Origin of the sequence: Exiguobacterium sp. AB2 (genome assembly GCF_000696055.1) — a bacterium.
GTDB classification, from domain to species: Bacteria; Bacillota; Bacilli; order Exiguobacteriales; family Exiguobacteriaceae; genus Exiguobacterium; species Exiguobacterium alkaliphilum.
Map to the genome: position 1 here is coordinate 1 of NZ_JNAA01000108.1, position 115,343 is coordinate 115,343.

Annotated in this window: 108 protein-coding genes, 1 pseudogene, 1 riboswitch and 2 other annotated features (1 of these 112 running past the window's edge); of the genes and pseudogenes, 80 read left to right on the top strand and 29 right to left on the bottom strand. The window is 53.0% G+C overall.

Annotated features, from left to right (window positions below):
- Positions 1-68 precede the first annotated feature (68 nt).
- A complete protein-coding gene (gene ptsG, locus DI14_RS12715; RefSeq protein WP_034809145.1) occupies positions 69-2,096 on the top strand; it encodes a glucose-specific PTS transporter subunit IIBC in 2,028 nt (675 codons plus the stop codon).
- Positions 2,097-2,179: 83 nt separating this feature from the next.
- On the opposite strand, the gene ptsP is transcribed toward ptsG, so the two are convergent.
- Positions 2,180-3,898 carry a phosphoenolpyruvate--protein phosphotransferase gene (gene ptsP, locus DI14_RS12720; protein WP_034809146.1) on the bottom strand — a complete coding sequence of 573 codons (1,719 nt, stop codon included), beginning with the start codon at positions 3,896-3,898 and terminating at the stop codon, positions 2,180-2,182.
- Between the two features lie 330 nt (positions 3,899-4,228).
- Here ptsP and DI14_RS12725 point away from each other — a divergent pair, with 330 nt between their 5' ends.
- The gene (locus DI14_RS12725; protein ID WP_034809147.1) at positions 4,229-5,668 is read left to right on the top strand and encodes a leucyl aminopeptidase; all 1,440 of its coding nucleotides are present in this window, start codon (positions 4,229-4,231) and stop codon (positions 5,666-5,668) included.
- A 141-nt stretch (positions 5,669-5,809) separates the two neighbouring features.
- Entirely contained in the window at positions 5,810-6,469 is a 660-nt protein-coding gene (locus DI14_RS12730) for a DUF429 domain-containing protein (RefSeq protein WP_034809149.1), read from the top strand.
- Between the two features lie 4 nt (positions 6,470-6,473).
- Here DI14_RS12730 and ytvI read toward each other — a convergent pair whose 3' ends face one another.
- The gene (gene ytvI, locus DI14_RS12735; RefSeq protein ID WP_034809151.1) at positions 6,474-7,604 is read right to left on the bottom strand and encodes a sporulation integral membrane protein YtvI; all 1,131 of its coding nucleotides are present in this window, start codon (positions 7,602-7,604) and stop codon (positions 6,474-6,476) included.
- 84 nt (positions 7,605-7,688) lie between these two features.
- On the opposite strand from ytvI, the gene DI14_RS12740 reads away from it, so the two are divergent.
- The gene (locus DI14_RS12740; RefSeq protein WP_034809153.1) at positions 7,689-8,465 is read left to right on the top strand and encodes a MazG nucleotide pyrophosphohydrolase domain-containing protein; all 777 of its coding nucleotides are present in this window, start codon (positions 7,689-7,691) and stop codon (positions 8,463-8,465) included.
- Between the two features lie 127 nt (positions 8,466-8,592).
- The gene (locus DI14_RS12745) at positions 8,593-10,506 is read left to right on the top strand and encodes an N-acetylmuramoyl-L-alanine amidase (RefSeq protein ID WP_034809155.1); all 1,914 of its coding nucleotides are present in this window, start codon (positions 8,593-8,595) and stop codon (positions 10,504-10,506) included.
- A 103-nt stretch (positions 10,507-10,609) separates the two neighbouring features.
- On the opposite strand, the gene DI14_RS12750 is transcribed toward DI14_RS12745, so the two are convergent.
- Genes DI14_RS12750 through DI14_RS12760 form a run of 3 tightly spaced genes read right to left on the bottom strand, consistent with a single transcriptional unit; the run spans position 10,610 to position 14,404 of the window.
- On the bottom strand, positions 10,610-11,650 hold the full coding sequence (locus tag DI14_RS12750; protein WP_034809157.1) for a ribonucleotide-diphosphate reductase subunit beta: 1,041 nt from the start codon (positions 11,648-11,650) through the stop codon (positions 10,610-10,612).
- On the bottom strand, positions 11,607-12,113 hold the full coding sequence (locus DI14_RS12755) for a flavodoxin domain-containing protein (RefSeq protein ID WP_034809159.1): 507 nt from the start codon (positions 12,111-12,113) through the stop codon (positions 11,607-11,609). Before DI14_RS12755 ends, DI14_RS12750 begins: the two co-directional genes overlap by 44 nt.
- Positions 12,114-12,136: 23 nt before the next feature.
- Positions 12,137-14,404: a ribonucleoside-diphosphate reductase subunit alpha gene (locus tag DI14_RS12760; protein ID WP_255344272.1), complete on the bottom strand. Its 2,268-nt coding sequence runs from the start codon at positions 14,402-14,404 to the stop codon at positions 12,137-12,139.
- Between the two features lie 507 nt (positions 14,405-14,911).
- Between DI14_RS12760 and DI14_RS12765 the strand changes: the two genes are divergently transcribed.
- The 12 genes and pseudogenes from DI14_RS12765 (at position 14,912) to DI14_RS12820 (ending at position 24,871) form a co-directional block, all read left to right on the top strand.
- Positions 14,912-15,145: a DUF1871 family protein gene (locus DI14_RS12765; protein ID WP_034809161.1), complete on the top strand. Its 234-nt coding sequence runs from the start codon at positions 14,912-14,914 to the stop codon at positions 15,143-15,145.
- 12 nt (positions 15,146-15,157) lie between these two features.
- Complete coding sequence (locus tag DI14_RS12770) at positions 15,158-15,406, top strand: NifU N-terminal domain-containing protein (RefSeq protein ID WP_034809163.1); 249 nt, start codon at positions 15,158-15,160, stop codon at positions 15,404-15,406.
- Positions 15,403-16,203, top strand: coding sequence for a glycosyltransferase family 2 protein (locus tag DI14_RS12775; protein WP_034809165.1), 801 nt, complete (start codon positions 15,403-15,405; stop codon positions 16,201-16,203). The genes DI14_RS12770 and DI14_RS12775 overlap by 4 nt, the downstream gene beginning before the upstream one ends.
- A gap of 4 nt (positions 16,204-16,207) precedes the next feature.
- Positions 16,208-16,702: an Lrp/AsnC family transcriptional regulator gene (locus DI14_RS12780; protein ID WP_034809167.1), complete on the top strand. Its 495-nt coding sequence runs from the start codon at positions 16,208-16,210 to the stop codon at positions 16,700-16,702.
- Positions 16,699-17,883 (top strand): aminotransferase, encoded by a 1,185-nt coding sequence (locus tag DI14_RS12785; protein ID WP_034809169.1) that lies wholly within the window; start codon positions 16,699-16,701, stop codon positions 17,881-17,883. The genes DI14_RS12780 and DI14_RS12785 overlap by 4 nt, the downstream gene beginning before the upstream one ends.
- A 58-nt stretch (positions 17,884-17,941) precedes the next feature.
- Entirely contained in the window at positions 17,942-19,192 is a 1,251-nt protein-coding gene (locus DI14_RS12790; protein WP_034809171.1) for a lysine N(6)-hydroxylase/L-ornithine N(5)-oxygenase family protein, read from the top strand.
- Between the two features lie 194 nt (positions 19,193-19,386).
- Positions 19,387-19,779: a S1 domain-containing post-transcriptional regulator GSP13 gene (gene yugI, locus DI14_RS12795; RefSeq protein ID WP_024371302.1), complete on the top strand. Its 393-nt coding sequence runs from the start codon at positions 19,387-19,389 to the stop codon at positions 19,777-19,779.
- A 90-nt stretch (positions 19,780-19,869) separates the two neighbouring features.
- The gene (locus DI14_RS12800) at positions 19,870-20,868 is read left to right on the top strand and encodes a Gfo/Idh/MocA family protein (protein WP_034809173.1); all 999 of its coding nucleotides are present in this window, start codon (positions 19,870-19,872) and stop codon (positions 20,866-20,868) included.
- Between the two features lie 68 nt (positions 20,869-20,936).
- Positions 20,937-22,100, top strand: a complete 1,164-nt coding sequence (locus DI14_RS12805) for an iron-containing alcohol dehydrogenase (RefSeq protein WP_034809175.1) — start codon at positions 20,937-20,939, stop codon at positions 22,098-22,100.
- Between the two features lie 106 nt (positions 22,101-22,206).
- Complete coding sequence (locus DI14_RS12810) at positions 22,207-23,559, top strand: glucose-6-phosphate isomerase (RefSeq protein WP_034809177.1); 1,353 nt, start codon at positions 22,207-22,209, stop codon at positions 23,557-23,559.
- 98 nt (positions 23,560-23,657) lie between these two features.
- Positions 23,658-24,104: pseudogene (gene ytkD, locus DI14_RS12815) on the top strand (RNA deprotection pyrophosphohydrolase); the annotation flags it as partial.
- Between the two features lie 158 nt (positions 24,105-24,262).
- A complete protein-coding gene (locus DI14_RS12820; protein ID WP_235193470.1) occupies positions 24,263-24,871 on the top strand; it encodes a S9 family peptidase in 609 nt (202 codons plus the stop codon).
- A 30-nt stretch (positions 24,872-24,901) separates the two neighbouring features.
- Here the strand turns inward: DI14_RS12820 and pckA are convergent, their stop codons facing one another.
- Entirely contained in the window at positions 24,902-26,473 is a 1,572-nt protein-coding gene (gene pckA, locus DI14_RS12825) for a phosphoenolpyruvate carboxykinase (ATP) (protein ID WP_034809179.1), read from the bottom strand.
- A 317-nt stretch (positions 26,474-26,790) separates the two neighbouring features.
- Positions 26,791-26,907: riboswitch (SAM riboswitch) on the top strand.
- 131 nt (positions 26,908-27,038) lie between these two features.
- On the opposite strand from pckA, the gene metK reads away from it, so the two are divergent.
- Entirely contained in the window at positions 27,039-28,247 is a 1,209-nt protein-coding gene (metK, locus tag DI14_RS12830) for a methionine adenosyltransferase (protein ID WP_034809180.1), read from the top strand.
- Positions 28,248-28,286: 39 nt separating this feature from the next.
- Here the strand turns inward: metK and DI14_RS12835 are convergent, their stop codons facing one another.
- Positions 28,287-28,784: a hypothetical protein gene (locus DI14_RS12835; RefSeq protein ID WP_034809182.1), complete on the bottom strand. Its 498-nt coding sequence runs from the start codon at positions 28,782-28,784 to the stop codon at positions 28,287-28,289.
- 164 nt (positions 28,785-28,948) lie between these two features.
- Between DI14_RS12835 and DI14_RS12840 the strand changes: the two genes are divergently transcribed.
- Positions 28,949-29,416 carry a GNAT family N-acetyltransferase gene (locus DI14_RS12840; protein WP_034809183.1) on the top strand — a complete coding sequence of 156 codons (468 nt, stop codon included), beginning with the start codon at positions 28,949-28,951 and terminating at the stop codon, positions 29,414-29,416.
- Between the two features lie 87 nt (positions 29,417-29,503).
- Entirely contained in the window at positions 29,504-30,220 is a 717-nt protein-coding gene (locus DI14_RS12845; protein WP_034809184.1) for an alpha/beta hydrolase, read from the top strand.
- A gap of 25 nt (positions 30,221-30,245) precedes the next feature.
- Here the strand turns inward: DI14_RS12845 and DI14_RS12850 are convergent, their stop codons facing one another.
- Together DI14_RS12850 and DI14_RS12855 are read right to left on the bottom strand one after the other, a co-directional pair.
- On the bottom strand, positions 30,246-30,815 hold the full coding sequence (locus DI14_RS12850; RefSeq protein WP_034809186.1) for a class I SAM-dependent methyltransferase: 570 nt from the start codon (positions 30,813-30,815) through the stop codon (positions 30,246-30,248).
- Entirely contained in the window at positions 30,769-31,752 is a 984-nt protein-coding gene (locus DI14_RS12855; protein WP_051622726.1) for a TIGR01212 family radical SAM protein, read from the bottom strand. The genes DI14_RS12850 and DI14_RS12855 overlap by 47 nt, the downstream gene beginning before the upstream one ends.
- A 170-nt stretch (positions 31,753-31,922) precedes the next feature.
- Here DI14_RS12855 and DI14_RS12860 point away from each other — a divergent pair, with 170 nt between their 5' ends.
- From DI14_RS12860 to DI14_RS12880, 5 genes are all read left to right on the top strand, one after another.
- The gene (locus DI14_RS12860) at positions 31,923-33,113 is read left to right on the top strand and encodes an MFS transporter (RefSeq protein WP_235193472.1); all 1,191 of its coding nucleotides are present in this window, start codon (positions 31,923-31,925) and stop codon (positions 33,111-33,113) included.
- A 117-nt stretch (positions 33,114-33,230) separates the two neighbouring features.
- Complete coding sequence (locus DI14_RS12865; RefSeq protein ID WP_034809188.1) at positions 33,231-33,986, top strand: bacteriorhodopsin-like; 756 nt, start codon at positions 33,231-33,233, stop codon at positions 33,984-33,986.
- Between the two features lie 57 nt (positions 33,987-34,043).
- Positions 34,044-34,260, top strand: a binding site (T-box leader).
- 41 nt (positions 34,261-34,301) lie between these two features.
- Entirely contained in the window at positions 34,302-36,704 is a 2,403-nt protein-coding gene (gene leuS, locus DI14_RS12870) for a leucine--tRNA ligase (protein WP_034809191.1), read from the top strand.
- A 118-nt stretch (positions 36,705-36,822) separates the two neighbouring features.
- Positions 36,823-37,908 carry a hypothetical protein gene (locus DI14_RS12875; protein WP_034809194.1) on the top strand — a complete coding sequence of 362 codons (1,086 nt, stop codon included), beginning with the start codon at positions 36,823-36,825 and terminating at the stop codon, positions 37,906-37,908.
- Entirely contained in the window at positions 37,905-38,432 is a 528-nt protein-coding gene (locus DI14_RS12880) for a hypothetical protein (RefSeq protein ID WP_369792722.1), read from the top strand. Before DI14_RS12875 ends, DI14_RS12880 begins: the two co-directional genes overlap by 4 nt.
- A gap of 26 nt (positions 38,433-38,458) precedes the next feature.
- Here DI14_RS12880 and DI14_RS12885 read toward each other — a convergent pair whose 3' ends face one another.
- Positions 38,459-39,730 carry an NAD(P)/FAD-dependent oxidoreductase gene (locus DI14_RS12885; protein WP_200871122.1) on the bottom strand — a complete coding sequence of 424 codons (1,272 nt, stop codon included), beginning with the start codon at positions 39,728-39,730 and terminating at the stop codon, positions 38,459-38,461.
- 140 nt (positions 39,731-39,870) lie between these two features.
- Here DI14_RS12885 and DI14_RS12890 point away from each other — a divergent pair, with 140 nt between their 5' ends.
- A complete protein-coding gene (locus DI14_RS12890) occupies positions 39,871-41,568 on the top strand; it encodes a polysaccharide biosynthesis protein (RefSeq protein ID WP_034809199.1) in 1,698 nt (565 codons plus the stop codon).
- Positions 41,568-42,278 (top strand): pseudouridine synthase, encoded by a 711-nt coding sequence (locus tag DI14_RS12895; RefSeq protein ID WP_034809201.1) that lies wholly within the window; start codon positions 41,568-41,570, stop codon positions 42,276-42,278. Before DI14_RS12890 ends, DI14_RS12895 begins: the two co-directional genes overlap by 1 nt.
- Positions 42,279-42,362: 84 nt before the next feature.
- On the opposite strand, the gene DI14_RS12900 is transcribed toward DI14_RS12895, so the two are convergent.
- The gene (locus DI14_RS12900; protein WP_034809203.1) at positions 42,363-42,584 is read right to left on the bottom strand and encodes a DeoR family transcriptional regulator; all 222 of its coding nucleotides are present in this window, start codon (positions 42,582-42,584) and stop codon (positions 42,363-42,365) included.
- Positions 42,585-42,890: 306 nt separating this feature from the next.
- Between DI14_RS12900 and pepV the strand changes: the two genes are divergently transcribed.
- The 8 genes from pepV (at position 42,891) to DI14_RS12940 (ending at position 51,460) form a co-directional block, all read left to right on the top strand.
- Positions 42,891-44,276 (top strand): dipeptidase PepV, encoded by a 1,386-nt coding sequence (gene pepV / locus DI14_RS12905; RefSeq protein ID WP_034809206.1) that lies wholly within the window; start codon positions 42,891-42,893, stop codon positions 44,274-44,276.
- A 61-nt stretch (positions 44,277-44,337) separates the two neighbouring features.
- The gene (locus DI14_RS12910) at positions 44,338-45,489 is read left to right on the top strand and encodes an MFS transporter (RefSeq protein ID WP_200871123.1); all 1,152 of its coding nucleotides are present in this window, start codon (positions 44,338-44,340) and stop codon (positions 45,487-45,489) included.
- 5 nt (positions 45,490-45,494) lie between these two features.
- Positions 45,495-46,070 carry an RNA 2',3'-cyclic phosphodiesterase gene (gene thpR / locus DI14_RS12915; protein WP_034809497.1) on the top strand — a complete coding sequence of 192 codons (576 nt, stop codon included), beginning with the start codon at positions 45,495-45,497 and terminating at the stop codon, positions 46,068-46,070.
- The gene (locus DI14_RS12920) at positions 46,040-46,879 is read left to right on the top strand and encodes an NERD domain-containing protein (protein ID WP_034809211.1); all 840 of its coding nucleotides are present in this window, start codon (positions 46,040-46,042) and stop codon (positions 46,877-46,879) included. Before thpR ends, DI14_RS12920 begins: the two co-directional genes overlap by 31 nt.
- Before the next feature lie 21 nt (positions 46,880-46,900).
- Positions 46,901-49,066: a type I pullulanase gene (gene pulA, locus DI14_RS12925; RefSeq protein ID WP_034809212.1), complete on the top strand. Its 2,166-nt coding sequence runs from the start codon at positions 46,901-46,903 to the stop codon at positions 49,064-49,066.
- A 50-nt stretch (positions 49,067-49,116) separates the two neighbouring features.
- Positions 49,117-49,902 (top strand): phosphotransferase family protein, encoded by a 786-nt coding sequence (locus DI14_RS12930; RefSeq protein WP_034809213.1) that lies wholly within the window; start codon positions 49,117-49,119, stop codon positions 49,900-49,902.
- 295 nt (positions 49,903-50,197) lie between these two features.
- Positions 50,198-50,845 (top strand): tRNA (guanosine(46)-N7)-methyltransferase TrmB, encoded by a 648-nt coding sequence (gene trmB, locus DI14_RS12935; protein ID WP_034809214.1) that lies wholly within the window; start codon positions 50,198-50,200, stop codon positions 50,843-50,845.
- 105 nt (positions 50,846-50,950) lie between these two features.
- Positions 50,951-51,460, top strand: coding sequence for a hypothetical protein (locus tag DI14_RS12940; protein ID WP_235193473.1), 510 nt, complete (start codon positions 50,951-50,953; stop codon positions 51,458-51,460).
- A 303-nt stretch (positions 51,461-51,763) separates the two neighbouring features.
- Here the strand turns inward: DI14_RS12940 and dhaM are convergent, their stop codons facing one another.
- From dhaM to DI14_RS12960, 4 genes are all read right to left on the bottom strand, one after another.
- Positions 51,764-52,126: a dihydroxyacetone kinase phosphoryl donor subunit DhaM gene (dhaM, locus tag DI14_RS12945; RefSeq protein ID WP_034809216.1), complete on the bottom strand. Its 363-nt coding sequence runs from the start codon at positions 52,124-52,126 to the stop codon at positions 51,764-51,766.
- A gap of 1 nt (position 52,127) precedes the next feature.
- Complete coding sequence (gene dhaL, locus DI14_RS12950) at positions 52,128-52,718, bottom strand: dihydroxyacetone kinase subunit DhaL (protein ID WP_034809218.1); 591 nt, start codon at positions 52,716-52,718, stop codon at positions 52,128-52,130.
- Positions 52,719-52,737: 19 nt separating this feature from the next.
- On the bottom strand, positions 52,738-53,715 hold the full coding sequence (gene dhaK / locus DI14_RS12955) for a dihydroxyacetone kinase subunit DhaK (RefSeq protein WP_034809220.1): 978 nt from the start codon (positions 53,713-53,715) through the stop codon (positions 52,738-52,740).
- Between the two features lie 100 nt (positions 53,716-53,815).
- Complete coding sequence (locus DI14_RS12960) at positions 53,816-54,118, bottom strand: PepSY domain-containing protein (protein ID WP_024371334.1); 303 nt, start codon at positions 54,116-54,118, stop codon at positions 53,816-53,818.
- Positions 54,119-54,253: 135 nt separating this feature from the next.
- On the opposite strand from DI14_RS12960, the gene DI14_RS12965 reads away from it, so the two are divergent.
- Both DI14_RS12965 and DI14_RS12970 read left to right on the top strand, forming a co-directional pair.
- Positions 54,254-55,327, top strand: coding sequence for a M42 family metallopeptidase (locus DI14_RS12965; protein WP_034809222.1), 1,074 nt, complete (start codon positions 54,254-54,256; stop codon positions 55,325-55,327).
- A 122-nt stretch (positions 55,328-55,449) separates the two neighbouring features.
- A complete protein-coding gene (locus DI14_RS12970; RefSeq protein WP_034809224.1) occupies positions 55,450-56,466 on the top strand; it encodes a PTS transporter subunit IIC in 1,017 nt (338 codons plus the stop codon).
- A 35-nt stretch (positions 56,467-56,501) separates the two neighbouring features.
- On the opposite strand, the gene DI14_RS12975 is transcribed toward DI14_RS12970, so the two are convergent.
- On the bottom strand, positions 56,502-56,834 hold the full coding sequence (locus DI14_RS12975) for a hypothetical protein (protein WP_081825909.1): 333 nt from the start codon (positions 56,832-56,834) through the stop codon (positions 56,502-56,504).
- 115 nt (positions 56,835-56,949) lie between these two features.
- Here DI14_RS12975 and DI14_RS12980 point away from each other — a divergent pair, with 115 nt between their 5' ends.
- The 6 genes from DI14_RS12980 (at position 56,950) to DI14_RS13005 (ending at position 61,813) form a co-directional block, all read left to right on the top strand.
- Positions 56,950-57,261 carry a thioredoxin family protein gene (locus tag DI14_RS12980; RefSeq protein WP_034809227.1) on the top strand — a complete coding sequence of 104 codons (312 nt, stop codon included), beginning with the start codon at positions 56,950-56,952 and terminating at the stop codon, positions 57,259-57,261.
- A 4-nt stretch (positions 57,262-57,265) separates the two neighbouring features.
- On the top strand, positions 57,266-58,060 hold the full coding sequence (locus DI14_RS12985) for a DUF1444 family protein (protein WP_034809230.1): 795 nt from the start codon (positions 57,266-57,268) through the stop codon (positions 58,058-58,060).
- Between the two features lie 48 nt (positions 58,061-58,108).
- Positions 58,109-58,729, top strand: coding sequence for a YtpR family tRNA-binding protein (gene ytpR, locus DI14_RS12990; protein WP_034809232.1), 621 nt, complete (start codon positions 58,109-58,111; stop codon positions 58,727-58,729).
- 53 nt (positions 58,730-58,782) lie between these two features.
- Positions 58,783-59,868 (top strand): hypothetical protein, encoded by a 1,086-nt coding sequence (locus DI14_RS12995; protein ID WP_034809235.1) that lies wholly within the window; start codon positions 58,783-58,785, stop codon positions 59,866-59,868.
- 87 nt (positions 59,869-59,955) lie between these two features.
- Positions 59,956-61,263 carry a UDP-N-acetylmuramate--L-alanine ligase gene (gene murC, locus DI14_RS13000; protein ID WP_034809245.1) on the top strand — a complete coding sequence of 436 codons (1,308 nt, stop codon included), beginning with the start codon at positions 59,956-59,958 and terminating at the stop codon, positions 61,261-61,263.
- A gap of 97 nt (positions 61,264-61,360) precedes the next feature.
- Positions 61,361-61,813, top strand: a complete 453-nt coding sequence (locus DI14_RS13005) for a DNA starvation/stationary phase protection protein (protein ID WP_034809247.1) — start codon at positions 61,361-61,363, stop codon at positions 61,811-61,813.
- A 33-nt stretch (positions 61,814-61,846) separates the two neighbouring features.
- Here DI14_RS13005 and DI14_RS13010 read toward each other — a convergent pair whose 3' ends face one another.
- Positions 61,847-62,959 (bottom strand): aminopeptidase, encoded by a 1,113-nt coding sequence (locus DI14_RS13010; RefSeq protein ID WP_034809249.1) that lies wholly within the window; start codon positions 62,957-62,959, stop codon positions 61,847-61,849.
- Between the two features lie 169 nt (positions 62,960-63,128).
- Between DI14_RS13010 and DI14_RS13015 the strand changes: the two genes are divergently transcribed.
- The 4 genes from DI14_RS13015 (at position 63,129) to ccpA (ending at position 66,691) form a co-directional block, all read left to right on the top strand.
- A complete protein-coding gene (locus DI14_RS13015) occupies positions 63,129-63,644 on the top strand; it encodes a DUF948 domain-containing protein (protein WP_034809250.1) in 516 nt (171 codons plus the stop codon).
- A 23-nt stretch (positions 63,645-63,667) separates the two neighbouring features.
- Positions 63,668-64,327, top strand: coding sequence for a YtxH domain-containing protein (locus DI14_RS13020; protein ID WP_034809251.1), 660 nt, complete (start codon positions 63,668-63,670; stop codon positions 64,325-64,327).
- Between the two features lie 132 nt (positions 64,328-64,459).
- A complete protein-coding gene (locus DI14_RS13025; protein WP_034809253.1) occupies positions 64,460-65,551 on the top strand; it encodes a bifunctional 3-deoxy-7-phosphoheptulonate synthase/chorismate mutase in 1,092 nt (363 codons plus the stop codon).
- A 126-nt stretch (positions 65,552-65,677) separates the two neighbouring features.
- Positions 65,678-66,691 carry a catabolite control protein A gene (ccpA, locus tag DI14_RS13030; RefSeq protein WP_034809255.1) on the top strand — a complete coding sequence of 338 codons (1,014 nt, stop codon included), beginning with the start codon at positions 65,678-65,680 and terminating at the stop codon, positions 66,689-66,691.
- A gap of 42 nt (positions 66,692-66,733) precedes the next feature.
- Here the strand turns inward: ccpA and DI14_RS13035 are convergent, their stop codons facing one another.
- Genes DI14_RS13035 through DI14_RS13045 form a run of 3 tightly spaced genes read right to left on the bottom strand, consistent with a single transcriptional unit; the run spans position 66,734 to position 69,173 of the window.
- On the bottom strand, positions 66,734-67,903 hold the full coding sequence (locus tag DI14_RS13035) for an acetoin utilization protein AcuC (protein ID WP_034809256.1): 1,170 nt from the start codon (positions 67,901-67,903) through the stop codon (positions 66,734-66,736).
- Complete coding sequence (locus DI14_RS13040) at positions 67,900-68,532, bottom strand: acetoin utilization AcuB family protein (RefSeq protein WP_034809258.1); 633 nt, start codon at positions 68,530-68,532, stop codon at positions 67,900-67,902. The genes DI14_RS13035 and DI14_RS13040 overlap by 4 nt, the downstream gene beginning before the upstream one ends.
- A gap of 11 nt (positions 68,533-68,543) precedes the next feature.
- Complete coding sequence (locus DI14_RS13045) at positions 68,544-69,173, bottom strand: GNAT family N-acetyltransferase (RefSeq protein ID WP_034809260.1); 630 nt, start codon at positions 69,171-69,173, stop codon at positions 68,544-68,546.
- 155 nt (positions 69,174-69,328) lie between these two features.
- On the opposite strand from DI14_RS13045, the gene acsA reads away from it, so the two are divergent.
- A complete protein-coding gene (gene acsA / locus DI14_RS13050; RefSeq protein WP_034809261.1) occupies positions 69,329-71,035 on the top strand; it encodes an acetate--CoA ligase in 1,707 nt (568 codons plus the stop codon).
- Positions 71,036-71,079: 44 nt separating this feature from the next.
- On the opposite strand, the gene DI14_RS13060 is transcribed toward acsA, so the two are convergent.
- Positions 71,080-73,515, bottom strand: coding sequence for a transglycosylase domain-containing protein (locus DI14_RS13060; protein WP_051622727.1), 2,436 nt, complete (start codon positions 73,513-73,515; stop codon positions 71,080-71,082).
- A gap of 165 nt (positions 73,516-73,680) precedes the next feature.
- Positions 73,681-73,878 (top strand) — a binding site (T-box leader).
- Positions 73,879-73,926: 48 nt separating this feature from the next.
- On the opposite strand from DI14_RS13060, the gene tyrS reads away from it, so the two are divergent.
- Together tyrS and DI14_RS13070 are read left to right on the top strand one after the other, a co-directional pair.
- Positions 73,927-75,174: a tyrosine--tRNA ligase gene (gene tyrS / locus DI14_RS13065; RefSeq protein ID WP_034809263.1), complete on the top strand. Its 1,248-nt coding sequence runs from the start codon at positions 73,927-73,929 to the stop codon at positions 75,172-75,174.
- A 102-nt stretch (positions 75,175-75,276) separates the two neighbouring features.
- Complete coding sequence (locus DI14_RS13070; protein ID WP_034809265.1) at positions 75,277-75,903, top strand: GTP pyrophosphokinase family protein; 627 nt, start codon at positions 75,277-75,279, stop codon at positions 75,901-75,903.
- 42 nt (positions 75,904-75,945) lie between these two features.
- Here DI14_RS13070 and rpsD read toward each other — a convergent pair whose 3' ends face one another.
- A complete protein-coding gene (rpsD, locus tag DI14_RS13075) occupies positions 75,946-76,545 on the bottom strand; it encodes a 30S ribosomal protein S4 (RefSeq protein ID WP_034809266.1) in 600 nt (199 codons plus the stop codon).
- A 222-nt stretch (positions 76,546-76,767) separates the two neighbouring features.
- Positions 76,768-77,250: a GAF domain-containing protein gene (locus DI14_RS13080; RefSeq protein ID WP_034809267.1), complete on the bottom strand. Its 483-nt coding sequence runs from the start codon at positions 77,248-77,250 to the stop codon at positions 76,768-76,770.
- A gap of 236 nt (positions 77,251-77,486) precedes the next feature.
- Between DI14_RS13080 and ezrA the strand changes: the two genes are divergently transcribed.
- Together ezrA and DI14_RS13090 are read left to right on the top strand one after the other, a co-directional pair.
- Positions 77,487-79,217 carry a septation ring formation regulator EzrA gene (gene ezrA / locus DI14_RS13085; RefSeq protein WP_034809268.1) on the top strand — a complete coding sequence of 577 codons (1,731 nt, stop codon included), beginning with the start codon at positions 77,487-77,489 and terminating at the stop codon, positions 79,215-79,217.
- Positions 79,218-79,292: 75 nt separating this feature from the next.
- On the top strand, positions 79,293-80,864 hold the full coding sequence (locus DI14_RS13090; RefSeq protein ID WP_034809270.1) for an amidohydrolase: 1,572 nt from the start codon (positions 79,293-79,295) through the stop codon (positions 80,862-80,864).
- 40 nt (positions 80,865-80,904) lie between these two features.
- Here DI14_RS13090 and DI14_RS13095 read toward each other — a convergent pair whose 3' ends face one another.
- A complete protein-coding gene (locus DI14_RS13095; RefSeq protein ID WP_034809272.1) occupies positions 80,905-81,723 on the bottom strand; it encodes an NAD kinase in 819 nt (272 codons plus the stop codon).
- Between the two features lie 152 nt (positions 81,724-81,875).
- On the opposite strand from DI14_RS13095, the gene tpx reads away from it, so the two are divergent.
- The 4 genes from tpx to DI14_RS13115 all read left to right on the top strand — a co-directional run bounded on the left by tpx (position 81,876) and on the right by DI14_RS13115 (position 85,721).
- Positions 81,876-82,364: a thiol peroxidase gene (gene tpx, locus DI14_RS13100; RefSeq protein WP_034809274.1), complete on the top strand. Its 489-nt coding sequence runs from the start codon at positions 81,876-81,878 to the stop codon at positions 82,362-82,364.
- Between the two features lie 98 nt (positions 82,365-82,462).
- Positions 82,463-83,350, top strand: a complete 888-nt coding sequence (locus tag DI14_RS13105; RefSeq protein ID WP_034809276.1) for a class I SAM-dependent methyltransferase — start codon at positions 82,463-82,465, stop codon at positions 83,348-83,350.
- Positions 83,351-83,475: 125 nt separating this feature from the next.
- Positions 83,476-84,687: an acetate kinase gene (locus DI14_RS13110; protein WP_034809278.1), complete on the top strand. Its 1,212-nt coding sequence runs from the start codon at positions 83,476-83,478 to the stop codon at positions 84,685-84,687.
- Positions 84,688-85,130: 443 nt separating this feature from the next.
- A complete protein-coding gene (locus tag DI14_RS13115; protein WP_034809280.1) occupies positions 85,131-85,721 on the top strand; it encodes a 3D domain-containing protein in 591 nt (196 codons plus the stop codon).
- 39 nt (positions 85,722-85,760) lie between these two features.
- Here the strand turns inward: DI14_RS13115 and DI14_RS13120 are convergent, their stop codons facing one another.
- Positions 85,761-86,198, bottom strand: coding sequence for a universal stress protein (locus DI14_RS13120; RefSeq protein ID WP_034809282.1), 438 nt, complete (start codon positions 86,196-86,198; stop codon positions 85,761-85,763).
- A gap of 183 nt (positions 86,199-86,381) precedes the next feature.
- On the opposite strand from DI14_RS13120, the gene DI14_RS13125 reads away from it, so the two are divergent.
- Together DI14_RS13125 and DI14_RS13130 are read left to right on the top strand one after the other, a co-directional pair.
- Positions 86,382-87,107, top strand: coding sequence for an SDR family oxidoreductase (locus DI14_RS13125; protein WP_034809285.1), 726 nt, complete (start codon positions 86,382-86,384; stop codon positions 87,105-87,107).
- 10 nt (positions 87,108-87,117) lie between these two features.
- Positions 87,118-87,840, top strand: coding sequence for a metallophosphoesterase (locus tag DI14_RS13130; RefSeq protein WP_034809288.1), 723 nt, complete (start codon positions 87,118-87,120; stop codon positions 87,838-87,840).
- A 35-nt stretch (positions 87,841-87,875) separates the two neighbouring features.
- On the opposite strand, the gene DI14_RS13135 is transcribed toward DI14_RS13130, so the two are convergent.
- On the bottom strand, positions 87,876-88,973 hold the full coding sequence (locus DI14_RS13135; RefSeq protein WP_034809503.1) for a Xaa-Pro peptidase family protein: 1,098 nt from the start codon (positions 88,971-88,973) through the stop codon (positions 87,876-87,878).
- Positions 88,974-89,133: 160 nt separating this feature from the next.
- Between DI14_RS13135 and DI14_RS13140 the strand changes: the two genes are divergently transcribed.
- The gene (locus tag DI14_RS13140; protein ID WP_034809290.1) at positions 89,134-90,444 is read left to right on the top strand and encodes a DRTGG domain-containing protein; all 1,311 of its coding nucleotides are present in this window, start codon (positions 89,134-89,136) and stop codon (positions 90,442-90,444) included.
- A 41-nt stretch (positions 90,445-90,485) separates the two neighbouring features.
- Here the strand turns inward: DI14_RS13140 and DI14_RS13145 are convergent, their stop codons facing one another.
- Complete coding sequence (locus DI14_RS13145; protein ID WP_034809293.1) at positions 90,486-90,800, bottom strand: YtpI family protein; 315 nt, start codon at positions 90,798-90,800, stop codon at positions 90,486-90,488.
- A gap of 77 nt (positions 90,801-90,877) precedes the next feature.
- Here DI14_RS13145 and DI14_RS13150 point away from each other — a divergent pair, with 77 nt between their 5' ends.
- Complete coding sequence (locus DI14_RS13150) at positions 90,878-91,843, top strand: bifunctional oligoribonuclease/PAP phosphatase NrnA (RefSeq protein WP_051622728.1); 966 nt, start codon at positions 90,878-90,880, stop codon at positions 91,841-91,843.
- A gap of 16 nt (positions 91,844-91,859) precedes the next feature.
- Here the strand turns inward: DI14_RS13150 and DI14_RS13155 are convergent, their stop codons facing one another.
- A complete protein-coding gene (locus tag DI14_RS13155) occupies positions 91,860-92,051 on the bottom strand; it encodes a hypothetical protein (protein ID WP_034809296.1) in 192 nt (63 codons plus the stop codon).
- Between the two features lie 101 nt (positions 92,052-92,152).
- Here DI14_RS13155 and dnaE point away from each other — a divergent pair, with 101 nt between their 5' ends.
- The 15 genes from dnaE to coaE all read left to right on the top strand — a co-directional run bounded on the left by dnaE (position 92,153) and on the right by coaE (position 111,775).
- Positions 92,153-95,323 (top strand): DNA polymerase III subunit alpha, encoded by a 3,171-nt coding sequence (gene dnaE / locus DI14_RS13160; protein WP_034809297.1) that lies wholly within the window; start codon positions 92,153-92,155, stop codon positions 95,321-95,323.
- 77 nt (positions 95,324-95,400) lie between these two features.
- On the top strand, positions 95,401-95,955 hold the full coding sequence (locus tag DI14_RS13165) for a FadR/GntR family transcriptional regulator (protein ID WP_034809300.1): 555 nt from the start codon (positions 95,401-95,403) through the stop codon (positions 95,953-95,955).
- A gap of 14 nt (positions 95,956-95,969) precedes the next feature.
- Entirely contained in the window at positions 95,970-96,824 is an 855-nt protein-coding gene (gene accD / locus DI14_RS13170; RefSeq protein WP_034809507.1) for an acetyl-CoA carboxylase, carboxyltransferase subunit beta, read from the top strand.
- Positions 96,817-97,752, top strand: a complete 936-nt coding sequence (locus DI14_RS13175) for an acetyl-CoA carboxylase carboxyl transferase subunit alpha (RefSeq protein ID WP_034809302.1) — start codon at positions 96,817-96,819, stop codon at positions 97,750-97,752. Before accD ends, DI14_RS13175 begins: the two co-directional genes overlap by 8 nt.
- 159 nt (positions 97,753-97,911) lie before the next feature.
- On the top strand, positions 97,912-98,880 hold the full coding sequence (gene pfkA, locus DI14_RS13180; RefSeq protein ID WP_034809304.1) for a 6-phosphofructokinase: 969 nt from the start codon (positions 97,912-97,914) through the stop codon (positions 98,878-98,880).
- 89 nt (positions 98,881-98,969) lie between these two features.
- Positions 98,970-100,712, top strand: coding sequence for a pyruvate kinase (gene pyk / locus DI14_RS13185; RefSeq protein WP_034809306.1), 1,743 nt, complete (start codon positions 98,970-98,972; stop codon positions 100,710-100,712).
- A 68-nt stretch (positions 100,713-100,780) separates the two neighbouring features.
- Positions 100,781-101,245, top strand: a complete 465-nt coding sequence (locus DI14_RS13190) for a DUF441 domain-containing protein (protein ID WP_034809308.1) — start codon at positions 100,781-100,783, stop codon at positions 101,243-101,245.
- Between the two features lie 187 nt (positions 101,246-101,432).
- Entirely contained in the window at positions 101,433-102,545 is a 1,113-nt protein-coding gene (gene citZ, locus DI14_RS13195) for a citrate synthase (protein WP_034809309.1), read from the top strand.
- Between the two features lie 113 nt (positions 102,546-102,658).
- The gene (gene icd / locus DI14_RS13200; protein WP_152545913.1) at positions 102,659-103,927 is read left to right on the top strand and encodes an NADP-dependent isocitrate dehydrogenase; all 1,269 of its coding nucleotides are present in this window, start codon (positions 102,659-102,661) and stop codon (positions 103,925-103,927) included.
- A 30-nt stretch (positions 103,928-103,957) separates the two neighbouring features.
- Positions 103,958-104,893 (top strand): malate dehydrogenase, encoded by a 936-nt coding sequence (gene mdh / locus DI14_RS13205; RefSeq protein WP_034809315.1) that lies wholly within the window; start codon positions 103,958-103,960, stop codon positions 104,891-104,893.
- A gap of 184 nt (positions 104,894-105,077) precedes the next feature.
- Positions 105,078-105,782, top strand: coding sequence for a response regulator transcription factor (locus tag DI14_RS13210; RefSeq protein WP_034809317.1), 705 nt, complete (start codon positions 105,078-105,080; stop codon positions 105,780-105,782).
- On the top strand, positions 105,779-107,506 hold the full coding sequence (pnpS, locus tag DI14_RS13215) for a two-component system histidine kinase PnpS (protein ID WP_034809326.1): 1,728 nt from the start codon (positions 105,779-105,781) through the stop codon (positions 107,504-107,506). Before DI14_RS13210 ends, pnpS begins: the two co-directional genes overlap by 4 nt.
- Positions 107,507-107,714: 208 nt before the next feature.
- Positions 107,715-110,312, top strand: a complete 2,598-nt coding sequence (gene polA, locus DI14_RS13220) for a DNA polymerase I (protein ID WP_034809328.1) — start codon at positions 107,715-107,717, stop codon at positions 110,310-110,312.
- A gap of 20 nt (positions 110,313-110,332) precedes the next feature.
- Positions 110,333-111,157: a DNA-formamidopyrimidine glycosylase gene (gene mutM / locus DI14_RS13225; protein WP_034809330.1), complete on the top strand. Its 825-nt coding sequence runs from the start codon at positions 110,333-110,335 to the stop codon at positions 111,155-111,157.
- 12 nt (positions 111,158-111,169) lie between these two features.
- Entirely contained in the window at positions 111,170-111,775 is a 606-nt protein-coding gene (gene coaE, locus DI14_RS13230; protein ID WP_034809332.1) for a dephospho-CoA kinase, read from the top strand.
- Between the two features lie 45 nt (positions 111,776-111,820).
- Here coaE and DI14_RS13235 read toward each other — a convergent pair whose 3' ends face one another.
- Positions 111,821-112,303 carry a membrane protein gene (locus DI14_RS13235; RefSeq protein WP_034809335.1) on the bottom strand — a complete coding sequence of 161 codons (483 nt, stop codon included), beginning with the start codon at positions 112,301-112,303 and terminating at the stop codon, positions 111,821-111,823.
- 154 nt (positions 112,304-112,457) lie between these two features.
- Between DI14_RS13235 and DI14_RS13240 the strand changes: the two genes are divergently transcribed.
- From DI14_RS13240 to DI14_RS13260, 5 genes are all read left to right on the top strand, one after another.
- Entirely contained in the window at positions 112,458-113,489 is a 1,032-nt protein-coding gene (locus DI14_RS13240) for a glyceraldehyde-3-phosphate dehydrogenase (RefSeq protein ID WP_034809337.1), read from the top strand.
- A 230-nt stretch (positions 113,490-113,719) separates the two neighbouring features.
- The gene (speD, locus tag DI14_RS13245) at positions 113,720-114,106 is read left to right on the top strand and encodes an adenosylmethionine decarboxylase (RefSeq protein ID WP_024371390.1); all 387 of its coding nucleotides are present in this window, start codon (positions 113,720-113,722) and stop codon (positions 114,104-114,106) included.
- 111 nt (positions 114,107-114,217) lie between these two features.
- The gene (locus DI14_RS13250; protein ID WP_034809339.1) at positions 114,218-114,586 is read left to right on the top strand and encodes a hypothetical protein; all 369 of its coding nucleotides are present in this window, start codon (positions 114,218-114,220) and stop codon (positions 114,584-114,586) included.
- A 15-nt stretch (positions 114,587-114,601) separates the two neighbouring features.
- Positions 114,602-115,069 carry a transcriptional regulator NrdR gene (nrdR, locus tag DI14_RS13255; RefSeq protein ID WP_024371392.1) on the top strand — a complete coding sequence of 156 codons (468 nt, stop codon included), beginning with the start codon at positions 114,602-114,604 and terminating at the stop codon, positions 115,067-115,069.
- Between the two features lie 40 nt (positions 115,070-115,109).
- Positions 115,110-115,343: the start of a DnaD domain protein gene (locus DI14_RS13260; RefSeq protein WP_034809340.1), read on the top strand. 1,119 nt of this gene lie beyond the right edge of the window; the window shows 234 of its 1,353 coding nt (coding positions 1-234); the start codon lies at positions 115,110-115,112; the stop codon falls past the right edge of the window.

Consider the following 115,343-nt stretch of genomic DNA (forward strand, 5'->3'; position numbering starts at 1 on the left):
CCGGAAACGGTTTCAGGCATATGTCAGATGGGGAAAAGTAAGTATTCTGACAAAAGGAGGGAACCAAGATGTGGAAGAAAGTGTTTGGTGTCTTGCAACGGATCGGGAAGGCACTCATGCTTCCGGTTGCGATCTTACCAGCAGCCGGTCTTTTACTCGCGTTCGGTACCGCATTCCAAAACCCTGATCTTGTCGCGCTCTTACCTTTCTTGGCAAACGATTCACTCGTCCTCGTCTGGCAGGTCATGACCGATGCCGGGGATATCGTGTTTGCCAATCTCGGCTTGCTATTCGCCGTCGGTGTCGCCATCGGGCTAGCCAACGGGGACGGGGTTGCCGGGTTAGCAGCTATCGTCGGGTATTTGATTATGAACAAAGTTATTAGCACGTGGAACGGGATCACTGCAGAAATCGTCCAAGGGGACCCACAGTATGCGACCGTGCTCGGGATTCCGACGCTCCAGATGGGGGTGTTCGGGGGGATTATCGCCGGTCTCGTCGCCGCATTTGCCTACAACAAATACTTTAACATCAAGTTGCCAGAGTTTTTAGGGTTCTTTGCCGGCAAACGGTTCGTCCCGATTGCGACAGCCGCATTCAGTTTGATTATCGGGATCGCACTCGCCTATGTCTGGCCGCCAATCGGGGTCGCGATTAACACGTTCTCGCGTACGATCATCGAAGCGAACGTGGCCGTCTCGGCTTTCGTTTTCGGTCTGGTCGAGCGTTCGTTGATTCCGTTCGGGCTTCACCACATCTGGTACTCTCCGTTTTGGTTCCAGTTCGGTGAATATACGAACCAAGCTGGTGACCTCGTCCAAGGGGACCAGCGCATCTTCTTCGCGCAGCTTCGTGACGGGGTCGAGTTCACAGCCGGGACGTATATGACCGGGAAATTCCCGTTCATGATGTTCGGGTTGCCAGCTGCCTGTCTCGCGATGTATCATACCGTACCGAAAGAACGTCGGAAAAACGTCGAAGGGCTCTACTTCTCGGCGGCGCTCACGTCGTTCCTTACAGGGATCACTGAGCCGGTCGAGTTCTCGTTCGTCTTCGTCGCACCGCTCTTGTTTGCGATTCACGCCGTCTTCGCCGGTCTATCCTTCATGACGATGCACTTACTAAACGTCAAAATCGGGATGACCTTCTCGGGCGGATTGATTGACTATCTATTGTTCGGGGTGTTGCCGAACCGGACCGCATGGTGGCTCGTCATCCCGGTCGGTCTCGTATTCGCCGTCATTTATTACTTCGGATTCCGTTTCGCGATTCAAAAATTCGACTTGAAGATTCCGGGTCGTGAAGCCGCGGTCGAAGGGAAAGAAGGGCGTACTTCCGTCGGAGACGATTTACCGCATGAAGTACTTGTCGGTCTCGGCGGTCCAGAAAACATTAAACACCTTGACGCTTGTATCACACGTCTCCGTGTCACCGTCAATGACGTCAAACAAGTCGATAAAGGGTTGTTGAAAGACCTTGGGGCGGCGGGTGTTCTCGAAGTCGGAGATAACATTCAAGCCATCTTCGGACCGAAGTCCGATACGCTCAAGTCTCAAATCGCTTCCATCATTGAAGGTGGGGAATATCGCGGGAAAGAAAAACCGGTCGTCACGTCAGGCACATCGAACCCAAAAGAAGAAGGATTCTTAGCGCCGATGTCGGGAACGATTTTGTCGCTTGATGATGTCCCGGATCAAGTCTTCTCTGGGCGGATGATGGGCGATGGATTTGCGATTGAACCGAGTGATGGAAAAGTCGTTGCACCATTCACCGGCACCATCACTACCTTCTTCCCGACGAAACATGCCATCGGACTACTTTCAGACGATGGACGCGAGATTTTGATTCACGTCGGTCTAGATACCGTCAACCTGAAGGGTGAGGGCTTCGACGCCAAAGTGAAAGAAGGCGATCGCGTCAAAGCAGGCGACGTCTTATTAGAAGTCAATCTTGATTTGATTCGAGACAAAGTCCCATCCCTCATCACACCGATCATTCTGACGAACGGTGACGGGAAACAGGTCATCGTCTCGTACGGTGAGTCGATTGTCGCTGGAGAAGAACTAGATTTCCAAATCGTGGATCGCATCGAGTAACGTGTCTCGCTTTCTTTTGTACGCAGGCAAAACAAAAATCAGCTTCGTCTCGATGGGAGACGAAGCTGATTTTTTATAGTCGATTACTTTTTAATGTCAAACCTTTGACTGAGGAAGTCCACGACTTCTTCTGCCGTGTCCATGTTGAGCACTTCGTTGACGATTGCTTCTGTTTCTGACTTCGTCAAACGTTTCACGAGGCTACGTGCGCGAAGGACGCTTGAAGCCGACATCGAGAATTCGTCAAGACCAAGTCCGAGAAGGATCGGAATCGCGAGTTCTTCTCCAGCCATCTCGCCACACATGCCGACCCATTTTCCAGCTTTATGCGCTTCTGTGATGACGTTGTGGAGAAGGTTCAAGATGGCCGGGTTGAACGGTTGGTACAAGTACGAAACTTTCTCGTTCATGCGGTCCGCTGCCATCGTGTATTGAATCAAGTCGTTCGTGCCGACTGAGAAGAAGTCGACTTCTTTCGCAAACTGCTTCGCCATGACGGCAGTTGATGGAATCTCAACCATCATTCCTGTCTCGTAGTTGCCGACAGCGATGCCTTCCTCTTTCAACTTCGCTTCCTCTTCGAGAAGGAGTGCTTTCGCGGCACGGAACTCTTCGAGTGTCGCGATCATCGGGAACATGATGGCGAGGTCGCCGTGAGCCGACGCCCGGAGAAGGGCGCGGAGCTGAGTGCGGAACAAGTCCGTCTCTTCGAGGCAAAGGCGAATCGCGCGATAGCCGAGGAACGGGTTCATTTCTTTCGGCAAGTCGAGGTAAGACAATTCTTTGTCGCCGCCGATATCGAGTGTACGGATGACAACTTGTTTGCCTTCCATACCTTCGAGCACTGATTTGTAGGCGTTGTACTGTTCTTCTTCTGTCGGGAACGTCTCAGAGTCCATATAAAGGAACTCGGTACGGTAGAGGCCGATCGCGTCTGCTCCGTTTTTGAGTACGCCTTCAAGGTCGTTCGGTGTCCCAATGTTGGCCGCAAGTTTCACTTTATGGCCGTCCGCCGTGACCGACTCTTCGTTGACGAGTTGCTTCAATTCTTCTTTGTATGCTTCGAACGACTCACGTTTTGCAACGTATTCGTTGAGGAGCTCTTTTGAAGGATTGACGAACACGTCGCCTTCTGTTCCATCGATGACGACGACATCGCCATTTTTGATTTCTTCAAGTGCCACTTTCGTTCCGACGACAGCCGGGATTTCGAGTGAGCGTGACATGATTGCCGAGTGAGATGTACGTCCGCCAATGTTCGTTGCGAACCCTTTGACGTACTTACGGTTAAGTTGTGCTGTGTCAGATGGCGTCAAGTCTTCTGCGATGATGATGACTTCTTCAGAGATTGAAGCCGGTGTCATGAATGTCACGCCGAGGATGTGGGCCATGACGCGTTTTGTGACGTCACGTACGTCTGCTGCCCGCTCACGCATGTACTCGTTGTCCATTGATTCAAAGATCATGATCATCGTCTGCGCGACTTCGTCGAGTGCTTTCGCAGCGTTCATGTGTTCGCTTTCAATTTTCTCGTTCACTTGAGAAACAATCTCTGGATCTTCAACGATGAGCAAGTGTGCCGAGAAGATCTCAGCCTTGTCTTCGCCGAGCTCACGGAGTGTGATTTCGCGAATTTCTTCAAGTTCGACTTTCGATTGCGCGATTGCCGCATCGAAGCGAGCCTTTTCAGCTGCTACATCCTCGATTTTGTTCGTTGGGATGTCGAATGAAGGTGTTTCCATGACGAATGCTTTTGCAACTGCGATTCCTGCAGATGCGCCAATACCTTTAATGTGTGACATAAGCGTAGTCCCTCTCTTCAAAGAAATAGTGTGTTTCCGACGTTACCTCGTTAGTTCTTACCCGAAATGAAAAAGGAATTAACGAAAACGTGGAAGATTAGAGTAGCAACGGTCTGCGACTAGGGGAAGCCTCGACCGAACAAAATGGCCTCACCTCAACTGTGAGGGATGCCGGATTGCGTACTTACCTATCCTATCATAAAATAAATCGTCGTCACAACGAGGAGATAGCGCTTGAATTCGAAGATTTCTTGACTCTTGCGCATACCGTTTCATTATTTCAGAGAAGTTCGTTATGCTAACTATATATAAAGAAGGGAAGTGGCACATATGTATCAAGTGAAAGAGCTAGATTGGAACGGGTCGTACGAGACAATCGTGGTCGGAATCGGGGCGGCCGATACGATTGAGGAAGGACTCGACACACTTTATAACGGGCGCGTCAAGTCGCTCATCCAAACCGCTGACATCTCGACGAAGACAGGGGAAGTCTCAATCGTCCCGACGTTCGTAGGTTCAGTGAAGCGCGTCGTCTTCGTCGGCCTCGGACAACGAAACGACATCACGACGGAACAGATGCGCAAATGGTTCGGCAAAGTCGCCAAAGAAGTGAAGACACGAGGATTCGCGGACGTCGCCATCGCCCTCGAGATGTTCGGTGCTTCCGGTGAGCTTTTCGCTGAGGCGTATGAGTTGGCCACGTATGAGCATCCTACATACAAATCGAACCCGAAATCGGCCGTGGCTGACGTGACGATCACCCTTTGTGGTGACGTCGACGAGGCCGCGGTCCAAAGAGGCGCGGCAAGAGGCCGTGGTGTGAACATCGCCCGTTCGTTGACGATGATGCCGGCGAACATTTTGACGGCCGAAGCACTCGCTGACTATGCGGTCGAATTGGCGGAGCGGAACGGATTCAAGCATCGTATCCTCGACAAGGAAGAGATGGAGGGGCTCGGGATGGGGGCGCTCCTCGCCGTCAACCAAGGGTCGACGTTGCCGCCGAAGCTGATCGTTCTCGAATATAACGGCGCAGGGGAAGACGCGCCGATTGCGATCGTCGGGAAAGGCGTCACGTTTGATACGGGCGGTTACTCGATTAAACCAAAAGACGGAATCGTCGGCATGAAAGGCGACATGGGCGGTGCGGCGACGGTGCTCGGCTTGTTCGAGACGCTTGCGACGACGAAACCTGCCGTCAACGTGCTCGGTGTCATCCCGGCGACAGACAACATGATTTCAGGTGATGCGTTCAAGCCGGATGATGTCATCACGGCGATGAACGGGAAGACGATTGAAGTGTTGAACACGGACGCGGAAGGACGCCTCGTCCTCGCGGATGCGGTGACGTTCGCGAAGACGTATGAGCCACAAGCAATCATTGACGTGGCGACGCTCACGGGCGGTGTCCTCGTCGCACTTGGTACGGAAGTGACGGGCTGTTTGACGAATGATGATTCGCTCTATGGTGCGCTCGAGACGGCGAGCCGGGAAACGAACGAGCTCGTCTGGCAGATGCCGTACTTTGACGTGTTCATCAACCAAGTGCGGAAGTCGGAAGTGGCCGACTTGAACAACTCGCCAGGCCGTTACGGGCATATGATTTTCGGTGGCGCGTTCGTTGGTGAGTTCGTCGGCGACACGCCGTGGCTTCACCTCGATATCGCCGGCACGAGCGATCGTGCTACGGCGAACGAACTCGGTCCAAAAGGACCGACGGGCGTCATGGTCCGCACACTTTCTACTTTACTCGACGGGTGGAATCGGTGAAACTAGGATTGGGATTGGGATTGGTTGGCCTTGCCGCTCTGACCGGATTCGGTTACACGGCTTGGCCATCCCAATGGTTGTTAGGGATCACCGTGTTTTGTGCGGTGTTCGGGATATTGGTTTTCATGCAGGAGGTACGCCGTGGTAGGAGTAGGAATTGATGGGGCACGCGGGAGCTGGGTACGCATCACGTACGATAGCATCTCGCTTTGTCTGACCATCTCAGAGCAGTTAGAAGATTTGTTAATCGATGGGGCCGTCCATTTCGTCGACATGCCGAAAACGTTAGGTACGGTCGCACAACCGGATCGAGCGTGCGATGCGTATATGCGATCAGAGTTGACGAAGCGGAAGTCGTCCATCTTCACCCCGCCGATTCAAGAGGTGTTAGGAGAAGCGACGTACGACGCGGCGAACACGATGAGCCGCGAGCTCGTCGGAAAAGGAATCAGCAAGCAGGCGTGGAACCTCACGCCGCGCATCCGTGAGTTCCAAAAGCTCGACCGTGACGACGTGTACGAGTCGCATCCGGAAGTATGCTTTGCCGTGATGACCGGGCAAGAGGCGCAGTTTAGTAAGAAGACGGCGGAAGGCGAAGCGGAGCGGATTGAAATGCTTCGCCGTTACTCGAACAGTTCCCCGTGGAAGTGGAAGATGTCGAACGTGCAGGTCGACGACATTATCGACGCCTGTATCCTCGCCGTCGCTGCTTACGAGGCCGGTACGACAGGTATTACGACGGTGCCAGACCAAACTGAAGGCGCGCCTTACGTGGCGGTCCCGACAAAGAAAGAGCGATGATGCGTCATCGCTCTTTTGGTATGGGCGCGGGGCCGATGATGAAGCGCCAAATGTAGTGAAACACTTGGGCGTTGTATAACGCCTTGAGCAAGACGGCGAACACGGGTCCCAAGATGAAGCCGAGGACGCCGAACAGTTTCAACCCGATGAAAATCGAGACGAGCGCCGCGAGCGGATTCAATCCGATATGCGAACCGACGATTTTCGGTTCGGCCAAGTTGCGCTGCACGATGACGATCAAATAGAGAACGAGCACGCCGATGGCGACGAACCAGTCACCCGTGATGGCGGCATAGGCCGCCCACGGAATCAAGAGCGTGCCGACCCCGAGATACGGCAACAGGTCGAAGAAGGCGGCGAGGAGCGCGAACGAGAGTGGGTTGTCGACACGAAGGATGAACATGCCGACGAGGACGATGACGAACGTGATGGAAATGAGCGTCACTTGGGCCCGGGCGTAGCCGAACAAGGCGGAGCGCAAGTTGAACATGACGGCCTCGAACTCTTTGAACCCTTTGCGTTCATTCAACCGTTCGATTTGGCGCATGTAAGACGGCCAATCTTTCGTGATGAAAAACCAGGCGAGCACGATGACGATGAAAAGCAACAAGACGAGCGGTAAAGCGCTCAGTAATCCTTGAAGCGTGCCGGCGATGCCGCGAGACAAGACCCCGATTGCCGCGCCGAGCTGGACGCCGAGTTCCGTGATTCCACCTTCGATTGAAGTCGTCTGGCTCGGGTTGAGCTGTTCGAGGCTGTCGTATGCGTCATTGACGAGCGGGGCGATGCGTTCGTTGAACACACGCTGAGCAAAGGTCGTGAACGTCTCGATTTGACCAGGAAGTTTTTCCGCAGCGATCGTGGCGTAGCGAATCAATTGCGAAATGACGATCATGATCATCCCGGTCACAATTCCGATGACGATGAATAGCGAAGCGAGTGTCCCGAGGGCGCGCGGTAGATTCACCTTTCGTTCGAACCAATTGACGAGCGGCACGGTCAACAAGGACAACAAGAAGGCAAGAACGAAAGGATAGGTGTACTGAAATAGGATGCCGAGTACCCAAATGACGGCGAAGGTACCAAGTATGACGAGAATAAGCCGAACAAGTTGCCAAAGTTTTGCGGATGACATGAGGCGTTACCCCTTTCCGTACAATTCGATTGAGCATAGTATACCATGGGGCCGGTTAATAGAGCAGAAGGATAGGTGAAGGAAATGAGAGAAATTCAACAACAAGTCGATCAGATGATCATTCATTTAGGTGGCTATTGGCGACCGCTGTCGGGCCTGGCTCGATTATTAGAAGAGGTGGGGGAAGTCGGTGCGGCTCTTTATGAAGACGATCGTACGGCGCTCGTCGAAGAGCTTTTAGACGTATTCGTCATCTCGACGTGTTTGGCCAACCAGTATGCGATCGCACTCGAGGCGCCAACGAGTCACGATTGTGACGTTCCGGTCCATGTGACGTATTACGCACTCGTTCGCGAATCTGGGGAAGTCGCCCGCATCTTAAACGCCTACGAGGGCGACAAGAAGTTGAAAGCGACGGCGACACCGGGGGCGCTCCAAATGCATCTTCAAGGCGTACAACAGGCGGTCTTCTCGATTGCGGGAACAATCGGACTCGACGTAAATGCTTCCATCGGGGCGCTCGTCGAAGCAAAATCGTCCCGGGACTTTGGTCGATTCGATCACACCCCGGATCCGATTACGGAAAATTCTGTCCGTACGTACCCGCGACGAGTCGAAGGGCGATATTGGGGTGGAATTGAGGCTAAAGAAAACGAAACGTTCGACCGATATATTGAACGAGAATATAATTTACGTCGCTTTTTAAAGATTGCTTCTGTCGAGGGACTCGACGGGTTCGTCCTTTGTCCGCCAATATCAGGGTGGAACTTGTCGACGATTAAACAGGAGCTTTCGAATGTAAAGGTGACGGAAGAAAAATATGGAAATGGGAATTACATCATCATTCGACAAAGTAACTAAAAACTATTCCCCTTTTTATCAAAAATATTCATCTTTTTTTCAAATACTTACTTTTTTTTAAAAAGCATTATGCTAATATGAAGTTGTTGTTAGTAGTAAGTAGCGCGAGAGGAAAGGAATATTTTGAATGAAAATGAAGCTATTAAAGGTTGCCCTCATTCTTTCGCTTCTCTTGTTCGGCGCCCAACAGCCAACGGTTGAGGCCTCGACTTTAGATGGCGAGACGACTGTCAACTTGAACGTCCGCTCGACAGCGAGCACAACGGGAACGCTCATTACGACGTTGCCGAAAGGTACGAAAGTGAAATATGGTACTCATAACCAATCATGGCATAAAGTGTATCTAAACAATCGTACATACTATGCCTCGGCGCAGTACATCAAACCGTTAGCGCCGGCTCCAATCACGACACAAGCGGCATCATCGACAGGTGTGACGACGGAGAACTTGAACATCCGTGTCACGTCCCACCGCGATGCGCAAATCGTGACGACGCTCAGAAAAGGGACGGAAGTCCAGTATGCCGCCCATAACACGTCTTGGGTGAAGGTCTTCTTAAATGGCAAGACGTATTACGCGGCGAAAGCGTATATCGCCCCGAAAGTCGTCACCGCGACGCCACAAAAACAGACGGGCTACACGAACCGGACGATCGAGTTGTTCAACCGAACGTTGCAGACGTCTCCGGTCGTCAAAACGATTCCGGCTAACCGTACCGTCACGTTCAGCATCCACAACTCGAGCTGGTCGGTCATCTACGAAGGGACGAGCACGTTCTATACACCGACCCGCGGCATCACGGCCGGAACACTTCAACCTTCGGTGACGAAAGAGAACGGGTATGCGAACCGTGAGATGAAGTTGTTCGAGACGCGCAATCAAGCTTCAAAAGTCATGAAGGTGCTTCCAATCAACTCACCGGTCGTATCGAGTAAATACAACTCGAGCTGGTCGGTCGTCTATGACGGGAACGCCACGTACTACACACCGACGGCATGGATCACACCTGGTCCGGCACCGGTTCAACCACCGACGACGACGACGCCTGAACCGGCAAAAGTGCAAGGTTATGCAAACCGCAATGCCAACTTGTTCGGTCAGACGCATCAGAGCTCACCGGTACAACTCGTCTTGCCGCAATATACGGCTGTGACGTATAGTGCCCACAACTCGAGCTGGTCGGTCGTCTATATCGGGACGAAGACATACTTCACGCCGACGTCTTGGTTGACTGCCGGTAAAGCCCCGGCCGCACCAGCTCCGGCACCGCAAGGAAAAGTGTATACGAACACGCCAGGTGACGCGTTGAACGTACGTTCAGCTGCCACAGTAAACTCGACGGTTCTCGGGAAGTTAGCACATGGAACAGAAGTTGAACATTACGGTTTGACGAGCGGATTCTATAAGATTAAATACAACGGCCGTGACGGGTTCATCTCGGCAGGATTCACGATGGCGACGAAGCCATCTGTCTCAAAAGGACCAGTTATCGTGATTGATCCGGGGCACGGTGGGAAAGACCCAGGTGCGTTGAACGGATCGCTTTACGAAAAGACAGTCGTTCTCGATGTGTCAAAACGTATCGAATCGTACCTCAGTTCAAAATATAACTACCAAGTACGTTTAACCCGTTCGACTGATATTTATTACACGCCACAACAACGTCCGACAATCGCACGAGATCTTCGCGGTGAATTATTCGTTAGCATTCATGCGAATGCATCAACAGATAAGACAGCGAATGGAATTGAAACGTTTTACTCAGGTTCGACATCTCAAAGTGCTCGTAGCCGTGTATTGGCAACGAACATTCAAAACAATCTTGTTTCGAGTATGTCAGGAACCGGCATGCGGAACCGTGGTGTGAAGACGGCTAACTTTGCTGTTATTAACCATAGCTTGATGCCATCAGCACTCGTTGAGCTCGGATTCATCACGTCACCGACGGATGTCGTCCACCTTCGCAGTGAAGCGTCACGCCAACGGATGGCGCAAGGGATTGCGGAAGGCATTGCCCAATACGTAAGAACTTATTATTGATCCGTTTCTGCTCGCGCAGGACAGCGAACCCTCGACGAAAATCGTCGAGGGTTTTTCTGTATACGAAAACAGGAGCTCCTTCTCACGAAGGAGCTCCTGTTTGTTAGAGGTCGTCGAAGCCGTTGGCGTCGGTGACTTTCGCGTAAGAGCGTGATTTTTGTTCGAAGAAATCAGATTTCGTCGCATTGAGCGAGTCGTCTGAATAGGCGCGAATCCAAGGCATGACGTCTTCGTTGAACCCCTCATACAAGTCGTTCAATCCGATTACCCGGAGCCGTTTGTTGGCGAGGTACTTCACGTAGTCGCGCATCTCGCTCACGTCAAGTCCATCGAGGTCGCGGAGCACGTACTCACACCACTCAATCTCTAAGTCGACCGCTTCTTTCATCGTGTCGTAGACGAATTCGCTGAAGCTGCCGTCTGCGTCAATTTGTGGGTTTTCCGTCAAGACGGCGCGGAGCAACTGGCTGACGAAGTAAGAATGTTGCATCTCGTCACGCTGGATGTAACTGATCATCGTCGACGTGCCGACCATCTTCTGGTGGCGGGCCAAGTTGTAGAAGTAGGCGAAGCCTGAGTAGAAGTTGATTCCTTCAAGGATAATCGAGGCGACGAGCGATTTCGCGAACGTTTCGGCCGTCTGTTCTTCGCGGAACTCTTCGTACAAGTCCAAGATGAATTGATTGCGTTTCATGACCATCTCGTCGTCTTTGGCGATATCGAAGATTCGATTTTGTTCGCTGAGCGGAACGAGGCTCGAGAGGACGTAGCTGTACGATTGGTTGTGGACGACTTCTTGTTGCGCGATGACGGCGAGCACGGCGTGCACCGACGAGTCTGACGAGAACATCGAAGACTCAAGGATGTAGCGCGTCTGCACCGAATCGAGAATCGACAATAAGCCGATGATGCGTTTGAACGCATCCTGCTCGCGTTCGCTCAACTGCGGCCATTGTTGCATGTCTTTTGACATCGAAATTTCATCTGGAATCCAGAAGTTTGAGAGCAGTTGCTTATAAATCGTATAAAATTGCGGATAGGCGATGTCATTCCAGTTGACGATAGAACTTGTCTCGCCCCCGATAATCGCTGTCGCCCGGTTAGGATGTTTGGGCGACAGTAGTTTGATCTTTTGAATGGTCATTGGCGTATACTCCTTCTTCGGCGTTTCGTGCCAACCGTTCGGCCCAGTGTCGGACGTTGTATGGTTGGTTGCGCGGCGACTGTTCAATTTTAAGCAGTTCACCGGCGAGGGGAATCCCGTATTTAGACAGGTGGTACGCCATCTCGTCGACGGCCCGGCAGAAGTGGACGAACATTTTGTCCCCGGTACCGAAGACGGCCGCTTGGCGAATCGGCACGTTAAGTTCTTTTAAGACGAGACGGAACGTGTCTTTCATCTCATCTGGCAACACGCCGTCGGCCCACGTGTACGAACCGAAATAGACGAGGTCGTACGATGCGAGGGCAGCCGCCTCGCGATGCCCGATTCGGTCCGACTCGAACAGGGCGACATGGTCGCCTCGTTCGATATGGGCCGTCTCAACGAGTGACGCGACTTCTTCCGTATTTCCGCTCATTGAACTGTAGACGATTGCGACGTTCATGGTCGGTCCCACCTTTCTTTATATTACGAAGCGCATGATTCGCACTCATCGACTTCGACGGTCGTTGAGCGCGTATAGTAAATCGATTTCATACCGAGCGACCACGCCTCAAGGTGCATCGTGAGGAGCTCTGTCGCTTTGACATCGTTTTTGACGTATAAGTTGAAGCTGATCGCTTGGTCGATATGACGCTGACGCGCCGCGTTTTGGCGGATGCTCCACAACTGGTCGACTTCGAACGCTGATTTATAGAACCAGTTCGTCTCCGGGTTGAGATCGGGTACTGTGACCGGAATCTTGTAGTTTTTCTTCTCTTCTGAATACACTTTTTTATAGACCGGATCGATCGATGCCGTGCTGCCTGCGATGATGGCAGTCGACGAGTTCGGCGCGACGGCCATCATGTAGGCGTTCCGGACGCCATTTTGATGGACTTTTGCGGCGAGTCCGTCCCAGTCAAGGTCGTCGTGCGAACGATAGTTACGACGTTTGAAGTACTCACCGGTATGCCATTCCGAACCTTCAAACACACCGAACGCACCTTTCTCTTTCGCAAGTTCCATCGAAGCTTGAATCGTGAGGTAAGCGATTTTCTCATACAGTTTTTCTGCGTATTGCACTGCATCGACCGATTCCCACCGAATTCCTTCAAGGGCGAGCAAGTGGTGCCAGCCGAACGTTCCGAGACCGACGGCACGATATTTTTGGTTCGTGATCATCGCTTGCGGCACTTCGATCGTGTTCAAGTCGATGACGTTGTCGAGCATACGCATTTGAATCGGGATGAGTCGCTCGAGCACGTCTGACTTGACGGCACGGGCGAGCGCGATCGAGCTCAAGTTACAGACGACAAAATCACCTGGCGTCTTCGTGATGACGATTTTCCCGTCTTCCGTATACTCTTCGTCGATGACGGTCGGTGACATGTTTTGCGCGATTTCTGAACAGAGGTTCGAACTGTAAATCATGCCGGCATGTTTGTTCGGGTTGGCGCGGTTCACCGCGTCCCGGAAGAACATGTACGGCGTTCCTGTTTCGAGTTGCGAGCGCATGTAACGCTTGACGAGGTCGATCGCCGGTACGGTCACGCGGGTGAGTTCTGGCGTGTTCACACATGCCATATATTTTTCCGTGAACGAACCACCGTTCTCTGTCTCGTCATAGAAATCTTCGAGGCTGAAGCCCATGACCGTACGAATCTCGTGCGGGTCGAACAAGTGCCAGTCACCTCGGGCTTCGACCGTACGCATGAACAAGTCTGGCAGACAGACGCCCGTGAACAAGTCGTGCGTCCGGAGACGCTCATCGCCGTTATTCAATTTCGCATCGAGGAACTCGAAGATATCTTTGTGCCAAATGTCTAAATAGACCGCAATCGAACCTTGGCGCATGCCGAGTTGGTCGACCGAGACGGCCGTGTTGTTCAATTGTTTCATCCAAGGGAGTGCCCCGCTCGAGACGCCTTTGAACCCTTTAATGTCGCTGCCGCGTGAGCGAATCTTGCCGAGATAGACACCGATTCCACCGCCGCCTTTCGAAAGGGTGGCCACGTCTGTGTTCGAGTCATAAATGCCACGAAGTGAGTCGTCGACCGTGTCGATGAAGCATGAGCTGAGCTGACCATATGATTTCCCGGCATTCGAGAGCGTCGGTGTGGCCACGGTCATATACAAGTTCGAAAGGGCCCAATATGCCTCTTCGACAAGTTTCACGCGCTGTGCCGGCGCTTCTTTTTGCATGAGCGTCATCGCGATGACCATGAACCGTTCTTGTGGAAGCTCGAACAAGTTTTTGACGTGATCGCGTCCGAGGTAACGGTCAGACAATGTGCGTAAGCCGATATACGTGAACAGGCGGTCGCGCGACGGGTCGATTAACGTCTCTAAGTAATCGATGTCTTCTTTTGAGTACGTGTCGATGAGGGCGGATGTGAAGATGCCCTTGTTCGTCAGCGTCTCAATCATCGGATAGAGCGCACCGTAACGCGTCGAGGCATCGTAGCCACGATTCCGTGCAGCTTCTAAGTAGAGGCGGTTCAAGTACATCTCTGTCGCGACGAACGTCCAATCCGGTTCTTCGGCCTGCAACATATCAAGGGCGTGCATCGTCAAGAGTTCATATACTATATCTTGTGTCAGCGTTTTAGACTCGAGCGCCCGAATCGCTCGTTCTTCATATCGTTCCACACTCAGTTGTGGGTAGCGTTGTTTGATGGATTGAATCAATGTGGAGACGTCTGTAAGTGTTGGCGATTGGGCCAACATCGTCTCGTGTTGGATAGGGGATGTCAAAACGATCACTCCTTCTTCAGATGTAGATATTATAAAGGTATAGCTCAAAATACCCTGTATTGCGTCAATATATAGTTAAAAGCCTTTTTAGCTTTTAACTATATATTGACGTTTTTTTATCTTTTTAATCATAAATCACCCATATTTAGTTTTCAAATCTTGACATTCAACAAACTGTATTCGCTTTGATTACTTTTACTCAAAAATGGCGCTGTCATCCGATTTGAGATGAGATTTGAGATAGAAAAAAGTTTAGAGAAGAAGCGGCGTCACGAAATTCATCTTTTATGTAAGCGGTCAATTTTAAAAAACGTAGGAATTAAATCGATTGAATGGATCATTTTCACACGATATGTAGAAGAATAAGGATCGGCGCTCAACACTATATATGGTAATGTCTATTTTTGAAAAGTAGGGCAATTTCGGGATGAGGTAGCGTCGAGCGCGAAAGTGCGGTAGATTGAGGAAGTAAGGTTTGAAAAACGGAATAAAAGAAGGGTTTAACAAATGAGAGCAGAAGACTTATTATTAGCATGGGACCCGCTCGGTTACGGGATCGGGTCGTATGGGCCAGAGTTCGATGATATCGCCGTGGCATTGACTGAAATCGAGACGGAAGAAGACTTGTCCGAACGAATTCGGCACATCTTAATGGAGGCGTTCGATGACTGTCCGTCCGACTCTGATTTGCGGGACATGGCGAGACGACTACTCGCGTCTTCACAATCTTGTCAACTATAAGGGGGAACTTACATGTTACGAATCGATCCAACACCAAATCCAAACGCAATGAAAATCACACTTCCGGAAAACGTCTTCGGGGCGAAAAGCCAGAGCGTGAAAGCTGGAGAAGCGACGGACCAGCCGCTCCTCGCGAAACTCGTTCAAATCGAAGGTGTCGAGAGCGTCTTCGCTTACGGCGACTTCGTCACCGTGTCAAAAGAGAACGGCGTCAGCTGGGAAACGATTTTGCCGCACGTCGAGACAGCTTACCGCGGATGAGTCCGCTCGTCACGATCGTCATTCCGGTCCATTCGCGTGAAGCGGAATTGACGGAACTGTTAGACAGCCTCGTTGTCCAGACGTATCAGCAGTTTGAAGTCGTTGTGATCAATAATGACGGGCCGCCAAAACAACATCTTTTGGCGCCTTTTTTGAATCGATTGACGATTCGCTACATCGAGCTCGGTGAGAACCATCACGTCAAGGCACGCAATCGCGGCGTACGTGAGGCGGCCGGGGAGTATATCTTGCTGCTCGACGATGATGATTTGCTGATGCCGACCCATATCGAGCTAGCGCTCGAGGACATTCGTTCGGCCGACCTCGTCTTCACGGACGCCGAACTGTTTCGCTTCGAGTGGCAAGACGGTCATCGTGTCGTCACGGACTGGGAAGCGTTCGCTTACGACCTCGACTTGGTCCGGTTGCGGCAAGATTCGACGTACATTCCGTCGGGCACGCTCTACCGGAAAAGGCTGCACGATGCGATTGGACCGTTTGACGAGGATGTCTATAATTATTGGGACTGGGATTTCATATTACGCGTCAGTGAACAGGGGACGATCGCGCATCCGGCACGGGCGACCGTGCTCTATGCCTTCAACGGTACCGACAACTTATCGGCGAAACAAGACGAGACGCGGCGGCGGTATTTTGACGATTTTTGCGAGAAGCACGGTCTCGTCAACATGGAGATGAAAAACTTTCATATCGTCCAAGCCGAACGGCGTGATTATGTGAGACAGACAGAGAGAACGTTCACGGGAGCGTTCCCCGGTAGAACGGAAGGAGAATGACAGAATGTATACAACAAAAGAATTAGAACTGCTCGAGCTACTCGAGGAAAAAGGATACATGGAAACGAAAGTCCTCGCGGATATGCTTTCGACCGACGAAGCGACTGTCGACGCGATGCTTGAGAAGTTCAAGCAAGACGGGATTTTGCTCGGCTTTCGCGCGATGGTCAACTGGCAAAAAATCAATCGGCATGACGTGACGGCGTTCATCGACGTCAAAGTGACGCCGAAACGAGGACGTGGGTTCGATGAAGTCGCCGAACGGATTTACCGCTTCCCTGAAGTGACGGCGCTCTACTTGATGTCAGGGGCGTACGACCTTCAAGTCGTCATCCGGGCCAATTCGCTCCAAGACGTGGCGTCGTTCGTATCGGATAAACTGTCGCCGCTCGATTCGGTCGTTTCGACGACGACCCACTTCAAACTGAAGACGTATAAGCACGACGGCATCTTGTTCACCCCACAAGTCGAAGACAAGCGGTTGAACATCACGCCATGAAGTCACTCTCGAATCAAGTCGTCTCGATGAAGCCGTCGGGCATCCGCCGTTTCTTTGACTTGGCACAGACGATGGAGAACGTCGTCTCTCTCGGGGTGGGAGAGCCGGACTTCATCACGCCGTGGAACGTGCGCGAAGCGAGCTATGCGGCGCTTGAACAAGGTTATACAGCGTATAGTGCCAATGCCGGACTTCTCGAGTTGCGGCAAGAGATCTCGCATTATATGAAGCAACGGTTCGACGTCGCGTACGACCCGGCGACCGAGCTCATCGTCACGACAGGCGCCTCACAAGCGCTCGATATCGCATTTCGGGCCCTCTTAAACCCGGGCGACGAAGTCATCGTTGTCGAGCCGGCGTTCGTCTCCTACGGCCCGCTCATCGAGATGTCGGGAGGGACGGTCGTGCCGGTGGCGTGTCGTCCTGAATCCGGGTTCCGCTTGATCCGGGAAGACGTCGAGGCCGCCATCACCGAGCGGACGAAAGCGATGCTCCTCTGTTTCCCATCGAATCCGACAGGGGCGACGATGACAGGGGAAGAGCTCGCGGACATCGCCGAACTCGCGACGAAGCACGACCTCTGGGTCGTCAGTGACGAGATTTATGCCGAGCTGTCGTATGATGAACCGTTCACGAGCTTCGCGACGTTACATGATATGCGTGAGCGCACGATCGTCGTCAACGGGTTCTCGAAAGCGTTCGCGATGACCGGTTGGCGCCTCGGTTTCACGTGTGCCCCGGAGGTCGTGACGCGCGAGATGCTCAAAGTCCATCAGTACGGCATGATGTGTGCACCGACGCTCGTTCAGTTCGGCGGTCTTGAAGCGCTCCGGAGCCGAGAACAACACGTGCCGAAGATGGTGAAGAGCTATCGCCAACGCCGCAACTATTTCATCCAAGCGCTGAACGACGCCGGCCTGCCGACACATGTGCCGGGAGGCGCGTTCTATGCGTTCCCGTCGATTCGCCATACCGGTCTATCGAGCGAGGAGTTCGCCGAGCGGCTCTTGCTCGAAGAGCGTGTTGCGGTCGTCCCAGGCAACGCCTTCGGTGCGAGCGGAGAAGGGTTCGTCCGCGCGAGTTACGCGACATCGATTGAACAACTGCAAGAAGCGATTCGTCGCATCGATCGGTTCATGAGCCAGTTCGAAGTGACGGTGACGACAGACTCTCGGCAATGAGGGTCTGTTGACGTTTTAGCGGTATAGTGAGCGGGAAAGAATAGGCGAGGTGAAACATATGGAACAAGTAGATTTTGTCGCCATCGGTTGTGGACCGTACAATTTAGGGTTGATGGCGTTAGCGGAGAAGACGACGTTACGAGGCGTTTGCTATGAACAACGACCTGAGATGATGTGGCATGAAGGGATGCTCATCGACGGAATGACGATGCAAACGCATTATTTGCAAGACCTCGTCACGGTCGCCGACCCGACGAACGAGGCAAGTTTTTTAAATTATTTGAGTGAGACAGGGCGACTGCAAACGTTCATCACGCAAGAACGGAACACGATTCCCCGGACGGAATATAATCGTTACCTCAGGTGGGTGGCCGAAAGCTTGCCGACCGTCAAGTTCGGGCACCGGGTGTCGGATGTGACGGCCGACGGGGAAGGGTATGTCGTGACCGTGGAGTCAGCCGGAGAGACGATCCAGCTTCGCGCTACACACGTCGTGCTCGGTACGGGCACGACGCCGCTCGTTCCAGACGGATTCGAACAAGTCATCCATACGAGCGAATATATGACATATCGAGATGTGTTAAAGGACAAGTATCGTGTCGCCGTCGTCGGTAGCGGACAAAGTGCGGCGGAAGTGTTCCTCGACTTGCTCGGCGACGCGACAAATGAGCAACGGGTCGACTGGATTACACGGTCGGACCATTTCGAGTCGCTCGAGGCGGGGAAGTTAGGTGATGAGATTTTTAGTGTGGACTACGTTCGGTACTTCCACGCTCTATCGTACACGTCACGTCAAGCGTTGCTCAAGTCGTTCGAACGGTTCCGTCACGGGGTGAACCCAGAGACGATGACAGCAATTTATGAGACGTTGTATCATCGGACGGCAGAAGGAGAGTCGACCGAGCAACAGGCGGCGTTACTCACGCAAGTTGAAGTCGAAACGATCACGTACGACTGGCTGACGCATCGGTTGACGGGTAAACACGTGTATACTGGGGAAGCGATTGAACGGACGTACGACCTCGTCGTCGTCGCGACAGGATACCGACCGTTGCTTCCGTCTTGGATTGACCGATTGCCGATCGTCTGGGAAGCCGAGAAGGAATGGCGAGTCAATGAGACGTATGAGATTCAGATGGAAGGTCGATTCGGTGGGAAGTTGTTCACGCACACGAACATCGAACACTCACACGGTCCTGCGGCGACCAACCTCGGCATGGCCGTGTATCGAAACGCGATCATCTTGAATGAGATGGCGGGAGAAACGCTGTATGAAGTGAGTGTCCAGAAGCCGTTTACAACGTTTTGAACAAAAAAAGGGCTAGGCCAAAGCCTAGCGGAATCAGGGGGGAATACTTGAAGTCTTGCTTGATTTGTATTTACCCCGCCTTTAGACTTTGAAACGTCGAAATCTTTCCGAATAATCTTTTTTACTAATTTCTACACTTTATCGAAAAAAGTATGTTATAGTAAGTTGATGAATTTAGCATAGGAGTGTTTGTAATGGCAAAATACGAAAAAGATCAAGTTTTAAAAGGTAAAGTAACAGGAATCCAACCTTTCGGTGCGTTCGTCGCACTCGACGACGAGACACAAGGTCTTGTCCACATCTCTGAAATCTCACACGACTACGTGAAAGACGTGAACGAGTACGTTCAAGTCGGTCAAGAGGTTGAAGTGAAAATTCTTGAAGTTGATGAAGCTTCTAAGAAAATCAAGCTTTCGATGAAAGCGACTCAAGAAGCTCCAAAACGCGAAAAGTCGGCTAAACCGGCTCGTCGTGGTGGCCAACGCCGCAACGAAGCTTCTAACTTCAAGCAAGAAGAAGCACCAGGCTTCACAGTTCTCAAGGACAAGCTCGAAGACTGGATCAAAAACACGAACTTCAAGAAGTAAGTGATCGAGGCGACCTAGCGATAGGTCGTCTTTTTTTGTACAGGAAAACATGTCGCTTGTCCCGAACAGTACAAAAAAGGAGTGAACGCGATGAACATTGGAATAATCGGAACAGGTGGGATTGCCACGACGGCACACATCCCGCAATACATCGCCGCCGGCGCAAACGTCGTCGCCGTCATGAACCGCACCCGCGCGCGAGGAGAGGCGGCGGCACGACAATTCGGAATCGAGCGTGTCTATGAGACGGTCGAAGAGATGCTTCAAAATGAATCGCTCGATGCGGTCAGCGTCTGCACGCCGAACGCGCTCCATAAAGACCAAGTCCTCGCGGCGCTCGCAGCGGGATGCCACGTACTTTGTGAAAAGCCGCCGGGCATTTCGGCACGTGAAGCGAGCGAGATGCGGGAGGCTGCCGAACGTGCGAAGCGGACGCTACATTATGGCTTCCATTATCGACATCGAGCGGATACGGTACTGTTGAAGCGAATGATTGAAGCCGGTGAACTCGGTCAGATTTATGCGGCGACCGCCGTCGCCCTTCGGCGTCGCGGCATCCCGGGATGGGGTGTGTTCACGGATAAAGAGCTTCAAGGCGGTGGGGCGCTCCTCGACCATGGCGTCCACATGCTTGATTTGGCGCTTTATTTGATGGGGTACCCGAAGCCAATCGACGTGATGGGCCACATCGGGCAATATCTTGGCACGCGCCCGGGCGTCGGATTGATGGGAACGTGGGACGCCGAAACATTTTCTGTCGAAGACACGGCGCGGGCGATGGTGAAATTCGAAAACGGAGCTTCCCTCATGTTCGACGGCAGCTTCATGGCGAACGTCGGACCGCGTGACACGATGCGTGTCGAATTGCGCGGGACGGAAGGAGGTGCGACACTGTTTCCGCTCCATCTCCATACGGAGGCGCACGGTGCGTTGTTCGACCAAACCCCGGCGCATTTGGAGCATGTCGACCCGTATGCGGTGCAAATCCAAGCGTTCCTCGAGGCGTGCCGACACGAGCCGACCTACGAACAGGCCGATCAAGCGGTCATCTTACATTCCATTATCGATCGTATCTACGAACAGGCATGATGCTTTTCATTCAGGAAAAACAGGGTATATAGTGTAGGTGTTACATATTTTCTTGAGGAGGCTGACTTATGCACAACTTTGAATACAAAAACCCGACGAAACTTATCTTCGGGACGCATCAGATTGAAAAACTTGCTGACGAGCTTCGATTGCTCGACGCGAAGAAAGTGATGCTCGTCTATGGAGGCGGGAGCATCAAGAAGAACGGGACGTACGAGGAAGTCGTCGCGGAATTGAACAATGCGTCGATCGACTTCGTCGATTTCGCTGGTGTCGAGCCGAACCCGCGCATCGAGACGGTACGCCGTGCCGTCAAACAGGCGCGTGAAGAAAACATCGACGCGTTGCTCGCCGTCGGTGGCGGGTCGGTCATCGACTGTACGAAACTCATCTCGGCGGCCATCCCGTACGAAGGCGATGCGTGGGATATCGTCCTTCGCGACCACATCCCGACCGAGGCGGTCCCGTTCGGTACAGTGCTCACGCTCGCTGCGACAGGTTCAGAGATGAACTCAGGCTCGGTCATCACGAACTGGGAGACGCAAGAGAAATATGGCTGGGGCCACCCGCTCGTCTATCCGACGTTCTCGATCCTCGACCCGCGCTATACGGTGTCGGTCCCGAAAGACCAGACGATTTACGGGATTGTTGACATGATGAGCCACTGCTTCGAGCAATATTTCCACCCGAATCACGCCCCGGTCCAAGAGCGCATGACGGAAGGCGTGTTGAAGGCGGTCGTCGAGTCGGCACCAAAGCTTGTCGACGACTTAGAAAATGTCGAATTACGGGCCATCATCTTGTTCGCAGGGACAATCGCCTTGAACGGCGTCTTGCAGATGGGCGCATCAGGGGACTGGGCATCACACAATATCGAACACGCGGTGTCGGCCGTCCATGACATCCCGCACGCAGGCGGACTCGCCATCTTGTTCCCACGTTGGATGGAGCACGTCCTTGACGCGGACAATGCAGCGCGCTTCGCACGACTCGGCACGGAAGTGTTCGACGTCGAACCGGCAGGAGACGACCTCGAGACGGCGAAACAGACGATTGAGGCGATCCGGGCGTTCTTTGACAAGCTCGGTGCTCCGAGCTCGCTTCGCGATTATGACATCGATGCGTCGTCGTTCGACGCAATCCTTGATTCTGCGATGAAACGTGGGGCGTTCGGTAATTTCCGTACACTAGAACGGGAAGATGTGGCACACATTCTTGAGTTGAGCAAATAAGGCGATTTGATGCCTATTTCGCAATAATGATTGAACGAATCCAACGTTTCCGTTTATGATGGGTCATGTATGGCTCTTAAATGAGCGATTTAAAGGAGGAAATGACATGTCAACTGTACGTTTCGATTATTCAAACGCCCTCTCTTTCGTCGGGGAACACGAAATCGATCAAATGCAAGAAACGGTGAAAGCACTCCATTCGGTCATCCACGACCGGAGCGGAGCAGGCAGTGATTTTCTAGGATGGGTCGAGCTTCCAACGAACTTCGACACAGATGAGTTCGCCCGCATCAAAGCGGCAGCGGAGCGTATCCGTGACAACTCGGACGTCCTCGTCGTCGTCGGGATCGGCGGCTCGTATCTCGGTGCACGTGCGGCCATCGAGATGCTCCAGCACTCATTCTTCAACGTCTTGTCGAAGGAAGAGCGTCAAGCGCCACAAGTGTTCTTCGCCGGACATAACATCTCGTCAACTTACATGACAGAATTGCTTCACGTCTTAAAAGACAAAGAAGTGTCGGTCAACGTCATCTCGAAATCGGGGACGACGACAGAACCGGCCATCGCGTTCCGTGTCCTTAAACAGTTCATGGAAGACAAGTATGGACAAGACGGTGCCCGTGAGCGCATCTACGCGACGACGGACCGTGCCCGCGGTGCCTTGAAGACGCTCGCGGATGCGGAAGGGTATGAGACGTTCGTCATCCCGGATGACGTCGGCGGACGTTTCTCGGTCCTCACACCGGTCGGCCTCTTGCCGATTGCTGCGGCCGGCATCGACATCGACGCGTTGATGGAAGGTGCACGTGACGCGCAAGAAGCGTATAGCTCACCTGAACTTTCAGAGAACGAGGCGTATCAATACGCGGTCGTCCGTAACGCGATGTACGCGAAAGGGAAATCGATTGAGCTTCTCGTCAACTACGAGCCGGCACTCCATTACGTCTCGGAATGGTGGAAGCAGCTTTACGGCGAGTCGGAAGGAAAAGACAACAAAGGGATTTTCCCGGCGGCGGTCGACTTCTCGACAGACCTTCACTCGATGGGACAATACATCCAAGAAGGACGTCGCGATTTGTTCGAGACGGTCATCCGTGTCACGAACGTGCGCCACGCGATGAACGTGCCAGAGGATGCACAAGACCTTGACGGCTTGAACTTCCTCGCCGGTGAGACGATTCAATTCGTCAACGACAAAGCGGCAGAAGGAACGCTTCTCGCCCACACGGACGGCAACGTGCCGAACCTCGTCGTCGAATTGCCGGAGATGACGCCTTACCACCTCGGCTTCTTGTTCTACTTCTTCGAGAAGGCGTGCGCGATGAGCGGCTACATCCTCGGGGTGAACCCGTTCAACCAGCCGGGCGTCGAAGCATACAAAGCGAACATGTTCGCGCTTCTCGGAAAACCTGGCTACGAGGAACAAAAGGCAGAGCTCGAAAAGCGTTTGAACCAATGATTTTACGTCGGTCCACTTCGGTGGGCCGATTTTTTTGTTTGAAACTAGGGTGAGACAAGGTAAAGTGAGAGTAGACACGGGAAAGAAAGGGATGGACTATGTTGACATTCACGGACTACTATCATAATCAAGTCGAGTTGAGCTTCACCCATTATCCGTTCTCAGATACACCGCTCCACGTCTGGGTCGTCGCCCGTTACGGGGACAAATGGGTGTTGACGAAACATAAGCAGCGCGGTCTCGAGTTCCCCGGGGGCAAAGTCGAACCGGGCGAACACGAGGATGATGCGGCGATACGCGAAGTATTCGAAGAGACGGGGGGCATCGTCAAATCGCTCCATTACCTCGGCCAATATAGGGTGCTCGGGCGAGGTGACACGGTCATAAAGAACATATACTTTGCCGTCATCGACCGTTTCGAGGACCATCCGGCCGTGGAGGAGACAGACGGTGCCGTACTCCTTGACGAACTGCCGAAAAACCTGCTCCGCAACAATCAATACAGTTTCATGATGAAAGATCGCGTCTTGCCTGAGACGATGAAGGTGCTGCATGCAAAAAAACATGGTTTGACCGGATTGAGCCCCTCGCTCCCTACGCGGGCTATCGCATTCATCGCGGGTGGTACGAGACGCGTGACGGGGAAGACGTCGTCGCGTATACGATTACGCCGAAACGCCCGAACGGCCATGTTCTGTTTTACTTGAGAGGCGGGACGGGCCGCATCGGGGACGTCCGCTTGCCACGCTTGATGCAATTCGCGGCGCGTGGCTTTCACGTCGTCGCCCCGGTGTATCGGGGCAATCACGGCGGGACCGGCAAAGAAGATTTCGGGGGCGACGATTTAGAGGACGTCTTGTCGCTCTATGACCGGGTGCGGCAGACGAATCCACGGATTCATGCACTCGGCTTCTCACGGGGCGGGATGATGGCGCTATCGCTCGCTTCCGTCCGTCCGCTCGTCTCCGTCACATCATGGGCCGGTGTGACGAATTTGAAATGGACGTATGAGGAGCAACAGACGATGCGCAAAATGCTTCGACGGATGACGGGCGGGGACCCGGAGACGGCGAGTGCGGCGTATATTGAGCGGTCGCCGCTCTATAAAGACTGGGACGCGCCGACGCTGTTGATTCATGGGACGGACGATGAGCAAGTCCGGCTCCGCCATGCGACGGCTGTCGCCGAAAAGCTCGGCGCACAGGCCGAGCTTTGGGTCGTCCCGTTCGCGCACCAATTGCCGTTTTGGGACAAGTGGGAGACGACGGAGCGGGCGATGGATTGGATGCTGAAGCAAACGAAACAGGGCTAGTGCCACATGTGCACTTGCCCTTTCTTTAATTTAGAAGACGATTGGTCCGGCCGCGATGACCGACTCGTTCGCTTTCGTAAACCGTTTGAAGTTATCTTGGAACTTGATCGCGAGCGCGCGCGCCTCGGCGTCGTACTTCGCTGAATCTTTCCATGTGTCACGCGGGTTGAGGACGTCGCGTGGCACACCTTTGATGTCGACTGGGATGTCGACATTGAAGATGTCGTGGCGGATCGTCTCGACGTCACGGAGTTCTCCGTTGACGGCCGCGTTCACCATCGCGCGCGTATAAGCGAGCTTCATCCGCGACCCTTCGCCGTACACGCCGCCCGTCCAGCCTGTGTTGACGAGATAGACGTCGACGTCGTGCTTCTCGATCAACGTGCCGAGCATATCAGCGTAGCGTTCTGGTGCGAGTGGCAAGAACGGAGACCCGAAGCAAGTCGAGAACGTCGCTTGCGGCTCGGTCACACCGCGCTCCGTACCAGCCAGTTTCGACGTGTAACCAGACAAGAAGTGATACATCGCCTGCTCTTTCGTCAATTTGCTGATTGGCGGCAATACACCGTACGCGTCAGCCGTCAAGAACACGATCGTGTTCGGATGTCCGGCGCGTGATGGGAGCATGGCGTTATCAATGAAATCGATCGGATAGGCGGCTCGCGTGTTTTCCGTCAAGGAAATGTTTTTGTAATCGGGTGAACGGTCATCATTCAAGACGACGTTCTCGATTAAAGATCCGAAACGGATCGCGTCATAGATTTGCGGCTCGTTCTCACGCGACAAGTTGATCGTCTTCGCATAGCAGCCACCTTCAATGTTAAACACGCCGTCTGGAGACCAGCCGTGCTCATCATCACCAATCAAGTGACGTTCTGGGTCGGCCGATAACGTCGTCTTCCCGGTTCCCGATAGCCCGAAGAAGAGTGCGGTCTCGTTGGCGTCGTTGACGTTTGCCGAACAGTGCATCGAGAGGACGTGTTGCTCCGGGAGCAGGAAGTTCATGACAGAGAAGATTGATTTCTTGATTTCACCACCGTACTCTGTTCCCCCGATCAGAATCGTACGTTTGGCGAATGAGACGAGAATGAACGTCTCGGAGTGCGTGCCGTCGACAGCCGGATCTGCCTTATAGCTCGGTGCATAGATGACCGTGAACGGGTCGAACGCACCTTTTGTCGGCCATTCACGAAGGAACAGTTGCTTCGCGAACAAGCTGTGCCATGCATATTCTGTGATGGCGCGAACCGGAAGCGTGTAATGCTCATCCGCACCTGCTGACGCTTCAAGATAGTAGAGCTTTTGTTTTTGCTCAAGATGGGTGAGCACCTTATCGAGCAACGCTGTGAACTTCTCTTCGGCGATCGGTTGGTTGACCGGTCCCCAGTCGACTAAGTGATTGCTGACTTCATCTTGCACGACGAATTTGTCTTTTGGTGACCGGCCTGTGAATTTGCCTGTACTGACCGATAAAGCCCCGTCTTTCGTCAGTACACCTTCCCCGTTTTGAATGGCTTCTTCCACCAGTTCTGGAACCGTCAAGTTCCGTTTTACCTCGGCACCATTAATTAATTCTTCGATTTTCAGGAGCGTTGTCGCCATCCCGAATCCCACCTTTCCCCTAAATAGATGTGGATGAAATCCGCATACTTCCGCAGTTAATTAGTATGACTTTTTTTATTATATGTGACACACTAATTAAAAACAAGCGTTTCTTCACTTTAATAAGTAAGCGCTTTCTTACATTGTCATTCTAACATATTCTGTACCAGGTCATAGAACAAAATCGGAAACCGTCATAAAAATGTTTGTTATTTCACAAACATAACTATTTGCCCGTTCGTGAAAAGTTTTACGAATTCGGTCGATACGCTTGACAGAACGGGACGTCATTTATATGATGGTGTTCGTAACGGATACTCTTATTCTGAGCGGTGGAGGGAACAAGGCCCTACGAAGCCCAGCAACCGTCCGAATGTAATGTTGTCGGAAAAGGTGCTATCCTGAAGCGAAGCGTAAGCTTCGAACGATAAGAGGGTAAGGAAGAACGATTCAACCTTTCCCATTTGAACGTGGCGAAAGGTTTTTTTCATTACCGTCCCAAAGCAACGCGTAAGGGGAACGAGTACCGTCCACACATCACCCTTATTATAGGAGGTTTTTTGAAATGTCAAACTTGAACCGTCGACTTTTCACTTCGGAGTCCGTCACTGAAGGACATCCGGATAAAATTTGTGACCAAATCTCAGACTCGATTTTGGACGCAATTTTAGCAGAAGATCCAAACGCCCGCGTTGCGGCTGAGACGTCTGTCACGACAGGTCTCGTGCTCGTAGCTGGTGAAATCACGACATCGACGTACGTCGATATCCCGAAAGTCGTCCGTGAAACGGTCCGTGAGATCGGTTATACACGCGCGAAATACGGATTTGACGCTGAGACGTGTGCTGTCTTGACTTCAATCGACGAGCAGTCTGTCGATATCGCGCAAGGTGTCGACCAAGCGCTCGAGGCACGTGAAGGTCAAATGACTGAAGAAGAACTCGATGCGATTGGCGCAGGGGACCAAGGTCTCATGTTCGGTTATGCGACGAAGGAAACGCCTGAACTCATGCCGCTCCCAATCTCGCTCGCACACAAATTGTCACGTCGTTTGGCGGAAGTCCGCAAAAACGGCACGCTTGCTTACCTCCGTCCGGACGGGAAGACGCAAGTGACGGTCGAGTACGACGAAGCGAACAACCCGGTTCGTATCGACACAATCGTTATCTCGACACAACACGCTGAAGACATCACGCTCGAGCAAATTCAAGCAGATCTTAAAGCACATGTCATCGACGCGGTCATCCCGACTGAACTTATCGATGCAGAGACAAAATACTTCATCAACCCAACTGGTCGTTTCGTCATCGGCGGACCACAAGGGGACGCAGGTCTCACAGGACGTAAGATTATCGTCGACACGTACGGTGGATACGCACGTCACGGTGGCGGCGCGTTTTCTGGTAAAGATCCTACGAAAGTTGACCGCTCTGCAGCATACGCGGCTCGTTACGTGGCGAAGAACATCGTCGCAGCTGGCCTCGCGGACAAAGCAGAAGTTCAACTTGCATACGCAATCGGTGTCGCACACCCGGTATCGATCGCGGTCGATACGTTCGGCACTGGTAAATTGAGCGAGACCGAGCTCGTAGAACTCATCCGTGAGAACTTCGACCTCCGCCCGGCCGGCATCATCAAGATGCTCGACCTTCGCCGCCCGATTTACAAGCAGACAGCAGCATACGGCCACTTCGGTCGCACGGACGTGGAACTCCCATGGGAGCAAACGGACAAAGCAGCAGTACTTGAAGAAGGCGCGAAACGCTTCGCGTAATCAAAGAAAAACGACCTTTCACGCGAAAGGTCGTTTTTGTTATGCCTGTGGCTTATGGTCAGTCGACTCGTGTCCTTGTCCTAACGCGGTATCTTTCGCCTCGACGACCTTCTCGCCGATCGATTGTAAATCCGATTTCGCCTCTTGGGCCGTCTCGACGACTTTATTGACGTCTTGTTTGACCGTGTCGGCTTCGCCAGCCACTTTTTCGTAGACGTTTTGGACGTCTGTCGCGACTTCTTGGATGATGCCTGAGGCCGCCTTCACTTGATCGATGACTTGTGAGGCCTTACCGGCCGGATCTTCTTTCACCGTCTCGACGAATCCGCCGACAGAAGCTTTCGCACTCGAGAATGACTGTTTCGTGTTCTCTCGGTTTGATGAGCTGAGGAGGGCGAGGAGCCCGCCGACGAGGGCGCCGAGCAACATGCCGGTGACGACGTTGATTTTTGGACCGTTCGACGACTCATGGTCGAATTGACGGTTCGGGTTGTTCGCTTGTGTAGCATGCGGGTCGTGTTGTAATGGTGGTTGCATAAAAACACTCCTTTTCTGTAAGTTGGCATTGGTACCTTTATACCCGTGTCAAATTGGAACATAACCCGTTCGCTCATTTCGTCATGAAAAAGTAATGAAGGGGCAGGATATTTTTGGCGGGATGGGGAATGATAGTACTAGATTGGCCAAAAGGGGGAGCTGTCATGAAGATGAGGGAAGCCGTGCCGGAAGATGCCGCTCTAATTCGAGAAATCGCGCTCGCGACGACCGACGCGGACAACGCGCGTGCGCGCGTGATGGAACGGGCGTATCAGCTCGAGGAAATCGTGCGCGCCATCAGTTCGAGTGAAGAAGCGAAAGAACAGTTGTTCATCGTCGGTGAGACGGACGGCGACGTCATCGGGTTTTATCATGCGATTGACCGGGGCGATACGTGGGAAGTGCTTCGTCTTTACCTCCATCCGGCTCATCACCGTCAAGGGTTAGGGGCAGAGCTGTTGACACACCTTGCAGGACGAAAACGCCAACCGGTCGAACTGTACGTTGAGAGTTCGAACGAGCAGGCGCTCGCTTTCTTGAACCATCAATCGTTCGTCGAATTGAACCGGATTCAAGAAGAAGTGTACGATGAGCCGATGGAGCTCGTTCACTTGCGATACGACCCACGCTAAGACTCCAGACGGATTTTGATTGAAACATCAGTCTCGGCTGATGTTTTTGTTAGAATAAAACAGACATACTAATAATGAGGTGACAGCATGACATACGAAGAACCATCACGAAAAGGGGTCATCGTGATTGTATACCCGCTCCAGTTCACGTCTCGTGTCAGCGAGGCGTTCCTCGATCGGTTGCGGACGGACTACGAAGTGCTCGTCGTTGCCGGGCCGACGCTCGGCTTGACGGCTGAAGACCATAAACTGCTTATTAAGAACACGCTCCGTGAAGCCGGACAGTACAAATTGCCGATTCACGTCGTCGCCTTCAGCCTTGGTGCGCTGTTGACGAACCGACTGTTACAGGAGTATGATGTCCCGCTCGGCAGTTTGACGTACATCTCCCCGCTCTTTGACTGGCATTCGTCCCGTCAAATCGGCGGATTGAAACAAGTCGTCGCTTCCGCCGTCGATCGCTTCCGCCCCGACTTGCCGCTCGGCATGATGACGTTCACCGGGGGCGGCGAAGAGTCATCCCGGTTCGGCGAGATCACGTACGCCCAGTACCGGGAGATTGAAGAAGAGATCGTCGAGCATCAAGAAGAGAAAAAACATTTGCCGCGTTTACCGCTCGCCTGTTTTTACGCGCCGGACGACCGTTTCGCCGATGTGAAGCTGACGCTGAACGTCTGCCGAAAAATCGGAGGCGACCAAGTTTACATCCGTCGTCTCGAAGGTTTCCCACACTTCGGCTATGAACGACTGAACACGAAGTTCGCCGAGACGCTGTTGACGTTTTACGAATTGATTCAAGAATAAAGGCGACTCGTCCGAGTCGCCTTTATCATGCCCGTTTTTCGATTGCGATGATGAACGGGGGATGATTCACTTGATTGATGAAGCCGTATCGCAGGACACCGGCTTGTTTTTGGTCGAGCGACTCGACGTAAGCGAGCACCTCGTCCCGTTCGATTTTACCGCTGTCGTGCCCATGGTAGATGACGACGACGATGACACCGCCGATCGCCATGACGTCCTGTAACTGGCGCAGCGCGTCAATCGTCGTCTCGCCTGTCGTCGTGACCGTCTTGTCGCTACCCGGTAAGTATCCGAGGTTGAACACGGCCGCGGTGATCGGACGGGTCTCGTCAGCGACGATGGTTTGGACGGTGTGGTGGCTGTCGTGGATGACGCTGACCCGTTCGGCCATGCCGGCTTCCTCGAGTCGCTGTCGTGTCGCCACGACCGCTTCTTCTTGGACGTCGAACGCATAGACGTGCCCGTCACCGACGAGCTCGGCTAAAAATAATGTATCGTGCCCGTTACCGGCCGTCATATCGATGGCGACCGTGCCGGGGACCACATGTTCACGTAACAGATGTTTCGCGAACGGCAACACTCTCATTAATCCCATATCTCTCATCCTTCTTTTTTCCTTGGAAGGAATCACGGCGTTCCAATTCGGCATGAATGGCGTTCAAGACGGCCATCTTCTGCCGGCTCCACATCGGCCCAATCAATAAGTCGGGCGGACCGTCACCCGTCAACCGGTGGACGATCACGTCTTCCGGTAACAGTTCGAGCTGGTCGCAGACGAGCGAGACGTACGTCGTCTCATCCATCAAATCGAGGAGCCCTAATTCATATTGCCTTGCGAGCGGCGTCCGTTTCAAGACGTGGAGCAAATGGATCTTGATTCCTTGTATGTCCATTTTAGCAACTTCTCGCGCCGTGTCGAGCATCATCTGTGGCGTCTCGCCCGGTAGTCCGTTGATGATATGGACGCACACCCGGATATTGTGGCGGCGAAGTTTCGCCAGTCCGTCACAGAACGTCGCATAATCGTGGCCGCGGTTGATCTTTTTGCCGGTCTTGTCGTGGATTGTCTGCAGACCGAGTTCGACCCAAAGCGACGTCCGCTCGTTCAGTTCGGCGAGGTAGGCGACGACTTCGTCCGGGAGGCAGTCGGGCCGTGTCGCAATCGATAGTCCGACGACACCTTCTTCTTCGAGCGCTGACTCGAACAGTTCACGTAGACGTGTGACCGGGGCGTACGTATTACTGAACGCTTGGAAATAGGCGATATACCGTGCTTCTTTCCATTTACGGTGCAACCGGGCCTTCCCTTCAGCGAACTGGACCGAAATTGGGTCACACGCATTCCCGGCAAAGTCGCCGCTCCCATCATCGGAACAGAACGTACATCCTCCTTTTGAGACGAGGCCGTCCCGGTTCGGACAAGTGAACCCACCGTCGAGCGGGACTTTGAACACCTTTCCGCCATACTCCCGGCGATACGCTTCGTTCAACCTATTGTATCTGGCTTCACCAAATGGGTTAATCATCTTCATCCTCTCCTTCTTTGCTCATGTTATCACATACTGTTTGATGCAAAACTTCAGAATGAGTACTTTTTCTTGACAGTTATGGAGCGTTCCGTTAGCTTGGAGAAGGACTAATTTTGGATTCGGCCGTCGTGCCGAATTTTTATCGTTTAGGCGATGGGAAAGGAGGAGTTGGCGTGAACAAGAAAATGCCGATCTCAATATGGATTTTGGTCATCGCGATGGCGCTCAATACGACGGCGGCGTCTTTTTTATGGCCGTTCAACACGTTATATATTAATGGATATTTAGGAGAATCGATGACGCTCGCCGGTATCGCCCTCCTCGTCAACTCCGCCCTCGCCATCGTCGGGAACTATATCGGCGGGACGTTGTTCGACCGACTCGGTGGCAAGACGACGCTCGTGATCGCGGTATCACTGCTCCTTGCCAGTTCGCTCGGATTTCTGTTGTTCCATGCGACGTTCTTCGGATACTTGGTCTGGCTCGGGCTCATCGGCTTCTCGGGCGGTCTCGTCTTCCCGACGGTATATGCTTTCGCCGGCTTGATTTGGCCGGAAGGGGGGCGCCGTTCGTTCAATGCGATATATGTCGCCCAAAACGTCGGTGTCGCGCTCGGTACGGCGATGAGCGGACAAGTGGCGCGCATCAACATCGAATGGATCTTTTATGCGAACTTCTTTTTGTCGGTCTTGTTCGTCGTCGTGCTTTTGTTCGGCTTCCGTTACTTGAAAGAAACGACCCGTCCGGTCATTCAGTCTCAGCTTGAGGCGGCCGCGACGACGTTGTCTGGTGCGACGATGAAGTCGATGTGGTACGTCGCCATCGGTTACGCCGCCCTCTGGTTCGTCTACGTCCAGTGGCAAGGGACGATCGCCGTCCACTCGCAAGGGCTCGGCGTGACGATTAGCGAATACTCGCTACTCTGGACGGTGAACGGGGCGATGATCGTGTTCGCCCAACCGCTCCTTAACCGGATGCTTCGTCAATTTGAAGATGATTTGAAGCGACAACTGATCATCGGCGGGGTCATCTTCCTGGCGGCCTTCCTCGTTGTGCCGTTCGCCGGCGGTTTCGCGATGTTCATGGTCGCGATGATTGTCATGACGATTGGCGAGATGTTCATCTGGCCGGCGGTCCCGACGATTGCCGCCAAACTCGCACCGGCAGGGAAAGCCGGTCAATATCAAGGACTTGTCAATATCGCGGCGTCGGTCGGGCGCATGATTGGCCCGACGATGTCCGGGCTATTATATGACGTGTTCGGTATCAATGCGGTCTTCGGACTCATGATTCTTCTCAGTGCAATCGGTCTCTTCTTCTTCGTTAAAACGGGTTCACTGAATCGACAAACATCGGAAGAATGAGCATATTCGCTGCATCTTCATATACGTTGCACCATTGAGTTCTGCATTAAAATGAAGTAAAGGATCCTTTCACATCGTAACGCCGGGTCGTCTTTCGTCTTGTCTCATGTGAAGGAGATGGACAATGTGAGTGAAGAAGTGAACTTACTTGTATTGGCGACACAGTATATGTTTTGGGTCGGCTTTGTCGGCATGGCTGCGGCAACGCTGTACTTTTTGGTGGAACGAAACAGCTTAGACCCTGAATATCGTTCCGTCGCGACGGTTGCAGCGCTCGTCACGTTCGTCGCAGCGATTCATTATTACTTTATGAAAGATGCGGTCGGCGATTCGGGTCTGCTATCGGAAATCACAGGATTCCCGACGGAGATTCGCTATATCGACTGGCTCGTCACGACGCCGCTCTTGCTTGTGAAGTTCCCCTTGCTGTTGAGTTTGAAAGGGAAGATGAAGACGGGGTTACTGACGAAACTGATCGTGGCCGACGTCATCATGATCGTGGCCGGTTATCTCGGGGAATCGTCAATCAACTTGAACGGTGGCTTCACGCAGCTTGGGCTATGGGGTTATTTAGTCGGTTGTTTCGCTTGGCTCTATATCATCTATTTGTTATTCACGAACGTCACGAAAGCGGCGGAGTCGTCTCCGGCACCGATTCGGAAAGCGCTCCTCAACATGCGTCTCTTCATTTTAGTCGGGTGGGCGATATATCCGATCGGCTATGCGGTGACGCTGTTTGCGAGCGGCGTTGAGGTCCAGCTCGTACGGGAGCTGATTTACAACGTGGCGGATTTAGTGAACAAAGTCGGGTTTGGGCTCATCGCGTTCTTTGCGGTCAAAACCATCTCGACGATGAAACAAATTAAGACGTAACGAAAAGTTCACATTGACGCGGTTTTTTATCTTGGGATAGAATGAAAGGGTAGATAAACTATCGCGATGAAAAGGAATAGTATCGTCTTGTCTGTATCGTAGAGAGCCGGTGGTTGGTGCGAACCGGTATATGGACGTCGAGAACTCGCCTTGGAGCAGTTTGCCTGAACGAGAGTAGGGTGAACCGGAGTTACGCCACGTTATCGGCGTCTCAAGTGGCAGAAATGCAACATGGGTGGTACCGCGGAGAGCTTTTAAGCCTTTCGTCCCATTACCGGGGCGGAAGGCTTTTTATTATGCAGAGGAGGATGAATTTTGGACTATTTTAAACATCAAGACATCGAGCCGAAATGGCAAAAGCGTTGGGAAGAGAAGGATGCGTTCCGGACGACAGAAGATCCGGACAAGGAGTGTTTCTACGTCCTTGACATGTTCCCATATCCGTCAGGAGCCGGACTTCACGTCGGTCACCCGGAAGGTTACACGGCGACGGACATCATCGCCCGCATGAAACGGATGCAAGGCTTCAACGTGCTCCATCCGATGGGATGGGACGCGTTCGGTCTTCCGGCCGAGCAGTATGCGTTAGACACAGGGAACGACCCGCGCGAGTTCACAGAGCGCAACATCGGCACGTTCCGACGCCAGTTAAAAGAACTCGGTTTCTCATACGATTGGGACCGTGAAATCAGCACGACGGACCCGAAATACTATAAATGGACGCAATGGATCTTCACACAGCTCCACGACCGCGGACTCGCCTACGTCGACGAAGTCGCCGTCAACTGGTGCCCGGCCCTCGGGACTGTGCTTGCCAACGAAGAAGTCATCGACGGGTTATCGGAGCGCGGAAACCATCCGGTCTATCGTGTGCCGATGAAACAGTGGGTGCTTCGCATCACGGAATACGCCGAGCGCTTGCTCGACGATTTAGAGGGGCTTGACTGGCCAGACAGCGTCAAAGAGATGCAACGCAACTGGATTGGCAAGTCGGTCGGGGCCGAAGTCGATTTCAAAGTCGACGGTCACGATAAAGTCGTGACGGTGTTCACGACACGTCCGGACACACTTTACGGCGCGACATACGTCACGCTCGCACCGGAACACCCATTCGTGAAAGCGATCGCGACATCTGAACAAGTCGTCGCCATCGAAGCGTACGTCGAAGAAGTCTCGAAAAAGACAGACCTCGAGCGGACCGACCTCGCCAAAGAGAAGACGGGTGTATTCACCGGCGCTTACGCGATTAACCCGGTCAATGGCGAGAAACTTCCGATTTGGATTGCCGACTATGTGTTGTCGACATACGGCACGGGCGCGGTCATGGCCGTACCTGGACATGATGACCGCGACTATGAGTTCGCGAAGACGTTCGACCTCCCAATCCGCGAAGTCGTCACAGGCGGCAACTTGGAGGAGGCGGCTTACGTCGAAGACGGCGTTCACGTCAACTCAGGCTCGCTTGACGGGCTCAACAAAGCCGATGCGATTGCCAAAATCATCGAAGAACTCGAATTCGCCGGCACTGGCCGCGCCAAGACGACGTATCGTCTCCGAGATTGGTTGTTCAGTCGCCAACGCTATTGGGGCGAGCCGATTCCAATCATTCATATGGAAGATGGCACACTCAAGACGGTAGCGGTCGAAGAGCTTCCGCTCGAACTCCCAATCATCGATGAAATCAAACCGTCGGGTACGGGCGAATCACCGCTTGCGAACGCGGACGAGTGGTTGACATACACGGACCCGGTGACAGGAGAGAAGGGGCGTCGCGAGACGAACACGATGCCACAGTGGGCCGGCAGCTGCTGGTACTACATTCGCTTCATCGATCCGCATAACGAGGACATGATCGCCGACCCAGAGAAGTTGAAGCGCTGGCTCCCGGTCGACTTGTATATCGGTGGTACGGAGCATGCGGTCCTTCACTTGCTCTATGCACGTTTCTGGCATAAAGTGCTCTACGACATCGGCATCGTTCCGACGAACGAGCCGTTCCAAAAGCTCTATAACCAAGGGATGATCCTCGGTGAGAACAACGAGAAGATGTCGAAGTCAAAAGGCAACGTCGTCAACCCGGACGACATCATCAAATCGCACGGTGCCGACACGCTCCGTCTTTATGAGATGTTCATGGGACCGCTCGACGCGGCCATCGCCTGGTCGACGAATGGACTTGACGGCGCTCGTCGCTTCCTCGACCGCGTCTGGCGCTTGTTCGACCAAACGGAGCTCACAGACGGCGCGCCGACGGCCGACTTCGAGCGGACGTATCATCAGACGGTGAAAAAAGTGACCGAAGACTATGAGGCGCTCCGTTTCAACACGGCCATCTCGCAACTCATGGTGTTCATCAACGAGGCGTACAAACAAGACACGCTTCCAAAACAAGAGATGGTCAACTTCATCAAGATGCTCGCTCCGGTCGCGCCACACTTGGCCGAAGAGTTGTGGGAGCGTCTCGGCATGACGGAAGACTTGACGTACGCGGCCTGGCCGACGTTCGATGAGTCAAAACTCGTCAGCGACACGATTGAAGTCGTCATCCAAGTGAACGGGAAGCTTCGTGCGAAGATGCACGTGGCCCGTGACGCTTCGAAAGAAGTACTCGAGGCTGATGCGCTCGCGAACGAACGCGTTCAAGAGTTCACGGATGGAAAGACGGTCCGCAAAGTGATTGTCGTACCTGGTAAACTCGTCAATATCGTCGTAGGATGACCGAAGAGAACGTGTGACATTGTCACATGTTCTTTTCTTTTTCCTGACGCCGTTTTCTTTTTCGAGAGGGTTTGTTACACTAAAGGGCGATACTGCAAAAAAAGGGGACAAACCGTCCATGAAACGTTCTTACGTACTATATACGACCTCGTTCGCCGTGTTGGTCGGGATGATTCTCTGTTACGTGCTCGTCTTTTCCGACGAGGAGATTCAACGACAAATCGGCGCGACGTTTGATAAAATCGAGATTCAGACGAGCCATCAAGCGACACCGCTCCCGCCGGTCGAGGCCTCGCCCGACGATGAGGACATCGATACGACCGATGCGCTCGAACAGATTCAAAAGATTGACGAAGTGTACTATAGCGACACGATTGGTGCTTACCTCGTCTTGACGGACAATCGTGAGTTCTTCGAAGTGAGCGGGAACGCCAACCGTGTCATCGCTTCGCTCCAACTTGAAAACGAAGGACAAACGTTGAAGCTGAGCGAGTTCATCGGCATGCGGATGATTACCGAGACGAAAATCTTTGCGGTCACGGACAAGGGCGTCCTCGTGACGATTGAACGGGAAGGCGGCCGCTGGGTCGAGCAAGAACGAAAAGCGATTGCCGGCATCCGACCGAACGACCGCTTGTTCGGTCTCGGCTTTGACCAGACGACCGAACGCTTAATCATCATGAACCGAGAATCCGGAACGACCGACGTCGAGCTCCTCTACATCGAAGAGCGCATCACGGAAGTCGAGACGGAGGAACGGGACGAGGTGGGGCAACAGAACGAGCCAGAGGGCGAGTCAAGCACTGACGACGAAGCAACGGGAGAAGAGACGATTGATGTCGATGCGGTCGCCCCTGAAGATGAAGCGCTGCAGACAGAGGCCGAACCTGATCCGGAACCGCTCAGCGAGTGGGCGATTGAATCGCGCAAAGCGCTCACGACGACCGACATGAGCGCCTCGATTCAACAAAAATTCGAGAAGTTCCGCGGCGTCGGGCTCGTCGAACGACAAGGCCGGATTTACGTCCTTGACTCCGAAGAGCTCGTCTTATACACCATCAACCCGAATGAAGGAACGATGAACGGCCAGATGGTGACGCCACGGGTATACGGATCGACCGGGATGTTCCTGCAAGACAATGAGATTTTTGCAATCGTACGACCAGACGTGTTCGACCTTGACGCTTTCGTCTCGGTCGACTGATAGGAGAGGGTACTATGAGTAAACGCTATTTTTTTGAAGAGGTCCGCCAGTTCCATGAGACGTTCGGACACCCGGAAGCGAAGACACCGGAACCGCTCGTCCTTGACCGTGCCGTCAAACGCTCGGTCTGGACGGCCGAAGAAGCGGTCGTCGAGTTTTTACATCAATCGTCTCGTAATGAAGCGGAATTTTTAGAGGCCGTCGCAACCTTCAAACAAGGGCTTGACCAAGCGGTAGAGAAGTCGTTATCGATGCCGTTGCCCGAATCGGATGTCGAACGTCTCGTCGGACAAGGCGACGCGCTCACGGACGCGCTTTATTTCGTCATGGGCAGCTTCGTCGAGCTCGGGCTTGATCCGGTGCCGTTGTTTGAAATCGTACAACGGGCGAATATGGCGAAACTCGGACCGGACGGCAAACCGATTTTGCGCGAATCGGACAATAAAATCATGAAGCCAGAAGGGTGGATGCCGCCTGAGCCAGAGCTCGAGGCTGAAGTGCTCCGACAGATGGCAAAAAAATAAGAGTAGGTGGTCGCGACCACCTACTCTTATTTTGCTTCAACAGAAGCGAACTCGGCTGCATGCGAACCGGCGCAATGCCCGGTCGTGAATGCCGCCGTGATGTTATAGCCGCCCGTATAACCATGGATATCGAGCACTTCGCCGGCGAAGAATAGGCCAGGTGCCTTTTTCGACATCATCGTCTGCGGGGCGATCTCCTTGACGGAGACACCGCCGCCGGTGACGAACGCCTTGTCGAAGTCGAGCGTGCCGATGGCGTGAAGCTCGAACGCCTTCAGCTGAGTCGCGAAATCGAGGACCGATTGCTTCTTCAACTGGCTCGCGTCTTCTTCGCCGAACGCGAGTGCCGCGAGCAACAAGTCGAGCATCCGTTCCGGGATGAAACCTTTCCAGACGTTTTTGACGGCTCGTTTCGGTTGCGACTGAACTTGTTTGAGTAGTTCTTGATACAGTTCGTCGCGCGCCATGTCCGGGAACAAGTCGAGCGACAACGTCACGACACGTTCTTTACTACGCTTACGCTCTTTAATCGTATACTGGCTGCAACGAAGGGCAATCGGTCCGGAGATACCGAAGTGCGTGAAAATCATGTCCCCGCGATGCGTCTTGATCGGCTTCCCTTTTTTACCGTGGACGGTGAGGGCGACGTCTCGTAGCGAGAGGCCTTGCAGTTCCTTCGTCCCGATGAAGGCGTCGTTCAATTTGATGGGCACCTCGGTCGGGAACAGTTCGGTGATCGTGTGACCGGCCTTCTCGGCCCAAGGGTAGCCGTCGCCAGTCGATCCGGTATGCGGGACCGACTGTCCGCCGACGGCAATCACGCATGCGTTCGCCTCGATACGTTCCCCGTCTTCGAGTTCGACGGCTGTGAACTCGTTTTCTTCATTAAAATGGAGCGTCTTTACTTTGGCGTTCTTTCGAATCTCGACGCCGAGGTCGTCGATGGCACGGAGCAACGTATTGACGACGTCTTGTGCCTTGTCGGTCACCGGGAACATCCGACCGTTGTCTTCTTCTTTCAACGGGATGCCGAATCCGGTGAACAAATCAATGATGGATTGATTGTCGAACTGGGCGAGGGCGCTGTAAAGGAAACGACCGTTCCCGGGGATAAACTGGACAAGTTCGTCGACCGGTTTCCGATTCGTCACGTTACAACGGCCGCCGCCAGAGATCGCGAGCTTGCGCCCGAGTTTTGAGCCTTTGTCGATGAGGAGCGTGCGCGCGCCGGCTTTCGCCGCGGCATAAGTGGCCATGAGACCGCTCGGCCCGCCTCCGATGATGATGACGTCTTTCATGATGGTATACCTCGTTTCTATCAAATCGATCGGTAAAATTATCGTAACTTTATTATCCGCAACAGTAAGAGTATAATGAGAAACAGTTGTTTTGTAAAACGAAGTCATTTCATGATGAACCGAATAGATGGAGGTAACGCATGTCATCAAGCGTCAAACAAGATTCAGGAAGAGAGTCGTTCGTCAGAGGGACGCTCCTTCTATCCGCCGGGAACTTGATTTCTCGGATGCTCGGGTTGTTATATACGTTCCCGTTCCAAGCGATGGTCGGGATTGCCGGTGTCACGCTCTATCAGGCGGCGTATACGTATTACGCACTCATGATCGCCATCTCAACGGCGGGCATTCCGGTCGCCGTCTCGAAGTTCATCGCCAAGTATAACGCGCTTGGCGAATACGGGACGAGTCAACGCTTGTTCCGACAAGGGATGAAACTTATGCTCGCTACCGGCGTCGTCGCATTTCTCATCTTATTTTTTGCGGCACCTTGGCTCTCGGAGCTGATGGTCCGTAACTCCGACAACAATCAGCAATATGTCGACTCGCTCACGCTCGTCACGCGCAGCGTCAGCTTCGCACTCCTCCTCATCCCGGCGATGAGCATGGTCCGCGGTTATTTCCAAGGTCATCAAGACATGGCACCGACGGCGATCTCACAAGTCATCGAACAGATCGTCCGCATCTTGTTCCTGCTCAGCGGGACGATGCTCGTCTTGTTCGTCTTAGCGGATTCGGAATTGATTCGACCGCTCGCCGATACGCTCGGCGGAACCGGTGCGGTCGAGACGACAGAGTTGAACGGATTAAAAGTGCTCGCCGTCACGATCGCGACGTTCAGCGCGTTCATCGGAGCGATCGGTAGTATCGTCGTGTTGGCCATTTACTGGCGGAAACGAAAGCTGATCCACACGAATACGGAAAATCCGGAAGGAACGCCGGTCCGGTCGATGAAGTCGCTCTTGCTCGAGCTGCTCAGCTATTCGATTCCAATCGTCATGGTCGGATTGTCGACACCGCTCTATCAGTTCGTCGACCAGTTGACGATGGTGAACACGCTCCTCAATTCAGGGAAGACGGTGTCCGAGGCGACTTCGGCGTTCGGATTCTTGACTGGGAACGCCCATAAAATCGTCTTGATTCCCGTGTCGATTGCGGCGAGTGTGTCGATGGCGACCATCCCGCTCGTCACGCGTTCGTTCACGCACGGAGACATGACGAAAGTGCGCAACCAAGTGAATCACATCTTCCAAGTGTCGTTCTTCGTGACGATTCCAGCCGTCATCGGTCTCGTCGCATTGGCTGAACCGTTGTTCGGGACGTTGTTCCCGCGTGACCGGGAAGGGTGGATGTACTTACTTCACTACGCGCCGAGTGCGTTCTTCTTGGCGTACTATTCGGTAGCGGCCGCGATTCTACAAGGGATCAATCGGCAATATTTCACCATCTTTGCCACGGCGATGGGACTCCTCGCTAAAGTCGTCTTGAACGTCCCGTTCGTCTATTTGCTCGGCGGCATCGGGGCCGGTTATGCGACGATTGCCGGCTATATCGTCGCCATCGTCCTCATGGTTTGGAAGATTCAACGGGCGCTCCAGTTCCCGTATAAACAGTTGCTCCGCCGAACGATGCTCATGTTCGCGATGGGGGCTGTCATGTTTATCGTCGTCTATGGGTCGTTGTTCGTTACGTTGAATCAAGAACCGAGCTGGGGGAATGACATTCTCGCGACGTTCGTCGGCTTCGGTCTCGGCCTCATCGTCTACGGCTATCTCGGTTGGAGAAGTCATTTGGCCGGTAAGTTGTTAGGGAAACGATTCGAGTATCGGAGGAAAGCATAATGCGGATTGATAAATTATTGGCCAATATGGGGTATGGATCCCGAAAAGACGTCAAGCTGTTATTGAAACAAGGCGCCGTTCAAGTGGATGGTCAACCGGTGAAAGATGCGAAGCGGCATGTGAAACCAGAGACAGAGGTTGTGACCGTGTTCGGTGAAGCGGTCGACTATAAACCGTTCGTCTACCTGATGATGAACAAACCGGAGGGCGTCGTCAGCGCGACCGAGGATCAAGTCGAGACGACGGTTCTCGAATTGATTGATCCGTCCTACGCACATTACGAACTGTTTCCGGTCGGACGGCTCGACAAGGACACGACCGGGCTACTGTTGTTGACGAATGACGGGGCGTTCAATCATGCGCTCATGTCCCCGCGAAAGCACGTCGATAAAGTGTATGTCGCTGAAATCGATGGCGAGATGACCGTCGACGATGTGCGCCGGTTCGCCGAAGGCGTCGAGCTCGAGGACGGATACACGACGAAACCGGCCCGTCTTGAAGTGATTAGCCGGAACGGTCGTCGCTCGATGATTCGCCTGACGTTGTCTGAAGGCAAGTATCATCAGGTCAAACGGATGGTCGCGGCCGTCGGGAAACACGTCGAACGGCTCGAACGGATTCAAATCGGGACGCTCGAACTAGACCCGACGCTCGAGCGGGGTGCTTACCGGGAGTTGACGCAAGAAGAATATGACGCCTTGTTGGCGTGATGAAGCGACCGATGGACGAGTTGTCCATCGGTTTTCTTGCGCAAAAAAAGAAGCCTCAACTTGAGACTTCCACGTAATTTTTATTCAGTTTGCCGTCTTCAGCGACCGTTTCGATGCGGTCCACGTTCCGCGGCTCGGACTCTCAACAAGATTATTGTACTCAAGCACGTTCAAATCACGCTGGACAGTGCGCGATGTGATTCCGAACTCTTCTACTAGTTCTGAAGTGGTGACGCATTCCCTTTCGTTTATGAACAAATAAATGGACTTGATGCGGGTTAGCATACGATCTGTTGAACCTTTCATTGGATGACCTCCCAATGCGTAGAATGGTAAAGACATAACCGACGAACGACAAAATGAAATATGAAATTGTTATTTTCTAAAATTACACCTTTAGTATACCGCTCTCGGATAGAATTGCAAGTGAAAAGCACGAACGTTTCAAATGTAAAGTTGATGTTACGAACGTAAAAATCGAATGAATAATTTGTAAAACAGGTAAAATCAAGCTAAAAGACGAACGAAAAAAACTTTTCGAAATGAATGTTCGTCTTTCTAACATTTGGATATACTAATAGAGGAGACAACATTCGCAAAGGGGAGATTGACATGAACTGGAGACAAGAAGTCGATACACGAAAAGAGGCATTTCTAGACGACTTACACGGATTGCTTCGCATCCCGAGCGTGCTCGACGAATCAAAAGCAGGACCGAATGAGCCGTTCGGACCGGACGTGCGCCAGGCCCTCGACTACATGCTCGAGCTCGGTCAGCGGGACGGGTTCACGACGAAAGACGTCGGCGGATACGCCGGACACCTCGAATACGGGGAAGGGGACGAACTCGTCGGCATTCTTTGCCACTTGGACGTTGTGCCGGCCGGGGAAGGTTGGACGTATGGGGCGTTCAACCCGACGGTCGCGGACGGGAAAATTTTCGCGCGCGGGAGCAACGACGATAAAGGGCCGACACTTGCCGCCTATTACGGGTTAAAGATTGTGAAAGAGCTCGGCTTGCCGCTTTCGAAACGGGTTCGGCTCATCGCCGGGTGTGACGAAGAGAGTGAATGGCGCTGCGTGCGCGAGTATTTCAAGCATGAAGAGATGCCGACGTACGGATTCGCACCGGATGCCGATTTCCCGATCATTAACGCTGAAAAAGGGTTGTACGACGGGATTTTGAAACAAGTTCCGATTCAACGAGTACCGGGAGCAAAACATCAATTGATTTCGTTCGTGAGCGGAGAACGTCCGAACATGGTCCCGGATTACGCGACGGCCGTCTTGAAGACGGACGAGGTGCTCGAAGAGAAGTTCGAAGCCTACCTCGAGAAATACGAGGCGGACGGGACTTGCGTCTATGACAAAGGAGAATATACGTTCACGATGCGAGGTGTTGCGGCCCATGCGATGGAGCCGGATAACGGCGTGAACGCGGCCTACGTCCTCGCTGGATTCTTGTTGCCACTTCCGCTTGATATTCAAGGAGAGCGTTACATCGAATTCATCCGCCACGTCTTCGCCGATTCGCGGGGCATCTCCCTCGGAATCGAAGCGAGTGACGAGACGGGCGACTTGACCGTCAACGGCGGCGTGTTCCGTTATAACGAGGATGAGCGCACAGCGACGCTCAACATCCGTTATCCGTACACGGCGAAATTCACGGAACGGTTGCAAAACTTGAAAGAAATCGCCTTGTCGTTCGGCTTCGAACTGTCAACACGTCACCATATGCCACCGCATCACGTCGCGGAGGATCATCCACTCGTCAAGACGCTTCAAGCTGTATATGAACGGCAAACGGGCGAGTCGGCCAACTTGATGGCGATTGGCGGGGGGACTTACGCCCGTTCGCTCGAGGCCGGTGTCGCGTTCGGCGCGCTGTTCCCTGGTGCAAAAGATGTGGCCCATCAAGTCGATGAATACATGGAAATTGAAGATTTGTTACGGGCGGCTGCGATTTATGCGGAAGCCATCTATGAGCTCGCTAAATGAAAAACACTCGGAGAGCTGACTGAATCGGTCAGCTCTCTGCCTATTCGAAAGGAAGTTTATTGTGAATCAGCAAAAACGGTTATACCAATCGATTTATGTCGCCATCTTTTTCGCCCAAGGTGCGTTAATTCCATACATGACGTTATTTTTCTCTCAATCCAGATTTGATTTGTCTCCGAGTGAGGTCGGGACGATCGTCGCGATTCTGCCGATTCTCTCCATCGGGGTGCAGCCGCTATGGGGAATGCTCGCCGATCGGACCGGTCGCGTCCGAGCTTGGCTCGTCCTCGCGATGATTGGCGCTGCCGCCATCTCGATCACGTTTTTGTTCGCGACAGCTTACTTGTGGATCGTTCTGTTGATGGTCGCCTGGTCGATTTTCCAATGTGCCCACATCCCACTCGTTGACATGATGACGCTCGACTATACGGCCCGCGCTAAAATCGATTACGGTGCGATTCGACTCTATGGCTCCGCCGGGTTCGCCATCGCTGTGTTCATGATGGGCCGAATCGCCGACACACCATGGGGGCTTTCGAGCACGTTCCTCCTCAGTGCGATCGTCCTCGTCCTTGGGAGTATCATCTTGCGGCGAATCGACGAACCGGGGTTGGCCCGGACGACGACCGTCGCGCCATTCGCCTGGTCGGCCGTGTGGAACGTCCCGTTCGTCGCTTTTTTAATCGGAGGGATGCTCGTCTTCGGTCCGATTTATGCGAACAACTATTACTTCGGCATTTACGTGACGAGTATCGGTGGGTCGACGACGCTCGTCGGGACATTATTTTTAGTCGCCGTGCTCTGTGAGATCCCATTCATGAAAGTCGCGTATCAAATCGTCGCAAAACTCGGCACGGTGAACGTGCTCGCGGGCGCCGCCTTCATCTCGGCCATCCGAAACGGCTGGCTCGCCCTCGAGCCGCCACTTCTCGTCGTCTGGATCTTGGCAATCGTCCAAGGGCTCGTCGTCGGCTTGCTCATCCCGGTAGCGCTTCAGTTCGTAAGGAGCCTCGTCAGTCTGAACGTGACCTCGACGGCGATTGGCGTCTATATGGCACTCACGTCAGGTTTGGCGACGGCTGCCTTCAACCAATTGAGCGGAATCATCATTGAAGTCGACAGCATCATTGGTGTATTTTGGATGTACACCGCAGTCAGTCTTCTTGGAGCGGCTTTGTTTTTAGGCATGAGACGGTTCCGTGAGAAAGGATGATTCCGATGACGACACATTATTTTATCGCCTTGCCGATAGAAGCAGACGAGTTCGCACGCATTCAACGGGAAGTACTCCCTTATTATTCCTACCGCCGTGTCTATCGACCGGACGAGTTCCATTTGACGCTTCAGTTTCTTGGGGCGCTCGATGACGATCAAGTCGAGGCCGTGAGAGAAATCACGAAACAAGTGGCGAATGAGACGAGACCGTTCACGTTGACGTTCGAACAGATTGATTTCTTCGGTCGACCGGATCGTCCGCGCGTCTTGACGATCATTCCAGAAGCGTCGCCTGCACTCACCGCGTTCGTGAGCACGTTGCGGGGACGATTGCACGATGAAGTACCGGGGCTCGACCGAAAAACGTTCGTCCCGCACGTCACACTCGCAAAAAAATGGGACAGTGGCCATGTCGTGCCGCACATGGCACCGACGTTCCATGTTACCGAAACGATTGACGCGGCCGTCTTGTATCGAATCAACCCGAGTCACACCCCTGCTTATGAAGCGGTGGACGTATTCCCGTTAACACGCTCAGAGGAGGACACATGGCGATCCCGATTAAAATTTTTGACGTGACGTCGAAGTATGAACGAAACGTCTTGGACCAATATAACCGTTACCAAGAATATGTGGAGTCCGATACGGCCCGCATGCGACGCTTGCACGAGCTCAATCGTTTGAATCCGCCCGAAGTCGTCGAGTTCGACAACCCGTGGTGGAAATTTTGGCGCAGAACCGAACGCATCGAACTCGAGCCGACCCCGTTGACCGATTCACAGTTTCAGGCGCTGTTGGCGTCGCGAAAGAAGATGCAAAAGTTGCAGTTCGCGTGCGAGGGTGCGACCGAGGCGGACGCCCCGTTGCTCGCATTTTTACGTGACTTCGGCTACCGGAACATGTTGACGGAATGGAATGAACACCATTTCTTCATGTTCCGTCCGGTCGTCCGTTGGAACGGGGCGACGGTGGAGTTGAGTCATCTCATCATCGGTCCGTCCCATCTCTATATCGTCGAATGGCTCGAAGGGGACCGGAGCATCTATCACATATCAAAAGAGAAGACATGGATTCATCAGCCGCTCAAAGGGGAAAATACCCGTGTAGTCAATCCGCTCATCGCTTTGACGCGAACTGAGGAGATTGTCCGTCTGTTTCTTCCGTCCTATGACGGGGTCTTACAGAAAGTGACGGTGGCCCCGAACGGCTATTTCGATCATGTACCTACATCAAGCACGACCCAGTTCATCTCACGGTCGGACTATGACCAGTGGCTCAAACAAGTGAACGGGCGTGCCCCGATCGTGAAAGCCCAACAAATTCGAGATGTGGCGACACTTCTAGACCAGACAGCTCAGATGCCGTTTCGACAATTTATGGATCAGTAGGTAGGAGAGGATGGAACGCGTATGCATCACACACCTGACCAACAGACGACGACACATGCGACAATCGAGCGAGCGTCTTTATTATCGTTCGAATTGATTCGGCTCGAGGTCGTCCCAGAATATGAAGCCATTCCAGTGCAGATCGAACAAAATGGGCGCCCTGTCGACTATACGATTGTCGACGAACGTTGGACCGAGACGGGGACGATGGAACGGGACGTGAGATTGAGCGGGCCCGTCTCGCTCGAGACCGTCTATACCGTCTTCCACCCGGGCCATAAAACGATCGTCGCAGTCCCAAGAGAGATCGTCCAGACCAAAGAGTTCGAGCGGCGTTATGCGTATGACGGCCCCCTCGGTCTCGTCTTCGGTGCCACCACGATTGAAGCGTTCATTTGGTCACCGGTCGCCTTCTCGATATGGGTGACGGTGCACGATGAGACGACCTCCCGTGAAATCGAACGGTTTCGGATGACGCGACAAAGTCGCGGCGTCTGGCATGCCGACATTCCGCGATTATATGAAGGGCTCCTCTATCGGCTGCACGTGAAGACGCCGGTCGAGACGAACGATGTCGTCGACCCTTACGCGAAAGCCGTCAGTCTCAACGGCGAGTTTGGCGTACTGGTCGATGTCGAGTCCCATCTCGCCTCAAGCGTCGAACGAGTGGAGCGGCCGCCGCTTCGAAAAGCGACAGATGCCGTCATTTACGAGTTACACATCCGTGATTTCACGAGCCATCCGTCATCGACGAGCCGCATGAAAGGGTTGTACGGAAGCGTGGCAGAGACGGGACTCACGACACAAGCCGGACATAGTGCCGGGCTCGACTATATCAAACAGCTCGGCGTGACCCACGTCCAACTGCTTCCGGTCCATGATTTTGGAAGTGTCGATGAGGCGACCCGCATGCCGTACAATTGGGGATATGACCCGATTCATTGGTTCGCGATTGAAGGCAGTTACGCGAGCGAACCGAGGGCGCCGTTGTCCCGCGTGACCGAGTACGCCGAGCTCGTCACCGACTTGCACCGCGCCGGCCTCCGGGTCGTTGTCGACGTCGTCATGAATCACGTTTACGTTCGGGAGCAATCCGCCCTCGAGGCGCTCGTCCCGTATTATTTCTTCCGCTACGAACATGACGGGACTGTGGCGAACGGCACCGGGGTCGGGAACGATACCGCGTCCGAGCGCTACATGATGCGGCGCATGATCGTCGACTGTGTGACCTATTTCGCGTCGGCATATCACGTGGATGGATTCCGGTTCGACTTGATGGGGATCCATGACGTAGAGACGATGAATCAAGTGCGCATCGCGCTCGACAAAATCGATCGCTCCATCCTGATTTATGGGGAAGGGTGGGACTTGGCGACACCGCTCAGTCCGTCGATGAAAGCGACGTCGCATAACGCGGCCCATATGCCGCGCATCGGTCACTTCAACGACATGATGCGGGATGCGCTCAAAGGCTCGACGTTCAACGACCGCGAGCGTGGGTTCGTCTCCGGTAATGAGTGGCGAGAGTGGGAACTGAGAGAATGTTTGACCGGTGCCGTTCAAATTCCGAACGTGACGGTCGGCCGCTTCCCGAGCCCGCAATATACGATCAATTATGTCGAGGCGCACGACAACCACACGACGTATGACAAGTTGAAGCTCGCATGCGAGGACATCGACGAGGCGACACGGCTACGGATGCAACGATTTGCCACGGCCATCGTCCTCACCTCCCAAGGCGTGCCCTTCTTGCACGCCGGACAGGAGTTCGGCCGGACGAAGCATGGGGTCGAGAATAGTTATAACGCACCAGACCGAATCAACCACCTCGACTGGGACCTCCGCGACGAGCGTGCTTGCGAAGTCGAATATGTGAAAACGTTGCTCAAGCTGCGGCGTCGCCATACGTGCTTCCGGTATGACACACGACAAAAAGTCATCGAGCAGTTCAAGTTTTTACCGTCTCCCCCTGGCGTCATCGCCTATGAGGTGACGGCGAGCCATTCGTATGATGCGTGGCAACGTGTCCGCGTTTATTTGAACGGGACGTTTGAAGACGTGACGTTCCATGCGGAAGGGGATTGGAACGTGTTCGTCCAGGGCGAGACGGCGAGCTTTACGCCGATTGACCGGAATCCAGCCGAGATTCGAGTCGAGTCGTTGTCAATGACGATTATCGCGTGTTAATATGGTGATTGTATCTTTTTAACTTCTTATGAGATTTGAGCGTGATGACTATGTATTCAGATATAATCGGTGCGCTCGGCGAGGAATGGACGGTCGCCTCCGCAGGCGGCATCACTGGCGAGGCATACGTGGCGACGACGCGCCAACAAAAAATCTTCGTCAAGCGAAATTCGTCTCCATTCTTGGCGATTTTATCTGCCGAAGGCATCGTTCCAAAATTGTTATGGACAAAACGGATGTACAACGGTGACGTCCTCAGTGCCCAACAGTTTATCGAAGGTCGTGAACTGTCGCCAGCCGATATGCAACGTTCGGACGTGGCGGCACAACTTGGAAAAATCCATCATTCGAAAGAGCTATTATTCATGTTACAGCAATTAAATCATACACCCGTCACGTCGTCGCTTTTGCTCCGGCAATGTGTCGCCTACGGCCAAGATGAGTCGAACCGAATAATCGACGAGGCCATACAGTGGCTCACCCGCCATCAGCCGGCCGATGACGACCGAGAGCTCGTCGTCTGTCATTCGGACTTGAATCATAACAACTGGCTAGAAGATGAATCCGGCCAACTGTACTTGACCGACTGGGACGATGCGATTATCGCTGATCGCGCCTTCGACTTGGCGATGGTGCTCTACAGTTACGTCGATGAGGCGGGCTGGGAGGATTGGTTCCGTCAATACGGCGTCGACTTGACGCAGTCGTTGCATGAACGCATGCATTGGTACGCCGTCGCGCAAACCGTGCTTACGATTTATGGGGAACAAAGTGAACTCGAGCGGCTTGAAGGTCTCGCGGTGTTGAAAGAACTTCTCGAGGAAGCCGATGAATGAACGAAAAAAGGGATGGCCCGGTAATCGGGTCATCCCTTTCCATATGCATCACACATCATCTGGTTTCATAAAGAACGCCCATACGAACGTCGCGATGACGGCGCCGAAAAATGTTAACGGGGCCGCATAAAAAATCAAAAATTGGTCCAACGTGCTCATCAATCTAACCTCCCTATGAAGGATGATATACGTTCATTAAACAATGTTTTCGTGTATAATCGCAAGGGGACTGCTTGCTCGATGGGCCACAGTCGGAATAAACTTGAACATTTCATGAACGAAAGGTAGGATTTTCATGCGATTACGCCATAAGCCTTGGGCGAAAGATTATATGCAAGCTCAAGAACACGTTTTTATCTCCGAACCAGAGACGCTGAAAGGGAAGTGGAACGAGGAGTTCGGTAACGAAAACTCGCTCTATATCGAGGTCGGGTCCGGGAAAGGTCAATTTATTTTTGGGATGGCCACACAATTCCCAGACGTCAACTTCATTGCCATCGAGTTGTTCGAGAGCGTAGCTGTGTCAATCGTTCAAAAGTTGGTCGAGACGCCGATGCCGAACGTGCGCGTCTTGACGGTCGATGCGAAACAGCTCGTTGACTATTTTGATGCCGGTGAAGTCGATCGCATCTACTTGAACTTCTCGGACCCATGGCCGAAAACACGTCACGCAAAACGTCGTCTGACGTACAAGACGTTTCTCGCCACGTACGAGGCCGTATTGCCGAGTGGGGGCGAGATTCACTTCAAGACGGATAACCGCGGTCTATTCGAATACTCACTCGAAAGCATGAGCCAGTACGGCATGTACTTCACCGATATTTCACTTGATCTTCACGTAAATGAACCGGCCGATAACGTTAGAACCGAGTATGAAGAGCGGTTTAGCGCCATGGGGCAACCGATCTATCGTATGGAAGCCGCGTTCCGATCGAAAATTTGACACGCTTTTTTCTTATTTTAATAGCATTTTCTTCACACTTTTTTCTTTCTTCTTGGTACAATAGGAATGACGCTAAATTGGAATTAAAGAAGGGGGAACATGGGGATGTTGAAAAAAGCATGGGCAAGCCTGCTTGCAGTAATCTTCATTCTGACAATCGCACCACTGAATCCGTCGGCGAACGAGGCGTTCTTGGACGCCCTCGAAGAGGATTTAAAAGCCACGCACTATGATTACAAAGAAGGAACGGCTGAAATTATCAAGCAAGAGACGCTTACGTCTTCGAACGGTAATGAAATCATTGCGGCGGTCGTCGAACTCGATACGATTCGTGACGGGATCTTCATCACACGCAAGACCGAGTTCCATTATTTCGATGCGACAGAAAACAAGATTTTAGAAACGGCGGACCTTGCTGAAGTCGAGGGTGCGACAGAGTTTTCAGATGCGAACATCGATTTGCTCGGACAAAAAGTCGTTTACTGGTTACCAGTTTTAATCATGTTATTGTTGATTGCGATTCCAGCACTCATCTTGTTCTTCGTCGTGCCACGTTTCTACTCGACGACTGAATACATGAACCCGATTTACGAGAAAAACGATAATCCACGCTAAAAAAGAGCCAAAAGGCTCAGCTTGTTGACTTACATCAATTGAATTGCTCGTCCTTCCGGCGCTTACGTTTTCCACAGGCAATCCCGGAGCCGCATCGCGACTCGCGTCGCTGCCGGGTCTCCGTCGGATTGCTTTTCCTGCCGGAGTCGGGGCGCCGTCGGACGAGCAACACAAACGGTCGCCGTCGGGTGGCCGTTTGTGTTTTTCTAGGGGGGCTCGATCTCTTAGAACACAAAAAAGACGAACCGATCCGCTTTTTGCGAAGGGGTTCGTCAACAGCTTGAGAGCCGAAAGGCTTTTTTTTCATGCTTCTTGTTTCAGTTGATCCATGATTTGCTCGAGCTCCATTCCGTTGCCGGATGATACGGCCGCGACGAACGCACTCTCGACAATCGGACCGTCATAGAACTGGACGGCTTTATCGCCTTCATACATATCGATTGCCAATTCGGCGTTCATCGTCGCCGAACCGATATCGGATAAGAGGAGCGCCTCTTTGTCGACGGCTTCAATCGCCTCGAGGATTCGGGTCACATCGGTCCCGATGCTCCCATCTTCGAGTCCGCCGGCGAGATGGATTGGGACCGCCGGCGCCATTTCTTTCAACAAGTCTTGAATCCCTTCAGCAATCTTTTTACTGTGGGAGACGATGATGAGTTCGACGATGTTAACCGACCTCCTTCATGATGGCTTTCAAGATGATGGCGCTCGACATCGCACCGGGGTCGACCGTGCCCCGTGAGTTCTCTCCAAAGTATGAAGCGCGGCCTTTCGTCGCTTTCATATCTTCCGTGTCATGGACGAGACGGTCGAGCTTTTCTGCGTAATCGTCCGAATCGGACAACCCCTTCAAAAACGGTTCCCATACATCGACCATCGTCTTTTGACCGACCTCGGATTTTCCGCGTGCCTTGATGGAGGCGGCGCCTTCTTCTAACGCTTGCTTGACGAGCGGGAAGTCGGCCTCGGTCGCATCGCCGAACGCTGTCGCGGCTTTGACGAAAGCGAACCCGTAAAGCGGACCGGCTGCTCCGCCAACTTTTGCCATGAGCGTCATGCCGACTTTTTTACTCAACGCGCCTAACGATTCATAGTCGTCATCAAGAATGGCGGAGACGGCGTCGAACCCACGGGACATGTTGATCCCGTGGTCCCCATCGCCGATGGCGCGATCTAGGTCGGTCAATGTGTCTTTATGTGCCTCGATCTCTGATTGGGCGTTTCTTAGCGCTTCTTTCAATCCATCAATCGTTAACATGCGATCAACACCTCGTTTGTTAAATTTTAAATCCGTGTGCGGCCGAAGGCGCGTCTAAATACGTTGTGATTTCATCGTCGAGCGGCAAGAGCGTGATGGAGAAACCATGCATCTCGAGCGATGTCATATAGTTGCCGACGTATTTCCGTTTGAGCGTATAGCCGGCGGATTCTAATTTTTTGGCGACGAAATGATACGTCACGTATAGTTCGGACAACGGTGTGCCGCCCATTCCGTTGACCATGACGGCCACTTCGCCGGGTTCGACTTCTTGTTTCAAATGATCGAGTAAGTCGTCAACGATTGAATCAACGCTCGTCGTCGGTTTGCGCTCGACGCCGCGCTCCCCGTGAATCCCGATGCCAATCTCCATCTCTTCTTCGTTCAAATCGAAGCCTGGTTTACCGCTCACCGGCATATAACAAGGCTCGACGGCCATCCCCATTGAGCGGACGTGGCTCGCGACTTTCTCAGCGACGGCTTTCACTTCTTCGAGCGACTTGCCGCTCGCTGCTGCCGCACCGGCGACTTTATGGACGAATACAGTCCCGGCAACACCACGGCGGTCGTCTTTGTTTGAGATGGCGACATCGTCGGCGACGACGACGTGGTCGACTTTGATCCCTTCGGCGTCAGCGAGTTCGGCCGCGAGTTCGAAGTTCATGACGTCACCGGCATAGTTTTTCACGACGAGGAGGACACCGTTTCCGCCGTCCGCTGCCTTGATGCCCTCGAGCACCATATCCGGTGTCGGTGAAGTGAACACTTCTCCACACACCGCCGCATCGAGCATCCCATCGCCAACATAACCAGCGTGCGCAGGCTCGTGACCGCTCCCGCCGCCTGAGACGAGACCGACTTTTCCAGACTTCGCACCATCGGCCCGACAGATGACGTTTACCCCTTCGACACGACCGTACACGTCAGGATGGGCATGGACCATCCCTTCCACCATTTGCGATACGAGCTCATTTGCTTCACCGATCAGTTTTTTCACGTGGGATCACTCCTTTTCGATTTTAAAACGTACCAATTACATTTTTCCACTCTTTATAGACGTTTAAACAAAAAAAGCCGGCGAGTGTTCGCCGACTTGATTACGCATATTCAAGTAGTGCACCAGTCTCTGAATCGACTGTGAACTGGTACGTTTTTTCTTCGTCATTCTCGAGAACCGAGATGCCGCCTTTGAAGACGTCATACTCGCGCCCGTCATACGTGTACACTTCTGGTGATGCCGAGATCCATGCCCCTTGGACATGACCTTTGGCAGAAAATGCGCGTTTCGTGTATTCGAGTGCGTCCTCGGCCGATAAGCTTCGTTCATCCAAAACTTTCTTCGTCATAAGTGCGGCAACGACAGCGACCCCGATTCCAACTAACCAATACCTTTTCTTCATATGACTACCTCCCCTTGAACTATGGCTATCATGTATATCGTACCAAAACCTGTACCCCATTGGAATGAAAAGCATTCGCATCTCATGAAAACTTCTGTATATAATGGTGGCACAACGGTTGAAGGGATGAGACAGATGGAACAAAAAACGAGAGACTTATTCAAGACGCTGACCGAGCTGCCGGGGGCACCGGGGTTTGAGTCTGACGTCCGTCAGTTTGTGCGCGACCGCATCACACCGCATGCGGATGAAATCATGACGGACGGCATCGGCTCGATTTTCGGAAAACGGACCGGGGACGAGGCGGGACCACGCATCATGGTCGCAGGCCATATGGATGAGGTCGCGTTCATGGTGACGCGCATTACGGACAACGGCATGCTATACATACAACCACTCGGCGGCTGGTGGAGCCAAGTGCTCATGGCGCAACGATTCGACATCGTGACAAACGATGGCAAAATCCCTGGCGTCGTCGCTTCGACACCGCCGCACTTGCTCGGACCGGATGCGATGAATAAACCGATGGACATGAAACAAATGTTCATCGATATCGGTGCCGACTCGAAAGAGGAAGCGGAATCGTGGGGCGTCCGACCAGGTCTTCCGGCCGTGCCTACGAGCGACTTCACGCCGCTCAAACATCCGAAAAAAATCATGGCGAAAGCGTGGGATAACCGATACGGTGTCGGGCTCGCCATCGAGTTGCTCGAGGAGACGACGAAAGCCGACCACCCGAACATCCTCTTCTCAGGAGCGACCGTTCAAGAAGAAGTCGGCCTTCGCGGTGCGCAGACGGCTGCCGAAATGATTCAACCGGACGTCGCGCTCGTACTCGATGCGTCACCCGCCAATGACGCGTCAGGCAACAAGACGGAGTTCGGCCAACTCGGGGAAGGGGCGCTTATCCGAATCCTTGACCGCGTCATGGTCATGTCACCGGAAATGCGCGATTTCTTGCTCGATACGGCGTCGGACGAGAACATCAAAACGCAATATTTCGTCTCACCAGGCGGGACGGATGCCGGACGGATTCATTTGAGCGGACAAGGGGTGCCGACGGCGGTCATCGGTGTCGCGGCGCGATACATCCATACGCATGCCTCGATTTTGCATACGGATGATTACGACGCAGCGAAGGCGCTTCTCAAGGCGCTCGTCAAGCGACTCGATCGTTCGACGATGGAGACGCTGCGCGGCTCACGTTAAAAGGGGAACGTCACTTCTAAAGTGGCGTTTTTTTATTGCTATTTGCCTAGAAACGCTTATACTAAAAAACGTGTGAAGACATAAACTTTACGACTGACAAGACAATGAAAAGAGGAAGGTCCATGTTAAAGAAGAAAGGCATTACGTTAAGCCCGTCGCTGTATTTCGTGACGGCGCTCAGTTATATGGCGCTCGGTCTATTCAGCACGCTCATTATCGGGCTGATCATAAAGACGATTGGGGGACAACTGAGTGAGGCGGGAATCGGTCCGTTCGGTACGACGCTCATCGCCATCGGAGACGTTGCGATCAGCTTGACCGGGCCGGCCATCGGAATCGCCATCGCCTATGCCTTGCAGGCACCGCCGCTCATCTTGTTCGCCGCGCTCGTCGTCGGGACGTTCGGCTATGAGTTCGGACCGGCCGGAAGCTATGTGGCGACGCTTCTCGCCGTCGAAGTCGCAAAACTCGTCTCGAAATCGACGAAACTCGATATTCTCGTGACCCCGTTCACGACGATCGCTGTCGGCTATATGAGCGCGACGTATATCGGAAAGTATGTCGGTCTATTCATGACGCAGCTCGGGACGTGGATTGAATGGGGGACGGAACAACAGCCGCTGTTCATGGGGGTCGTCGTTGCCACACTCATGGGACTCGCATTGACGGCGCCGATTTCGAGTGCGGCCATCGCCCTCATGCTCGGTTTGAGTGGAATCGCCGCTGGGGCCGCCACCGTCGGATGTGCCGCTCAAATGGTCGGCTTTGCCGTCACTAGTTATCGGGATAACGGTATCGGCGGGGCCGTTGCCCAAGGGATTGGCACGTCGATGCTCCAAGTCGGAAACATTGTCAAAAATCCATGGATTCTTTTGCCACCGACGCTCGCTGGAGCCGTGCTCGCACCAATCGCCATCTTATTGTTCGAACTTGAAAGCGTCGCGGCGGGCGCAGGGATGGGGACGAGTGGCCTTGTCGGACCAATCGTGATGCTCGAGACGATGGGATTCAGTTGGCATACGGTCATCGTCGTCGCAGGCTTCCTGTTCGTCGGACCGGCGCTTCTCAGCTTTGCGGTTTATCAAGTGCTCACTCGTATGAACCGAATCCGGCCGAACGATATGAAAATCGAATATTGAGCACAAAAAAAGCGTTTCTTGAGCAGAAACGCTTTTTAGATTCCAAAAAATTGCCGAACCGCCTCGACCGTCTCGCGGGGCACACGAAAGCTCGCTAAGAAGAGGGCGAGGAGCAAAACGTAGACGGGGATGAGGAACCGTTTCCGAACGATTGGTAAATAACGGGCCGCCTTTTTGAACGCCTTCTCGACAACGTAAATGACCGCGAAGCCGACGACGAGCCATATTAAAATCTCGGTCCGACTCTTGTCCGTATCGATGAACAAATAGCCGTAACGGAGTATGGCGAGCATACCGACGACGCCGACGAGTTGCTCGAGCGGATGTTTCATTTCCGGGTTCAATTGTTCCCGCGTCCATTTAGTCATATCGTCACCTTTTTCTAATAGTCTTCGCCCTCGATTATAGCAAAACGTGAGAGCGGAATGTAAGAACGGACATATGCTATCATGAATGAGGAAAAAAGAACAGGAGTGGTGAAAAATGAATCAATTGACATCTTTAGAACAGTATACGAATGCGAAACAAGAAAAGAGCGTCTTCATGTTCTCGGCGACATGGTGTGGCGATTGTCGTTTCCTCGACCCGTTCATGCCGGAGATTGAAGCAAAATTCTCCGATTGGACGTTCTATTACGTCGACCGCGACGAATGGATGGAACTCGCACAAGAGCATGACATCTTCGGGATTCCAAGTTTTGTCGCTTTCAACAACGGGCAAGAGGTCGATCGTTACGTCGGCCGTGAACGGAAGACACCGGAACAGGTCGAAGCGTTCTTGAACGGATTAGGGTGATCCCATGGAACGGAATGAACTGAGACGACACATCGAACGTCATTTCGCGGAAGGGTACCGGACGTCTTATGATCGCGAGAACGAAGTGCTCCGCATTGAACGGACGAGCGATCGCGTCGGCGTCAACATCCGACTTGCCCCACTCGTCGCGAAAGCAAAAGTGCGTGGCGTCGTCGCCATCGAGGAAGTCGTCGAATACATTCAAACGGCCCTCGCGGCAGATGAGTCGGTCACGCTGATTGGTAATGAGAAAAACATCTATCCGGTCATCCGGGCCGCCTCGTTCGCGAAAGAGACGAAACAAGGCGAGGCGCTCGTCACAACACCGCATACGGCCGAAACGGCAATCTTTTATGCCCTCGATTTCGGGAACGGATATCGTTTGATTGAAGAGCGCCATTTGACTGAATCGATGACGCGCAAGCGTCTTGAGGACATCGCGCGTGACAACGTCATGACGTTGCCGACCGAGTTGAAACGAGACGAGGTTGCCGGGAATACGTTTTATTTCTTGGCAGCCCGTGACGGGTACGAGGCGTCTCGAATCTTGAACGATGATTTTTTACGGGTCATGGAGCGACGGATAGAGGGGGACATGCTCGTCGGTGTCCCGCACCAAGACGTGTTGATCATCGCTGACATTCAAAATGATGCCGGCTACGATGCGATGCAACAGCTCATGTTCGACTTTTTCACGAACGGACGCATCCCCGTCACGGCGCTCGCGTTCCATTATGAGGCCGGGACACTCGAACCAATTTTCATTGTTGGAAAAAAGAACCCACCAACCGACGCATAATCTGCTAAACTATGTGTGTCTAGTTTGAAAGAAGGAGCGTATTTACGTATGCAAATCAATGCTTTTTATAACCGTCAAGGAATCGGCGATGTGCTCATGGTGTTATTGAGAGAAGGCGATCGTCATCACCAAATCGTCGAACGGAAAGACGATGTCGCCATCGTCAAGTCGACAAATGGAAAAGTGAACGGATACAACATTTTTAATGCGAGCAATTACTTTAACGTGGCCGACTGGCACGGGCCGGTCGAATTGACGGCAGAACTGATTGAAACGCTCGGTGTCATCTTGCGCAAGCAAAACATCGAGGCCGATCTTTCTGGCGTCGATTTCACGCCGAAGTTTGTCGTCGGGTACGTCGAATCGGCAGAGAAACACCCGGATGCGGATAAATTGTCGATATGCCAAGTCGAGACCGACCAAGGGACCGTCCAAATCGTCTGTGGCGCCCCAAACGTCGCGACCGGACAAAAAGTCGTCGTCGCCAAGCCGGGAGCGGTCATGCCGTCAGGGTTGATCATTCGTCCGTCTAAACTTCGTGGTGAGTCGTCACAGGGAATGATTTGTTCGGCCCGCGAACTCAATTTGCCTGACGCACCGCAAGAAAAAGGGATTTTAGTATTAGATGACGAATATGAAGTAGGGAAAGCATTTGAAATCGGTCGCTAAACTCGACCGATTTTTTGCTAAATAGGATTGAGTGAAAAAGCGAGGAATCGAGTATGGATGCATATGAACGTTCATTAAAACAACAGGCCGAGCGTATTCGCCGGGAATTGTCCCAAGAAGGAAAAAAGGCGGTGCCGGTCCCGAAAGTCGAGACACCAGAAGAGTTCATCCCGTCGGACGTCCCGTCACCGATTTACGGCTACGCGCGTCCGAAACCGAAAATCAATTTGCCATCTGAACATTCGCCGGAGACACGCTCCGATTTGAACGCTGATTCAAAATATGTGGAAGAGGCATCGACAGCAGAACCGTTCGTACCAGAGGCGACCGAGGAAACGGTAAATCGGGCCGAGCTGTTCCACGGGGCGCAATCGCCCCCAGTCGTCCCGGAGACGGTCGAAGAGGAGACAGAGACAGAAGAGTCGGTCGATGAAACGGTAGACGTCGAACGTGACTTGGCAATCGAGTCAGAAGCTGCGCCGGAGGCCGTCGTTGACGAACCGACAGAGATGGAAGAGCCGGTCGTTGAAACGGTAGACGTCGAACGTGACTTGGAAGTCGAGCCAGAAGCTGCACCGGAGGCCGTCGTTGACGAGCCGACGGTAATGGAAGAGCCGGTCGATGAAAAGGTAGACGTTGAACGTGACTTGGAAGCAGAGCCAGAAGCTGCGCCGGAGACATTGGTTGAAGTGCCGGCGAACGAGGTCACGATTTCCCCGGAAATTGAAGAACCGACCTTCGATGCTACGCAAGGAGAGCCAGTTGACGAGATTGAGGAGAAGACGGGTCTTGGCGACGTATCCATCCTTGAAGGCGGATTTGCTTCGGTATTTATGGGGTCGACTGAGTTATCACCTTCAAAAGTCGTCATCCGTGACGAGAAAGAGGCCGCGTCATCCGAACCGATCAACGTCGAGGAAACTTCTGTTGAACAAGTCGCACCGATTGTCGAGGATGTTGCAAAGACATTACAGACCGACACCGAGCAGACTGTAGTAGAAGATGAAGCGGAACTGACGCCTGCTGTTAGCGTATCCTACAAAGCAGAAGGCCCGCCGCTAAACGTCATGATGACACCGCAAGACCGAATGGCGATGTATCGCAAGCGGCGTCTCGATCAAAAAAACAATAATCTGTAATAGCATGACACCTAGAGTTTTGCTATAATGACAAAGGTTTGTCGCATTTTTTCGCAAACCGCAATGAATTAGGGGGGCTATTTACAGATGAACCGTTATCACTTCGTCGGAATTAAAGGAACGGGCATGAGTCCTTTAGCGCAAATTTTAAATGATATGAATAATGAAGTCCGAGGCTCGGACGTTGAAAAAGCATTTTTTACTGAAGAAGCATTGAATCGCAAAGGAATCGAGATCCTGCCGTTTGATCCTGAAAATATTACAGAAGGTCAAATCGTCGTGCAAGGGAACGCGTTCACTGACGACCATCCTGAAGTCGTCCGGGCGCGCGAGCTCGGATTGACGATCTATAAATATTACGAGTTCCTCGGTGAACTCGCGGATCATTACACGAGCGTGGCCATTACCGGCTCACACGGGAAGACATCGACGACAGGTCTGTTGGCCCACGTCATGCGCGGCATCGAACCGACGTCGTTCTTGATTGGCGACGGGACGGGCGAAGGGGTCGAAGACTCTAAAAACTTCGTTTTCGAAGCGTGCGAATACAAGCGCCACTTCCTATATTATCGTCCTGACTATGCCATCATGACGAATATCGACTTTGACCATTCGGACTATTTCTCTGGACTCGATGATGTCATTGACGCGTTCCAAGAGATGGCGAAACAAGTCAAAAAAGGAATCATCGCATGTGGAGATGATGAGAATCTCCAACACATTCAAGCAAACGTACCAATTGTGTATTACGGATTCGGTGCGCACAACGATTTCCGGGCTGAAAACGTTGAATCGACCGATCGCGGCACGACGTTTGACGTGTTCCTACGGGACGACTTCTACGGTACGTTCCGCATCCCGGGTTACGGTAACCATAGCGTCTTGAACGCGCTCGCTGTCATCGCGACGTGCGACTACGAGAACTTGCCAAAAGAGCTCGTCAAAGATCGCCTCGAGACGTTCAATGGCGTAAAACGTCGCTTTAGCGAATCGACGCTCGGGAATCAAGTGCTTGTCGATGACTACGCGCATCACCCGCGGGAGATTAGTGCGACTGTCGAAGCAGCTCGCAAGAAGTACGCGGGACGTGAAGTCGTGGCTGTATTCCAACCGCACACGTACACTCGTCTCAAATCGTTCATGGACGATTTTGCGGCGTCGCTCGCTGAAGCGGACGCGATCTACTTGTGTGACATCTTCGGTTCGGCTCGCGAGCAAGAAGGGACGGTCACAATCGAAGACCTCCAATCACGGATCGAAGGGGCGAACGTGTTGAAACGTGGCGGCACACAGGTGCTTCGCGCACACGACAACGCCGTGCTCTTGTTCATGGGCGCTGGGGATATCCAGACGTATCAACGAGAGTATGAAGAGATTGTTCGTCAAGAAGCATAAGTTGCGAGCGGCTGCGGCCGCTCGTTTTTTCGTGTTTAATTTTCTTATAAGACGGAAATAATACTATCGACTGATTACGGAAAAGGAGATGTTATGAATGGCAAGCCAAGGCGCATTGAACACGTTAAACAAAGAAGTGGCCAACTATGGCCTCTTGTTCGTGAAACTCCACAACTATCATTGGTATATTAGCGGGCCACACTTCTTCACGTACCACGAGAAGTTAGAGGAACTGTATAACCTCGTCGCGGAACTTTACGACGACGTGGCGGAGCGACTGCTCATGAATGACGGCGAACCGTATGCGACGATGAAAGAGTATTTAGAGCATTCGACGCTTAAAGAAGGAGATCGTCACGCCGAGACGGATCAGATGATCAAAGACATCATCGGCGACTTCAAACAGATTCGCCAAGAGATGCAAGATGCGATGGAGAACTTCGAGGACGGGGACGAAGCGATTGAGGACACGTTCGTCTCTCACATCGAGCGTCTCGAGAAAGAGATTTGGATGATGTCAGCAGCGCTCGGCAAGAAGACGAAGCTGTAAGCAAAAAAGCGTGCCCCGGCGGCACGCTTTTTGTTATTTCAAATTTTCTGGATTGAGTGGCAAGAGCGAGTCGACGACGAAGCGACCGTCTTTCCGAATCAACACGTCATCGAACCAAATCTCGCCGCCGCCGTAGTCCGGGCGTTGGATGTTGACGAGGTCCCAGTGGATGGACGAGTCGTTGCCGTTATAAGCGTCGTCATACGCCTGACCCGGTGTGAAGTGGAAACTACCATCAATCTTCTCATCAAACAAGATGTCTTTCATCGGGTGTTGGATGTATGGGTTGACGCCGATGGCGAACTCGCCGACGTAACGGGCGCCTTCGTCCGTATTGAACACGTCGTTGATGCGGTCCGTATCGTTTGCCGTCGCCTCGACGATCTTTCCGTCTTGGAACGTCAATTTCACGTTCTCGTACGTGAACCCGTGATACGGTGATGGCGTGTTGTACGTGATGACGCCGTTGATTGAGTCTTTCACGGGCGCTGTGAACACTTCACCGTCCGGGATGTTCATTTGGCCCGAGCATTTGATGGCCGGGATGTCTTTGATGGAGAACGTGAGGTCCGTTCCCGGTCCTGTAATCGTCACGCGGTCGGTCTCGTTCATGAGGCTGACGAGGGCGTCCATCGCCCGGTCCATCTTGCCGTAGTCGAGCGTACAGACGTTGAAGTAAAAGTCTTCGAACGCCTCGGTCGATTTCCCGGCGAGCTGGGCCATCGACGGCGACGGATAGCGGAGCACGACCCAGCGCGTCCCTTTGACGCGGTCTTCTGTGTGCATTTTCCCGATCGTCGCGCCGACAAGTTTTTGCTGTTCGGCCGGCACATCGGATAATTCATTGATGTTGTCCCCGGCACGAAGACCGATATAGGCGTCCATTGCTTGCATCTGTTTCCGTTCGATGTCTGCCATCAGCTCGAGCTGTTCTCGGCTCGCTCCCATGTAGAGCTTGCGTAGGATTCGACTCTCTTTCAACAAGACGAATGGATGACCACCTGCTTCGTACGTCTTCTCGACGAGTGCCTCGACGAGCGATTCTTCGACTCCAAAATTCTCGATTAGCACGCGTTCCCCCGGCTTCAATTCAACCGAATAGTTGATTAACCCATCCGCGAGTTGCGTGATTCTTGGATCTCTCATACGTCCACCCCTTAACTTTTTAAATTTTTTCTATTTTAGTGTAATCGAAAACATAAAAACGGGTAAAGGAATAATCAGACCGGATGGCGAAAACGGTTGAGACAAATCTTTTCAGTCATAATGGTGCTATAATGAAACCACCATATTATTGAACAGGAGGAATGATTGGATGGAAATTACATTGGGAGGCATCGCGGGACTGATTGCCGCACTCGCGTTTGTCGTACTCGTCTTTTTCTTGGCGCGTGTCTTATCGAACGTGAACCGGACACTCGGTAGCGTCGCGAACACGACCGAGAATTTAGAACGACAGTTGGATGGGATTACGATGGAAGTGACGGCGCTCTTACATAAGACGAACCGTCTCGTGGATAACGTAGAAGAGAAAACAGAATTGCTCGCACCTGTGGCTCACGCCCTTGACGAGCTCGGCACGTCACTCAATGAAGTGACCGAGTCGGTCCGGACAGTGTCTTCGTCTGTACACGTGGCAGCCGATGAGAACAAAGAACAAATTGCGCAAGCGGTCCGATGGGGATCGGTCGCCGTGGAATTATTCAAGAAAAACAAAACTGAGACTGGCAACGAACGCCCATCGCGTCGTCGTGGACGACGTGAACGGAAGGAAGAAACACCGTCTGTCTCACCGGGTGTCGTCGCAACGGATGACACATTAAAATCTTAATCATCTCTAGGAGGAACGCACACATGACATACGATAAAAACAATTCACAACACACACAACAGTCATCAGGCGGAGGCTTTTTAGCCGGAGTCGTACTTGGAGGAGTCATCGGGGCGGCGGTCGCGCTTCTCACGTCGCCGAAGAGTGGACGTGAAGTACGGACGTACCTTGATGAGAAGACGGCCACATCACGTGAGCGTTTGACGGTCAAATCGAAAGAAGTCCGTAAGAAGGCCGAACCGGTCGTAGGAGAATGGATTAAAGTCGCGAGCGACAAGTCGGCTCCACTTCTTGAGAAAGCGGCACCGGTCCTTAACCTCGTGAAGGACAAAGCCCGTGAAGCGGCCGAGCTCAAACAGCAGGTCGACGAAGATGAACTGTCGATTGAAGAGGCGATGGAGAAGGCCGACCAACTCGTCGCTGAAGCAGAGGCGGAAGTGAAAGAGCAACTCGATCGGGCGGCAGACGAGACATCGAACGAAGCAACGAAAGATGATTCGAAGCAAACTGACTCATCTTCTGGTCAAGCTAAGAAACAAGAACAGGCCAAACCGGAAAGTAGTCGTGACGAGTCAACGAACCATGAATCGGAGTTTGAAGCACCGGTTAAAGATTTGCTCGATGACGAGTCGAAACAAGAACTCAAAGAGTTGAAACAAGATTTGAAGAATGGCAAGAAATAAACGGTGATACCCAGGTCTCCTGGGTATTTTTTTGTGGAATCTGTGTCGGCGACCATTTGTCTATGACAAAGCGGGAGAAATTCGATATAATTAGGTTTCTGGAAAGAACGGCTTAGAAATGAGAGGGTAATTATGAGTCCACAAGATCAATTGAACCGATTACGTCGTGAAATGGATGAATTGAACCGAGAAATGCTTGATTTGCTCAGTCGCCGAGGAGAACTCGCGGTCGAGATTGGTAAAGTGAAACGCCTTCAAGGCGTCGAACGATACGATCCCGTACGCGAACGCGAGATGCTCGATTTTATTGCGGCCGAGAATCGAGGTCCTTTTGAGACGCCACGTCTTCAACATCTATTTAAAGAGATGTTCAAAGCGTCTGCCGAGTTGCAAGGGGAGGACCGCGATAAGACGCTCCTCGTCTCACGGAAACGTCAAGCCGAGGATACGGTCGTCACGCTTGGCGGGGCGACGATTGGCAACGGACGCCCTCAATTGATTGCGGGGCCATGTGCCGTCGAATCATTCGAACAAGTGAACGCCGTCGCTGAGAAACTCGCCTTATCCGGTGTGAAGATTATGCGCGGTGGCGCGTATAAGCCACGGACGTCGCCATATGATTTCCAAGGGCTCGGCTTTGACGGGCTCAAGCTGTTGAAACAAGCGGCCGACCGTCACGATTTACGAGTCATCTCTGAAATCATGACGCCGGGTGCGGTCGAATCGGCGCTTCCATACGTGGACATCATCCAAGTCGGGGCCCGCAACATGCAGAACTTCGATTTACTAAAAGAAGTCGGGAAGACGGATAAACCCGTGCTCTTGAAACGCGGGCTGTCGGCTACAATCGAAGAATTCATCTATGCAGCGGAGTACATCATGGCGAGCGGGAACCATCAAATCATCCTTTGTGAGCGCGGCATCCGGACGTATGAACGGGCGACGCGCAACACACTCGATATCACGGCCGTGCCGATTTTGAAGCAAGAGACACATTTGCCGGTTATGGTCGATGTCACCCATTCGACCGGGCGCCGCGATTTGTTGCTTCCGGCTGCGAAGGCGGCACTTGCTGTCGGGGCCGACGGTGTCATGGTCGAGGTGCACCCGAATCCGGCCATCGCCTTGTCCGATGCCCAGCAACAGCTCGATTTCGACCAGTTTGATGAATTTGTGAACGGATTGACGACACAATTCCCTCAACTTGATTTGGTAAAAAAGTAAGCTTTCCAATTGGAAACGTTTTATATGGCGTGAAGACAGGGTAAAATGATGACAGATACCTGTCTTCCTTTTTTGACACGTTTTTTGAAAATCGTTTGAAAATCATTGCTTGTAGGAGGAGTTTTAATGAATAGTAACAATGTAACGATCTATGATGTCGCACGAGAGGCCGGGGTATCGATGGCGACCGTCTCTCGTGTCGTCAACGGAAACCCGAACGTCAAACCGACGACCCGTAAGAAAGTCCAGGACGCGATTGACCGTCTCGGTTATCGTCCGAACGCTGTCGCACGTGGTCTTGCGAGCAAGAAGACGACGACGGTCGGCGTCATCGTACCGGATATCTCGAACATTTTCTTTGCCGACCTTGCGCGCGGTATCGAAGACGTCGCGACGATGTACAAGTACAACATCATCCTCGGGAACTCGGATGCGAACCGGGATAAAGAGATTCACTTGTTGAACACGCTTCTCGGGAAACAAGTCGACGGCATCATCTTCATGGGCGGCCGTCTTCACGAAGATCTCGTCGAAGAGTTCAAGAAATCACCGGTTCCAATCGTCTTGGCCGCGACGTTGAACCAAGGCTATGACCTGCCGGCGGTCAATATCGACTATGAGCAGGCGGCATATGACGCGACCGAGATGTTGATTGGCCACGGCCACAAACAAGTCGGTTTCATCACTGGCCCGCTCGAGCAACAAATCAACGGCGAGAAGAAGTTCGCCGGTTATCGCCGGGCACTTGAAGATGCCGGTCTTCCGTTCCAGGAGAACGACGTCATCCTCGGTAACTACACGTACGCCTCGGGCCTCGAAGCGATGCAGAAGATGCTTGAGCGTGACGATTGCCCGAAAGCCATCTTCGCTGGAACGGATGAGATGGCGCTCGGCGTCATCCATGCAATTCAAGACGCGGGCTTCTCGGTCCCAAACGACTTTGAAGTCGTCGGCCACGATAACACGCGTCTTGCGACGATGATTCGTCCGAAATTGACGACGGTCGTCCAACCGATGTATGACATCGGTGCCGTCGCCATGCGTCTCTTGACGAAGATTTTGAACGCGGAAGAGATTGAAGAGAAGAACGTCGTCTTGCCACACCGCATCGAACGTCGCGACTCGTTACGAAACGACTGAACGAAAAAACACTGAAGCCCGGTCGACGGGATTCAGTGTTTTTTATAAGTAGAGTGATTTACGGTCGTTGGAGATGAACGGCCAGAACGCCCGTTTCGTCACTTCCCAGTTCTTTTCCTCGATTTGCTGGCGCCGTGGGATGTGGTCGAACGAATAGGTCGTATCGTCCCATCGCGTCGGTAACGGTTGATCGGCCCGATGCTGCCATTGCGCAATCCAATCGGCCGGAATGTCACCATGATAGGGTGCCTCGCGTGTCAGACCGGCCCACACTTGCGCCCAAGCGCGTGGCACGGTTCTGAACCAGTCATAACCACCACCGCCGAGGGCGACGAGCCGTCCCTCTGTATATTCATCGGCGAGCCGGGATGTAATTTGCGGGATTTGCTCGAACGTCCGAATCGTCGAGGCGAGGTGGGTGAGCGGGTCGAACGCATGTGCGTCGGCCCCGTTTTGCGTCAAAATGATGTCCGGCTTGAACCAAGCGCACGCCTCGCGTAACACCGTCTCATAACAATGAAGGAACGAGTCGTCCTGCGTGAAGGCGTCGACCGGGACATTCCAACTGTAGCCGTATCCGCTCCCGTTCCCACGCTCGGTGACGGCACCTGTGCCAGGGAACAAGTAGCGTCCGGTCTCATGAATCGAGAGCGTCATGACGTCCGGGTCGTCATAAAACAGCCACTGTACGCCGTCCCCGTGATGGGCGTCAGTATCGACATAAAGCACCCGCATACCATACTGCTTACGGACGTGGGCGATGGCGACGGCCGCATCGTTATAGACGCAAAAACCGGACGCCTTCCGCTGCATGCCGTGATGTAGTCCGCCTCCGACGTGAAAGGCGCGTTCGACTTTCCCGCTCGCGACGAGGTCGAGCGCAAGCATCGTCCCACCGACGAGGCGGGCCGCCCCTTCGTGAATCGTCGGGAAAATGGGGGTATCTTCCGTACCGAGCCCGAACTTGTTCGCTTTTAGCCCGGTGAGCGTGCCGGCTGCCGCCGCTTGGACCGCCTCGATATAATCGCGGTCGTGGACGAGCGCCAAGTCTTCAATCGAAGCGAGTGGCGGGGCGATGCATTCATCACGTGACAGTTTTCCCGCTGTCGTCAAGAGCGAAGTCGTCAGCTCTAAACGAATCGGGTTGAACGGGTGGTCCGCATGGAAACGGTACGACGTCTCGTTTTCCCCGAATATGTAAGCCGGTCTCATTGCGACATCTCCGGCCCGAGCACGTCATAGCCTTCTCGTTTCAACCGTTCGATGATGCGGAGCGGGTTCATCGTCTGGACCCGGAACGAGATGATCCGTTTATACGGGTCTTCCGTCGGGTGGACGAAGACGTTGATGATGTTGACGTTCGTCTTGGCGAGAAGGCGCGTCACTTTCTCAAGCGTGCCGGTCGTGTTCTCGACAAGAATCTCGATTTGCGAACTCGGCTCAATGGCACCGGTCAGCTGAACGAAATAACGAAGTAAATCGGTCTCGGTCAACACACCGACGAGTTTGCCTCGTTCGACGATCGGAAGGCACGTCAACCGGTGTTCATAGAACAGCGCGGCCGCATCTTCGAAAAAGTCGGCCGGGTGTGCCGTCACAAGATCGGTCCGCATGATGCTCGACACCGGGTTTTGAAAGTCGGCGCTCTCACTCTCCGGATGGAACACGCTCGTCGCTCCGCTCATCTCGAACTGTCCAATGATTCCGATGACTTGCCGGGCCGGATTCGTGACGATGAGGTGACGCACTTTATGGTCACGCATGAGCTTTGCCGCGTGGGCGATCGTATTCGTCGGTTGAATCGTCACGACGTGGCGATTCATCATTTGTTCAATCAGCATCGTAGCCCTCCTCAGTCATACATGAACCGGCGGCGGAGCCGGAGCGAGTCGAAATGGTCAATCGATTCTTGGCGGACGTTCTTGCCGATTCGTGCCATGAGACAGTTGGCCGGATGCGAGGCGATCTCTGGGTCGTCGGTCGGGAAGAAGACGAGCCCGCCGTGATTCATCATCTTCTCCATCACGTTCCGGTAGTCCCAAATCGATAGCCCGCTTCCTTTCAAATCCCAGTGCCAATAATATTCTGTCGTCAAAATCAAAAAGTCATCCATATGCGGGTCCATCATCGACACTTCGAGCAACTGTTTGCCAATGCGTTGGCCGCGATAGCGCGGGCTGACCTCAATCGCTCCGAGCTCGAGGATGTATGGGTCGTTCCCTTCGCTCCAGCGCTCATACGGGTCTGGATATAAGTACGTCACATAGCCGATAATCAACTCATCGACCCGGGCGACGATGATCCGGCCTTCTTTCAAGGCAGCGATTTCGACGAGCGCCTTATGTTGGTCTTCCGGCTCCCGGAACGCCGTCAATCCTTCGTCGAGGCGATACGTCGCAAGAACGTCACTCTCAATCGGTCCATCGATGATTACGGCTCCGAGTGAGGTTTCCCACACTTTTGAATGATACTGTTTTTCCATGGAGTCACCACCTTTTCCACTTCTTATTATAGCGCTTTCATCGGACGAGTTTCACTCCGTTTTGGAGTTTTTGGAAATTCATTGATTTGTCATAATATTAACACTATACTGAAAGTGGTTATACCATTCATTACAGGGGAGGCGAATCTTTAACGATGGAAAAATTGAAAGCGTTATCAGGGGAACATCAATTGGCGTCGTATGAAGATGTTTGTCAGTCGTTCGAGTGGACGCAAGCAGAAGCGTTATTGTCTTGGAATTTGACCGGAAATGTCAACATGGCGTATGAGGCGATCGATCGTCACGCAGAAGGGGAACTCGCGACGAAACTAGCCTTGCTCTACTTCGATGGGGATCGAGAAGAGCGCTATACGTACGCTGACATGAAACAAGAAAGCAATCGGGCCGGAAACGTTCTGAAATCGGTTGGGGTGGAGAAAGGCGATCGAGTCTTTATCTTCATGCCGCGGAGTCCAGAACTTTATTTTATTTTACTCGGTACACTTAAACTTGGTGCCATCGTCGGCCCGTTGTTTGAGGCGTTCATGGAACAGGCGGTACACGACCGCCTGCTTGACGCTGAAGCCAAAGTCATCGTGACGACCGAGGCGTTGTTACCGCGTGTTCCGGTCGACCAGTTGCCGCACCTCGAGACGATTCTCATCGTCGGAGATGACGTGAACGAGTCAGGGAAAGTGATTGATTACCGTAAGCTGGCGCAAAACGCCACGACGGAGCTCGACATCACGTGGGTCGACCGTGAAGACGGGATGATTCTTCATTATACGTCTGGCTCGACAGGGAAACCAAAAGGCGTGTTGCACGTCCATAACGCGATGATTCAACAATTGATGACAGGGAAATGGGTGCTCGACTTGCAACCGGAAGATGTGTATTGGTGCACGGCCGACCCAGGCTGGGTAACGGGCACAAGTTACGGCATCTTCGCCCCGTTTTTAAACGGTGCGACGAACGTAATCGTTGGCGGGCGATTCAATCCGGAGTTTTGGTACTCGGTAATCGAACGTTTCGGCGTGACGGTCTGGTATAGCGCTCCGACGGCGTTTCGGATGCTCATGGGAGCCGGGGATGAGGCGTTCGCGAAGTACGACTTGTCGTCACTCCGTCATATCCTCTCGGTCGGTGAGCCGCTCAACCCGGAAGTCATCCGCTGGGGCAACGAGTCGTTCGGGTTACGTATTCATGATACGTGGTGGATGACCGAGACCGGGGCGATGATGATTTGCAACTATCCGACGATGGACATCAAACCGGGTTCGATGGGGAAAGCCATCCCTGGCTGTGAGGCGGCCATCTTAGATGACCGTGGACAACCGCTCCCGCCGCATCGGATGGGCAATTTGGCACTCAAGACGCCATGGCCGTCGATGATGCGCAAGATTTGGAAGAACGATGCAAAGTATGAGAGCTACTTCTGGGGCGACTGGTACGTCTCGGGTGACTCGGCTTATATGGACGAGGACGGGTATTTCTGGTTCCAAGGCCGTGTCGACGACGTCATTATGACGGCAGGCGAGCGTGTCGGACCGTTCGAGGTCGAGAGTCGTCTCGTCGAGCATCCGGCTGTCGCCGAAGCAGGCGTGATCGGGAAACCAGACCCGGTCCGCGGTGAAATCATCAAGGCGTTCATCGCGCTCCGGAAAGGCTATGAGCCGTCGGATGAGTTGAAGGCAGAGATTCAAAAGTTCGTCAAAGAGGGGCTCGCGGCGCATGCGGCACCTCGGGAAATCGAGTTCAAAGACAAGTTGCCGAAGACGCGCAGCGGTAAGATTATGCGTCGTGTCTTGAAGTCATGGGAATTGAACCTTGAGACAGGTGATTTATCGACAATGGAAGATTGATTGAAAAAAAGGTCGACACCGCGGTGTCGACCTTTTCGTCTTGCTTATTCGTCCGCGTCTGCCTCGGCATCCGCTTCTTCTTGCGCTTTCTTTTCAGCCTCGGCTTTCTTCTTGGCTTCTTCTTCCGCCTTTTTCGCGTCTTCTGCCTTCTTCTTCGCCTCAGCTTCTGCTTTTTTCTTTGCTTCTTCGTCTTGCTTTTCAGCAGCTTCGCGTTTCGCGTCTTCCGCCTCTTGCTTGGCCTCTTCCGCTTTTTCTTTCGCTTCTTCTGCTTTCTTCTTCGCTTCCTCTTCCTTCTTCTTCTCTTCGACTTTCTTCTTCTCTGAGAACGTTCCAGAGTCTTGGAAGTCTTTTGACGTCACGCTAGATGGTTGCGTGAAGCGTGCGTTCGTGAACGTCTCCGGCTTATCCGCATACACGCGGTTCACGATTTGTGACCAAATCCGTTGCGTCCGCTGGTAGTATGGGCCGTATGGGTAAGCATCGGTCATCCCGAGTTTTTGGTTATCGTAACCAGACCAGACTGCGAGTGTGACGTCTGGCGTCGAGCCAACGAGATACGAATCTCGTTTCAATTGTGTCGTACCGGTTTTACCCATCCAGTCGCCCGGGGCGTTCAAAAGTGACTTGGCGTACGTCGCCGTACCTGACGTGTACACGTCACGCAACATGTCGACGACGAGGTAGGCCGTGCGATCGGAGTAAATCCGTTTCTTCTCAGGCTGGGCCTCAAAGATGATCTCGCCTTGGAACTCGACTTTATCGACGAAGTACGGGTTTACGTGTTCGCCGTAGTTGGCGAGCATCGCATACGTCGACGCGAGGTTGACCGGGCTGACTTCACCGACACCGAGTGCCATCGAGGAGGCTTTTCGGTTCGTATCCGATACGCCGATGCCCATATCGATGAGTTTCTGTGTGTCAGCCTCCATTTGGTTCCGTTCTTCATAAATTTTGACGGCAGGAACGTTCAATGATAGTTTGAGCGCGTCGCGGACAGTGACTGGGCCGCGGTACGTTTTCCCTTCGTTGTTGACCGGGTCTTTCCGTTCGCTGTAATCATATTGATAGAAGTATTCTTCGTCGATAATCGTCGTCGCAGGTGTGATCATGCCTGCCTCGATCGCATTCGCGTAAACGAGAATCGGTTTTGCGGTCGATCCGATTTGACGAGTCATCTGCGTGGCGTGGTTATATTCTTCAGTCTTTCCGTTAATATAGCGTCCACCGACGAAGCCGAGCACACGGCCCGTCTTGTTCTCGAGCATGACCGCAGCGGTCTGTTCCGGATAGCTCGTCCCGTCCGCATTTTGGTTCGGTCCGAAGTTATTCGCGTTTTTAGCCGGCTGCTGCATCGATTCGTGGATTTGCTTATCGAGCGTCAAGTGAATCTTATAACCGCCTTGACGGAGCGCGTTGTGCGCCCGTTTCCCGTAAGTCGAACGGACTTCGTTCCGTTCGTTTGGTCCGAGGTCGTTCAGGTTGATTCCGTCTTCTTGTAAGAAGTGGTTCGTCACGATAGCGAGCGCCTCACGTTCCGCTACGTCGACGAGATACGGATAACGGTCGCGCGGCTTCGATTGTGTCTTCATGAAGTCTTGCGTGATATCGTAGTTATACGCCGCATCATATTCTTCTTGTGTGATTTTCCCGGCGACGTACATTCGATTCAGTACCGTCTTCATCCGGTTGATGCCGGCGGTGACGTCTTCTTTAATGACTCCGCCTTGATAATATGGCGTGTAGAGGAACGGGTTTTTCGGAATCCCGGCAAGGAATGCCGCTTGCGGGAGTGTCAAGTTCTCTGCCGACGTGTTGAATACGCCGCGAGACGCTGCTTCAATCCCGGAGATGTTGCGTCCCATCGAGTTGCGTCCGAACGAGACGACGTTCAAGTAGGCGTTCAAAATCTCATCTTTATCCATCGCTTTTTCGAGGCGTAGCGCGAGCAAAATCTCTTTCGCTTTCCGCTCGAACGACACTTCGTTCGTCAACATCTGGTTCTTGATGAGCTGTTGGGTGAGTGTCGAGCCGCCGGTCCGCTCTTCTGAACCGGTCGCTTCTTGCAAGATGGCACGGAGCGTCGCTTTCGGGACGACCCCGTCATGCTCGTAAAACTCGACGTCCTCGGTCGCTAACAACGCGTCGATGACGAACGGCGATACTTTATCGACTGGAATCGGCGTACGCACTTCATCGGTCGTGTAGTTCCCGATCCGTTCTCCGCTTCCGAAGTAAATGTCAGAGGTCGACGAGTACGTGTTGATTTGGGACGTCATCGTCTTATAGGCAGGGGTTGGCATGTCCTTGACGAGCGATGCGAAATACCCGGCGCCGATTCCGGCGCCTAAAAAACCGATGAGGACAACGGAGATGATCGTGAGCAGGAGTACGTTCCACGACACATCGTAAAATACATTGGCATAACGGCGGGCTTTCAAGGACGTTGGATTGTTCCATAAGTCTCGAATCTTTTGCAGCATGACAGCCTCCTTCATATGGTGTAAATCGATTGCAGACAGTAATATATTCGATTATAGCACAAGTCTTTCCCCACCTTATCGTGAATCGACCTTTCGTTGCAAGTTTCAATCTTGTTATTGACAACGTGGAAACCAAACTTATAAAATGAATGGCATAGTCATTATATCGATGCAATGAAGAAAGCGAAGTAGTCGGTGGACCGCTTGTCCAGAAAGCTAGTGGATGCTGTGAACTAGCCAATGTCAACTGATGAATTACACTTTTGGAGCATGCCGTTCGGCCGGGTCGAGACCGTTATCTCTCATGTAAAGTGGCCACAGCTGTGGCAATTAGGGTGGTACCGCGGAATCTCCGTCCCTTCTCGATATGAGAAGGGGCGTTTTTTTATGTCAATCGAAGGAGTGGGACAAATGGAATTATTGAATGATTTAGCATTTCGAGGACTCGTCAACCAAATGACGGATGAAGCAGGATTGAAAGAACAGTTGAAGAAGCCGACGACGCTTTACACGGGATTTGACCCGACAGCGGATTCGCTCCATATCGGGCACTTGTTGCCGATTTTGACGCTCAGACGTTTTCAAGAGGCGGGACATCAAGTCATCGCCCTCGTCGGTGGAGCGACGGGGATGATCGGCGACCCGTCTGGACGCTCGGACGAACGGTCACTGAACACGCTCGACACGGTCAAAGAATTCTCGGACCGCATCAAAGATCAATTGAGCCGTTTCCTCCCGTTAGAAGGGGAGAACCCGATCACGATCCGAAACAACTACGAATGGACGGCGGAACTATCGATTATCGACTTTTTACGTGATGTCGGAAAGCATTTCCCGATCAGTTACATGCTCGCGAAAGACTCAGTCGATTCACGATTGGAAAACGGAATCTCGTACACGGAATTCTCATACATGTTGTTGCAATCGTTCGACTTTTTGAAGTTATACGAAACAGAGAACTGCCGCCTTCAAGTCGGTGGGAGCGACCAGTGGGGGAACATCACAGCTGGACTCGAACTCATCCGCCGTTTCGGTCATCAAGAAAAGGCGTTCGGTCTCACCGTGCCGCTCGTCACGAAGTCGGACGGTCAAAAGTTCGGGAAGACGGCTGGCGGTGCGGTCTGGCTCGATGCTGACAAGACGACACCGTACGAGTTCTACCAGTTTTGGATTAACGTCGATGACGCCGACGTCATCAAGTTCATCAAATACTTCACGTTCATGACGCACGAAGAGATTGATGCGCTCGCGGAAGAAGTTGCAGCTGCTCCGGAGAAACGTGCTGCCCAGCGCCGTCTCGCCGAAGAGATGACGAAGCTCGTCCACGGGGAAGCCGGTCTTGAACAGGCTGAGCGAATCACGAACGCATTCTTCAGCGGAGACCTCGCGACACTGAAACCGGAAGACATGGACGCGGCGTTCAAAGGGATGCCGCAGTACGAACTCGATGGTGAGCGTAACCTCGTCGACCTTCTCGTTGAGGCGGGGATCGTCCAATCGAAACGTCAGGCACGGGAAGACGTGCAAAACGGTGCCATCTATTTGAACGGCGAGCGTGAACAAGCGCTCGATAAGACGGTGACACGCGCCGATACGCTCGGTGAGTTCACGATCATCCGTCGTGGTAAGAAAAAATACTTCGTCATTCGCCACGTCTGATGCAACCGTCCATTCTCGTCACGTTACGAGAATGGACGGTTTTTTATGTATGGAACGTACGTTTGTTTGGTACGATGGAAAGAGAAAAGAGGAGGAGAGACTATGGAAATCGAAGAGTTTTTCGGCGAGCAGTTTCATCATTGGCGGGAGCGGTTCCGTTATTACGAGATGGCGATCACCGAGCTCGAGAGCGATCTTGGCATCATCGATCTCGACTGGCAGACGCGGCTCGGCTACTCCCCAATCGAGCATGTGAAGACGCGAATGAAGACACTTCCGTCCATCGTCCGGAAGATGAAGCAAAAAGAATTGCCGCTCGAAGTGGACGCGCTTTGGGATCACGTGCATGACGTCGCCGGTGTCCGCATCGTCACGAGTTTCCGGGACGACATCTATGCGATTCTATACCATTTGAAGAAGCGGGACGACCTTCAAATCGATGAAATCAAAGATTACATCAAGCATCCGAAGCCGAGCGGATACCGGAGCCTCCATCTCATCGTCCGGACGAAAGTATATTTGGCCGAGCGCGTCATCTGGGTGCCGGCCGAGATTCAAATCTGGACACTGGCGATGGACTTTTGGGCGGCGACGGAACATAAACTCCAATACAAGTATCAGCAGCAAATCCCTGAGTCGTCCCGAGTCGAGCTAACCGAGGCGGCGAACATGGCGGATGCTCTCGATACGCAGATGGGCCGGATTCGTGAACAGATTTTAAAGAAATGAAAAATCCCCTTTCCTGCCGAGGCGGGAAAGGGGATAAAAGCATTAACGTGAGTAGTACTCGACGATCAATTGCTCTTTGATTTGGTCGTTGAGCTCAGCGCGCTCAGGAAGACGTACGTACGTACCTTCGAGCTTTTCAGCATCGAACGTGACGTAGTCTTTTGTAGCTGGTGCTACTTCGAGCGCTTCAGCGATCGCTTTGAAGTTTTTAGACTTCTCACGAACTGAGATGACTTGACCTGGTTTTACACGGTAAGACGCGATGTCTACACGTGAACCGTCAACTTGGATGTGACCGTGGTTGACGAGTTGGCGCGCTCCACGACGTGTGCGAGCGAGACCCATACGGTAAACGAGGTTGTCAAGGCGTGACTCGAGCAAGAACATGAAGTTCTCACCGTGAATTCCTTGCATTTTCCCTGCATCGTTGAAGATGCGACGGAATTGCTTCTCGTTGATTCCGTACATGTGACGGAGTGCTTGCTTCGCTTGAAGCTGAAGACCGTATTCAGAGATTTTACGACGACCATTTCCGTGTTGACCTGGTGCGTAAGGACGTTTTGCTAATTCTTTACCCGTTTCGCTAAGCGAGATGCCTAAGCGACGCGAGAGTTTCCAAGCTGGACCTGTGTAACGAGCCATGTTTGGACTCCTCCTTGTTGTTCATGTATTTTGCACAAAAGAACAACGGTGTCAAAGACGGGTGACGCCCCTTTCAAGGTTCAAGCACCTTCACTTGATAGCGAAGCTACGAGATGCTCCTCCGACAAAGTCGAGGCCCGAAAGGTGGATACGTCTGTCGATGACTGCTATCGTCATTTCATGCACAAAAAATAGTATACGATGAATAAAACGGCTTGTCAATCAGATGAAGCGAAGTAATGTCTGGCAAAATTGCTCGAGGCCTTGACGGTCGACTTCTGAGAAGCGATCGAACTCGGGGCTGTCGATATCGAGCACGCCGATCGTCTCGCCATCACGCACGAGCGGGACGACGATCTCTGAGTTCGATGCGGCGTCACAGGCGATATGCCCTGGGAACTTGTGGACGTCCGCCACGAGTTGCGTCTCTTGTGTCGAAGCGGCTGTTCCACACACGCCTTTCCCGAACGCGATATGGACACAAGCGGGGAGTCCTTGGAACGGCCCGAGGATGAGCGCGTCTTCGCCGTTCTTCATATAAAAGCCGACCCAGTTGATCCGATCTAGAAATTGGTTAAGGAGCGCGCTCGCGTTGGCGAGGTTCGCGACTTCGTTCGTTTCGCCTTCTAACAGTGCAGCGAGTTGTTTGTTCAGCAGTTCATAGCCGGCGGCCAAGTCGCCAGAGTAAGCAGTCGTTTGAAACATATGATTCCCTCCTATATGAATACAAGCTCAGATATGCATCATCGTACACGCATTTTTTCAATTTGTCTTCCGAAACGTTTTTATGAGCGCGCAACATTCTCACGTCAAACCATTGGAAAACCTATGCAAATCCACAGTTGTATAATATGATTAAGTATATCTATACTTATAAAATACATCATTTTCTTCTTTACGATACATAAGTCCATGAAAGCGGCTTGGAGGTTGTGACAAAGATGGATTACGGATTATACGGGATTTTAATTGGAATCATCGTCATCGCGCTAGGGGCCATGCTCGCTAGTATGCTCATTCGAAGAAAGTATTACCAAAAAATTGATGATTTGGATATTCGCAAACAAAGTATTCTCAGTGCGAGTATCCCGGCCGAGCTTCAAAAGTTTAAGCAGTGGCCGATGGAAGGCGAGACAAAAGAGAAGTTCGATCGCTGGCATCAGTCGTGGGACGAGCTCGTCAGCGTCCATACCGGCCAAATCGATGAATCGCTTTATCGGTCGGAAGAAGATCTCGATAAGTACCGCTTCTTGAAAGTGAAATCGGACTTGGACGCGACGGAACAGTTGATTGAAGAACTCGAGTCGATGGTGCACGCCATGCTCGACGAGATGGATGAGTTCAATCAACACCATTCGTCGCTTCTCGACATCGTCAAAAAAGACGAGAAAGAGCTGTACCAGCTAAGAAAGACGCTCGTCTCACAAAACAATGCGTTCGGACCGACGTATCACCTCGTCGAAGCCGAGATTGCAGCAGCCGAGGCGAAGCGTAACGAGATGATGACGCTCAAACAAGTTGGGCAAGTGTCAGAGGCGTTCTTGGCGGGACAAGACTTGTCGGCGAAAGTGACGCACATTCGTGAACTCGTCGGTGTCATCCCGCAGTTCGTTCGGACCGTTCAAGTCGACTTACGACAGCAACTCAACCAGCTCCGTTCGGGCCACAAAGAGATGCAGATGGACGGATACGCCCTTGAACCGCTCGGTTTAATGGAAGAAATCGAACAGGCGGAAGACCGACGTCAAGCGCTTATGGAACGCATCGAACGGCTCGAGTTCGACCATTTCGAGACGGACATGCAACAATTGAGCTCGGATATCGATCAACTGTTCGAAGCGTTCCGCACCGAGATCGACGCGCGCCAATACGTGAAAAAAGAGTTCGCGACCGTCCGTGAACGTGATGAGAAGACAACAGAACTCATGACGCGATTGAACGAAGAGATGTCTCGCCTAATCAGTAACTATGAGATTAACGCCCGGGTCGGCGAAGAGTTCGAGCAGCTCGAACGGGAACGGACGACGCTCTCGGCGAACGTCCATGACATCGAGCAAGCGCTCAGCGCCCAAATGCTTCCGTTCAGCCTCGTTAAATCGAAAGTGCAGGAAGCGAAGCGGTCACTCGATCAATTCGCGGCCATGCATGAACGGTTTATCGACAACACGAACTCGCTCCGAAAAGAAGAACTCGAAGTGCGCAACAAGCTCGAAGGCTGGAAACGTGAACTGTCCGCCCATCGTCGTCTTCTCGCCAAGAGCGCGATGCCGGTCGTGCCGAACGATTTGATGAACGACATGCGCCAACTGCAAAAGAGTGTCCAGTCGCTCGATGAGCAGTTCGAGAAGGCGCCTTTCAACATGACGTACATCGTCGGCTTGAGCCACGACATCGAAGAGACGATGGACAACTTCCGGGACCGGGTCAAGGCGCTTCTTCGTCAAGTCACGTACGCCGAACAGCTGTTACAGTATGCGAACCGCTATCGCCGTCGTGACAACGAGGTGCACATCGCCTTGACGCTCGCTGAGAACAAGTTCTTGCACGGGGAGTATGGGACGGCCGTCGAAATCGGCGAGCGCGTACTCGGCCGTTTCGATGAAGCGGCGCCGCGTCAGATTCGTCAACGTGTCGAAAAGGGAATCGAGCACCAAGAATTGCTTCGAAAATAATCTATGCATGAAGATTGACGTAAACGGGAATTAACGTAGACGTCAATCTTTTTTGAATCGAGGAGGAGTTATGTGATGGGAACGTTATGGGTGAACGGAAAGATTTATACGTTGAATAAAGAAGGCGAGATGAGTCGGGCGATGTATGTCGAACATGGCCGCATCCTGAAGATGGGGGAAGAAGGGCAGCTGCGCCGTACATATGCGGGGCGTATTCAGGACATCGTCAATCTTGAAGGAAAGAGCGTCTATCCGGCGTTCACAGACTCACATATCCATTTAATCGGATACGGGGAAGCGCTCGATCGGGTCGATGCGACGGAGACGACCGATTTGAACGCGTTGCTTGAGACGATGAAACAAAAGGCGAGCGGGGATGATTGGATCGTCGCGGAAGGGTTCAACGATCGGCTGCTCGGCGAGATGCCGACGCGCGAGATGATCGATGCGGTCATCCCGGACCGTCCCGTCGTCTTGAAGCGGGTGTGCCGCCACGTGGCCGTCGTCAACTCGAAAGGACTCGAGCGGCTCGGCTTGATTCATCATACGGTCATCGAGGGCGGAAAGCTCGGGCGCGATGCGGAAGGGAAGCTGAACGGGGTGCTCTATGACGCAGCGCTCGACTTGTTGCACCGCGAACTCGGTGGCAACAAAGAGAAGAACGTCGCCTCGATTCGACGGGCCGTCGACGCCTTGTTCAGTCACGGCATCGTCGGTGCCCATACCGAGGACTTATTCTATCACGGTGACCCGCTCGAGACGATTCAGGCGTATGAAGACGTGCTCAGTGACGTCCCATTTCACGCACATCTGCTCGTCCATGAACAAATCGTCGACCGTGTGCTTCAACACGATGCGCTCTACAAGCGACCGCGCTTTGACTTCGGGGCGATGAAACTGTTCGTCGACGGCTCGTTCGGCGGCCGGACGGCGCTGTTGTCCGAACCGTATACGGACGACCCGGTCCAACGTGGCATCGAAGTGCATCGGCCGGACCATCTCGAGGCGCTCGTGAAAAAAGCCCGGTCCTACGGGATGAACGTGGCGGCCCACGTGATCGGTGACGCAGCAGCTGAACAGTTCATCGGCTTGCTTGAGAAATATCCGGCCAAACGGGGGACGCGCGATCGTATCATTCACGCGTCGCTCCTCGATGACGCGCTGTTGAAGCGCATCTCGGCGTTGCCGGTCTTGATTGATGCGCAGCCGGTCTTCCTGTCCGACGACATGGAACTACTCTTCGACCGCCTCGGCAACGAACGCGTCGACAACGCCTATCGCTTCAAATCGATGGTGGCAACGGGGGCGTTGTTCCTCGGTGGGAGCGACGCCCCGATTTCGGACGTCGACGTTCGAAAGGGGCTTTACGCCGCTGTCACCCGCCAGTCATTCGCCGGCTCGAGCACGCTCGCGCCGAACGAGCGTCTGTCGATGTATGAGGCGCTCCGGAGCTTCACGTACTCGCCACGCGTCGCCACGAACACGCACGGACGTGACGGCTTGCTCATCCAAAGCTATAATGCGACGTTCACCGTGTGGGAGGAAGACTTCTTCGACCTTCGGGGGACGGACATTTTGAACAACCGTCTCGTCATGACCGTCGTCGAAGGGGCGCCGGTATATGAAGCGGACGTCATCACGACGTAACAAGAAAGAGCCTCCGCGCAGGAGGCTCTTTCTTTAGGGATTAGAAGAATGAACGTTGAACTTTATGCCAGAACGAGTTGTTGCGGAGCTTCACTGTCTTGACGACCTTGTCCGACAGTTCGATGTCGATGCGGTCGGTATACTTCAGGCTGAGCGCTTCATTGTCCATGCCGATAATCGGATAGTCGTTGCCGTCCTCGATGATGCGGAGCGACAGTTTGCGTGACTCGTGGACGATGAACGAAGAACCGAGCGTCCGGTAACGGTTGTTGTTGACCGAGGCAATCTCGCTCACTTGCATGCATGGGATGAGCGGGTCGACGACGGCGCCTGTAAGCGATTTGTTGTAAGCCGTCGAACCGGTCGGTGTCGAGACGACCATTCCATCTCCACGGAACGTCTCGAAATGAAGATCGTCGATGTATACCTCGAAGGCGAGCGATTTGATGATACTCGATTTGATTGACGCCTCGTTCAGACAGAGAAGCGGTGTCGATTCGTTGATGGAAGCCGAAAGGAGCGGATATTTGCGCACTTCGAGCCCGGCCTCGATGCGGGCCGTGTTGTCCGAGAACAAGCGGTCGACTTCATCGAGTTTATGTATGTCGAAATCACAATAAAACTCGTTCAAGCCGCGGCCGAAGCCGACGTAAATCGCATCTTGGCGGAACCCGGTATAGCGGACGGCCTGGAGAAACGCGCCATCTCCCCCGATGGCGACGATGATGTTGGCATCCTCAGGGCGTTCGACGACGTTAAAGCCGTGCTTTTCCCCGATTTCCCGTAGTTTTTTCACTTCTTTTGTGAAATCGTTGACGTTTCGGTGATACAAATACACGTTGTTTCTCATTTGAGTCATCCCCTTTGTCGTATGTGTCTTCCCCATTATACCGTGTTTTGTTGATTGGATATAGGGAAAAACTGAAACAGCGTCGAAGCAGGATGCTTGTCATGACGCGTGTGCCATCGATATGATGGGGACGTACAATTACGCTAAAAGGGGATGGAACAATGCCAACATTTAAAGGGAACAACGTAACGCTTCAAGGGAATCCAGTGAAAGTAGGCGACCAAGCGCCAGACTTCACGGCACTGACGACGTCATTAGACGAAGTGACACTCGCGGCCTATCCGGGGAAAAAGCTGATTAGCGTCATCCCGTCAATCGACACAGGTGTGTGCGATACGCAGACGCGTGCGTTCAATGAGAAGGCGTCATCGCTTGGTGGAACGGTACTCACCGTCTCGAACGACTTGCCGTTCGCACAGCGTCGCTGGTGCTCGGCAGCGGGAATTGATAACGTCGTCACGCTTTCGGATCACCGCGATCTCTCCTTTGCGAAATCGTTCGGTGTCTTGATCGAGGAACTTCGTCTTTTGGCCCGTTCTGTCTTTGTCGTCGATTCAAACGGCACGGTCCAATACGTGCAGTATATGGACGAGATGACGGACGAAGTTGACTTCGATTCGGCGCTCGCAGCGTTCGCGGCAGCAAACTGATTCGCTTGGCGAATTCTTTGGAATCGTCTACACTAATAGAAGTGAAACGACCGGCTCTCAGTTAGAGGGCCGGTTTTGTATGGAAAGGATGAACGAAGATGGAACGATTCGAACAACTGTACCGAGATTGGAAACAAGATGTGAAAAAAGTGGTGGCTGACCTAGATGTCTTACCGCTCGAAGCGTTGATTGAAGTGCTAGAGCGCGTCGACGTGGCGTCAGAGGACATGGATGATGTACGGAAGGCGGTCAGCCTGCTCGTCCTCGAGGAGACGACGATGCTCCCCCCGAACCATCAGCCGACGCCGGATGCAGTCAGTCTGTTTATCGGGTATTTGGCGACGAAGCTCGTCGAGGACAAGGCGACGCTACTCGAGCTCGGCAGCGGCACGGGCACGCTCGTCCATGCCGTGTTGTCGCAATTGAACGAGGCGACGGCACAGGCCGTTGAAGTCGATGAGACGATGCTCCGCTTGTCTTATGCCATCAGCAACTTGCTCGAGAAGCCGGTCTCTTATTTCCATCAAGACGCGCTCGAGCCGCTCGTCGTCGAACCGGCCGACTTGACGCTCGTCGACTTGCCGATCGGCTATTACCCGAATGATGAGGTGGCGAAGACGTACGATCTGCATCGGACCGACGGCCACGCGTACGCTCACTTTCTGATGATGGAACAGGCGATGCGGCATACGGTTCCGGGTGGTCACGGCCTTTTCGTCATCCCGAACAATTTGTTTGAACAAGATGACGAAGGGAAATTAAAACAGTGGATGGACCGAGAGGCCGTCGTCAAAGGCGTGCTTCAGTTGCCTACGACGATGTTTAAAGACGAGCGGTATGCGAAGAGTTTGCTCCTGCTTCAAAAGCTCGGAGAAGGCGTCAAACGACCGAAACAAGCGCTCCTCGTCGAACTGCCATCGTTCACGGACGTCCGCGCTGTCGCCAATATCGTGAAACAGATTGATGATTGGTTTAAAACAACATAATTTTATTAGGCAAAAGACTTGAAAAACATATGTCATATCAAGTATCTTCATTATGATACAGTTATTGGTTTTCAAAAGAACAGATAAAGATACCCGTTTAAATCGAAAGGTAAGAGGTGTATGACATGACAAAAATTATGGCAGTCAACGCAGGTAGTTCGTCATTGAAGTTCCAACTTCTCGAAATGCCGTCTGAACACATGCTCGCGGTCGGTCTCGTCGAGCGCGTCGGGAAAGACGATGCAATCTTCACAATCAAATACGGCGAAGGACAGAAGTTCAACGTCGTGACACCGCTCCACACACACAAGGAAGCGGTCGAGCTCGCGCTCGAAAAATTGATTGATCTCGGAATCATCGCATCGTTCGATGAAATCGCAGGGGTCGGGCACCGTGTCCTTCACGGAAAAGAGTTGTACGCAGATTCGGTCGTCATCGACGAGGAAGTCATGAAGAACATCGAATCGTTCGTCGAACTCGGACCGCTCCATATCCCACCGAACTTGACAGGGATTCGTGCATTCCAGACGATTTTGCCGAACGTCCCGCAAGTCGCGGTGTTCGATACGGCGTTCCACCAATCGATGCCGGAAGAGAACTTCTTGTACAGCCTCCCGTACGAGTATTACACGGAGCACGGTGTCCGGAAATACGGTTTCCACGGGACGAGCCACAAGTACGTGACGCAACGTGCGGCCGAGCTTCTCGGACGTCCGCTCGAAGACTTGCGCCTCATCTCGTGCCACCTCGGTAGCGGTGCGTCAATCGCAGCGGTAGCCGGTGGTCGTTCAATCGATACGACGATGGGCTTCACACCACTCGAAGGAATCACGATGGGAACGCGCTCGGGATCGCTTGACCCGGCCCTCATCCCGTTCCTCATGCAGAAGACGGGCAAGTCAGCTGAAGACGTCTTGAACGTCATGAACAAAGAGTCGGGCGTTTACGGTCTCTCGGGGATCTCGAGTGACTTGCGTGACATCGAGCAGGCGGCAGCTGAAGGCAACCATCGTGCCGAAGTGTCACTCAAAATCTTCTCGAACCGCATCCACGGCTATATCGGACAATACGCGGCAGAGATGAACGGTGTTGACGCCATCATCTTCACAGCCGGCGTCGGAGAAAACTCGGACGTCATCCGTGAGCGTATCCTCCGTGGGCTCGAGTTCATGGGCGTTTACTGGGACCCATCACTCAACAACGGTGCACGCGGCAAAGAGTTGTTTATCAACTATCCGCATTCACCAGTCAAAGTCATCATCATCCCGACGAATGAAGAGTTGGTCATCGCGCGCGACACGGTCCGCATCGCGAACCTCGTCGAGACACACGCCTAATCAATCGTAACGTAAGGCCATCTTGTTCACATGGAACAAGATGGCCTTTTTTTAGTGCTGTGGACCTAATTCGCGCAAATTCTCGATAGGAGAATGGTCAGCTTAGTGATCCTCGTTTGTAACAATCAGGACGAAAAAACGAAACTTTGTAACGATCACGTCATAATAAAACCATTAAATGTAAATTAATATTACGAAAGTTCATTCCTCGATGTAATAACGTCATCATTCTTTAAAAACAAGAACTTTTGTAACATAACCGTAACTTTTATGTCACTCAAATGAAGTTTAGTTGTAAACGCACATCGTCTAGATTCGTCATATAGTTATCTGGACGAAACATACTCGTCTTGACTCATCGGATTACTGTACGCGTATCGAACACCTTAGAACATGACAACATGAACAACGACAAACAAACCGACTAGGAAAGGACGAACCACATGCTAAAAAAAATTGGAACGGTCTTATTACTGACGGTCATGACATTTGCCATGCTATTACCACAACAACAAGTCGAGGCAGCTTCTAAAACGTATGTCCAAAGCCAAGTGAACGGGTTGAACGTTCGGGCGGCGGCGCACGTGGAAGGGAAAGTACTCGGGAAGATCAATAAAGGGCACCAGTTGGAGCGCACCGGTTCGAAGGGCGCTTGGATTCGCGTCAACTATAAAGGGAAGACGGCCTGGATCGCCACGAAATACTTACGCACGGTCAAACCGGTCGCCAAGTCGAGCGTGAAAACGTATACGATGAACGCATCGGCCTACACGCCTTACTGCAAAGGCTGCTCGGGCAAGACGGCACTCGGCTGGAACGTTCGCACGCAAAAACATAACGTCGTCGCGGTCGACCCGCGCGTCATCCCGCTCGGTTCGAGAGTACAAGTGTACGTCGGCGGGAAGTTGATGGGGACTTACACGGCGGCAGACACGGGTGGCGCGATTAAAGGGAACAAAATCGATATCTTGATGTACTCGCAAAGTGCAGCGCTCAAGTTTGGCCGCAAGACGGTCACCGTCAAAGTGTTATAAATGAAAAAGAGACCAGCGCCGGCGCTGGTCTCTTTTTCATTATTGACGGACGATGAGGACGTCGCACTTGGCATAGCGGACGATGCTCTCGGAGACGCTACCGATGAAGAAGCGCTCGACGGCGTTCAAACCAGTCGCGCCACAGATGATGAGGTCGATTTCATTGTTCGGTGCAATCTTCTTGGCGATCGTCACTTTCGGGGAGCCGTACTCGATGACGGTCTCGACTTCTTTGACGCCCCGCTCACGGGCACGGTTGACGTAGTCATCGAGCAACTCTTTCGCATACGTCTCGGCGCGCTCGGTGATTGTCCGGTCATACGCCTCGACCGTGGCGAACGTCCGCGTATCGATGACGTGACCGATATACAGCTTCCCATCGTTACGAAGCGCGACGTCGATAGCTGTTTCGAATGCACGTTCCGCCTCTTTCGAGCCGTCGATGGCAGAGAGGATATGTTTGTAGACAATTGCCATGTAAATCCCAACCTTTCGCTTGAAATGTACGTGCGGCTTACATGTATAGTATACCACTTCTATAAAAATTCACGCCCGCTTCTGGCGAGATTGTGTGAAAATTTCACAACTTTCTTCGCGAGCAGGTTGAAGTTTGGAAATGGGGCGCGGGAACGGGTAAGATGATACAGAGGAGGGATGACGATGAAACACGTGGTCATCACGGCCGGGGCCAAAGGGATCGGCCGGGTTGTGACAGAACGGTTGTTAGAGGAAGGATGGCACGTCAGCGTGCTACAACGGAGTCAGATTGATTGGACGCACGAACGGCTACATATGATTGAAGCGCCGCTCACGGACCGAGAAGCGGTGCTTGACGGTTTCGAGCAGGCGGTGGCGCGGTTCGGTGAGCCGGATGCGCTCATCTTGAATGCAGGGCCCTACATCTTCGACCGCAAATGTCTCATCGACTTATCGGACGAAGAGTGGGACGAGGTCATCACTGGGAACTTGTCGGCCTCGTTTTGGCTCATGCGGCGGGCCATCCCCGCGATGCGCGCGAAACGGTTCGGGCGCATCATCACGTACGGCTTTCCGGAAAGCGCGACGGCCCCGGGCTGGCTGCATCGCTCCGCCTTCGCCGCAGCGAAGACCGGTCTCGTCAGTTTGACGAAGTCGGTGGCGCTCGAAGAGGCGGCCCATGGAATCACGGCGAATATGATCAACCCGGGGAACATCGTCGGGGCGCAAAAAGAAATGCGGATTGACGCAGCCGAGGCCGACGACCAGACACCGGTCGGTCGGCACGGGACAGGCGAGGACATCGCCCGGATGATCTTGTTCTTGCTCGCCGAAGAGTCGGACATGGTCACGGGAGCAGTCATCGATGTGACCGGGGGCGTGAACGTCGTCCATCAATACCGGAAGTGAGGGGATTCAGATGAAATTGGCCATCTTGACGGATATCCATGGGAACGTCCAGGCGCTCGATGCCGTCTTCAACCAGTTGGACGCGGCAGGCGTCACGGACGTGTGGAGTCTCGGGGATATGATTGCGATGGGGCCGGACTCGAACGAGGTCATGGCCCGTCTGCTCGACCGCGGCGTCCAGATGATCACGGGGAATCACGATGAGGCCGTGCTGTCGCTCCTTGAAGGGAAAGGCCATCCTGCGAGCTATGCGCATACGCGCCCGCACCACGAGTGGGTCGCCCGGACGTTGCGTCCGGAGTACGCCGATTTTTTATTTCAGTTACCGCGAACGATAGACCGAGTCGTAGGCAACGAGCGGGTTTATGGTATCCATTATCATATTCCTTTGGCGAAGCGAGCGGCGCCGATTGTCGAGGACCCGTTCCATGAGATTCTCGAGGCGACGCTTCCGAACATGCAACAACTGTTCGGCGACTATGAGGCGGACATAATCTGCTTCGGACATCATCACCCGATCCATTCGTTCGAGGACGAGTCGAAGCGCTACCTCAACCCAGGTGCGCTCGGCGTCGCGCGGGACGACTTGGCTCGATACGGCATCCTCTCACTCGATGAGTCCGGGGTCTCGATCGCGCTACAGGCCGTACCGTATGATAAGCGTGCGTTTCTCGAACGGATGGAACGGTTTGATGTGCCACAACGGGACGTCATGTATCGTTTGTTTTATTAAGTCCATAAGAAAAACCAGCCGCGCGGGCTGGTTTTTTATTTGATCTCTTGAAGTGCTTTCGGATAACTCGTCAACAAGATCGGGCCGCTCTCGGTCATGACGACGTCGTCCTCGATACGGACACCGCCGACGCCTGGAAGGTAGATGCCAGGTTCGACTGTGAACGTCATCCCGGCTTGGGCGGTCATGTCGTTGTTGGCTGCCATCGATGGGAACTCGTGGACTTCGATGCCAATCCCATGGCCCACGCGGTGCGTGAAGTATTCACCGTATCCGGCCGTCGTGATCACTTGACGGGCTGCGATGTCAATCGAGCCGAGCGTCGCGCCGAGGTTCGCCGCGTCGATTGCGGCGAGCTCTGCTTGGAGGACCGTCTCGTATATCTCGCGCTGTTTCGTGCTGGCCTCGCCATATACGACGGTCCGCGTAATGTCGGAGCAGTACCCTTGCCAGACGACACCGAGGTCGAACAAGGCGAAGTCACCTTGCTTCAACCGGTTATTTCCCGGTACACCGTGCGGGTCGGCGCTGTTCTCGCCGAAGAGGACGAGCGTGTCGAAGGACATCTCACGGACGCCTTGTCTCTTCATCGCATACTCGATTTCGGCAATGACCTCGAGCTCGGTCACGCCTTCACGGAGGGCGCGAATCCCCGCCTCGATGGCCATGTCGGCGAGTTCGGCGGCGCGCTTCATGACACGGACCTCGGCTTGCGACTTGATCATGCGGAGCGCTTGCAACTCCTCGGTCAAATCGATGATTGAAAGTCCGGCGAAACCGGCCCGGAGTTGTTCGACCCGGTTATATGTCAAATGCTCGCCTTCGATGCCGATGCGCTCTGGGACGATTTGTTGGTCGAGGAACAGTTTGACGACTTTGTCCCACGGGTTCTCATGGTCCATATAGGTGACGATGTCGCCCGTCCAGTCGCTCGCCTCGACAATCCCTTTCTCAAGGGCGGGGCAGACGATGGCCGTCGTCCCGTTCTTCAAGACGAGGATGGCAATGAGCCGTTCGTGGGCCTCGGCGTAGACGCCTGAGAAATAAAAGACGGACGCTTTCGAGGTGATGAACGCGGCGTCCAACCCTTTCGTCGCCAAAGATTGTGCGATTTGGTTCGTTCGTTGGTTCAAGTCGATCCCTTCCTTCTCGTTCAATGATGTTCGAACTCATTATATCGTTTTCAAAATCAGAAAGGAAATGTAACCATTTCATTAGTACAGTTTGAACAAGTTGGACTGATACAGTATACTAAAAGTGACAGAAAATGTATTAAGGGAAAGGACTCGTGACATGACAACAAAACATGAACAGATCATTGCACATATCGAGTCGCTCGATGTGGGAGCCAAGATTTCTGTTCGCCAAATCGCAAAAGAGTTGGCGGTCTCAGAAGGAACGGCTTACCGGGCCATCAAAGAAGCCGAGAACTTGGGATTCGTCTCGACAATCGAACGGGTCGGCACGATTCGCATCAAGCGGAAGCATAAAGAGAACATTGAAAAGCTGACGTTCGCCGAAGTCGTCAACATCGTCGACGGGCAAGTGCTCGGCGGTCGCGACGGCCTTCATAAGACACTCTCGAAATTCGTCATCGGTGCGATGAAGCTCGAGGCGATGATGCGTTATATCGACGTCGATTCGCTCGTCATCATCGGGAACCGGGAGAAAGCACACGAGCTCGTCTTGCAGTCTGGCGGAGCCGTCCTCATCACCGGGGGCTTCGATACGACGGACGAAGTGAAGCGAATGGCCGATAAATACAGCATGCCGGTCATCTCGACATCGTATGACAGCTTTACGGTGGCGACGATGATCAACCGGGCCATCTACGACCGTTTGATTAAAAAGGAGATTTTACTCGTATCCGATATCGTCATCCCGCTGCACGACACGTTCTACTTGAAGGCGGACGATACGGTGAAGCGTTGGCACGAATTGAACGAGCGGACGAAACATAACCGCTATCCCGTCATCGATGACCAAATGAAAGTCGTCGGGGTCATCACGGCGAAGGACATCATCGATCGGTCTCATGACACGGAGATTGAGAAAGTGATGACGAGAAGCCCGATCACCGTCGGCGTCCAGACGAGCGTGACAAACGCCGCCCATCAGATGGTATGGGAAGGCATCGAGATGTTGCCGGTCGTCGACAACTATGGCCGTCTACTCGGCATCATCAGTCGACAGGATGTGTTAAAAGCGCTCCAGCTCGCCAACCGGCAGCCACAAGTCGGCGAGACGTTCGACAACATGATCACGAACCAGTTGAAAGAAGACCCGACCTCGAACGGGACGGCGTTCACCGTCGAAGTGGCACCGCAGATGACGAGCCATATGGGGACGGCATCGTCAGGCGTGTTGACGACGCTCCTCGTCGAGGGGGCGACGCGAAGCTTGCGTCACATGAAAAAAGGGGATCTCGTCGTCGAGAACATCACCGTCTATTTCATGAAGCCGATTCAAATCGAGAGTCAAATCCGCGTCTCGGCCAACGTGTTCGATCTCGGACGGAAGTTCGGGAAAGTTGACGTCGAGATGACGCAAGGGACGCAACTCGTCGCCAAGGCGCTCGTGACGGCACAATTGATTGACCGCTAATAAAAATGAGCTGATGGATTCATCAGCTCATTTTTATATCATCACGATTGGTGAATCGGTTCATCGGCAGCGAGCGGATAGAGTTTCCGGTAGCGGATGAACCCGACGATGGCATTGCCGACACCGAGAACGAGCATGACGATGCTGACAATCCAGCCGACGGTCGAGTCGAGAATGAACCCGCCAATCATTTGGTTGATCGCGAACAAGGCGAGGAACATGCTGAGCCAAATGAGGGCCTGCGTGTTGAACAATGCTTTTCGATACGGCGTTTTCGTAAGATAGGCACGTCGTTTATAGACGAAGTAAGCGCCGAGGGCAAACAGGATGAGCCCGATCAGAACAAGTTGAGCCAAGTGAAGAAACCCCTTTCAGACAAGTAATCTGTTATCATCATACCATAGAATAACGTTCAAGAAAGCGAGGAATGGCTATGGCACATTGGCCAGAAGCAACAAGCATCAAACAAGCAATCGAAGAGGCGAAGACGATTTTGATTCACCGCCACGTCCGTCCGGACCCGGATGCCCTTGGCAGTCAGTTGGGGCTAAAACGCATCATCGAACGCGCGTATCCAGAGAAGGACGTGTATGTCGTCGGTGGAATCGTGCGCGATTTAGAGTTTTTAGGGAAGATGGAACACGTCGAACCGGAGATGTACGACGAAGCGCTCGTCCTCGTCCTCGATACGGCCAACCACGAGCGAATTGACGGGCCACATGCGCTCAAAGGGAAGAGGGTCGTCAAAATCGACCATCACCCGGATGAAGATCCGTACGCGACACAACAGATCGTCGACACGTCGGTCAGTTCGACGTCTGAGATGATTGCTGAGCTCGCAGAGGCGTGGGGGCTCGCGCTCGACGAAGAATCAGCCTTCCTCTTGTTTGCCGGCATCGTCGGGGACACGGGGCGTTTCCAGTTCCGTAACGCGACGCCACGTACGTTCGAAGTGGCGGCGAAGCTGTTATCGTTCGGCATTGACACGGGCCGGCTATATCGTCAAATGTATAAGACCGATTTGGCGACGTTGCAACTTCAAGGTTACGTCTTACAAAACGTCCACGTGACGGACGCGGGGGTCGGCTATGTGAAAATCGATGCCGATGTGCTCCGGACGTTTCATGCGACGCCCGAGGCGGCGTCACAACTCGTCAACAGCTTCTCGGGGCTCGAAGGCTTAAAGTGTTGGGTCATGTTCGTCGAGAACAAGGATGAGATTCGCGTCCGCATCCGTTCGAAAGGCCCGGTCATCAACGAGGTGGCGAAGCGGTATCGTGGCGGTGGGCATCAAATGGCCGCCGGAGCGACGATTGACAAGTGGGAAGAGATGGAGGACGTCATTGCGGCGCTTGACGAGGTGGCGCATCCGTATACGTTCGAAAATGAAGAGAGCTGACCGCGGTCAGCTCTCTTCATTTTGTCTCGTCTGCTTTTGGGATGAACCACGTGCCGCGATCGGTCACGTCCTCGACGACATCGAGTTGATATTCGGTGATGTACTTGCGGAGCCGTTCGATGATCTCCGGGCTGTCGGCGAACACGGTCTGTCCATTTTGCAAATCTGCCAGTTTATCGCGCGCGATTTGTCCCCGATTAATAATCATACGCTTTTACCCCCTTTTACGATGACTTTTGTCTATAATTATTGTATCAGAGAAGTGGTGATAGGAGTTTGACAATAATCAAAAAAGAGAGGAGGGGTCAGATGCTTCATTTGAATGTCCAATCGGCGTATAGTCTGATGCAGAGCACGGTTCGGTTGGAAGCCTATGTGGCACAGATGGCCGAACGTGGTAGCCGTGCCGTGGCGCTCGCCGACGACGCATATTACGGCGTCCCTCAATTTTTTCGGCTGTGTGCGCGTTATAACGTCAAACCGGTCATCGGTTTGCGTACGGTGCTACGGGTCGACGGGCTGGACGTGGCGGTGCTCGCGTACGCTGTCGAGGCGAGCCACATCGAACAGTTGTACCGGCACGTTGGGGGAGGGGCAATCACCGAAGCGACGGAACTCGCCATCGTCGTCTTACCTGATAATTGGAAGACGAGCGACCCGATGCATCGTCGTCGCCTCTTCCATCAATTGCTCAATCACGTAAAAGAGGACCGACTATGGCTCGGTCTGCCTGCACCGCAGACGACAGAGCACGTCCTCGTGTTGAAGCAGCTGCGGGCAATGCGTGAGGAACTCGGTGTCCGGCTCATCCCCGCTCCGGAGACGCGGTATATGCGCCAGGACGACTTTGAGGCGTATCGCGCTTTGGTAGCGATCGGGGAAGGGGACGTCATCTCGGAAGAGGACATCCATCACCGAGGGCGCCATGTGCGTCTGCCTAGCGAGATGAACGATTGGTTCGATGCAGACGAGCTCGCCGAATTGGAGCGTTTCGAGGCAGGCGTCGAGCCGATTCAGTTGCCGGAAGCGGCTGCTGCCATCCCTGAATTGTCGGAAGCCTATCCACGATTGAAGCGGCTCGTCGCCGAACGGCTAAAGCAGAAGGGGTTGCTCCGTGAACCGTATCTCGAGCGGGCGCGCTATGAACTCGAGGTCATCGAACGGACCGGCTTCGCCTCGTACTTCCTCATCGTCGAGGACATCGTTCGTTTCGCCAAGGATGAAGCGATTGAAGTCGGGCCGGGGCGCGGATCTGCGGCCGGTTCGCTCGTTAGTTTCGCCCTCGACATCACCGAGGTCGACCCGGTTCAGTTTGACTTGCTGTTCGAGCGTTTCTTGAACCCGGAACGTGTATCGATGCCTGATATCGATTTGGACTTCGAAGACGAGCGCCGTGAGGAAGTCGTCCGCTACGTGCTCGAGAAGTACGGGGCACATCATGCCGCCCAGATTGGGACGCTTGCCACGTTCGGGGCGAAAGCGGCACTCCGCGACGTCGCCCGTGCCCTCGGCATGACGCTCGAAGAAGGGCAGGCGGCCAGCAAACAAGTGCGCGATGACGGTCTTCAAGGCGTGCGGTCTAATCCGACGAAGATGAAATGGTTCGCCGGCAGTAAGAAGCGGTCCCAGTTATTGAAGATCGCCTCGGAGCTCGAGGGATTGCCCCGCCAAGCCTCCATCCATGCCGCCGGACTCGTCCTCAGCCGGGAGGCGTTAGAGAACGTCACGCCGCTCCAACCGACGGATGGCGAACAAGTGACGCAATATAATATGAAGGATCTCGAGGCGCTCGGTCTTTTGAAAATTGATTTACTCGGCTTGCGGAACTTGACCCGGCTCCGGCAGATGGAGACGCTCATCCGTGAGTCCGACGCGATGTTCTCGTTGAAGACGATCCCGCTCAACGATGCGAAGACGCTTCGTCTGTTGGCCCGTGGTGACACGGATGGCATTTTCCAATTCGAGTCGGATGGGATGAAACAGGCGCTCCGTCAAGTGAAGCCTTCCGCATTCGAAGATATCGTCGTCACGATGTCGCTCTATCGTCCGGGACCGATGCAGTTTATCGAGACGTACGCGAAGCGCAAGCACGGCATGCCCTATCAGCCGGTCCACCCGGTCGTCGGTGAACTGATGACGACGACGCACGGCGTCCTCGTCTATCAGGAGCAAGTGATGCGTCTATTGCGTGAACTGGCCGGTTACTCGTACGCCGAGGCGGATTTGGTACGACGGGCCATCGCCAAAAAAGATGTCGCGACGATCGAAGTCGAGAAGGCGCGTTTTCTCGAGCGGTCTGCCGCTTCTTACGGAGAGGACTCGATGCGTCAAGTGTTCTCGTGGATCGAGAAGTTTGCCGGCTACGGATTCAACCGTTCGCACGCGGTCGCATACAGCCTGATCAGCTACCGGCTCGCCTATGTGAAAGCCCATTTTCAACGGGTGTTTTATGTCACGACGTATGACAAGACGAGTCAACTCGTACGGATGTTGCGAAAAGATAAAATCCCAATCTATCCGCCTGACGTGTTACACGGACAAGCCGGCCCGTTCCTTGAAGGTCCGGGCGTGCGACTCGGGCTCAAGGCGATCCTAGGCTTGACGAAGCGGGACGTCGAGCGTTTAATAGCGCATCATGAAACGTTTAAGGATGTAGGACAGTTGCGAGAGTTGATGGAGTGGGGCGCAAAAGACGAGTTGAAGCTGCGGCGATTGCTCGGTGCCGGTGCGCTCGATCGCCTCTATCACGGTGAGCGTAGACAAGCGTTCCTCGCCGTGACGCGTCTACGCGAACAAGCGGATACCCATCTCTTGCCGGATGAACTGTCCGCGCTCGGTTTGAAACGGACAGAGCCGGTCGAACCGAACTGGTCGGAAGAAGAGCGGGAGGCGCTCGGGACGTGGATCGTCCATTCACCATTAATGACAGTCGCACCGCTCAATGTGACGACCGTGACGCTCGATGAAGTATCAGTGGGGGAAAGGGGATTTGTCGTCGTATACGTCGATGCGATTCGCACGTTCAAAACGAAGAAGCATGAGGACATGGGTGTGATGATGGTCGACGACGGCGTCACCCAAGACGAAGTCGTCATCTTCCCGCGCGTGTTCCAAGCGTTCGGCCGATCGCTCTATAGCGGCAACGTCCTATTGCTCGAAGTCCATTCGAATGAGCGGGACGGCCGCCGCCAATGGATCGTCGAACGCGTGCGGCCATTGCACGGGCAGGCGTTGTTCGTCCGTCTTCGGCGCGAGACGTTCGCGGAGCTCGAAGAGTTGCTACATGCGTCACCGGGCGATGTGCCGGTCGTCTGTCGCTTTTCGGACTCGAAAGAAGTGAAGCAGCTCGCTTCCGCGTATTCGGTCAATCCGACGGAATCGTTGATGCAGGCGTTGAAGAAACGGTTCGGTGAGACGGAAGTCGTCTTGAAACGAGTGGACTCGAAAATGGCTGGTACGAAAACTAGTACCAAGTCATAAAAAGTGGTATAATCTGATTAATTGGTCTGACCACTTTAGAGAGAATGCCATGTTAAATAAGGGAGTTGAACGGTCAGATGCATGGAAAACACGCATCCTCATTTCACGAAAACATTTCGAAAATACGTTCGTTAATCGTTCAGGCGTCATTGAAACCGGGAGATCGTCTCCCGTCAGAGCGCGAACTCGCCGAGACGTTGTCGATTAGCCGGTCCTCGGTCCGAGAAGTGTTGCGCGCCCTCAGTTTTTTGGGGATCGTCGAGACGCGGCACGGTGGCGGCACGTTCTTGTGTGAGCAAGATCGACATCGCTACATCGAGATTTTGTCTGAGTTTATCGTGACGAAGCAGACGAAAGCGACCGACATTGTCGAGATGCTCCGTTTGCTCGAACGATTGGCGTTCTCAGAAGTCGAACCGACGAGAGAGCGCGTGCAGGCGCTCGAAGCGGTCTTGACCTCGGACCGCTTGTTCCGTCAACAGCTCATCTTCAGTTTGAAGAACGAGTTGTTCATCCGCATTTGGAGCGAGGTCAACCGCTTTTATGATGGGACGGAGACAGGTGACTTATATAGCCTAGACGAACGAACGGAACTGTTTGAAATGTGGCGTAAAGTGGGGATGCCGGAATGAACGAGGGGGAAGCGATGACTGCTTTTTTCAAGAAACCAAAACGATACATGCCGTTGCGCCAACGCGAACCAAAGATTGATGCGCCGCAAGGGTTGATGACAAAATGTCCAGCTTGTAAATATATGCATTACACGAAACAGTTGAACGAACACCATAAAGTATGCGACTGTGGGTATCATTTCCCGCTCAGTGCCGATGAACGCATCGCGATGCTCGTCGACAGCGGCTCGTTTGAACAGTTTGCAGGACCGAATGTGTTGCGAAATCCGCTCGACTTTCCTGAATATGAAGAAAAGTTGGCGAAAGACAAAGAGCGGACCGGAATCGAAGAAGCCATCGTCTGCGGACGGGCAACGATATCTGGTCAACCGTTCGTCGTCTGCGTCATGGACGCACGCTTCCGGATGGGTTCGATGGGCGCCTACGTCGGGGAAGCGATCGCTTCAGCCGTAAGAAGAGCGACCGCCGAACGCTTGCCGGTCGTCTTGTTCACCGCTTCTGGCGGCGCGCGTATGCAAGAAGGGATGGTCAGCCTCATGCAGATGGCGAACACGTCAATCGCATTGAAGCAACATGATGAGGCCGGCCTTCTTTATATCGCTTACTTAACGCATCCGACGACGGGCGGGGTCTCCGCGAGCTTCGCGATGCTCGGCGATTTGAACGTAGCCGAGCCGGGCGCGCTCATCGGGTTCGCCGGTCGCCGGATTATCGAACAGACGATTCATGAAAAGCTTCCGGAAAACTTCCAAACCGCTGAGTTTTTATTAGAGGCGGGTCAGCTTGACGCCGTCGTTCATCGTGAACAGATGCGTACGTTTTTACACAACATGATCACGTTACATGGTGGAGGTGTGAACCGTGTTTGATCCAATCAAAGAAGTGAACGAACAACTTTATAAACTTCGCGAGACGGCCGAGACGAAAGGGATTGATTTGTCTCGTGAGATTCGCCATCTCGAAGCGAAGTTACACCGATTAGAAAAAGACATTTATGGGAATATGAAACCGTGGGATCGCGTCCAGTTGGCTCGGAACCCGAAACGGCCGACGACGCTCGATTACATCAATCAACTGTTCCCAGATTTCATTGAACTTCACGGTGACCGGCACGGATATGACGATGCGGCCATCGTCGCAGGGATTGCGACGCTCGACGGTGCACCGGTCACGATTATCGGACACCAACGCGGGCGGAACACGAAAGAGAACATGGCGCGGAATTTCGGGATGCCCCATCCGGAAGGGTATCGAAAAGCCTTGCGCTTCATGAAACAAGCGGAGAAGTTTAATCGCCCGATCATCACGTTCATCGATACGAAAGGGGCGTATCCGGGTAGAGCCGCCGAAGAACGCGGACAAAGTGAAGCGATTGCGCGCAACTTGTTCGAGATGGCGACGCTCAAGACGCCAATCGTCTCGGTCGTCATCGGGGAGGGCGGATCTGGCGGTGCGCTCGGCATCGGTGTTTGCGACCGTCTGCTCATGCTCGAGAACAGCACGTACTCCGTCATTTCGCCGGAAGGGGCGGCCGCATTGCTCTGGAAGGATGCGAAACTTGCGGAACGTGCTGCTGAGACGATGAAGATTACAGCACAAGACTTGTATGGATTGGGGATCGTCGATGAAGTCGTCACGGAAGTGTTCGGAGGCGCGCATATGGATGTGTCATTACAGTCTTCACTTCTGAAGCCTGTATTAACACAACACATCAAAGACTTAGGACAACAGAGCCGAGACGAGCTGTTAAGCGGTCGTGCCGCCAAATATCATCAAATTGGCACAATTGGCTCGTGAAAACGGTAACAACCGCATAGCCAAACCGTTCAATCGTTCACCGGTTGACCGTTTCCGAACGTACCCCATGTTTTTTTTCACATACTTGTGTTGTAAAACAAAGGTCAGACATGGTATTTTATTTTCAGATTTCGTTAAAACACATAAGAGGTGAGTGACGTGAATTTAAAACGTATTGCGGTATTGACAAGTGGGGGAGACGCCCCTGGAATGAACGCTGCAGTCCGTGCCGTGACCCGAAAAGCAATTTTTGAAGGTCTAGAAGTGTACGGTGTGTATAACGGCTATCAAGGTCTAATCGAAGGAGATCTCGTCGAATTGAACCTCGGTTCGGTCGGCGATATCATTCAACGCGGAGGAACATTCTTACGTTCGGCCCGTTGCCCAGAGTTTAGAACGGAAGAGGGTCGTGCGAAAGCGGTCGAGCAGTTGAAGAAATTCGACATCGACGCGCTCGTAGTAATTGGTGGAGACGGTTCATACCGTGGCGCCCAAAAGTTGACGGAACTCGGTTTCCCAACGATTGGACTTCCAGGTACGATCGACAATGACATCCCAGGAACGGACGCGACAATCGGTTTCGATACGGCGCTCAACACGGCGCTCGACGCAATCGACAAGATTCGCGACACGGCATCATCCCATGAACGGACGTATGTCATTGAAGTGATGGGCCGTGACGCAGGTGATATCGCACTTTATGCCGGTCTTGCCGGTGGTGCCGAGTCAATCCTCGTCCCAGAACGTCCAGAAGACTTGAGTGCGATCGTGGAACGCATCAACCATGGTGTGGCTCGCGGTAAGAAACACTCGATCGTCGTCGTCGCTGAAGGCGCCGGCAGTGCGGAAGAGATCGGAAAAATGATCGCTGAGAAGACAAACTCAGAGACACGCGTGACGATTCTTGGACACATTCAACGTGGCGGTTCCCCAACTGCTGCGGACCGCGTGCTTGCGAGCCGCATGGGTGCCTACGCCGTCGAAATCTTGCTTGAAGGCAAGGCTGGACGAGTCGTCGGAATTCGTGCCGGTCAAATGATGGACCTCGACATTGACGAGGCACTCGATCACAACAAGCATACGATTGATATGCGATTGATTGATTTGTCGAACCAACTGTCGATTTAAGAGTAGTGAATTTCACAGAGACGGGACGCAGGCTTGGCCTCCCGTTTTCTGTGTGCCATAGCCATACATCCCCTAGGAGGTTTTTATTTATGCGTAGAACGAAAATTGTATGTACGATTGGACCAGCTTCAGAGAAACGTCTTCCAGAAATGATTGAAGCCGGTATGAACGTCGCTCGTCTCAACTTCTCACACGGTGACTATGAAGAGCACGGCGCACGTATCCGTGACATTCGCGAAGCATCAAAAGCTGCCGGTAAAGTCGTGACGGTACTTCTTGACACGAAAGGCCCTGAAATCCGTACGCATACGTTCGAAGACGGGAAAGCACTCCTTGAAAAAGGTAAAGAAGTGACGATCGTTTCTTCAGAAGAGATCGTCGGAACGAAAGATCGTTTCTCAGTCACGTACGAAGGCTTGTACGAAGACGTTGAAGTCGGTTCACGCATCATGCTCGACGACGGACTTATCGGTCTCCTTGTCGTTGAGAAACTCCCGAACCGTGACCTTCGCTGCGTCATCGAAAACGAAGGCGTCATCAAGACGAAGAAAGGTGTCAACTTGCCTAACGTCAAAGTGAACCTTCCTGCCCTTACAGACAAAGACATCGCCGACATCGAGTTCGGGATTTCACAGGACATCGATGTCATCGCGGCATCGTTCGTTCGCCGTGCGTCTGACGTCGTTGAGATTCGTCAATTGCTCGAGAAGAACAACGCGTCACACATCAAGATTTACCCGAAAATCGAGAACCAAGAAGGTGTCGACAACATCGACGAAATCTTGGCAATCTCTGACGGCTTGATGGTCGCTCGTGGTGACCTCGGAATCGAGATCCCAACAGAAGAAGTCACACCAGTTCAAAAAGAATTGATCAAGAAGTGTAACGACCTCGGGAAACCGGTCATCACGGCTACACAAATGCTCGACTCAATGCAACGCAACCCACGCCCGACACGTGCGGAAGCGTCGGACGTTGCCAACGCCATCCTTGATGGGACAGATGCAGTCATGCTCTCTGGTGAGACGGCTGCCGGGGACTACCCAATCGAGTCAGTTCAAATGCAAGCAGCGATCGCTGTTCGTACTGAGCAAATGCTCGACTACAAAAACTTGCTCAAAGATCGTCAGAAGCGCAGTGAGCACACGGTAACGGATGCGATCTCACAAGCGGTTGCCCACACGGCAATCAACTTGAACGCGAAAGCGATCTTGACACCGACACAATCAGGTTACACGGCTGCTCGTACAGCGAAGTATCGTCCAGAGGCGAACATCATCGCGGTCACAGAGTCAGAGCGTGTGGCACGTCAATTGAACCTCGTTTGGGGCGTGTACCCAATCGTGGCTGACACGATGCCAAACAACACGGATGAGATGTTGGTACAAGCTTCAGAAGCAGCTCGTAACGCTGGATTTGTTACAGACGGTGACCTCGTCGTGATCTCGGCTGGTATCCCGGCTGCGACTGCTGGAACGACGAACATGATGAAAGTTCACATCGTCGGTCACGCCCTCGCGAACGGACGCGGCATCGGTGAGCGCGGTCTCGTCGGCGAAGTCGTGGTTGCGAACAATGCGGAAGAAGCGAACGCGAAAGCGAAAGAGGGTATGATCCTCGTCGCACCGTTCACAGATAAAGAAATGATGCCAGCGATCGAGAAAGCGGCTGGAATCATCACGGAAGACGGCGGATTGACGAGCCATGCCGGCATCGTCGGACCATCGCTTCGTAAACCAGTCATCGTCGGTGTCGAGTCTGCGACATCAACGCTCCGTGACGGTCAGATGATTTCAATCGACCCACTCACTGGTAAAATCTACAACGCGTAATCGAATGCCAATCGAACCGACCTTAGCGATGAGGTCGGTTCTTTTTCCATTCAGAAAGAAGGAGTCATATGAGTGCGTATTTATTCTTATTGTTGCTCGTCTTAATTGGGATCGTCTCGCATAACCAATCGGTCATCATCGCCAGTAGCGTCTTGATGATTATCAAGGCGGTCGGGTTCGGTGATCAACTGTTCCCGACACTCGCCTCGAAAGGGATCCATTGGGGCGTGACAATCATCACCATCGCCGTTCTCGTTCCGATTGCAACGGGAGACATAGGTTTTCGTGAATTGTGGAATAGTATTAAAGGGCCGGTCGGGGTCATCGCGTTCGCTTCCGGGATCTTCGTCGCCGTCGCTGCTGGCCAGGGCGTTCAACTGATGCGAATCGAACCAGTCGTGACGACGGCACTCCTCGCCGGTACCATCCTAGCCGTCGGTTTCATGAAAGGCGTGCCGGTTGGACCGCTGATTGGAGCCGGGATCGCCGCTTTGATTTTAGGTGGATTTAGCCTGTTAGAAAAATGGTTCTGACATTTTTTGACGGTTGGATACGCTTACATTTCTTTTTTTCAGTAAATTGTTTATACTGAATGGAGGACAGGACGGGTTGGCGTCGAAACACGATCGTGGGGAAAGCGTTCGGCGGCCGTTCTTATTCCCTACACATAGACTGGTTTCATACGGTCGACCACTTTTAAAGACTGAGGGGGAGTTATGGATGTCAACAACAAAAGGGTTAGAAGGGATTGTGGCAGCAGCCTCGAAAGTAAGTTCGATTATCGATGGACAATTGACTTACGGAGGGTACACAATTGATGATTTGGCGGACCACGCCACGTTTGAAGAAGTCGTCTTCTTGTTATGGAACGATCGTCTTCCTAAAGCGGACGAATTAAATACACTTTCAGCAGCACTCGTGAAAGAGGCGAAGTTACCGGAAGACGTCATCGCGACGCTCGAGCGGGCACCGAAATCGGCGAACGCGATGGCGACGATTCGCACAGCGCTCTCGCAACTCGCTCTTTATGACGACGAGTCAGAAGATATGAGTGACGAGGCGAACATGCGTAAAGCGATTCGGCTTCAAGCGCAAATCGCGACGATCGTGACGGCGTTCGCACGACTTCGTAAAGGGGAGCAACCCGTCGCGCCGAAGCAAGGCTTGTCGTATGCGGCCAACTTCCTCTACATGTTGAACGGAGAAGAGCCGAGTGAAGTCGCTGAGAAGACGATTGACAAAGCGCTCATCTTGCACGCCGACCATGAATTGAACGCATCGACGTTCACGGCCCGCGTCTGTGTCGCGACACTCTCGGATATGTATTCGGGCGTGACGGCGGCGATGGGTGCATTGAAAGGCCCGCTCCACGGCGGTGCCAACGAGGCGGTCATGAAGATGTTGCATGAAATCGGATCGGTCGATAAAGTCGAGGATTACGTTCGCGGCAAGTTCGAGCGTCGTGAGAAAATCATGGGCTTCGGTCACCGCGTCTACAAGGACGGCGACCCACGGGCGAAACACTTGAAAGAGATGAGCCGTCAATTGACAGCCCAAATCGGTGAGCCGGAATGGTACGAGATGTCGGAGAAAATCGACCACCTCGTCGAGACGGAAAAAGGCTTGAAGCCGAACGTCGATTTCTATTCGGCATCCACATACTATGCGCTCGGTCTTGACGAAGAGTTGTTCACGCCGATTTTCGCCGTGTCACGGATGTCTGGGTGGATCGCCCACATCCTCGAGCAATACGCAGACAACCGTCTCATCCGTCCACGTGCGGAATATGTCGGCGAAGCGCATCGTTCTTACGTGCCGGTCAACGAGCGCTAAGGCGAACGAAAAAGATCGAGTCACAATTTTGACATAAACTTTGGTAAACTAACAAGTGACGTAGGTCGGCGCAAGCGTCGGCCTACAGTAATGTACTTAGGGGGATTCATATGTTGACACAAGGTCAGAAAATTACTGTAGAAAACGGTGCGCTCAACGTACCAAACGTACCAACGATTCCATTCATCATCGGGGACGGAACAGGTCCTGATATTTGGAATGCAGCAGTTCGTGTCTTCGACGCAGCGGTCGAGAAGGCATATGGCGGCGACAAGAAAATCGAATGGATGGAAGTGTACGCTGGGGAGAAAGCGTTCAACCAAAAAGGCGAATGGCTCCCGAACGAGACGCTTGATGAAATCCGTGAATATTTGATCGCCATCAAAGGCCCGCTCACGACACCGGTCGGCGGCGGGATCCGTTCATTGAACGTCGCGCTCCGTCAAGAACTCGACTTGTATACATGCTTACGCCCGGTCCGTTACTTCACTGGCGTCCCATCACCGGTTAAACGCCCGGAAGATACAGACATGGTCATCTTCCGAGAGAACACGGAAGACATCTACGCGGGCATCGAGTACGCATCAGGTAGCGATGAAGTGAAGAAGTTGATCTCGTTCTTGAAAGAAGAGATGAACGTCAATAAGATTCGTTTCCCAGAAACGTCAGGGATCGGCATCAAACCAATCTCGTCTGAAGGGACGAAACGTCTTGTCCGTGCGGCGCTTGAGTATGCGATCGCGAACAACCGTAAATCGCTCACGCTCGTCCATAAAGGCAACATCATGAAGTTCACAGAAGGTGCTTTCAAAAACTGGGGGTATGAGCTCGCAGAAGAAGAGTACGGCGACAAAGTGTTCACATGGGCTCAGTATGACCGCATCAAAGAAGAGTCAGGCGAAGCGGCTGCAAACGATGCGCAAGCAAAAGCGGAAGCAGAAGGCAAAATCATCGTAAAAGACTCGATTGCCGATATCTTCTTGCAACAAATCTTGACACGTCCACGTGAATTCGACGTCGTCGCGACGATGAACTTGAACGGGGACTACATCTCGGATGCGCTCGCTGCCCAAGTCGGTGGGATCGGGATTGCGCCTGGCGCAAACATCAACTACGTGACAGGACACGCGATCTTCGAAGCGACACACGGGACGGCGCCGAAATACGCAGGTCTCGACAAGGTCAACCCATCGTCGGTCATCTTGTCAGGTGAGATGATGCTCCGTCACATGAACTGGAACGAAGCGGCTGACCTCATCATCAACTCGATGGAGAAGACAATCGCCTCGAAAGTTGTCACATACGATTTCGCCCGCCTCATGGACGGTGCGACAGAAGTGAAGTGTTCAGAGTTTGCGGATGAATTGATTAAAAACATGTAAGACATCAGCCAAACCAAGGGGGAGAGCACAATGATTCGTCGCAATAAGATCTCGGTTATCGGTAGCGGATTCACGGGGGCCACGACGGCACTGTATTTGGCTCAAAAAGAGCTCGGTAACGTCGTGCTGCTCGATATTAAAGAGAACGAGAGCCCGACGAAAGGCAAAGCGCTCGACATGCAAGAAGCGGCGCCGATTCAAGGGTTTGATGCGTGGATCACAGGGTCGTCAGACTATGCAGATACGGCCGGGTCAGACATCGTCGTCATCACAGCGGGAATCGCACGCAAGCCAGGCATGAGTCGAGACGACCTTGTCTCGACGAACGCCCGGGTGATACGAGCGGTCACGAAAGAAGTGGCGCGGTACTCACCGGATGCGATTTTAATCGTCTTGACGAACCCGGTCGACGCGATGACGTACGCCGCGTTCAAAGAGTCGGGTTTCCCGAAGGAACGCGTCATCGGACAATCGGGTGTCCTCGATACGGCCCGGTTCCGGACGTTTGTCGCTGAAGCACTAAACGTCTCGGTGAAAGACGTGTTCGGCTTCGTACTCGGTGGGCACGGGGACGACATGGTCCCGCTCATCCGTTACTCGTATGCAGGCGGCATCCCGCTCGAGAAACTGTTACCGCATGACCAAATCGAAGCGATTGTGAATCGGACCCGTAAAGGAGGCGGCGAGATCGTGCAACTGCTTGGCAACGGCTCGGCCTACTATGCGCCGGCTGCCGCGATTGTCGAGATGGTCGAAGCGATTTTAAAAGACCAACGTCGAATCTTGCCGGCCATCGCCTATTTAGAGGGCGAATACGGGTTCCGCGACCTCTACCTCGGTGTCCCAACGATTCTTGGGGCGAACGGGATTGAACGTGTGCTCGAACTTGAATTGACAGAAGACGAGACGGCTGCGCTCAAGCGTTCAGCCGAATCTGTTCGATCTGTCTTGGACGTCCTTACATGACAACATTGTCCTGCCCGCTCTGCGGGTAGGACTTTTTTGTTGCGATCAAACACGAGCGGCCATGCTACACTTGGGAGAGAACGTGGATTTGTTTTGTTTTTGTAAAGATTTGCTTTGAAGTTGGTGTCGAGCGCGATTGCTTTGTAAAATGGAACATGAAGATGAGATTAGAGGAGGAACACGTGTGGCCGATAAAGTAATTGTTGTCGATGACGAGGTGTCGATTGCGACATTGTTAAAATTCAATCTGGAACAAGCAGGATTTGAAGTGGAAACTGCCCATGACGGGAAGACCGGTCTTGAGCTTGCGGAGAGACAAGACGCGGTACTCATCGTGCTCGATTTGATGTTGCCGGAGATGGACGGGCTCGAGGTATGCAAGCGACTGCGTCAACAAAAAGTAAATACTCCAATCTTGATGCTGACAGCAAAAGACGATGAATTCGATAAAGTGCTCGGTCTCGAGCTCGGGGCGGACGATTATTTGACGAAACCGTTCAGCCCACGAGAAGTCGTCGCCCGCGTGAAAGCGATTCTTCGACGTTCGGCCCCGGCCGAGGTCGCCGCGGTCGATGAGGATGTCATCGAGATTGGTGACGTGAAGATCGTCACATCGAATTACGAGGTGTTCAAAAAAGGGGAACGTCTCGAACTGACCCCGAAAGAGTTCGAACTCCTCGCTTATTTGGCGAAGAACAAAGGGCGTGTCTTGACGCGAGATCAACTCTTGTCTGCGATTTGGAATTATGATTTCGTCGGGGACACGCGGATTGTCGACGTTCATATTAGTCATTTACGTGAAAAGATTGAATCGGTGACGAAAAAGCCGTCCTATATCAAAACGATTCGAGGTCTCGGCTATAAAATGGAAGAGCCGATGGCCGAATGAAGACGTACCGCTCGCGCTTTTTAACGACGCTCATCTTGCTCGTCACGGGTGTATTGCTGACGCTCGGGATCGTGCTCGGTCAACTGTTCAAAGATTTCTATTTGGACTCAGAGCGCGATCGACTGAAGGAAGACACGACACTCGCTGCCCTGTATCTTGATGGGGGCGAACTAGATGAAATTCAAGAATACGTCGGTCAAATCGATGATGAGAGCAGCTTCGACATTCTGTTGCTCAATCGAAATATGCGCGTCATTGCCGGCACGCCGTTCCGCGTCGGGTCATTCGAATATCGGATCGACCCCGATACAATCTCGGCTGACGGCGAGTTCGACAACGCGACTCGCGATGATTTGATTCAATTTACGAAACCGATCGCCTTATCATCGGGGGAGACGATGTACCTCAGCTTCATCCGATACGTCTCAGACTTAGAGAGTGTCTATAATCGGATTTGGCTAACGATTGCGTTCGCCTTGTTCTTCTCCTTTTTCATCATTCTATTCGTGCTCCATAATTTGACGAACCAGTTTATCCGGCCGATTGACGAGGCGACGATTGTGTTGCGCGAACTCGCGGATGGGAATTACCGTGCGCGCGTCTATGAGTTGCGAAACGACGCCGAGACGGGAAGTTTGGCCGGGTCGATTAACGTCCTCGCCCGGAATCTCGAGACGATTTCACTCGGAGAGGCGGTCCAGCGGGCACGGCTCGAATCACTGATTGAATATATGGGGGCCGGACTTCTCCTCGTCGACGAGCGTGGAATCGTCACGCTCGTGAACCGGTCGTATCGAGATATGTTCCAATACGATGAGTTGATGATTGGCCAATTTTATCACGGTATTTTGCCGAGCCCGGACGTTGAGACGTTAATTGAAGACGTCTACTTGACAGAAGAGCCCCATCGACGTCAACTGTCGATTCGGACCGGCTTCAACCAGCGCACGTATATGGTGTCGGCAGCGCCGATTTTCAGCGACACGGGGATGCTCCGCGGCACGACGTTACTGTTCAACGACATTAGTGAATTGAAGCGTCTTGAGAAGATGCGAAAAGACTTTGTCGCCAACGTCAGCCACGAGTTGAAGACGCCACTCACTTCCATTCGCGGGTTCAGTGAAACCCTTCTAGATGGGGCGAAAGAAGTGCCGGAGCTGCGAGACCAGTTCCTCGATATCATTCAAAAAGAAGCAACCCGGATGCAGATGCTCGTCGAGGACTTGTTGGAGTTGTCCCGACTCGAACGAGAAGATTTCCATTTGGAGTTCGTACCCGTGGAATTAAATCAGCTCGTCGAGGAAGTGACTCTCGTCTTGAGCCAGAAGGCTGAGCGGAAATCGATTCAACTCGAGACGCGGCACGACGGGGAAGTGATGCTCCAAGCCGACATGAACCGAATCAAGCAGGTGATTTTAAACCTCGTCGCGAACGCGATCAACTATTCACCGGAAGGCAGCCGGGTCGAAATCGCTGTCGAACGAAATGACGCGATAGGAAGGTTGATTGTCAAAGACAATGGCATTGGTATCGCCGAGAAAGAGATAAGCCGCATCTTTGAGCGGTTCTATCGCGTCGATAAGGCGCGGAGTCGGAACTCCGGTGGGACGGGACTCGGACTCGCTATCGTCAAGCACATCGTCGACCTCCATCATGCGACGATTCAAGTCGATAGCGTGGAAGGGGAAGGGACGACGTTCACGATTGAATTCCCCTTGCCTTAACAAGGAGTTCACGTTCTGTTCATACCGTCTTAACAAAGACTTGCTATTCTATAGACGAGACCTCTTCATCATCTCGTGTCGTGTCCGGTGCTCATCTCCACACGGGCGCGAAGGAGACCCTTTTCTAGTCACTAGAAAAGGGTCTTTTTTTTCGAACGCATGTGCCCGTATGATATGATGGAGTCAGAAGCGAATGGAGGTTACTAGAATGAATAAATTGCTGCTCCTTGATGGGAATTCTCTGACGTACCGTGCATTTTTCGCGCTGCCTCCGATGACGGATGCATCGGGCCGGAACACGAATGCGGTGTACGGGTTCACGATGATGCTATTGAAATTGATGGAAGATGAGCGACCGACGCATTTCGCTGTCGCGTTCGATGCCTCGAAGAAGACGTTCCGCCACGATACATATGCGGACTATAAAGGGGGACGCGAGAAGACGCCGGGTGAGCTACGTGAACAGTTCCCGATCGTCCGCGAGATTTGTGAGGCGTTTGGCATCCAAGTGCTCGAGCTCGACAACTATGAGGCTGACGACATTATCGGGACGCTCTCGAAGCGAGACGAGTTCGAAAACGTGACGATTGTGACGGGGGATAAAGACTTGTTACAACTGATTGATGACCGCGTCACCGTCTACTTGACGAAGCGGGGCATCACCGATGTCGAGACGATGGATGAAACGGCCTTTAAAGAGCGCTATGACGGTCTGAACCCGCGCCAGATGATCGATTTAAAAGGACTCATGGGCGATAAGTCGGATAACATTCCTGGTATCCCGGGTGTCGGAGAGAAGACGGCGCTGAAGCTATTGAACGCCTACGGATCGGTCGAAGGGTTGTATGCCCACACGGCTGAACTAAAAGGGAAACAAAAAGAGAAGGTAGAGGCGAACGAGCATGAAGCGAAGCTGTCGAAACAGCTCGCCACGATCCATACGGACGTACCGATTGAGGTCGACGTCGACCAGCTGGCGTTCCACCCGTATGACGTCTCGAAAGTGAAACCACTTTTCATGAGCCTGCAATTCAAATCGCTAATCGGCAAGCTTCAAACGGATGAAGATGCAGTCGAACCTGCCCCGAGGCAGGAGGTGACGCACATCGAGCTCGACGCCCAGGACTTGTCGCGTGCCGTGTTGTTCCTCGAGCAACTGCGTGAAGATTATTTCGAAGAACCGATGATCGGTGTCGCCATCGCCTCGAGTGCGGGCGTGACGGTCGGTGACGCCTCGCTCCTTAAGACCGATATCGTTAAAGAATGGCTGGCGGATGAAGCGCGCAGGACGATCTGTCTCGATGCGAAACAGACGATCATCCAGCTGAAACGAAACGGGCTCAAGCTTGTCGGGTACGAGGACTTGCTCGTGGCCGGTTATTTGCTCAACTTGTCAGGCGGGACGACGCTCGATTCGATTGCGGCCCACTTTGAACACACGTTACCGGAAGACGATGCCGTCTACGGCAAAGGGGCGAAGCGCCACATCCCGGAACGTGACGTGCTCGAGCAACATCTCGCCGAGAAAGCGATGGCGATCTTGTCGCTCTTCGACCATGTCGCCGCGGCGCTCGTCGAGAACGAACAGACGTCGCTCTATGAAGACTTAGAACGTCCGCTCGTCTCGGTCCTCGCCGAAATGGAATGGGCCGGTATTCACGTCGATGTGGCGACGTTGCAGGCGATGGAGCAAGATTTAGGTGGCCGGATCGAACAACTTGAGTCAGAGATTCACCATCTTGCCGGCGAAGCGTTCAATATTAACTCGCCGAAACAACTCGGCGTCATCTTATTTGAGAAGTTGGCGCTCCCGCCGGTCAAGAAGACGAAGACCGGCTATTCGACGGCGGCGGACGTGCTCGAGAAGCTGGCACCGCTCCATCCGATTATCGAACACATCATGCATTACCGAGAGCTCGGAAAACTCCAATCGACCTATGTCGAAGGGTTGCAAAAAGTCGTGAAGGAAGACGGGAAGATTCATACCCGTTACACGCAGACGCTGACGCAAACCGGGCGTCTCTCTTCGGTCAACCCGAACTTACAGAACATCCCGATTCGACTCGAGGAGGGACGCCGGATTCGTAAGGCGTTCACAGCAAGCGAACCGGGCTGGGTACTGTACGCGGTCGACTATTCACAAATCGAGTTACGGATCATGTCGCACATGTCCCAAGACGAAAAGATGCTCGATGCGTTCTTGCATGACGAAGACATCCATACCTCGACGGCAGCGAACGTTTTCAAAGTCGCCAAAGAGGATGTGACGTCGCTTATGCGCCGCCAAGCGAAGGCGGTCAACTTCGGCATCATCTATGGCATCAGTGATTATGGATTGTCACAAAACCTTGGGATTAGTCGAAAAGAAGCGCAAACGTTCATCGACACGTATTTCGAACAGTTCCCGGGCGTGAAACGATTCATGGACGAGGCGATTGAACGGGCACGTGAACACGGATACGTCGAGACGATGCTGAAGCGTCGTCGCAACATCCCAGACATCCATTCACGCAATTTCAATCTGCGTGGGTTCGCGGAGCGGACAGCCATCAACACCCCGATTCAAGGGACAGCGGCTGATATCATCAAGAAAGCGATGATTGACGTCGATCAGGCGCTTCGAACCTCGACACTCCAGTCGAAGTTATTGTTACAAGTGCACGATGAACTCATCTTTGAAGGACCGAAAGAAGAGACCGAGGCGCTCGAGAAGCTCGTCAAACAGGCGATGGAGCACACGATTCAACTCGATGTACCGCTTCGCGCCGACGGCTCGTTCGGCGAGACGTGGTTTGATACAAAATAAAGACTAGAAAGGAACTTGTTATGCCTGAACTACCTGAAGTGGAGACGGTCTGTCGTCGATTACGGCCGTTCGTCTCCGGAAAAACGATTGAAGCCGTAGACGTGTTTGACGCAAAAATCATCCGTGGGCACGAGCCGGATCAGTTCGTCGAGCACTTGCTCGGTGAGACGATTCTAGACGTCGAGCGGCGTGGAAAGTTCATCTTATTCAAATTGACGAACGGATATCTCGTTTCGCACTTACGGATGGAAGGGAAATTCTTCCCGCATGACGAAAGAGTCAGTCCGGTCAAACATTCGCATGTCATCTTCACGTTCACGGACGGGACGACGCTCCATTACAATGACGTCCGAAAGTTCGGGACGATGGAGTTGAAGACGAATGAGGAACTATTCGTCACACCCCCGCTGTCGCTTCTCGCGCTCGAACCGTTCGATCCGGAAGTCACGGCCGAAGCGTTACACAGACGACTGAGCCGGATGAACGTCCGCGCCATCAAGACGGCGCTACTTGACCAATCCATTTTTGTCGGACTCGGTAACATCTATGTCGATGAGACGCTGTTTCGGGCCGGTGTCCATCCGACCCGACCGGCAGCGAGCTTGTCATATGCTGAAGTCGAGACGGTCCGGCAAGAGGCGATTGCCGTCTTGACCGAGGCGATTGAGCGAGGTGGGAGCACGATTCGGAGCTACACGAATCCAGACGGGGCGACCGGCACGTTCCAAGAGACACTTTACGTCTACGGACAGACCGGCAACCCGTGCCAGAAGTGCGGCCGGTCGATTGAGAAGATGAAACTAGGCGGACGGGGTACGCATTACTGTCCGCACTGCCAACAGTAAGAGGTGGAGAAGATGTTGAAGATTGGTTTGACAGGCGGAATCGCGACCGGGAAGTCGACCGTCTCACGCCTGTTCCGACAACGTGGCATCCCGATTATCGATGCCGATCAAATTGCCCGTAAGGTCATCGAGCCGAATGGAAAAGCGTTCGCCGCAGTCCGTGAAGCGTTCCCGGCGTGTTTCGACGGGGATCGATTGAATCGACCGGCGCTCGGGCGCGAGATTTTTCATGACGATGCGAAACGTCAACTCCTCAATCAACTCATGCACCCCGCCATCCGGGAAGAGATGGTCGAAGAGATGAAAGGATATGCAGAGTCGGACGAGACGGTCGTCATCTTCGACATCCCGCTCTTGTTCGAAGGGACGATGCGCGATCTTGTCGACTACACGGTCGTCGTCTATTGCCGGGAAGAGATTCAATTGATGCGGCTCATGGAACGGAACGGCTTGACGAAAGAGGAAGCACTCGCCCGGATTCATGCCCAAATCCCGATTGAAGAGAAAAAACATCAAGCGGACTACTTGATTAACAATAACGGGGCGCTCGGTGAACTGCCGCCCCAAGTCGATCGGCTCGTCAATCAGTTTCGGGACACGAAAAAAGAAGGCGTCTGACGCCTTCTTTCGTGAAGACGCATCCTCATTCAAGGGGTGCGTCTTTTAATTGAGCGGGTCGGATTCGGGTCTACCTTTTCGCCACGTGTCATAGATGGCGCGACCGTCGCTCGGGTGACCGTTGGAATAGTAAATCGGGTAAAGCGAGAAGAAGATATAGTAGAACGAGAAGTAGGCGAACTGATACGTATAAATGGTCGGTTCGATTTCCCGTGCCAAGATGAATCCGTTCACGATTAAGATGCTCGCCAAGTTGAAAAGCGATCCGCCAGCATAGACGAGGCTCCTCGTCAGACGATTGCTCACTTTTAAATCGGTGAATTGACACCACGCATCATAAAAGTAGACGCGATTGAACTGCAATCGGCCGACTTTGAATAATTTTTTCCCCGTACCAATCTCCATGTCGAGTGATCCACCGAACAGTTTCGCGAAAAAGAAATGACCGGATTGATGAATCAATGTCACGATCGGCAAGATGATGAAAAATGAAATGACGAATTTATCGATGTCGCCCCAACCAAACATAAAACATTGCTCCTTTCCAAGCTCTAGAACGAATTTCCCTCTTTTATAAAACTCAAACTGTAAAAAAGTGAAAGAAATGTGAATATTGATAGTGAAAACGCTTCCAATTATCCGTTATAATGGTGTCGTAACGCAGAAAAAAGGGGGAACTAGAATGGGGACGAAAGTGGCGATCAATGGATTTGGACGAATCGGGAGAATGGTGTTCCGGAAATTGATGCTTGAGGGCCGGCATGAGGTCGTGGCCATCAATGCGAGTTATCCAGCCGAGACGCTGGCGCATTTGATTAAACATGACACGGTCCACGGACCGTTCGGGTTGACGGTTCGAGCGCATGGGGATGCGCTTTTCGTCGACGGGAAGCGAATCGAACTCGTGGCCGAGCGAGACCCGGAGAAGTTGCCGTGGCGCGAGCTCGACATTGAAATCGTCGTTGAAGCGACTGGGAAGTTCAATTCAGACATCGGTGCGTCGAAACATTTGACGGCCGGAGCGAAGAAAGTGATTTTGACGGCGCCTGGTAAAGGCGACGTGCGGACGATTGTGATGGGGGTCAATGATCGGGAGTACACACCGGAGCACGACCACATCATCTCGAACGCCTCGTGTACGACGAACTGTCTCGGACCGGTCGTCAAAGTGCTCGACTCGACGTTCGGGATCGAGACCGGTCTCGTGACGACGGTGCATGCGTACACGAACGACCAAAACAACATCGACAACCCGCATAAAGACTTACGTCGGGCCCGTGCTTGTGGTACTTCGATTATACCGACTTCGACAGGGGCCGCGAAAGCGATAGGCCTCGTACTGCCAGAGCTTCAAGGCAAGTTGAACGGGATGGCGCTCCGGGTGCCGACCCCGAACGTCTCACTCGTCGACCTCGTCGTCGAATTGCGCCGGGACGTGACGGTCGATGAAGTGAACGAAGCGTTCGAACGTGCGGCCCATGGGGAGATGACGGGCATTCTCGGTGTATCGACCGAACTGCTCGTCTCAATCGATTTCAATGGCGATGAGCGCTCGTCCATCATCGATGCGGATTCGACGATGGTGATTGGAGGGAACCATGTCAAAGTACTCGCGTGGTATGACAACGAATGGGGCTATTCATGCCGTGTCGTCGACTTGTTGGACATGGTCGCGAGCTACCTTCAAATCGGGCAACAAGAAACCCACGCCTAAAAAATATATTTAACGAAAAATATTTTTAAAGAAATGAAACAAATGTCTTGTAACGACGTCCCAAACACGATACACTCTAAATCGTGAACTTCAATTGGTCTGACAAACGCAACTTAAAGGGTTAGGACCTCTCTGGACTAACTTGCCCCCGTGGTTGTGGGCGATTCAGGCACAAAGTGAGTGATCATCAACTACTTTGAGACCATTGATGTAAAGGGGGATCCACTAATATGGATACTATGGGACGTCACATTATTACAGAACTTTGGGAGTGCAATCCCGACAAATTGAACGATATCGACTACATCGAGCGCTTGTTCGTCGATGCAGCACTTCGCTCGGGCGCTGAAGTCCGTGAAGTTGCTTTCCACAAATTCGCGCCGCACGGTGTGAGTGGAGTCGTGATCATCTCAGAATCGCACTTGACGATTCACAGCTTCCCGGAGCATGGCTACGCATCAGTCGATGTGTTCACATGTGGGGACCGCATCGATCCGGCTACAGCGTCGCAGTATATCGCTGAAGGTTTGGACGCGAAAGTGCGTGAAGACGTCAAACTTGATCGTGGAATGGGACCAATCCGTGTTCCTGAAGCGCAAGTGGCAATCAGCAAATAATCAGATTGACCTTTTGAGGCTGGCCGATTTTCGGTCAGCCCTTTTAATTGTTTTGTTAACGCCTTAATTTTGATATGCTTAACGTATATAAATGAGTTGTTGAGGTGGAAAATGGGAGTATTCGATAAGTTTCAAACACATATCCAGACAGATGATTCGCATAAACAGGAAGCGTTGCGCACCCGTTACTATGCCGCGTCTCCGAACGCCGTCTTGAAGTGGCTCGAGGAAACAATCAAGAGAGAAGGGCAGACGGTTCGCCGTGTCGATGCAGACCGAGGTGAACTCGCGTTTCAAGGTGACGGATGGGACGCACTCGCGACTGTCATTCAAGTCGACGGGGGACGGACAGCGGTCGACTTCACGTTGAACCGGGATAGCCGCTTCGGTCCAGACCTTCGTCAAATCGTGGTGACGTATTATGAGGCGTTACAACAAAAATTCCCGCTCCGAGCCATCGGAAACAAAACTGTTGAATGATAAGGAGGCTTGAGCATGCGTTGTCCTAAATGTGATCATAACGGAACGAGGGTGCTCGACTCCCGTCCAGTTCAGGATTTTTATTCGATTCGCCGTCGCCGCGAGTGTGAGCAGTGCGGCTATCGGTTCACAACGTTCGAGACGGTTGAACAGACGCCGCTCATCATCGTCAAGAAAGATGGGAATCGAGAAGAGTTCAGTCGCGAGAAAGTGCTTCGCGGGATCATTCGCGCCTGTGAGAAACGTCCGGTCACGCTCGAACAGCTTGAAGGTGTCGTCACGAAAGTCGAACAACAGTTACGTGCGCTCGGCCAGTCCGAGATTCCGAGTGAACAAGTCGGCGAACTCGTCATGAACGAACTCGCCCGCGTCGACGAAGTGGCGTACGTCCGCTTCGCCTCGGTGTATCGCCAATTCAAAGATATTTCCGTGTTCTTTAAAGAACTAGAAGATTTAATGAAGCAAGAAAAATCGACCAACTAAGGGCGGCCTTCTGGTCGCCTTTTTTCAGGGGAGAATCACTATGGAAAAAGAACGGACCATCTTTGGGACCGATGAACTGCTCATCATGAGCACGGGGCTCGTCGATCGCGAGTCCTATCAATCGCTCTATCATCTGTATCAACCGGTCATCGGGGTAAAAGCGCTCGCGCTCTATCAGACGCTTTGGAGTGAACTGAAACCTGGGAAAATGAAATCGAATTATATGTCACACAGCGCCTTATGTGAAATGCTCGAGTATTCGATTAACGAGCTG

What these genes read in the sequence shown, in the direction of transcription:
- ptsG (WP_034809145.1), top strand. Translation starts at nt 69, where the DNA reads ATGTGGAAGAAAGTGTTTGGTGTCTTGCAACGGATCGGGAAGGCACTC.
- ptsP (WP_034809146.1), bottom strand. Translation starts at nt 3,898, where the DNA reads ATGTCACACATTAAAGGTATTGGCGCATCTGCAGGAATCGCAGTTGCA.
- DI14_RS12725 (WP_034809147.1), top strand. Translation starts at nt 4,229, where the DNA reads ATGTATCAAGTGAAAGAGCTAGATTGGAACGGGTCGTACGAGACAATC.
- ytvI (WP_034809151.1), bottom strand. Translation starts at nt 7,604, where the DNA reads ATGTCATCCGCAAAACTTTGGCAACTTGTTCGGCTTATTCTCGTCATA.
- DI14_RS12740 (WP_034809153.1), top strand. Translation starts at nt 7,689, where the DNA reads ATGAGAGAAATTCAACAACAAGTCGATCAGATGATCATTCATTTAGGT.
- DI14_RS12745 (WP_034809155.1), top strand. Translation starts at nt 8,593, where the DNA reads ATGAAAATGAAGCTATTAAAGGTTGCCCTCATTCTTTCGCTTCTCTTG.
- DI14_RS12750 (WP_034809157.1), bottom strand. Translation starts at nt 11,650, where the DNA reads ATGACCATTCAAAAGATCAAACTACTGTCGCCCAAACATCCTAACCGG.
- DI14_RS12755 (WP_034809159.1), bottom strand. Translation starts at nt 12,113, where the DNA reads ATGAACGTCGCAATCGTCTACAGTTCAATGAGCGGAAATACGGAAGAA.
- DI14_RS12765 (WP_034809161.1), top strand. Translation starts at nt 14,912, where the DNA reads ATGAGAGCAGAAGACTTATTATTAGCATGGGACCCGCTCGGTTACGGG.
- DI14_RS12770 (WP_034809163.1), top strand. Translation starts at nt 15,158, where the DNA reads ATGTTACGAATCGATCCAACACCAAATCCAAACGCAATGAAAATCACA.
- DI14_RS12775 (WP_034809165.1), top strand. Translation starts at nt 15,403, where the DNA reads ATGAGTCCGCTCGTCACGATCGTCATTCCGGTCCATTCGCGTGAAGCG.
- DI14_RS12780 (WP_034809167.1), top strand. Translation starts at nt 16,208, where the DNA reads ATGTATACAACAAAAGAATTAGAACTGCTCGAGCTACTCGAGGAAAAA.
- DI14_RS12785 (WP_034809169.1), top strand. Translation starts at nt 16,699, where the DNA reads ATGAAGTCACTCTCGAATCAAGTCGTCTCGATGAAGCCGTCGGGCATC.
- DI14_RS12790 (WP_034809171.1), top strand. Translation starts at nt 17,942, where the DNA reads ATGGAACAAGTAGATTTTGTCGCCATCGGTTGTGGACCGTACAATTTA.
- yugI (WP_024371302.1), top strand. Translation starts at nt 19,387, where the DNA reads ATGGCAAAATACGAAAAAGATCAAGTTTTAAAAGGTAAAGTAACAGGA.
- DI14_RS12800 (WP_034809173.1), top strand. Translation starts at nt 19,870, where the DNA reads ATGAACATTGGAATAATCGGAACAGGTGGGATTGCCACGACGGCACAC.
- DI14_RS12805 (WP_034809175.1), top strand. Translation starts at nt 20,937, where the DNA reads ATGCACAACTTTGAATACAAAAACCCGACGAAACTTATCTTCGGGACG.
- DI14_RS12810 (WP_034809177.1), top strand. Translation starts at nt 22,207, where the DNA reads ATGTCAACTGTACGTTTCGATTATTCAAACGCCCTCTCTTTCGTCGGG.
- pckA (WP_034809179.1), bottom strand. Translation starts at nt 26,473, where the DNA reads ATGGCGACAACGCTCCTGAAAATCGAAGAATTAATTAATGGTGCCGAG.
- metK (WP_034809180.1), top strand. Translation starts at nt 27,039, where the DNA reads ATGTCAAACTTGAACCGTCGACTTTTCACTTCGGAGTCCGTCACTGAA.
- DI14_RS12835 (WP_034809182.1), bottom strand. Translation starts at nt 28,784, where the DNA reads ATGCAACCACCATTACAACACGACCCGCATGCTACACAAGCGAACAAC.
- DI14_RS12840 (WP_034809183.1), top strand. Translation starts at nt 28,949, where the DNA reads ATGAAGATGAGGGAAGCCGTGCCGGAAGATGCCGCTCTAATTCGAGAA.
- DI14_RS12845 (WP_034809184.1), top strand. Translation starts at nt 29,504, where the DNA reads ATGACATACGAAGAACCATCACGAAAAGGGGTCATCGTGATTGTATAC.
- DI14_RS12850 (WP_034809186.1), bottom strand. Translation starts at nt 30,815, where the DNA reads ATGGGATTAATGAGAGTGTTGCCGTTCGCGAAACATCTGTTACGTGAA.
- DI14_RS12855 (WP_051622726.1), bottom strand. Translation starts at nt 31,752, where the DNA reads ATGAAGATGATTAACCCATTTGGTGAAGCCAGATACAATAGGTTGAAC.
- DI14_RS12865 (WP_034809188.1), top strand. Translation starts at nt 33,231, where the DNA reads ATGGACAATGTGAGTGAAGAAGTGAACTTACTTGTATTGGCGACACAG.
- DI14_RS12875 (WP_034809194.1), top strand. Translation starts at nt 36,823, where the DNA reads ATGAAACGTTCTTACGTACTATATACGACCTCGTTCGCCGTGTTGGTC.
- DI14_RS12885 (WP_200871122.1), bottom strand. Translation starts at nt 39,730, where the DNA reads ATGAAAGACGTCATCATCATCGGAGGCGGGCCGAGCGGTCTCATGGCC.
- DI14_RS12890 (WP_034809199.1), top strand. Translation starts at nt 39,871, where the DNA reads ATGTCATCAAGCGTCAAACAAGATTCAGGAAGAGAGTCGTTCGTCAGA.
- DI14_RS12895 (WP_034809201.1), top strand. Translation starts at nt 41,568, where the DNA reads ATGCGGATTGATAAATTATTGGCCAATATGGGGTATGGATCCCGAAAA.
- DI14_RS12900 (WP_034809203.1), bottom strand. Translation starts at nt 42,584, where the DNA reads ATGAAAGGTTCAACAGATCGTATGCTAACCCGCATCAAGTCCATTTAT.
- pepV (WP_034809206.1), top strand. Translation starts at nt 42,891, where the DNA reads ATGAACTGGAGACAAGAAGTCGATACACGAAAAGAGGCATTTCTAGAC.
- thpR (WP_034809497.1), top strand. Translation starts at nt 45,495, where the DNA reads ATGACGACACATTATTTTATCGCCTTGCCGATAGAAGCAGACGAGTTC.
- DI14_RS12920 (WP_034809211.1), top strand. Translation starts at nt 46,040, where the DNA reads ATGGCGATCCCGATTAAAATTTTTGACGTGACGTCGAAGTATGAACGA.
- pulA (WP_034809212.1), top strand. Translation starts at nt 46,901, where the DNA reads ATGCATCACACACCTGACCAACAGACGACGACACATGCGACAATCGAG.
- DI14_RS12930 (WP_034809213.1), top strand. Translation starts at nt 49,117, where the DNA reads ATGTATTCAGATATAATCGGTGCGCTCGGCGAGGAATGGACGGTCGCC.
- trmB (WP_034809214.1), top strand. Translation starts at nt 50,198, where the DNA reads ATGCGATTACGCCATAAGCCTTGGGCGAAAGATTATATGCAAGCTCAA.
- DI14_RS12940 (WP_235193473.1), top strand. Translation starts at nt 50,951, where the DNA reads ATGTTGAAAAAAGCATGGGCAAGCCTGCTTGCAGTAATCTTCATTCTG.
- dhaL (WP_034809218.1), bottom strand. Translation starts at nt 52,718, where the DNA reads ATGTTAACGATTGATGGATTGAAAGAAGCGCTAAGAAACGCCCAATCA.
- DI14_RS12960 (WP_024371334.1), bottom strand. Translation starts at nt 54,118, where the DNA reads ATGAAGAAAAGGTATTGGTTAGTTGGAATCGGGGTCGCTGTCGTTGCC.
- DI14_RS12965 (WP_034809222.1), top strand. Translation starts at nt 54,254, where the DNA reads ATGGAACAAAAAACGAGAGACTTATTCAAGACGCTGACCGAGCTGCCG.
- DI14_RS12970 (WP_034809224.1), top strand. Translation starts at nt 55,450, where the DNA reads ATGTTAAAGAAGAAAGGCATTACGTTAAGCCCGTCGCTGTATTTCGTG.
- DI14_RS12975 (WP_081825909.1), bottom strand. Translation starts at nt 56,834, where the DNA reads ATGACTAAATGGACGCGGGAACAATTGAACCCGGAAATGAAACATCCG.
- DI14_RS12980 (WP_034809227.1), top strand. Translation starts at nt 56,950, where the DNA reads ATGAATCAATTGACATCTTTAGAACAGTATACGAATGCGAAACAAGAA.
- DI14_RS12985 (WP_034809230.1), top strand. Translation starts at nt 57,266, where the DNA reads ATGGAACGGAATGAACTGAGACGACACATCGAACGTCATTTCGCGGAA.
- ytpR (WP_034809232.1), top strand. Translation starts at nt 58,109, where the DNA reads ATGCAAATCAATGCTTTTTATAACCGTCAAGGAATCGGCGATGTGCTC.
- DI14_RS12995 (WP_034809235.1), top strand. Translation starts at nt 58,783, where the DNA reads ATGGATGCATATGAACGTTCATTAAAACAACAGGCCGAGCGTATTCGC.
- murC (WP_034809245.1), top strand. Translation starts at nt 59,956, where the DNA reads ATGAACCGTTATCACTTCGTCGGAATTAAAGGAACGGGCATGAGTCCT.
- DI14_RS13005 (WP_034809247.1), top strand. Translation starts at nt 61,361, where the DNA reads ATGGCAAGCCAAGGCGCATTGAACACGTTAAACAAAGAAGTGGCCAAC.
- DI14_RS13010 (WP_034809249.1), bottom strand. Translation starts at nt 62,959, where the DNA reads ATGAGAGATCCAAGAATCACGCAACTCGCGGATGGGTTAATCAACTAT.
- DI14_RS13015 (WP_034809250.1), top strand. Translation starts at nt 63,129, where the DNA reads ATGGAAATTACATTGGGAGGCATCGCGGGACTGATTGCCGCACTCGCG.
- DI14_RS13020 (WP_034809251.1), top strand. Translation starts at nt 63,668, where the DNA reads ATGACATACGATAAAAACAATTCACAACACACACAACAGTCATCAGGC.
- DI14_RS13025 (WP_034809253.1), top strand. Translation starts at nt 64,460, where the DNA reads ATGAGTCCACAAGATCAATTGAACCGATTACGTCGTGAAATGGATGAA.
- ccpA (WP_034809255.1), top strand. Translation starts at nt 65,678, where the DNA reads ATGAATAGTAACAATGTAACGATCTATGATGTCGCACGAGAGGCCGGG.
- DI14_RS13035 (WP_034809256.1), bottom strand. Translation starts at nt 67,903, where the DNA reads ATGAGACCGGCTTACATATTCGGGGAAAACGAGACGTCGTACCGTTTC.
- DI14_RS13040 (WP_034809258.1), bottom strand. Translation starts at nt 68,532, where the DNA reads ATGCTGATTGAACAAATGATGAATCGCCACGTCGTGACGATTCAACCG.
- DI14_RS13045 (WP_034809260.1), bottom strand. Translation starts at nt 69,173, where the DNA reads ATGGAAAAACAGTATCATTCAAAAGTGTGGGAAACCTCACTCGGAGCC.
- acsA (WP_034809261.1), top strand. Translation starts at nt 69,329, where the DNA reads ATGGAAAAATTGAAAGCGTTATCAGGGGAACATCAATTGGCGTCGTAT.
- DI14_RS13060 (WP_051622727.1), bottom strand. Translation starts at nt 73,515, where the DNA reads ATGCTGCAAAAGATTCGAGACTTATGGAACAATCCAACGTCCTTGAAA.
- tyrS (WP_034809263.1), top strand. Translation starts at nt 73,927, where the DNA reads ATGGAATTATTGAATGATTTAGCATTTCGAGGACTCGTCAACCAAATG.
- DI14_RS13070 (WP_034809265.1), top strand. Translation starts at nt 75,277, where the DNA reads ATGGAAATCGAAGAGTTTTTCGGCGAGCAGTTTCATCATTGGCGGGAG.
- rpsD (WP_034809266.1), bottom strand. Translation starts at nt 76,545, where the DNA reads ATGGCTCGTTACACAGGTCCAGCTTGGAAACTCTCGCGTCGCTTAGGC.
- DI14_RS13080 (WP_034809267.1), bottom strand. Translation starts at nt 77,250, where the DNA reads ATGTTTCAAACGACTGCTTACTCTGGCGACTTGGCCGCCGGCTATGAA.
- ezrA (WP_034809268.1), top strand. Translation starts at nt 77,487, where the DNA reads ATGGATTACGGATTATACGGGATTTTAATTGGAATCATCGTCATCGCG.
- DI14_RS13090 (WP_034809270.1), top strand. Translation starts at nt 79,293, where the DNA reads ATGGGAACGTTATGGGTGAACGGAAAGATTTATACGTTGAATAAAGAA.
- DI14_RS13095 (WP_034809272.1), bottom strand. Translation starts at nt 81,723, where the DNA reads ATGACTCAAATGAGAAACAACGTGTATTTGTATCACCGAAACGTCAAC.
- tpx (WP_034809274.1), top strand. Translation starts at nt 81,876, where the DNA reads ATGCCAACATTTAAAGGGAACAACGTAACGCTTCAAGGGAATCCAGTG.
- DI14_RS13105 (WP_034809276.1), top strand. Translation starts at nt 82,463, where the DNA reads ATGGAACGATTCGAACAACTGTACCGAGATTGGAAACAAGATGTGAAA.
- DI14_RS13110 (WP_034809278.1), top strand. Translation starts at nt 83,476, where the DNA reads ATGACAAAAATTATGGCAGTCAACGCAGGTAGTTCGTCATTGAAGTTC.
- DI14_RS13115 (WP_034809280.1), top strand. Translation starts at nt 85,131, where the DNA reads ATGCTAAAAAAAATTGGAACGGTCTTATTACTGACGGTCATGACATTT.
- DI14_RS13120 (WP_034809282.1), bottom strand. Translation starts at nt 86,198, where the DNA reads ATGGCAATTGTCTACAAACATATCCTCTCTGCCATCGACGGCTCGAAA.
- DI14_RS13125 (WP_034809285.1), top strand. Translation starts at nt 86,382, where the DNA reads ATGAAACACGTGGTCATCACGGCCGGGGCCAAAGGGATCGGCCGGGTT.
- DI14_RS13130 (WP_034809288.1), top strand. Translation starts at nt 87,118, where the DNA reads ATGAAATTGGCCATCTTGACGGATATCCATGGGAACGTCCAGGCGCTC.
- DI14_RS13140 (WP_034809290.1), top strand. Translation starts at nt 89,134, where the DNA reads ATGACAACAAAACATGAACAGATCATTGCACATATCGAGTCGCTCGAT.
- DI14_RS13150 (WP_051622728.1), top strand. Translation starts at nt 90,878, where the DNA reads ATGGCACATTGGCCAGAAGCAACAAGCATCAAACAAGCAATCGAAGAG.
- DI14_RS13155 (WP_034809296.1), bottom strand. Translation starts at nt 92,051, where the DNA reads ATGATTATTAATCGGGGACAAATCGCGCGCGATAAACTGGCAGATTTG.
- dnaE (WP_034809297.1), top strand. Translation starts at nt 92,153, where the DNA reads ATGCTTCATTTGAATGTCCAATCGGCGTATAGTCTGATGCAGAGCACG.
- DI14_RS13165 (WP_034809300.1), top strand. Translation starts at nt 95,401, where the DNA reads ATGCATGGAAAACACGCATCCTCATTTCACGAAAACATTTCGAAAATA.
- accD (WP_034809507.1), top strand. Translation starts at nt 95,970, where the DNA reads ATGACTGCTTTTTTCAAGAAACCAAAACGATACATGCCGTTGCGCCAA.
- pyk (WP_034809306.1), top strand. Translation starts at nt 98,970, where the DNA reads ATGCGTAGAACGAAAATTGTATGTACGATTGGACCAGCTTCAGAGAAA.
- DI14_RS13190 (WP_034809308.1), top strand. Translation starts at nt 100,781, where the DNA reads ATGAGTGCGTATTTATTCTTATTGTTGCTCGTCTTAATTGGGATCGTC.
- citZ (WP_034809309.1), top strand. Translation starts at nt 101,433, where the DNA reads ATGTCAACAACAAAAGGGTTAGAAGGGATTGTGGCAGCAGCCTCGAAA.
- mdh (WP_034809315.1), top strand. Translation starts at nt 103,958, where the DNA reads ATGATTCGTCGCAATAAGATCTCGGTTATCGGTAGCGGATTCACGGGG.
- pnpS (WP_034809326.1), top strand. Translation starts at nt 105,779, where the DNA reads ATGAAGACGTACCGCTCGCGCTTTTTAACGACGCTCATCTTGCTCGTC.
- polA (WP_034809328.1), top strand. Translation starts at nt 107,715, where the DNA reads ATGAATAAATTGCTGCTCCTTGATGGGAATTCTCTGACGTACCGTGCA.
- mutM (WP_034809330.1), top strand. Translation starts at nt 110,333, where the DNA reads ATGCCTGAACTACCTGAAGTGGAGACGGTCTGTCGTCGATTACGGCCG.
- coaE (WP_034809332.1), top strand. Translation starts at nt 111,170, where the DNA reads ATGTTGAAGATTGGTTTGACAGGCGGAATCGCGACCGGGAAGTCGACC.
- DI14_RS13235 (WP_034809335.1), bottom strand. Translation starts at nt 112,303, where the DNA reads ATGTTTGGTTGGGGCGACATCGATAAATTCGTCATTTCATTTTTCATC.
- DI14_RS13240 (WP_034809337.1), top strand. Translation starts at nt 112,458, where the DNA reads ATGGGGACGAAAGTGGCGATCAATGGATTTGGACGAATCGGGAGAATG.
- speD (WP_024371390.1), top strand. Translation starts at nt 113,720, where the DNA reads ATGGATACTATGGGACGTCACATTATTACAGAACTTTGGGAGTGCAAT.
- DI14_RS13250 (WP_034809339.1), top strand. Translation starts at nt 114,218, where the DNA reads ATGGGAGTATTCGATAAGTTTCAAACACATATCCAGACAGATGATTCG.
- nrdR (WP_024371392.1), top strand. Translation starts at nt 114,602, where the DNA reads ATGCGTTGTCCTAAATGTGATCATAACGGAACGAGGGTGCTCGACTCC.